The sequence below is a fragment of the Candidatus Nitrohelix vancouverensis genome (assembly GCA_015698305.1).
In the GTDB taxonomy this organism is placed as follows: Bacteria; Nitrospinota; Nitrospinia; order Nitrospinales; family VA-1; genus Nitrohelix; species Nitrohelix vancouverensis.
Window position 1 is genome coordinate 1,160,611 of the sequence record CP048620.1, and the last position, 114,896, is coordinate 1,275,506.

A 114,896-nucleotide genomic window follows, 5' to 3' on the forward strand; every position below is an offset into this window, starting at 1 on the left:
TGGGTTGTTGCCAGTCCGAATATGTGGGGCCGGGAAAATGAGACGGCCTTAACGCTTGAAATTTAAAGATTAAAGCCGGAAATTGAGTTTCCGGCTGTGGTACAATTGACAACGATTCATAATTTTCAGGATCCCTTATTTTAAGGTAGACCATATCATGCGAATTTTATTGCTGAGACCCGCCGCCGGAGGAAACGTTTCGATGGCTCGTTCTGTGCCGTTGGGACTGCTGGCGATCGGCTCCGTTCTCAAACGAGAAGGGCACGAAGTCAAAATTCTGGATTTGAGGGTATCGGACACGCCAGACGACGATCTGAAGCGGACCATGAGCGAACTGGACCCCGAAGTCGTGGGCATCGGCATCATGACCATAGAAAGCAAATACGGGTTCATCGGCGCGGAGAAAGTCAAAGCGCTCAAACCGGACACGACCGTTATTTTCGGCGGCCCGCATTGCGCGCATGACCCGCAATACATTCTCAACGACCCGCATGTCGATTACATGGTTTGCGGCGAAGGCGATGTGACCATCGTCGAACTGATCAAGGCTCTGGAGGCTAAGGAAGATATCAGCTCCGTTGCCGGCATCGCATACGAGAAAGACGGCGAGTACATCAAAACCGTCGACCGTCCTGTGATTCGCGATCTCGACTGGCTGGTGCAGGAATACGACATGCTGGAGATTGAGAAGTATTTTGATTTTCGTTGTTCGATGGATTTTTTTCCAGCCTACCGGCATCGGCATTTTCTGCCCATCGTGACGTCCAGAGGTTGCCCGTTCAAATGCACCTACTGTCATGATATTTTCTCGAAGACCATGCATTACCGTTCGCCCGAAGTGGTGATCGACGAAATGGAATTTTTGATGAAGACCTACGGCGTCAAGGAATTCCATATCGTGGACGACATGTTCAACCTGAACATGAAGCGGGCGAAGGAAGTGATGCAGATGATCATCGACCGCGGATTGAAAGTGCATATCAGCTTCACCAACGGCTTGCGCGCCGATTTCTTCGACGACGAGTTGATCGAGGTGATGGTGAAAGCGGGCGTGTACCGCATGGCGCTGGGCGTGGAGTCTGGCTCCCAGCGAATTCAGGACATGATCAAAAAGGATCTGGATATTGGCATTGTTGAAGGCGTCGTGAAGAAACTGACCCGCGCAAAAATCAGCGTGCACGGTTTGTTCATGCTCGGTTTTCCCAGCGAGACCCGCGAGGAAATGCACGAGACGATCGACTTTGCCTGCCGTTCAGGGTTCACCACGGCCAATTTTTCGCTGGTCATTCCCAATCCGGGAACCGAGTTGCGCGAGACCTTCATTTCCGAAAAGGAAAAAGCCAATCAGGAATTTTCACAATATTCGACCGACCATGTGAGCAACAACGCCAGCAAAGTGAGCGCCGAAGAGTTGCTCGAAATCAAACGCGAAGCGCACCGTCGTTTCTACTTCAGCACGCGCCGGGCGCGACAGGTCTGGCGCACCATGGAATTCAAATGGTTGATGCGGTCCGCGCTGAAAACGCCGTTCGCCCTGCTTTGGAGAAACGCCATCGCGCCGACCAATTCCCCGACAAACGGGTAGTTTCCATAATTCCCGGGGCCGGAACGCGGATCGCTTATGACTGTTGACGTTTCGTTCGTCATTCCTGTTTACAACGAAAAATCGGTGTTGGATGAGTTGTACTCCCGACTCCGGGCGGTGGCTCAGGGCTTGGAACGATCCTTCGAAATCATTTTTGTTGATGATGGGAGCGACGACGGTTCGAGCGAAAGGCTTTGCGAATTTCAGGCGCAGGACGAGTCGGTTCGGGTGGTGAAATTCACGCGCAATTTTGGACAGCAGGCCGCCGTGCTGGCGGGCTTCCATCACAGTCGCGGCAATGTGATCGTCCAACTCGATTCCGACCTGCAAAATCCCCCTGAAGAAATTCCAAAATTACTCGATGCGATGACGGACGAGATCGACCTCGTGGTCACTCTGCCGCGCAAACGTCGCGACGCCTGGTCCCGCATCGCCGGATCGTTTTGCTTGAAATGGCTGTCCCAGAAGCTGTTCGGTAAATCGTTCAAATTGAATCTCAGTTCCTTTCGCGCCTTGCGCCCGAGCGTGGTTCAAAAGATCGACCAGTGCAAGGACAAGTCCAAATTCATGGCGGTGCTGATGAGCTGGCTGGGCGTGCCGACGGCTGAAATCGAAGTGGAACACCATGCGCGCCATAGCGGAACGACGAAATACGATTACACGGCGCTGTTCAAACTGGCCTGGGACATCATCACCGGCTACTCCAATTTTCCCCTGCGCTTCGTGACCTATCTCGGCGTGGTGGGCGCGCTCACAGGATTCGCCTTGATGTTGTTTCTGGTGTATCAGCGCGTGGTGCGCGGCATTCTGGTGGACGGTTTTGTGGTGCTGGCGGCGGTCTTCGCGTTTCTGGCGGGCACCCAGCTGTTGTCCGTCGGCATCCTTGGCGAATACCTCGGCCGCGTGCATTTGAAAGTTCAGGATCGACCCGACTATATCGTGGATAAGGTGATCGAATGATACCCGTTAAAGCGCTGACCTCTCTCATCATTGAACCGACCAATACCTGCAATTTGCGTTGCTCCTTCTGCTTTGTCACGGAAGGCATGGAACGCGAAGGCGGTTTCATGGACCTCGAGCTTTTCAAGAAGGTGATCGACGATTGCCCCGATCTGGAGCATTTGTGCATGCACAACTGGGGCGAACCGTTGCTGAACAAACAATTGTTCGACATGTTCGACTACGCCTCCGCCGCAGGCGTTCAGCACATTGTCATGAACACCAACGGCACGCTGTTGACCGAAGCCATGATCGAGCGTTTGATCTCCAGTCCCTTAACGATCCTGCGTTTTTCCATCGACGGATCGCCGGAAACTTACCAGCGTGTGCGCGGCGTCGAGCTGGCGAAGATCGAAAAAAACATCAAGCGATTGAAAGAAGTGCGCGACCAGCGCGGCAAGGATCTGGAACTGGGCGTGGTGTTCACCGTTGAAGAAGAGACACAGGAAGACGCCGACGCCTACATCGCGCACTGGGAGGCGATTGTCGATCATGTTCGCCTGCAACCGAAACTGATTCAAAGTCCGCGCAAGGAACCCTGCCCGGAACCCTTCGGCAAGGACTACGGCAAGCTCGTCGTGTTGTGGGACGGGCGCGTCATCCCCTGTTGCGTGGACTACAACGCGACGCTCACGCTGGGCAACGCGCACAACGACAACGTCAACGCCTTGTGGCGCGGCTCTGCGATCGAGCAGTTGCGGCGCGAACATGAGACTCTGAATTTTCCCCGCGTTTGTGAAAATTGCAACGAGTGCGAAACGGCGAAGACAGACAAGCGTTTTTTCTGGCTGGATTCTGTTCCGACGCCTCCAGCCTCCTGATCGACCCACTGCGTTTTGGAAACTTATTCAGAACAGTCCGAATCCCTTCCAAAGCGGATTCTCCATGAGAACCGCGAGGTGCACGCGCTCGAAGGCCCCTTGTATCTCTCCCGCCACCCGGAACAAACCAATTTTTATCAGAGCAAAATTTTAAAAAGGACCGTGGATCGTGTGTGCTCCGAGCTGGGACGTCCCGGCGGGACCATTCTCGATGCCGGTTGCGGCACGGGTTACCTGTTTCTGGAATTGTTGCGACGCGGTTTTTCGGTGACTGGCGTGGATCTTTCCGACGCCATGCTGAAGGCTTTGGAGGCCCAACTCTTGGACTCTGAAAGAAGCCGGGCGCGTTTACAGGCTCAGGATATCGAAAGTTTTCTGACTACAGATTCCGCGCAATACGATGTGGTCACGGCATCGGCCTTACTGCATCATCTCTACGACCCGTCCGACGTATTGGCGCGTTTGTCCGAGCGGGTGAAGCCCGGCGGACTGTTGTTGATTTTCTTTGAACCCTTGAAGCAGGCGATTGCGTCGCCCTGGCGTTATCGTTTGCATCGCATGCTCACTCACGCGCACGAGTCGGTTTATCGCATGGAGATGGCTCTTCGCGGTATCTCCCTGTTTGAAGAAAAGTATGAGCTGGCGGATTATCAGCGCAAGTTCGGCGGCATCGATCCTTATGAAATGGCGGAATTGCTTAAAGCGAAGGATTGGAACATTCTGGAAATTGAAAAATATTGTTCGCGTCGTTATGGCTTGGCGGCCTGGATTGCCAACCGATGGCTGAAATCCGAGAACACTTTCAATTTGCTGGCGCGAAAATAAAAAAGTCTGGAGAGTATTTTCTATCAGCCGACGTTCTGGCTAGACGACAGGTGCAATTTGCTGGCGCGCAACTAAAAAAGCCCGTGGCGTTCTCTATTGGTTGGCGGTCTCGATGGAGTACATGACGATCTGATTGCGTCCGTTTTTCTTGGCGCGATACACCGCTTCATCCGCCAGTTGGATTAGTTCATGCGATTTTCTCGCGTCCGAGGGATAGTGCGCGATGCCTCCGCTCATTGTTATGCTCAAACTATTGTCCTCGTGCTGGAGCGTGGTCTTTTCTATTTTTTCGCGCAGGCGTTCAGCGACGGTGTAACTTTGCTCCTTGCTGGTTTGCGGAAGAATGAGGACGAGTTCTTCGCCGCCGTAGCGCGCGGCGAGATCTTCCTGCCGTTTCAGGTTCAAAATTGTTTCCGAAACCGTTTTCAAAACCAGGTCGCCGACGGAGTGTCCGTAGGTGTCGTTGATCCGTTTGAATTTATCGAGGTCGATGAAGAGCAGTGAAAATTCCAGGCCGTGTCGTTTGGCCCGGTGGATTTCGGAATCCAGAGCGTGGTCAAAATAGCGACGATTGTACAGATGGGTGAGGCAATCCTGATAGGTGTGCCGGGTCATCTGTTCGTAATCGTTCAGTTCGATCAGTTTGGGACTTTTGAAGCCGTTGTGTGAGAAAGTAAAATAATCAGCCGCCGCTGTCGCCGGACTGACGCGCCTTCCCAGCTCAAGGCGCAAGGCTTCCGCATGGTCGACAATGTTCAGCCAATGTTGTTTGCAGTCCGTGAGGGAGGGAAAGAATTTGTTGAGAAAAATTTCAAGGAGTTTTTGATAAACTTCCTCCCCATCCGATTTCTCCAACTCTTGAAGTTCGTTGTGAAGCGCATTGATATCCTGCGAATTTTCAGTGAGGAGCAGAACAATTTTATTTTTTAGCGCGTCCATAGTCAACGGTGTGAACTTGATTGCAGGAATGTGCATTGATTACTCCCGAATTCTATAAGGTTCGTCGCTCAATTACAAGAAAGTGTTCGGAATATCAATCCTTTTTGGATTGGAATTCCTATATGTTTGTTTTTAAAGCTAGATCAAACAGGCTGAAAACGCTGGAACGGTCTTCAAACAAGCTCCGGCAATTTCAATTTTGCCAGAGACGGCGAGTTTCACAATCTAACGGCTAGCAAATATTGGAACGGTCTTCAAACAAGTTCCAGCAATTTTAATTTTGCCAAATAGGGTGAGTTACGCAAAGTGTTCTCCCCCGCCACCGTGAGGCGATTGCCCGCAACGTTGAGAATTTCCAGCTTCTTGAGATTTTGGGATTCGGCGAAATGTCTGGCTCCGTCGTCCCCGATCATATTCAGCGTTAAAACCAGAATGCGGAGCTTGCCAAAGTGTTCTGACTGGGCGATGGCCTGCGCTCCGTGGGCGTGAATCCAGTTGTCCTTTTCGAGATACAGCGCTTCAAGATTGGCGAAGTTTTTTGACTCTGCCAACGCCTTGACGCCGTCGTCGCCGATATTGTTGTTGTTCAGTCGAAGCGTAATCAGATTGGACAGGTGTTTGCTCCGCCCGAGGTATTTCGCTCCCTTGGCGCCAAGGCTGTTTTCTCCGACATCAAGATACTCGATCCCCTTCAGGTTGGCAGATTTGGCCAGCGCTTTGACGCCGACGGTTTTCAGGTCGTTGTTGTTGAGGTCCAGTGATTTCAGTCGGGTCAGGAATTGCGATTCGGCGATGGCGATGGCGGAGTCGGCGCTCAGATCGTTGAAGCTCAGTTTGAGGTCTTCCAGATTGGAGAACAGTTCCGACTCGGCGAGGGCGTAAACGCCGTCGTCGCCGAGATGATTGTTGGACAGATTCAATCGTTTCAGATTGGGAAACACGTTCGACCGCGACAGTATTTCGATGCCCTGCGGGCTAAGGTTGTTGTCGCGCAGGTCGAGGGTCTCCAGGCTCTCAAGCGGTTCCAGCTCCGCCAGAGTTTCCAGCCCGGCGTCTTCGATGGAGACGTCGCGCAGAGTCAGACATTTCAATTGCGAACCCAGATGGGATTCGAGAAGCCCTTTCAATCCCAAAGGTTCCAGCCGATTGTAGGACAGATCGAGGGATTCCAGCTTCGGCAGGGTTTGGGACATGCCAAAGGCCTTGGCGCCGAGCGCGCCGATTTCGTTGCTGGAAAGGTTTAATTCCGTCAGCGCCTTGAGATGCGCCGCCTTGGATAAATAAAAGGCGCCTTCGTCGTCGAGATTGTTATTTTCAAGCGAAATGAATTCCGCCTGCGCAAACAGAGGCGAGAGGCAGAGGGTTTTCAGCCCCGCAGTGGAGAGGCTGGTTTCTCCCAGATCGAGTCGTTTGAGGCGGTGCAAGGGTTCGATTTGCGAGAGGGCTTCGAACTCTTCATTCTTCAGGCGATGGCCCTTGAGGTCGAGCGATTGCTTCGCGGAATCGCGTTTTTGCAAAACGATGTCCGCGAGGTCCTGCGACACGCTGTTCTTCTCGAAATAACGCAGAAATTCCAGGCTGTCGTCAATGTCTTTCGCTTCGGCCATGATCCTGTCAATTCTCCAAGGTCCTGCATGAAAAAATCAGTCGTTTTTTAGTTCAGGTGAACTGAAACGGTTTTCGATACGCCGCGTTCTTCCATCGTAACGCCGTAGAGCGAATTGGCGAACGACATGGTTTTCTGGTTGTGCGTGATGATGATGAACTGCGTGTTCTCCGCCATTTCCTTCAGCATCTCTTGAAAGCGAATGACGTTGGCTTCGTCCAGAGGCGCGTCGATTTCGTCCAATAGACAAAAAGGACTCGGTCGCACCTTGAACACGGAGAACATCAGGGCGACGGCAGTCATGGCCTTTTCTCCACCGGAGAGCAGTTGCAAACTCTGCATGGCTTTGCCCACCGGGTTGGCGGTGATTTCGACGCCGCTTTCGAGGGGATTGTCCGGGTCGGTGAGCGAAAGCTCGGCTTTGCCGCCCATGAACAGTCGGGCGAAAATAGCCTTGAAGTTTTCGTTGACGCGCTCGAAGGTTTCGAGAAAGCGTTCGCGCGTGTTCTGGTTGATGCGCTCGATGGTATCCTTCAACATTTGTATGGACTGGTCGAGGTCTTCCTGTTGGGTTTTCAGGAAAATGTAACGTTCGTTGGCCTGCTGGAAATCAGATAGCGCGGCGAGGTTGACTTCGCCCATGCGCGCGATCTTACCTTTCAATTCGCGCACTCGCTCATCGGCTTCCTTCGCTTCCTCGTCGTCCATCGGGGCGACTTGCGCGGCGCTTTCTTCGGTCAGGACAATGTTGAAATCATCGTAGGCTTTTTCGGTGAGATGAGCGGCGTTGATTTTCAACTCCGATCTCTTGATCTCGGTCTGGCTGATGGTCTCCGACAATTCCTGCAGAGTGCGAACCAGGCCGCGGGCTTGTTCGTCCAGCTGTTTGTCTTCTTCTTCCTGATCGCGAAGAGTTTCTTCCTGTTGCGTCAATTGTTCAGCCAGCGCGTCTTTCTCGCGAACGCTTTCGAGCAGGGAGCGCTCCAGCGCCTGAACGGATTCGTTTTTAACCCGGACCGCTTCCGTATTGTTCTCGATGTCTTTATGGCGTTGCGCGATGCGGTGACGCAGGCTGTCGCTTTGTTGTTCGATACGCTTGATCTCGGTGAGCGTGTTCTCGCGCTTGCCGATCAACGAAGCGAGGAGGGCTTGCAGATCGCCGAGCGCGGAGATGAGGACTTCCGTTTCGTTGCGCTGGCGGTGCAGTTGGCTTTTGGAATCTTCCAGCTTTTGATCGAGCTCGGTTTTTTCTGATTCATGACGCTGAACGAGCGCCTGTGATTCTTCGATCTGCGCGTCCAGCGCGCTTCGCTCCGCCGCGCTTTTTTCCAACTCGGCGCTGAGGGATTCGGCGCGTTTCTTGTGCCGTTCGATTTCCCGGAGAGCCAGCTCAAGGTCCTTGCGCGCGTTTGAAACGGCGATGGACTGATCGTGCGCGGATTGTTCGACCTGCTTGAGTTTAGAGTCCCATGCCAGCAGGCGGCCTTTATGGTCGCTGATGTCCTTTTGAGCTTCTTCGGATTCCCGTTCCAACTGCTCGACTTGCTGGGTCAATTCTTCCAGCTCGCGTTTTTGTTGCAGGAGGCCTTCGGAATTGTCCGCGTTTTGTCCGCCGGTCACAACGCCCTGGGCGTCGATCAATTCGCCGTTCTGGGTGACGATGGAGCCGTGGAACTGCGGGTTTTGAAACAACTGGATCGCCGTTTCGAGGTCCTTGACCACGACGACGTTTTTGAGCAGTTGTTCAATGACCGAACGGTATTCTTCCTTGCATTCGATTTTGTCGGATGCCAGCCCAAGCACGCCGGGGTTGCCGTTGAGGTAGACCGGCGGCGTTGGAAAATTTTTGGGGGAAATGGGAACAAAAGAACCGCGCCCGGATTTTTCATTGTTCAGAAAGCCGACGGCTTGCAGGGTGTTGGCGTAGTCGTCGACGATGATGCTCTGCAATTTATCGCCGAGCACCGTTTCAATCGCAGTTTCAAATTCGGCGGGCGCGCGCAGAACGTCGACCAGCACTTCGCGCAGACCGTCCATGGGCGGCGTCGAACCGTTGGCGCCCATCAGGCATTTCACGCCGGACTGAAAACCTTCGAATTTCTTGCGCAGATCGCGGAGCGAATTGAGGAACGACGCTTTGGTGATGTAGTTTTCCTTGATGCGCGCGCCTTCGGCTTCCAGCGCTTCCAGCGTCTTGCGGCCTTCCCGTACCTGTTCGCCGAGCGCCTGTTTTTCTTCCTGCAAGGCTTCCAGACGAAGGTTCAGCTCTCCAAGTTCCGTTTCCTGAGCGCGGCGTTTCTCTTCCAGTTCGTTTTGCTGGGCGCTGGCGCCTTCCATTTCCTCGCGCCATTCCTCGGCGCGTTTTTGCAGAAACTGTCGGCGGGTTTCGAGAGAAGCGCTTTCGCCTTTTTTATCGGAGATCAGGCGCAGGCATTCGTAGACTCTTTTTTCCGCTTGCGAGACCTGCTCCTGCAGGGGCGCGAGGGCCTGTTTTTTCGCTTCGAGCGCGGCCTTTTGCTCTTCCTGAAGATCGCGTTCCTTGTTGATGCGATCCGACAGGCCGCCCAACTCCTGACGACGTTGTTCCACGGTGACGCTGGCTTCTTCCGCTTCGCGGGTCATGACCCGGATCGCTCCGTCGGCTTTCTGGTTGTCGTTTTCGATCTGCTGGATTTGACCTTTTTGATGTTGAACCGTCTGCTCGTCCCTGCCGATGGAGAGGGAGAGGGAATGCACCTGATCGCGCACTTCGTTGAGTTGCTGATAGGTCTCGTCGATGCTCAATTTCAACTCAGTGGACTGAGTTTCAACGAGGGTCGATTGCGCTGTCAGCTCTTCTTTCCTGGCGGACATGGTTTCCAGTTCCGTTTCGATCTGCTTGAGTCCTTTGGACAGGCTGAGCAGTTTTCGCGAAAACAGCTGGATGGAGACGTCCTTGATTTCGGTTTGATAGGCTTTGTACTTTTCGGCTTTATTGGCCTGACGTTTCAAGGATTCTGCCTGGCGTCCCAGTTCCTGAACGATGTCGCTGATGCGGGCAAGGTTCTGCGCTGAGGAATCCAGTTTGCGCGTGGCCTCGTTGCGACGGTGCTTGAATTTCAGGATGCCTGCGGCTTCTTCGATCAGAATGCGTCGGTTTTCCGATTTGGCGGTGATGATTTCGTGAATATGACCCTGCTCAATGACGGTCAAAACCTTGGGGCTGATGCCGACGTCGAGCAGAAAATCGGTGATGTCCTTCAAACGGCAAGGAATCTGGTTGATGTAAAATTCACTCTCGCCGGAACGGTGGTAACACCGGGTGAGCTTGACTTCGTCGGATATATTGGGAACATTGGCGATACGGATGCCGTGCGGCACGTCCGCCAGAGTCAGTGAAATTTCGGCGCGATTCAGCGGTTTGCGGGAGCCGCTTCCGTTGAAAATGAGGTCGACCGCTTTAGTTCCGCGCAGGGATTTGGAGCTTTGCTCTCCAATGACCCAGCGAATGGCATCGGACACATTGCTTTTTCCGCATCCGTTGGGGCCGACGATTGCGGTGAATCCATTGTCAAATTGCAGTTCGGTGCTGTCTGCAAATGATTTGAAACCTTCCAAACCTAAACTTTTTAAGTGCATAGTCAGTCTGGCTTCCTGAAAAATTTTAGAACAGTGATTTGTACAGCGAAGGTTAGCTGAACGGATTGCGCTTGTAAAGCAAAAACCCACAACAACTGGTACTAGGATTAAAGCATCACTACTATATCTTGTAGGCTTTTATTATTCAAGCGCTTTCAGGGTATCGCGGGAAAATCAATCTTTTATGCCCTTTCCGGGCTTTTTTGGGGCGGCTTTTGGGCCGAATGATTTAGAATAGGGAGGTTTGAATTTTATTTATTTGCGGAGAGCGGTTATGAAATTTTACGGCTATAACAAATGCGGCACCTGCCGAAAAGCGAAGAAATTTTTGGAGGAGCAGGGCGTCTCCTTCACGGAATACGATATCACGGAAACCCCTCCTCCCAAGTCGGCTCTGAAACGGGCGATTAAGGAGCGCGGAATCAAGAAACTCTTCAATACCAGCGGCGTGCAGTATAAGGAATTGAAAATGAAGGACAAGGTCGGCTCGATGTCGGAAGCGGAGGCTCTGGAAATTTTGTCCACCAACGGTCGACTGGTCAAGCGTCCCATCGCTTTCGACTCGGACAGCGTCACGGTGGGTTTCAACGAAGACGAGTATCGGTCGGTCTGGGCTTGAGAGATTGCGATGAATTTGAATTTATTTTCATCCCGTCTGCGGCAGAATTTCCCCCTCGTTAAAGAACCCGCAAGCATGGAGCATAGCGCGGCGGTCATGCTCATCCTGTTTCCCTACCTGGGGCGAACGCATGTGCTGATGATAAAACGGGCCATGACCCTGAAACTGCACAAAGGGGAGATCGCTTTCCCTGGCGGAATTTTTGAGGATGACGACGAGCATTTGCTCGATACGGCCCTGCGAGAAACTCAGGAGGAGATCGATCTGGAGATTCCGATAGAGCGGGTGATGGCGAGAATGAATCCGGTGGAAACCCGGACCGGCTTCATCGTATCGCCCTTCGTGACCCTGCTCGATCAGGCCCCGGATTGCAGGGACTCGTTCAACGAGGACGAGGTGGAAGAGGTGCTTTTCATTCCGCTGACGCCTCTGATCGCGACCCAGCAGAGGGATGTCGGCTTCAAGCGGGAAGAGGAAATGTATGTTTACTGGTACGAACGCCATCGTATTTGGGGCGCTTCGGCTAAAATGCTTCATCAATTGGGAGAATTGATCTTTTGAAATCATTCATTCGCCAGACAGTCCATTATGAGCGATAGCAATCTGTTGTTTCTGGCGCCCAACTGGCGCGTGTCCCTGTTGGCGGCGTTTTCCGAATCGCGTTTGCAGATCGGGGTCAAGGGCAGTCTGCTGGCGGCGGACAGCGACCCGCATTCCCCGGTATTGAAGGCGGCGGACCGTTCGTTTCTATTGCCGCTCTTTTCTGAAGCGCAGTGCCTGAGCGCGGTGACGAACTTATGTGCTTCGGAAAAAGTCCGGGCGATCTTACCCGTCACCAACAAGGCGGTGGAGTTTCTGAGCGAGCATCGTTCTGTTTTTGAAGACGCGGGCGTTCATTTGTATGTTCCGAGTCAGGAGACGGTCGCCTTGTGCCACGATAAAGAACGGCTGGGGCATTTTTTGCAGAGCAAAGGCATCGCGACGCCTGAGTTGATCGATGGGGCGGACGCCGATCCTGTATTTCCTTTGTTCGCCAAGCGTCGCGTTGGCGAAGGCGGCGAAGAAACCTTTGTTGTGCGCGATGCGGAAGATTTGCGCTACATCCGTTCCAAGTTTCCAGAGCATTTGTTGCAAGGCTTCATTGAGGGGCGAGAGTTCAGCATCGACTGGTTCGGCGACCGCGAAGGCCGTCCCGTGTTCGCCGCGCCGCGAGAACGCTTGCGGGTGAGGGCGGGCGAAGCGCGGGTGACGCGACTGGAGATGGATGAAGGTCTCATCGCAAAAGCCCATGCGACGGCGAAAGCGCTGGACTTGCGCGGGCCTTGTTGCTTGCAGGGTATTCTGGATGAAGCGGGAGAGTTTTATATCACCGACGTCAACCTGCGATTCGGGAGCGGGATTCAGCACACCATTGTCGCGGGCGGCGATATCCCCGGCATGATGTATGAGGAACTTGCGGGCAAAAGGCCGGAGCCGCCGAAGAAGCCGTTAAAAACAGGTACGGTCATGAGCCGTTTTTCTACGGGATTTATGTTTGATCCAGAGGATGGGGCGTCGGGTTTGAAGTGATATTAAATTCATTTTGAAATTGAAGGAGGATTGGATTTTGGCGATGGATACGGCGGTGCTGACTGCGGCGAGAAAACAATTGATCTTTGCGTTGGATGTTCCCGATCGCAAGGAGGCCGCGCGTTTTGCGCGCGAACTGAATGGGCGGGTCGGTTGCTTCAAGGTGGGGCTGGAATTATTCATCAAGGAAGGGCCGGAGGTTTTGAAAGCTGTGTCCGGCGAAGCCGATGCGGATATTTTTCTGGATTTGAAATTGCATGACATTCCGGCGACGGTGCAGGGCGCCTTGCGTTCTGCGAGCGCGCTTGGGGCGCGCTACATCACCCTGCACGCGAGCGGCGGCAAGGCGATGCTTGAGATGTCGCGGCGGGCGGTCGATGAAGGTCTGGAAGTTCTCGCGGTGACGGTGTTGACCAGCATGTCGCCTGCGGATTTGCAGGATCAGGGTTATCCATCCGAGACGACGATCTCCGATCTGGTCTGCCGACGCGCCGAGCTGGCGCGTTCTGCGGGGTGCTCGGGCATCGTGTGTTCTGGCGAAGAAGCGGCGATGGTGCGCAAGCTCTGCGGCGCCATTTTTAAAATAGTGACGCCGGGGATTCGTCCCGCCTGGAGTCTGGTGGAGGGCGACGACCAAAGCCGCATCGTCACTCCGGGTCAGGCTGTGGAGCGTGGAGCCGATATGATCGTTGTGGGGCGTCCGATACGCTCGGCGGAGGATCCGGGCGAGGCGGCGGACAGGATCGTGCGCGAACTGGCGGGTTTCGATGCGGATTGAAACGCTTTCTAATGCGCGTTTGCCCGAAGTTTTAGAAACGCGTTCAAATTTTTTTATGAGTCGAACGGTTGAAGCGTTCGCTTAATTTTTTCCGAGGTGTCAGTCATGGATGTATTGCTCTTGTTCCTTCACCTTCTCGCGCTGGTGTGCTGGCTGGGAAGCATTATCTTTTTTTCATTTTTCACGGCTCCGGTGTTGTTCCGAACGCTTGAGCGTCAGGAAGCAGGGGATTTGATCGGTAAGATTTTCCCCAATTATTACCGTTTGGGATACATCTGCGGCGCTCTGGCTTTGTTGACGCTGGTGAGCCAGCCGAGCGAAGTCATGTCGATCAAACTCGGGCTTCTGCTGGCGATGATCGTCTGCACCCTGTTCGCGGGATTGGCGATCAATCCCAATGCGCGCGCCGTTAAAGAGCGTTTGAGGGTTGCGGTTCTGGAAGATGAAAAGACCTCCCTCGAAGCCCGATTCAAAAAACTGCATCGGCTTTCGGTTCAGTTGAACGCGACCACCCTGTTCGCGGGCCTGGGCTTTTTGTGGTACACCGCGATGGGGCTGACGCTCTAGTCGTCCCGGTTACTGGCGATGACAGTCTCCGAGGACAAACGCCGGGTCGCATTGCGACCGTTTTACGCGCAAACGCGCTTTCTCCTGCTCGCGCTCGTCGGCCTGATCGTTTTTTCTTACGGCTGGAAAGTCACCGAAATCAAACCGGGCGAGCTGGTGCGCGGCGCGGCAATGGTCAAACCGCTGGTCAATGAACTGCTTCGCCCGGACTTGATCCGGCATGAAACCCAAACTGAATTTTCCGAATCTGTTTTTCTCCTCGACGGCCCCGGCGCGTCGTTTCACAAGCCGTCCGATACGAAGCGGGAGGACGCGCGCCTGAGCCTGACGCCGACGAACGGAGCCGTGGGTGATACGGTGACAGTCAGCGGTCGAGGCTGGGGGTCTGAAACGACGGGGTCCTTGCTCTGGATCAATTCCATAGAACAGGAATTCCCGCTGGGCTCCTTCACGACTTCTGTTGATGGGACTTTTGAGGCGACGATCCGCGTTCCCGAAACCGCGCGCGGACTCGAGCAAACCCTGCGCGCCTCGATTTCCCGGGAGACGGGCGAGTGGTCCCTGAGTCCGACGGTGAAGCTGGTTGCGGAGAAAATGCTGGAGACGATTTTTCTGGCCTTGATGGCGACGGGTTTTGCGACGGTGGTTGCGGCGCCCTTGAGTTTTCTCGCGGCGAAAAATCTCATGTGGAATCGCGTTCCGGGCAAGGCGGTCTATCTTGCTGTGCGTACGACTTTCAATATTCTGCGTTCGATCGAGCCTTTGATTCTGGCGATATTATTCGCGGTCTGGGTGGGCATCGGCCCCTTCGCCGGGGTGCTGGCCTTGAGCCTGCATTCGATTGCGACTCTGGGCAAACTGTTTTCCGAGCAGATCGAGACCATCGATCCGGGGCCGGTGGAGGCTTTGCTTGCGACCGGGGCGAACCCCTTGCAGGTGGCGCTGTATGCGGTCTGGCCGCAAGTGTCCGCGCCTTTTCTGGCGCTGGCCTTTTATCGTTGGGACATCAACGTGCGCATGTCCACGATCATCGGCTTTGTCGGCGGCGGCGGGATTGGATTTCTTTTGCAACAATGGATCAACTTATTGCAATACAGTCAGGCCGGTACGGCTCTGCTGGCGATTTCTGCGACGGTGATTTTTCTGGATGTGGCGAGCGCCTGGGTGCGGCAGAGGATGGAGTTGAAAAGCTGACCCGCCTCCAGACCGGAGGCGGGAATTTTGAAACGGTTTACATCATCGCTTTGGCGGAGACCAGCATGTTGCCGATACTGCTGGTGGCGTCGGCGACGGCGGTGGCTTCGTAGCCGCAATGCGCGGTGCAGTCTCTGCACTTATCGTTATTACGGTGTCCGTAACGTTCCCATTCCGTGGTCTCCATCAATTCCTGAAAGCTCTCTGCGTAACCGTCGTCGAGCAGGTAGCAAGGCTTCTGCCAGCCGAGAACGGAGTAATTCGGGTTGCCCCAGGGCGTGCAGTCGTAATCTTTGTTGCCCTTGAGGAATTCGATGTAGAGCGGGGAATGGTTGAAATCCCAGCGTCCGTTTTTGTTGCGCGAAAGCAGTTCGCGGAAAAATTCCTGAGTGTTGGCGCGACCGAAGAAATGATCCTGATCCGGCGCGTCGGGATAGCTGAAGGCCGAAGCGACGGTCATGGCGTCGATGCCGAGCGGTTTCAGATAGTCGAGAAATTCTTCGACCTGATCCACCGTCGTGCCTTCAAAGAAAGTGGAATTGCTGGTCACGCGATAGCCCAGGCTCTTGGCTTTTTTCACCGCTTCGACGGCGATTTTAAAAGTTCCCGGTTGCGCCGCGATGCGATCGTGTTCCTCTTCGAGACCGTCCAGATGGATGGAAAGCACGAGTTGGGGCGATACGGGTAATTTGCCAAGGAAATCATCCAGCAAGAGCGCGTTGGTGCAAAGATAGATGTAACGTCCTTGCGCGATCAGGCCTTCAACAACCTCCACGATATTGGGGTGCATGAGCGGCTCGCCGCCGGCGATGGAAACCACCGGAGCGTTGCATTCGCGCGCGGCGTTGAGGCATTGCTCAACCGACAAATGTTGCTTGAGGATTTCGTTCGGCTTCTGGATCTTGCCGCAGCCGATACATTCCAGGTTACATCGGAAGAGCGGTTCCAGCATGAGGACGAGGGGATAACGTTTCTTCCCTTTCATCTTTTGCCGCGTCACGTAAAACCCCACCTTGAGGGCTTGCTGAATTGGAATACCCATGAATCTATCTCTTGTTAATATGGTTTTGCGACCGGAAGGCCGACGGTGCGTGTCGGATGGACGCGCTCAAAAAAATAATGATCCATTATATTTCAGTTACGATGTAAGGTAAATATAATAACGGGAATTAGCGCCCGAACGTTCACAAAGAGATTTTTTTATCTATGCTAATTGTTGCGCGATTTCTTTTGCTTTGTTTTTTGATTGTTGCCGCTTTGCTGATCGACGGCAATCTGGCGCGCGATATCTTCGATTACCGCATCGACACCTTTCGCGAATGGATTGCTGTCGTCGCGATCTTCTTTGTGATTGCCTTCATCGCCTACGGCGAATTTACAAAAAAGATCAAACCGCCTGACGGCGAATGACGGTGTGTCGATTTTGACAGGAAAACCTTACGCGCTCAAACGCTGGTTGCAGACTCTGCAGGTTGCATGACCAAGCTGAGAAGCGAGTAAGGTGCGGCTTCGATGCCGTTGGTTTTGATCCATGCGGAACCCGCGCCGCCATGGGCCACGTTGATCGACTCGCCGTTTTTGTTTTCCATCGCCTCAATAACAAAACGAACGCGACGATCCGGCGCGATGTATTCAACGGTGTCTCCGGTCTCGATGCGGTTTTTGATTTCCGCTTCGATCCAGCCGCCGCCGCGCGAGTTGAGAATGCGTCCGGCAAAGACCTGCGGCTGACCGTCGGCCTGGGCGGAGTCGAAACGCTCGGTGTGATGATTGGAGTTGGAAATCAAAAACGCTGAGGTGAATCCGCGATTGGCGGTCTTGTCAATTTCCTGCAGGAGACTGGGGTCGAACTTGCGCCCCTGCATCAAATCCTCGATGGCGCGACGATACACTCCGGTAACCATCGCCAGGTAGTAGATCGATTTCGAGCGGCCTTCAATTTTGAAGGAACAGATGCCCGCTTCCCGGAGTTCGGTCAAAAATTCCACCGCCCGCAAATCCTTCGAGTTCATGATGTAGGTGCCGTGTTCGTCTTCATCCACCGGCATCAACTCGCCCGGTCGCCCGGTCTCTTCAATATAATGCAGTCCTTCCATAGGCGTCTGCGGCGGCGGCGCGACGGCGTCGATTTCGTTTTCTTTATAGACGTTGTATTCCCATCGGCAACTGTTGGTGCAGGTGCCCTGGTTGGCGTCGCGGTGATTGAAGTAATTGGACAGCAGGCAACGCCCGGAATAGGCGATGCAGATCGAACCGTGAACGAAAGATTCCAGCTCAATGTCTGGAACCTTCTGGTGTATTAAGGAAATTTCTTCGAGCGACAATTCGCGCGAAAGAATGATGCGGCGCACGCCCTGGTCGCGCCAGAAGGCGACGGTCGGCCAGTTGATGGCATTGGCCTGCACCGACAAATGCACGGGCACGTCCGGAAAATTGCGCACGGAGTACTGGATCATGCCGGGATCGGACATGATGAAGGCGTCGGGTTTGGCCTCTGCAAAATAGGCCAGCGATTTTTCGAAAGACTCCACCTTGCGGTTCGGCGCCAATATGTTTGCGGTGATGAATATTTTCTTCCCGGCTTTGTGGACTTCGGAAATCGCTTCTTTCAGCGAGGCGTCGTTGAAGCCGTTTTCGCGCGCGCGCAGGGAAAATTTTGGGATTCCGGCGTAGACCGCGTCTGCGCCATAAGCCAGAGCGTATTTGAGTTTGTCGGGACTGCCTGCAGGGGCGAGCAGTTCGGGCGTGAGTTCAGAGGTATCGTTCATGGCAATGGGCGGTCAACCGCCTCCAGTTGAATGGTTGAGTGAGTCAGTTTCGAACCATACACTTTACACCAAAGCTCGGCGGCGGTTCAACGGCAATTGACTTGAGGGGAATTAAATCTGGTTTGCGTGTTCCTTGGCGGCGGCTTCGGAGACGCTCTTGGCGTTTTTTGTTTGCAGATTCTCAACCAGTTTCAGCGTCGCTCGCAGTCGGGAGGCAAGCACTTTCAGAATGGGCATGAGCGCTTTGGGGTTGTGAATGGACATGGAGTTGAAGGTGTCCTGAGTCAGCACATTGATGGAACAGTCTTCGAGGGCGCGCACGGTGGCGGAGCGGGGCAGGCCGTCGATGAGGCCCATTTCGCCAAAAATATCGCCATTGGTGAGGATGCCAATGATCTTTTTCTCACCCTTGGTGCCCAGCTTGGAAACCTCGACTTTTCCGGTTTCGATGATGTAGGCGCAATCACTCAGGGTTCCTTCCTGAATGATTTCCTTCCCCTTTTTAAAGTAAATGGTTTTCATGGCGCGTGTTCGCAGACTGAATGATGTTGGACAATCGAACGGTTAAACTCGTGACCTGCCCCCATTATATAAGATTCTTTGGTGAGACAAAAGGGGAGCTTTTTTCATAACCCTATTAAAATATAAAAACGATTGAAAAATCAGGGGGCAAACGTCCCTTGGAAGGCGCATGGCTTTGAAAGGTTAAAATAGGTTGCCGGACCAGTTTTTTTCAGAGCCAATACCTGCCTCGAAGTCGCCTCTCCCCCGTCAATTTCAATCATTTATGACGTTACGCAGAATCAACGTCTCAACGCGCCTCCAAGAACCTTGTCGGGATTGGAGTTGCTGGTGCTGACGGCTGTGTTCGGCGTGTATAGGAAAGCGATCATTCCCATAACGATGGCAAAAATAACGAAGGCTTTCCATTGCCCATTCGATTTTCTTGCAACCTTTGCGGGCCTGGGGGCAGATTTCTGGGCTTGTTTGGCGGGTTTGTCCCGAAATAGCTTTGAATTGTAGTTTTGCTTTGTGGCGGTTTTGTTCATTGGGTTCACCTTGAAAAAAATTGCTAAACTTATTACATATATAGCAGTATTTGTGCCAAATTTTTCAAGGCTGGTTTTAAATTCATAACTCCATATGAATAAAGGAATTATGCTTCAACTGGCTTTTCTGAGCCTGAAGGCGTGCGGAGCAGGAAGTCTCAATATGATCTAAATGTATATCAAAATGAGATAATATATCAAATTGAGACTGGAGGGTTCAGGATGTTTTCCGGTAACGCTTCATCTTCCTGTAGATGGTGGCGCGGCTGATGCCCAGCGACTTGGCCGCTTCGGGGAGCTTGCCCTGATGCTGTTCGATGGCTTGCAGGATGGCTTGTTTTTCGATTTCTTTAAATGAAGTGTCCTGCGTTTCGTTCCTGACTTTAGCGGGTGTTGCGTTGGAGACATTTGCCTGTTTTTGGGGAAGTGTCGGGAAATCTTCATTCCAGCCCAGTCGTTGTTCCTGAATTTTGAAGGGCAGGTCTTCAATCTGGATCGCATCCGTCCGGGTTTGGACGAGGGTTCGATACAGAATGTTTTCCAGTTCCCGAACGTTTCCCGGCCAGGGGTAGCGGATGAGGGCTTCCATGGCGTGGGAGGTGACGGTGTTGATGTGCTTCTGCGTCTGGTGCTGGAATTTTTTCAGGAAATGATTGACCAGAGGGGGGATGTCGTCCTGGCGTTCGCGCAGGGGAGGCAGGATGATGGGATACACCATGAGGCGATAGAACAAATCGCTTCGAAACGCGCCCCGCTCGACTTCCGTCTCCAAGTCCTTGTTGGTTGCGGAGATGACGCGCAGGTCCACGCGGTTTTTCTTGTTGCTACCGACGCGTTCATAGCTTTTGTCCTGCAGAAAGCGTAGCAGTTTGACCTGCATGTTGGCGGGCATTTCGCCGACTTCGTCGAGAAAAAGAGTGCCGCCGTGAGCGAGTTCGAGTTTGCCGATGCGTCCTTGATCGGCGCCGGTGAAGGAGCCTTTTTCATGACCGAAAAATTCGCTTTCCTGGAGCGCTTCGGGAATGGCTCCGCAATTGATCGCCACAAAATTTCCCGCCTTGTAGGAACTGTTGTAATGAATGGCGCGAGCCACCAGTTCCTTGCCGGTGCCGCTTTCTCCGAGGATCAAAACATTGATATTGATCTGCGAGACTTTTTCAATATGGGCGAAGACTTGCTTCATGGGCAGGCTTTGCCCGACGATATTTTTGTAGCCGTAGGTCTGTTGCAACTCGCCTTGCAGGCTGGCGATTTTCTGCACCATGGTGTTCATTTCGACGGCCTTGGCGACGGTGGTCTGCAGGCGGATTTTATCCAGCGGCTTGAGCATGTAATCAAAGGCGCCCAGCTTCATCGCTTCGACGGCGGCGCTCAGGTCTTTTTCATCGGTCAGGACGACGACGGGGATATCGCGGTTGGCGAGGCGAAAGCGCTTCAAAAGATCGAGTCCCTTGGAAGCAGGTTCGATGTTCATGCAAATGGCGGAGGGGTTTTCATCGATCTGGTTCAGGCACAACTCGCCGTCGGAGAAGGTTTCGACCTGGTAACCCTGTTCGGAAAGCCAGGAGTTGATCTGGCTTCCATGGCCTGGATTGTTGTCTACAATGAATAAGGTTTGTTGCGTCATTTTGGATTATCCGGTTTACTCCGGGCAACCTCTGGAGTGGCGAAAACCCAGCGTCTCGGCTTCGAGCTTGCTTCCGAAAATTAGGGCGCCGGGGATATCGGAGGGGTAATCGCTACACAGGGGCCAATAATAAATCCGCGTTTTTGGGTTGCCTATAATACCGTAGCTGAAGATTTCGTCATAGTCCGTGTAGTCGTCTTTGTCAGGCGGAGTGGGCGGTTCTCCGCCCCGCCTGAATTCCCAGGGTGGAATGGGATTGGTTTCCACCCACAGGCCCATTTTGTTTTTCCAGGCCATGTATTCGAGGTTGGAAAGCACCGGGCTGGGCGGTCGTTTCACTCGATAGTGCCAGGCGTAGCCGTAGCGCACGACTTCTTCGTTCAATAATTTGCCGTTGGGAAGCACGACGTCGCCGATCAGGCGACCGTGGTAATCGGCGACCTTGTAATTCACCCGCACGCGTTTGTCGAAAGTCAGTTCCGTTGTGAACTTTCGCGCTTCGTGACCGAAGGATTGTTTCAGTTCGGGCGAGTCGATGTCGGCAAGGCGTATCTTGTACAACTTGTCCTTGTCGTTCATGATGGTGATGTTGTCGCCCGCATCGACGGACACGACGCGCCCCGTCATGGACTTTCCCCAGGCCTGAAAAGGCAGGGCTATCAGAATCAGGGCGCAAAAAGCGGCGAACCGGCTGAATCGATGCGATGTGATGAGGATCGGTTTGCGAGTGGGTTTCATGGCGCCGGACGGATGGGAAGGTCTTCCGTTCTCAATTGGAATCGGCTTCGCGTTTCTTAATGGGCAGTAATTTATTCAGCCGTTGCATGAAGCGCTTGGCGGTCTCAGGCGTCGATTCCACTTTTCCCAGATAGAGAATGTCCTTGGCGCTGAGAGGCTCGCCGTAAAATTTTTCATTGGAACCTTCGTTGGAGGTGATCACGGTGCCTTTGACCGAAACCCCGGCGAAGGCGCCCATGCTTCTGGAATAGGAATAGATTTCGCCCTGCAGTAGAATGTCGGTGGAGGCTTCGGCATGGCGTCCGACAGGTCCGGCGGAAACGCCCACGTCGGCGCCGAGGGTGAACTGGTTTTTCAGCAGACCCTGCACGCCGGATTCGCTCATGACGAGCAGGAGCAGATCAATGGCTTCGGCTCCGACCTGAAAACCGTAGCTCGCGCCAGCCGTGTAGACGAATGCCGGAGGTCCCCACAGTCCGGTTGTTTTAGAACGCGTGGAAATCACTCCCTGACCGTATCGCGCGGCGAAGATGAATCCGCCCTTGAGCATCTTCGGAAAAATGATGATCGCTTTCGCTTTGGAGAGTAATTCTGTTGGAACATGTTCGTCTTCAGAATGGATGATGTCTTCGACCGCCTGCACCGCGTTGCGTAACAGTTCTTGCTGATCGTCCAGCGCGTGAGCCGTTGAGAAGGGGAGCAGGGTGAGAAGGCATATGAAAACAGTTTGAATGATTCGGTTCATGAATCGCGCTCCGCTGAGTTGCAAAAGGTGGGTGGTTATCGCCTGTTTGACGTCAAGTATTACCAAACTTTTTCAATAGTTTATAGTAAAGGGCGGGTGAAAATCAACTGCCTCGCGCGACGCGATACTGGGGACATCAATAAATCGCTTTACCTGGATGAAACAAGCTCTTAACATGTCGCAGATGAATCCATTTGATGCGGAAGAGTTATTAGGGCCGGAGGGATTGGCGGCTCGGGCCATGCCCGGTTTTGAATATCGCCCTCAACAGGCGGCGATGGCCGACGCGGTTGCGAAGACTCTGGAGTCGGGCGGCCACCTGATGGTGGAGGCGGGCACGGGTACGGGCAAGAGCCTGGCTTATCTGATTCCGGCCGTCTTGTGGGCGGTGCAAAACGACAAGCGCGTTGTGGTTTCCACCTACACGAAGACCCTTCAGCACCAGATCCTGCACCACGATATCCCTCTACTGCGCCAGCGTCTCGGCTTGTCGTTCCGTTACTCCATCTGTCTGGGCCATGAAAATTATCTGTCATTGCGCCGCATGAAGCGCGCCGGTCAGGCGGGTTTGTTTGTTGATCCTGAGCAGGAAGAACAACTGGCGGAGATTTTCGAATGGTCGTCGATGACGGCGTCCGGCGTGAAAGAGGAGTTGGAATTCACTCCCCTGCCGGCGGTCTGGGAAGAGGTGGGTCGGCAAAAGGATTTGTGTCTTGGCAAAAATTGCGAGACCTATCGCGACTGTTTTTATTTCAAGGAGCGCAAGCGCTGGTTCGCTTCGCATTTGCTGGTGGTCAACCATCATTTATTTTTCGCCAACGTAGCGGCGGGCGGCGGCGCCTTGCCACGTTTCGACGCGGTGATTTTCGACGAGGCGCAGAATGTGGAGGAGGCGGCGACTTCCTTCCTCGGCCTGGAAGTTTCAAATTCATCGCTCAATTATTTTCTCGACCGCCTTTACAATCCGCGCGGCAAGAAGGGGATGCTGGGTCGTATCGAGCGCAGTTTCTCTCAGGAGGCCATCGATCTGGTGATGAAAACCCGGCGCGCGGCGGAAGCGTTTTTTGCGCAGACGCTGGAGGTTTTCGGGCGCGACCCGCGTAATTTTCGCTTGTACCAGCCGCCGCCTCTGCTCAATGTCCTGTGCGGGCCGCTGGAAGAATTGCGCGATGCCTTGAAGGTTCTGGAGGCGATGATCGGCGAAGAGGAGGAGAGCGTCGAGTTCACCTACGCTTCCAACCGGTGCATGGATTTTTACAACGCCATCAATGTCGTGATGGGACAACAATTGCCGGGCTATGTTTATTCGCTGGAGATCGTCGATAAAAAACGTTTCCGGCGCGTGTCCTTTCAGGCGGCGCCGGTGAATGTGGCGGAGGAGCTCAAACGGCAGGTTTATGAAACTACGGATCGCATCGTTCTGACTTCGGCGACGCTCACGGCGAACGGGAAATTTGATTTTGTGAAGGGGCGGATCGGTTTTGAACCGAACGATGAACTCACGCTGGATTCTCCCTTCGATTACGCGCGTCAGGCCTTGCTCTACGCGCCTGCGGATCTGCCGGAGCCTTCGGAAGAGCCGGATGTGTACGCCACGGCGATCGCCGCGCGATCGAAAGCCCTGGTCGAGGCGTCGGGCGGTCGAGCCTTCATCCTGTTCACCAGCTACGCTTTGTTGAATCGGGTTTACGAGAAAATGGAAACCCTGGTGTCGCAATTTCAATTGCTCCGCCAGGGCGATGCGCCGCGCAGTCAAATGATCGAGCAGTTCAAGCGCAAGCCGTCGATCATTTTCGGGACCAATACTTTCTGGCAGGGCGTGGACGTTCCCGGCGAGGCCCTGCAATGCGTCATCATCACCAAACTGCCTTTCGATCCGCCGGGCGAGCCCTTGACCGAAGCGCGTATGGAAGATTTGAAGAAGCGCGGCATCGATCCCTTTTCGCGTTACCAGATTCCGCGCGCGATTTTGCAACTGCGTCAGGGCTTCGGTCGCCTGATCCGCAAGGGCACCGACGCCGGAGTGGTCGCCATACTGGATTCGCGCGTGGTGCATCGCAGTTACGGAAAAAAATTCATCGCCTCCCTGCCGCCTTGCCGCGTCACCGAGTCGATGGACGAGGTGCGCCAGTTTTTCACTTCCGATGAAAAAGCGGAACTTGTCATTTAACATATGAGTGATTGCATATTATCAAATTTTTGTTTATGACCCGCCCAATGAATCTAATCGTTTCTGAAGACAACCAAACCTGGACTTTGCGTGACAGCGTTGTCTGGTTCTTATTATTTCTCATCTTGCTCACGAGCAACCTGGCCTTGCGATACCCGCTTTTGATTAATGCCGAGATGTTCATGAACGGCGACGAGGCGTTTGTAGCGGATAAATTAATTCTCACTCTTGAAGGGCAAGCGTTCACGTTTTATTACGAAGACAATCGTTATGTGGGCGCTCTGATCGATTTTCTGGTGGTTCCCTTTATATGGCTTTTGGGGCCAGTGGCTTTGGCTTTCAAGACAGCGATCGTTTTTATGTTTTCTTTGTACGCGTGGACCCTGTGTCTTTTGGTTCGACAGATTGATGCGTCCCTAGTGGGTCTTACGGCTGTGTTGACGGTTCTGGTCTCTCCCGCTGTGATGGAAATCAGCGTATCGTTCATGCCGCATGTGTTGATCGGAGTCCTTGGGAACATCTCATTTCTGCTTCTTACAAAATTGATAAGGGATAAGGACAGCGGGAAGTGGACGGTTTTTCTGTTGTGTGCGGTTTCAGGAGCGGCGGTTTATGTCTATACGTATTCAGTCCTGTTTATTGCTTCTATAATTGGGATTGTGTTGCTGACCGATTCACGTTGGCCGACTCTTCGTGAGAAAATTTCATTTAGTTTTTTCAGGTCGTTGTTTTTACGTTTGAATTCCAAGAGAGAGAAAATTGCGAGAGGATTCGATGTGTTGATGATTCTTTTCCTCTGCGCAATATTGTTTGCTTACGTGTTCGGAGGGTTTGGTTTTGATATCGGCGGGGTGACCTTGTTTCAGATCAATAACCTGCATAAACCGGTAGGGCAATTGGCGGTCTTGATCGTGTTGCGCGTGTTGATTTATCGTAAGGATATTTCGAATAAGTGGCGAGCCTTGCGCTCTTTTGTCGACGCGATGGCTCCCGAAACGCGACAGGCTCTGACATTGGGCGTGTGTGGTTTTTTGATAGGTATTTCGCCGCGAATCGCCAGCATCGCCAGCGGAGAAACCAAGCGTGGCGGGCAGGGTTTTGATATGGATTTCATGCCGCTTCGGCTCTTGCAACACCTTTGGGAGTTGTTGTTGCGCCATGTTCCCGAACTGATTGGCGCCGCACGGGGGTTGCGGGCGGCGTCTGAGAGCGGACATGTGACCGCGTTGACGTTAGTTTCAGGCGTTGTGATGTTTCTGGTCGTTTTCGCTATAGCGGCATATTTTAAAGAGAGCTGGGCGCACGTGAAACAATTGCTATGCATGCGACCGATGGTATTCACTCCGCATTTATTTTTTATTTTTTACCCTCTCATTGTTTGCGGCGCTAATATCGCCACCCAAAACGGACCTTTGATTCGATACCTGTTGCCTTTGTATGGCGCGATAGTATTCTGGTTGGCTTGGTTTATGATTCGAATTCGTCAAAAGTCCATGATGTTGTTTGTGGCCGGGCTGATGGCATGGATGTATTTGTCGATGGACAACCTTCATCAATTTTACAGTCAAAAAGATATTCTTCGTGGAGCGACCCCGGTAATACGGGTTGATCCGGCGCGTGAGGTTATCAACTTTGCGAAGGCGAATTCCATTCCACTGGTTTACAGTCGTTTTGTGCTGGCGTCGCGCGTATCGTTTTTCAGTCGTCAAACGATCCATGTTGCGGAGTACACACGTTCGCCCAAGGGTAAGTTGAGAAATCGCACAGCCATGAACATTCCAGTTTTTTGTATTGCGATACCAATCAACAGCAAATCGGAACAGAAGCATTACGAATTATTTTTTCAAGAAAATGGAGTGAGTTTTCAAAGGGCCGTGTTGGAGCATCACATCATATACTGGGATTTTGAGGGGCAAGAGAGCTCCATCAATCAATTGCGCTCTATGTTTCCATAAAGGTTGAGGGTCGTGGAGATTCAACTTCAAACAGAAGCGGGGGCGGTGACGCCGAAGCGGATATTCTGCATCGGCAAGAATTACGAAGCGCATGTGCGCGAGCTGGCGGGTACGGCGCCGGAAGAGCCGATCGTTTTCATGAAGCCGTCGTCCTGTCTGGTCTTGCCGGGAACGCCGGTGCGGGTTCCGACGCATGGTTCGCTCCTGCATCACGAAGCGGAAGCGGTTCTGCTGATCGGTCGGGAAGCGTCGCGGGTTGATGAAGAATCGGCTCTGGATTGCGTGTCCGATGTCGCTCTCGGGCTGGATTTAACCCTGCGCGATGTGCAGGGGAGTTTGAAGAAAAAAGGGCATCCCTGGGAGTTGTCAAAAGCCTTCGAGCAAAGCGCGCCGCTGGGGCCGCTGGTTCCCGTTTCAAAAATACGCGATCTGGCGCAACTGGAGTTTTCCTGCTCGGTGAACGGCGAACTGCGTCAACAGGGCAATACCCAGGACATGATGTTTTCCATTCCCTATCTGATCCGCTACCTCAGCCATATCTGGCGACTGCAGGCGGGCGATCTGATTTTTACCGGAACCCCGGCGGGAGTGGGGCCGCTGGTCGTCGGCGATACGGCGAGCTTGTCCGGCCCGGAACTCGCTTCCAGCGTCTGGGAGTTTTGCTGAGTCCTTGCCGCGTCGGTAATAGCGCGTCTTGTTGTTCCTCTCAGTATTTGCCGCGAATATGCTGGACGACCTTTTCCTCATAAAAATTTCTCAGATCTTCATGCAGTTCGGCAGACAGGAGCGGGAGCTTCGAGGCCGAAGCGTTGGCCTTCACCTGTTCCGGGCGCGTCGCGCCGGGGATCACCGTGGTCACCGCGTCGTGATCGAGAATCCAGCGCAGGGCCATCTGCGCGCAGGTCATGCCTTCGGGAACCTTGGGCAGAATTTCGTTCATCAATGCGATGCCCTGCGCTAGCGGCAGGCCGGAAAAGGTTTCGCCGACGTTGAAGTGATCCCCGTTCTGATTGAAGTTGCGGTGATCCTCCTGAGGCCAGCTGGAATCCGCGGTGATCTTTCCTGAAAGCAGTCCCGAGGCCAGCGGCAGTCGGACAATGATCGCCACGCCTTTTTCCTTTGCCTTCTCGAACAGCGCCGGGATGGGTTTTTGTCGCAGAACGTTGAAGATAATTTGCAGGGATGCGAGCCCCGTTTGCTTCAGACAAAGCAGGGCTTCCTCCATCGATTCCACGCTCAGGCCGAATTGTTTGATCTTGCCTTCCTGCTTCAATTGCCGGAGCCAGTCGAACAGTTCGCCGGATTGCAGGGTCTCCGTTGGCAGGCAATGAACCTGAGTCAGGTCGAGCGCCTCCACGCCCAGCCGCCTGAGCGAATCTTCCGTGTGCTTGCGGAAGGAGGCGAGGGAGAAATTATCGGGCCAGCCCGGTTCCGGGTGGCGCCCCAGTTTGGTTGCGACGATGATCTGTTCCGAACGTTTGGCGAGGAATTTTTGGATGCGCGTTTCGCTCAAGCCCAGCCCGTAAACGTCGGCGGTGTCGAAAAAGTTGATGCCGCAGTCCACTGCCGTTTCCAAAATACGCTCGGCGGTCGCGTCGTCCACCTTGCCCCAGTCCGCTCCCAATTGCCAGGTTCCCAGTCCAATTTCAGAGACCTCCCAGCCGCAGGAGGAAAATTTTCTATATTTCATAAGAGACCGCCTTTACATGTTGTCTTAAAAATTCGTATACTTCGAGACGTATCATTATTCACACCCGAATGTGTTTATCAATAGATTGATTGGAGACGACGACGTGAAACGCGTTTTTAGATACCTGTTATTGTTTGAAGAGAACGGCAAGCGAACCATTGCCGAGGTGGATAGCCAGGAAGCCTACGAGGAATTGAAAGCCGAACTCGACGCCAAGAGCGTGCCCAACGAACTGGTCAACGAGCGGGATATGGAAGAGTTGATCTACCGCGGCGCAACCTTTATCGATTTGCGGGAGTAAAGCGTTTCAACGTCGTTTTCAGGGCTTGCGGTATCAGGAACCGCAATGCAAAATTTCTTTAATCCCAAAACGGTTTATTGTATATTTTGAGCCAAACGACATCGATTCACTTGCATGAAATAGCATATGTTCACTCTCAAGGAATATCGAAAGGGCAAAGCCATTATCCGTCAGGGTACCCACGGCACCAGCGCCTTCATCTTGAAAAAGGGCCGTGTGGAGGTGACTCGCGAAGACAACGGACAGGTCAAAAAAATCTGCGAGTTGAAGGAAAACGACGTTTTCGGAGAAATGGCGATGGTCTCGGACAAGCCGCGTATGGCGACGGTGCGGGCGCTGGAAGATTGCCAGGTTGCGATTCTCACCCAGGAAAGTTTCATGAAACTTCCCAACACCAACCCCGCTGTTGCGCGCATCAAGAAAATCATGGTGGACCGCCTCAAAGGCAAAAAAGGCTGACCGCCTCTTTCCCCCCACTTTCCAGTCAACCCTTCCGACGCTTGATCCCACAACGGTTTCTTGTCTATTTTGAGCCAAAGGACATCGATTCGCTTGCATGAAATAGCATGTGTTCACCCTTAAAATGTTTGTATTGGGCGAAGGATCCCTCTAAAATAAAACCATGGACGAACGATTTGAACCCCTGAAAACGCGCCTGCTGGAAATTTGCGACCGTCTCGATGAAGACGAGCAATCCTTCTTCCGTCCCCTTGTGGAAAATTTCAAGGGAGAGACTTCCGAGTTTCAGCGCATCATGCGCGATCTGGGCAAATTCGGTCCCAAGATTTCCGAGGGATCGACCTTCGCTGTCTATCGCGAAGTGCAGAATATGTTCGACGCCGCCTTCCGAAAGTCATGACCGCCGTTCATCTTGTCATACGCGGCAGAGTGCAAGGCGTGAGCTATCGCGCCAGCGCCGAAGGCAAGGCGAACGAACTGGGTCTGAAAGGCTGGGTGCGCAACCAAAGCGACGGCTCCGTGGAACTGTTCGCCGAAGGCGAACGCTCCGCGCTCGACGCCCTCATCCGATGGTGCCAGCAAGGCCCGCCCGCCGCAAATGTCGCCGACCTTTCCGCCAACTGGACCGAGCCGCAAGGCCTGACCGATTTCAAAATCCGTTGATCCCCCTGCCGCCAGCGACGTGATCGAACTCATCAATCTGGTCAAAATATTCGGAACGTATCGCGCCGTGGACTCGCTGAACCTGACGATCCCGAAAGGCGAGATGTTCGGTTTTCTGGGCCCCAACGGGGCGGGAAAAACCACCACCATCAAGCTCATGACCGGACTGCTCAAGCCCAGCGAAGGGCGGGTTGAGATCGACGGAGTCGCCGTCGAAAGCGCGCCGCAGACCGCCAAGGCGATGATCGGCTACATCCCCGACCGACCCTTCATCTATGAAAAACTGACCGGGCGGGAGTATCTGCGATTCATCGCCGACCTCTACGGCGTGCCAGACGAAGCCGCGCAGAGCCGGGCCGAACGCTTTCTGGAATTTTTCGATCTGGCCGACGCCGCCAGCCAGCTGGTGGGAAGCTACTCGCACGGCATGCGGCAAAAACTCATCATCTCCGGCGCCCTGATCCACACCCCGAAAGCCGTCATCGTCGACGAACCGCTGGTGGGCCTGGACCCCAAAGGCGCCCGCCAGGTCAAACGCCTGTTCCGCGAACTGTGCAACGCCGGAACCACCATCTTCATGTCCACCCACTCGCTCCCCATCGCCGAGACCATGTGCGACCGTATCGGCATCATCCAGAAAGGCCAGATGATCGCCGTCGGCACCATGGACGAACTGCGCGAACGCGCAACCCACGAAGGCGAAGGCCTCGAAGAAATCTTCCTGAAACTCACCGGCGACCACGGCCTCGACGACCTCTTCAAAGAACTCAACCTGCTGGATGACTGAACGCGCGTTGCGCGTGGCATTGAGTGAAAATTGTCGGGCTTCCAATTGCGCTCAAGGGGATGGATAGTAGAGCGAGTTGAGCGTTAAGGCCCCGGCGCGTCGCCGGGCGTTAGAAAGCCACCCTCACCTGTGTCCTCTCCCTGAGGGAGAGGATGGACTACGTCCATGGGATAGATGTGGGGAAGTTTCCGATTGCGCACACTGAGATTGGTAGCAATGAAAGCGGAGCGTTAGAAAACCCTCTCCCATAGGGAGAGGAACGGACTACGTCCGCAGGATTAGTGCCGGAACGTTTCAATTGAACTTGATGATATTGATAGCAGTATGAGTTGAGCGTTAGAAAACCCTCTCCCCTACGCGGGAGAGGGCTGGGTGAGGGGGCAGATTTCATCTGCTGGATTAGAGCCGGAAAATTATCAATTGCGTTTAAGCGGGTTGATAGTAAAACGGGATTGGCTTTATGGGCACAGAGGAATTCAGCGCTGATTGGGATTGATTGAACGGTAGAGTTCTTCGAGTACGAATTCCTTATGACGCAAAATTGCGATTTCATTAAATGCTTTAGTTGTTTCTTTTTCACCCCATAAAGTTTCATCCCATGAATCAGCTTTGGATGGCTTATAAGGTTTTGAATAAAAAATAGGGAATTGACTGATTGAATTATCAATTATGATTAACCGTTTTTTTCTGTTTGATCGAATTTTTCAATTTGGATTGTTGCGTTTCGAATTATTTCCATCAGATATTTTACAGGCTCCATCGGGTTGGAGCGCGCAATGGGAGGATCATCGGGGTTTTTTAAAGTTTTGTACACAGCCGAAAACTCCTCTTTGCTTGACCCAATAGCTTTAACCTCAATATCGTATTCTTCACCGTTGATGCGGGCGCTAATGTCTGCTGGACCGCCCCATGCTTCGAGCGAAATGATTTGGTGTCCTTGCTCTTCGAGGTGATTTGCATACAGTAATTCATACAACGATCCCAATTGCTTTTTAGCTGTTTCATGTCGCTTGAAGGCGTCTGTATTTTTTATGATCCAGGTTTCATGAAACCTTTTTTTATAGTCTGGTGTTGTATCCTTCCAAAAGTTCTCTCCTTCCAATAGATATCTATGTACGGGACCCATAATATTTTTTAAATAACCCCTTTGTAAAGCAAGCCACAAGGTCGAGCAATGATGAGCCTTATCGGGTATTTGGCTCTGTTGCATCAGAGCTTCTAGAGTTTCTTCGTTGTGGATGAATACCTTGTTTAGAGCGGGACACTTCTTCCAGACCTCCCTGAGCCCTTTTGGCAACTCAGCATAATCTATGGCTCCGATCGTTTGGCAAATGCAATTTGAATAGTTGGTATTCATGTCAGCAAATAGGTAAATTGAGGATTGGTGAATCCATGTAGGATTACTGCTGGTGTGCCGTGTTTTTTATATGATTCAACGCTTATGGGTATCACCCAATACATGCGAAGGCTGGTTGACTCAGTTGTGGGAACAATGCAATCGAATCATGGAAGGTTTTTCTGGGGTGTCGAAATGGCAATGGACGGCGTCTCTCACCATCAGCTTGAGGCTTTCAATATCGTCCGCTATGGTGAAAATGGAGTGACCGAGGGCGCGGGCTTCGAGGCCGCCTTCAGGAGATTCTTCGACGATGAAAATGATTTCCTGTTGCATGGGTGACTCCTGATTGTTGGGCTTCAATTATAACATGACACTTCGAAGTTTTCATTGAGGACTAGGTCGGCAGGAAAAGGGCTGGAATGTTTCTTTTGCGCCTAAGCGGATTGATAGCAGGGCGGGTTGAGCATTAGGTCTGTGGCGCCTCGCCGGGAGTTAGAAAGCCACCCTCACCTGTGTCCTCTCCCTGAGGGAGAGGATGGACTACGTCCATGGGATAAATGTGGGGAAGTTTCCAATTGCACACACTGAGATTGGTAGCAATGAAAGCGGAGCGTTAGAAAACCCTCTCCCTGTGGCAGAGCCAGCGTGCCGCTGGACCCTTGAGGGATAAAGGTGAGAACGTAATCAATTGCGTTCAGAGATATTGCTAGCAATGCGAGCGGAGCGTTAGAAATCCCTCTCCCGCGAGGGGAGAGGAAAATTATATAAATAGCCCGATTGCGCGCAGAGAGATTGATTGCATTGTGAGCTGAGCGTTAAGGCTACAGCGGCACGCTGGGCGTTAGAGATTTCTACAGCGTTTTCATCTCGATCACGAAGCGGAATTTCACGTCGGACTTTTGCATTCGTATGTAAGAGTCGTTTATTTTCAGCATGGAAATCTTTTCGATTTCAGAGACGATATTATGCTCTCCGCAGAAATCGAGCATCTCCTGCGTTTCTTTAATCCCGCCGATCAATGACCCGGCGACGGCGCGGCGTCCGAACACCAGTTGAGGGGTTTGAAACTTTTCGAATTCTCCAATGGCGCCAACGATGCACATGGTCGAATCGAATTTCAGAAGATTGATGTAGGGGTTCATGTCGTGCGCGACGGGTATGGTGTTGAGCAGAAAATCAAATTTCCCCGCCCATTCGCTCATGGCCTTTTCGTCTGTTGAAATCAAAACCTCATCGGCGCCGAGAGATTTGCCCATCTTGCCTTTCTCCGGCGAGGTGGTGATGATGACGGTGCGCGCGCCCATCGCATGCGCGAATTTGACTCCCATATGTCCCAGACCGCCGAGACCGATCACGCCAACGGTTTGACCGGGCTGAACCTTCCAGTGTTTGAGCGGGGAATAGGTGGTGATGCCTGCGCATAACAGCGGCGCGGCGCCTGCCCGGTCGAGATTTTCCGGGATGCTCAAAAGATATTTTTTATCGACGACGATCTGTTTGGAGTAGCCGCCAAAGGTCAAGCCGCCGGGGTCTTTCGTTTCGCTTCCATAGGTCATGGTGGAGCCGTTCAGGCAGTATTGTTCCAGGTCTGCTTCGCAAGCCTCGCACGAGCGGCAGGAGTCGACAAAACAACCCACGCCCACGCATTCGCCTTTTTTGAAATTTTTGACAGCGCTTCCGACGGCGGTGACGTGGCCGATGATTTCATGGCCGGGCACGAGGGGATAGGCGGAGATTCCCCAATCGTTGTTGACCATATGAAGGTCGCTATGGCAGACGCCGCAATAGTCGATATCGATTTGTACGTCGTCCGGCCCAACGGCGCGGCGTTCGATTTCAAAATTGGTCAGGGTGTCGGCTTGCTTCTGAGCGGCATAGGCTTTCGTCATAATTTATTTCCTTTTCGGTTTTGGATCTGACCGATTGTGGGTGGATGTAGAGTCGATAAATTCGGTAGCGATTTCAAATTACAGTCAGGCGGCAATGAATACGTTGGCTCCATAATCCTTGTGAGATGTTTCAGGATTTTGATTTGATTTTTTTCATGTGTAGTTTTTGTTCGATCCATGATTTAGCCTTTTTCAATTGCCTTGAATCGACTTCTACGGCAACCCTTTCCACCAGGTGAGACAGTTTGACTTTATCCAGCTCGTCTCGCCAGACTTTTTCCGCCTTCCACATGGCGGTTGCAATCAAACATGGATGTTTGTAAGTGGAGGCCGTTTTCATCGCCGCCGGACCCTGTCGCCGAATCTCGGCGCATTCGAATGTAGAATCTCCTCCCTCAATCGACAAAACGATATCTAATAGAGATATTTTTTTAGGACTTTTCCCAAGCCGGTATCCCCCTCTGGGTCCTGACACCGTATCCAGAATCCCATTGCTGGAGAGGGCTTGCAGGGTCTTGGCAAGATAAGGGCGGGGGATGCCATGAAATTCCGCTAAATCGCTTCCGGTGAGGCAACGCCCTTCCGGTAAACCGGCTAAAAAGGTGCAACAGTGAATTGCCCATTCTACAGTCGAACTCAGTTTCATAGAAAAAATATAGTATGTCTGGCGCGGACAATCAAGAAGGCTTTTGTCTTGAAGACTGAACGCGATGCGCATGAAGAAAATAATTGCGGATAAAATTTATCCATGATATGTTTTTGGGGAACAATTATCAAACAACAAAGGAGTTCATATGAATGCGCGCGTGAATTATCACAAGAATTCCCCGGAGGCCGTAAAGGCTCTCTTGAAGGTTGAATCCTATCTAAACACTTCCAGCCTGAAGGGAAAGATATTTGGTTTGGTCAAACTGAGAGCCTCCCAGATTAACGGATGCGCTTATTGTGTGAACATGCATTATGGCGAACTAAAAAAAGAAGGGGTCGCCGAAGCCGTTCTGGCGCTGGTCGCTGTGTGGAAAGACTCGCCCTGCTTTTCGGAAAGGGAACGCGCGGCGCTGGATTGGGCGGAGCGCGTGACCCTGCTGGCCGGGTCGGAAATTTCGGACGAGGTTTACAACAGAATGCGGGAGCATTTTTTAGAAGACGAGTTGGTTGATTTGACGGTGGCGATCGGTCAGATCAACTTATGGAATCGTTTGTCCGTTTCGTTTAAAAATCAACCTACGGTTTCAGAGGCCCGTTGAAAGGAGGAGAGAATGCGTTACATTTGTTTATCGGCTTTGTTCGTGATGACGTCCATCTTCGGCGCGACCTCCCACGCGCAGGAAGCCTCGGGTGTCAATATACTGAAGCAATTGGAACTGCCCGAATTTGATGGTAAAGAAGCGGTGATGCTTCGGGTGGATTACGCGCCGGGGGAATCGACCTCAAAGCATCGTCACAACGCTCATACATTTGTCTATGTTCTGGAAGGCTCGGTGATGATGCAGGTTGAAGGAGGCGCGGTGCAGGTTTTCGGCAATGGGGAAACGTTCTATGAATCGCCCGATGACATCCACTCGGTATCCCGAAATGCCAGCGCGACAGAGCCAGCGAGCTTTCTCGTTTTTTTTATAAAGAATACAGACGCCCCCATTCTTTTGTCGATAGATGAAAAATAGTAATGGTGTTTTCTGAGTCCAGGGATTCGGCGCCTCGCAGGCAGGTTTCACCTGTGGGATTAGAGGCGGAACGTTTCCGGTTGCGTTCAGATATTTTGCTGGCAATACGAGCTGGTTGTTGGAAAGCCACCCTCACCTGTGTCCTCTCCCTGAGGGAGAGGATGGACTACGTCCATGGGATAAAAGTGGGAGCGTTTTCGGTTGTACTTGATGATATTGGTTGAAGTGAAAGTGGCGCGTTAGAAATCCCTCTCCTATATGGATAGGATGGACTACGTCCATGGGATAAAGTGGGGACGTTTTCGGTTGCACTTGATGATATTGGTTGAAGTGAAAGTGGCGCGTTAGAAATCCCTCTCCCTGAGGGAGAGGGTTGGGTGAGGGGGAAAAGATTAGATCGGATACGTTCCAATTGCGTCCAAAGGGATGGAAAGCAGAGCGGGAATAGCGTTAAGGGTCCAGCGTCACGCTGGCAGGCTTCGCCTGCTGGAATAGAGCCGGGAAGTTTCCAATTGCGTCCAAAGGGATGGATAGCAGAGCGAGGATAGCCTTATGGCCCCGGCGTCTCGCCGGGGTTTTGCAGTTGGGTTTGTAGTTTGACTTCTTGTCCGTTGCGCAGGACTTTCAAGTTTATCCAATCCCCGTAGGAACGGGTTTGCAGGTAAGTTGCCAGGGTTGGAACGCTTGGCAATGACTGGTCGTCGATGGATTGCAAGATGTCGCCCTCCTGCAGACCGGCGCGATGCGCGTTGGAATGTTCCATGACGGATTTGATATGCAATCCGTCGTCCTCTTCTTTCAGCAAGACGCCAAGACGAATCTTGTTATCCTCAAGGATTTTGTAATCCACCTTCCACACATAGTCGGCGGCGTAGAGAGGGATGGACACATGTTCGATGGTCATCTCCCGGTCCTTCAATTCCTCCGGCACCTCGATCACTTCCGGCAGGACGATGCTGTAAGCGTGCGGGACGCGGCGAAAGGCGCGTTTGGGGATGCCGAATCCGTATTGAACGTGAAAACCCCCGGCCAGCACGATGAGCTTGCGCTGTCCCGTTTCATCGTTTTTCAAAAACTCGGCGACCGTTTGGGCCATCGCCTCTTCCCAGAGCAAGAGCATGCGATAGGGTTTTTCGACCTTCTCCGAATGACCGCCAAAGGTCGACATGGAATAGGCGCGGTGATAAGGATCGTGCAGATCAATTTCGGGAAACTCGCCGATGCTCCCTTCGCGGTAGCGACTTTCGGTGTCTTTGGACGATTTGAGGCCGATGAGCGGGATGGAGCGTTCGCGCAGGTATTCGAAGATCGGTTGGTATAAAGGATAGCCGCCGCCCCAGTCCTCGTGGAACTGGCGTCGGAACTCCTGCTCGGAAAGCTCGCCGCGATTCCATGAATCCAGCCGCTCTTTGGAAGAGCGTCGGAACATTTCCACGCCGACGCTGATCGGGCCGCGTTGCGCAAGGGCTTTGATGATCTCCAGTTGAACGCGGTGCGCTTCCGTATTGTCGTGCGTCTCGCCGATGTAGATCACGCGCGAACCGGACAGGGCGTCGATCAGTTGATTCTGGCTGACGCGGATGCCGGTGGGCAGGTGGTGGATCGAGCCGACGGGCGGTTCATGCAGATCGATATAGGGCGATCCCTGATTGGGGACGGCGAATTCCTCGGGCTGGGCTTCGCGCGCGAAGACCAGAGTCCAGATGATGAAAAGCGATATGAGAACGATTCGGATGGAATCGCTGACGGGAGAATTATTCATGGAATACTCGATTTATCAATTGAATGGCCCCTGCGGGCGTTTCACAAGTCAATCATCCCTTTAATGATAACATAATGCGTGCTTTGGCGGATTTCGTTCTATCTTCGTGATTGACATTTGTTGGCGCATACGGCACAATGCCTTTTTCATTTTTATCAAATTCTGTATTTACGCGGCCAAGCGCCCAAATTTTCCTTGAAGGGGGGAAGTTTTTTGGAAGTTACTGTCTATCAAAACCAGGTGGAACGAGCTTTAAAAGTACTGAAGCGCCAAATGACCAAAGAAGGTTTGTTGAAGGAATTGAAGCGAAGACGTTTTTACGAAAAGCCTTCGGTCAAAAAGAAGCGAAAGCAGAAAGAAGCGAAGAAGAAGCGTAAAGCGGCCATGCGTCGATCGCGAAGCCGTCTCTAATCTGATTTTTCCCCGAAGCGCGCAAGCCCTCCGGTTGTTTTGCCTCTAAGCGATATTTTCTTTACAGGTTCAAATTTTCGATGCGCAGGTTGCGCAAGTTCCGAATGGAAGCGTCTATTCACGCCCGTTCATTTTTTTGCCTGAGGATTTCGTAAAAGATCGCCGCGCCAGCGGCGGAAGCGTTTAGAGACTCGACGGATGCCGCCATCGGGATCGAAGCCAGAAAATCGCAATCTTTTTTCAGAATCGGTCGAATCCCTTTCCCCTCATTGCCCAGCACCACCGCTATCGGACCTTTGAGGTCCAGATTCCAGCACGGGCTATCCGCCCTCGGGTCGAGACCGATGATCCAGAATCCTTGTTGTTTCAATTCAGTTAAGCATTGGCTGAGGTTTGTCGCCTCGGCGATCATGATGCGTTCAATCGCTCCAGCAGAAACTTTGGAGACCGTCGCGTTGAGCGGCGCGGAGCGACGTTTGGGCAGGATCAATCCCTGGCAGTTCAAAGCCGCCGCCGAACGAATCAGAGCGCCCATGTTTTGCGGGTCTTGAATCGAATCCAGAACGCCGAGAGTGGGCCGTTCGTCCTTCTCATAGACCTTGGCGATGAGTTCCGCCACCGACAGAACCGTTTTTTCCGCCACAAATCCGACAATGCCCTGGTGCGAAACGCCGCGAAATTGCTTGTCGAAATGAGCCGAGGGCAGTGTTTCGATGCGTATTCCCTGCGACTGGGCGAGCGTGATGATTTCGCGCAACCGCCTGGACCGCGACGCCTCTTGATCGACCACGAGCTTGTAACAGGCGCGCTGTTGGGACTGGATGGCTTCTAAAACGGCGTTGATGCCGTAGAGGGCCGACTCTGGAAATGAGTTCATGGAATCCGGGAGACTTGGAATGCTTCGTTGTGCATTGGCTAACTTGATGATATAAATGAAGTTAGCATGCCCGTACTGGGTTCGGAAACCCCGAGTCCCTGAAGATAGCATATTCATGCGCGCATTGCATTTTCTTTCCAGCGTCCCGGCATTTATTGAAGCTGAAGTTTCGAGACGACGCTTGCATTCATTTGCGATCTTATTTTCGAGTCAAGGGCGCCATCGAAGCCCTGTTGAATAAAACATGTTTATTTCAAGATTAAAAAAAATTTCACTCTATTTGTTCAGCGCGATCATCACAGTGGTTGTGATTGTAGCGGGGGTGATCGCCTGGAATCTTCTCGACGTCGATCGGGTGAAGGCGCATGCAGTTCAGCAATTGGAAAGCCTGACTGGACGCAAGGTGACCGTCGGACGAGCCGAGCTGGACTGGGGCAAAGGCGTGAGCGTTCGCATGCGCGACGTTTCCATCGCAAATCGCTCTCAATCCGATCCTGAGTTCGAAGCGCAAAGCGTTTGGGTGGTGGTCAAGCTCCTTCCCTTGATGGAACAAAAGGTGGAAGTGGAAAAGCTGATCGTGCAAGGCGCAACCTTATTGGTAGAGCGCAATGCAGAGGGACAGTTTCGCTTCGGCGGCTGGGGCGATGCGACGGAAGGAAAGACAACGGCTGAAAACTGGAAAAATCCTTTTCAGGTCAGCGCGCTTCACCAACTGAGTTTTCAGCAAAGCGTTTTACGCTTTCACGACTACAAGGTGCTTGAAGATGGCAAGCCGGCATCTTTGGAATTGGACAAGTTTCATTTCTCCCTCAACAAGCCCTTGTTGAAAAGCGATTATGATTTTATTTTGAGCGTAGAGGCTCCACACCCCGATCAACCAACCGCGTTCAATGCGGCCGGGACCTTGAAGAACCTGCTCAACAAAGACCCGGTCTCCCGCTTGCAATGGAAGGGTAAGGTTCATGCGCAGAATTTGCACCTGTCGCTACTCAAGCCCTACCTGCACGCATTGTCCTATCAAGCGTCTGATGATAGCGAAATCGGTTTCGAGTCAGAATTTGAGGGCGCGCTGGGAGGCGCATGGACGCTCTCCGGCAAGGGACATTATGCGCTTGTGGGGCGCGATCATCTGCCGACGCTCTCCGATCAGGATTCGCCGAAACGCGCTTCGGCGCATTTTGATGTGCAGGTCGATGGGAATTCTCTGGATCTGAAAAAAGTCTCTTTGGAATCGGGACGCTTTGCCGTATCCGGTTCGGGCAAGGTGGAGAATATATTTTCAGAAGATCCCCAGTTGCAGTTTTCCATTTCAAGCAAAGCGTTTGAGGTGGATCACAGCCATGAATACATGCCTCTCAAGTTGCTTCCTGAGAAGATGCATCGTTTGGTGCAGAGCCGATTCACAGGCGGTTCATTCCGTATCAAATCGCTGGATTTTAAAGGTTCTCTGAACCAGTTGAAGCATCTCGACGATAAAAATAATTCCCACCTGTTTTCCTGCGAAATCGATCTGGACCGCGTGAACTGGATGGAGCCCTTGCCGGATTTTAAAAAAGTGACGGGCACCCTGTTGATGAAAGCCGGGGCAAGCAAGGTGCATATCGCCAAGACCACCTTTGAAGGATTGCCAATCACCGATATCGACGGCGTGATCCACGGTTTGTTATACGACCCCATCGCAGACTTGCGAGTTAAGAACAAGGTCGATATGGAGCAGTTTATAAAATTTCTGACCCGGATACTTGGCGACGATCCCTTTGCAGAGGTATTGCATGCGGTTGAAAGCGTGCGCGGTTCCGGCGTGGTGGAGGTGGCGTTGAAAGGATCGTTGAATGACGATTCCAAGCTCTCCATATTTGGCGATCTGGACGTGGAAAATCTTTCCGTCAAGAGACGCGGCTTGCCCGACGCGATTGAATCGGTGCGCGGCAAGGTGATCTATCGCGATCTGTCCGTAGATGAGAAGAAAGACGGCGCGCTTTCGATGGCGGAGTTCCACGGTTTCTCAGGGAGCATAGGTCGCAGTTCCTTTGAAGATTTTAACGGCAAGATGATTCTGGAGCGGGACAACCGTTACCGCGAGTTCTCTGCGAAGAGTCGCGTTCAACTGGCAGAGGTTCCAGACATACAAGGCTATATGGATTTATCAGAGCCTGTCTTGAAGTTCATCAATTCCCTGCAGTTTTCAGACGGCATCGCGGAGATCGAAAGTTTCGCTTCTGGAACCCCGGATACGAAGGCGGGCGTGAAGCGTTGGGGGACGGCGAAATTGCAGAATGTTTCGGTTCGCCTGCGCGACAAATTTCAACCGCTCATGAATGTTAAGGGAATTCTCAAATTCGACGATCAGGCGAAACTGCATTTGAATCATATTGAAGGCTGGTATGGCAACTCACCCATTCAATTGGGCGGAGAAGTCAAATTTGCACAGGAAAGAAAACCGGTATTCGATATTGATATCAAGTTGCCCAAGCTGGCTCAGTCCGATCTCAAGGACATTCCCCGCCTGGATCGCCTCAAGTTTAAGGGGCCGATCAACGTATCGACGCGCTTGAAGGGAACGGTGGACGCTTTCCAGTTCAGCAAGCAGATCAATTTGACGCAGACCAGTTATCAGTATGGCGGAGATTTTAGCAAGCCCGAGGGGCGACCGAATCAGATATCACTGAAGGGTCGAATGACAAAAAATAAAGACATTGACCTGGAATCGCTTGCGTTTGAATTGGACGGTTCCCGCCTTGAAGGCGTCGGTCATGTTGAAGGCGATTCTGATTTTGAATTAAAGTTGCAAGGGAAACAGTTGGAGTTGAAGCAGGTCGCTTCGTTTCTACCAAAGGCCCCCAAGCTCCTTTCCGGTCTTGCCGACCTGCAGGTTCAGGTGAAGGGATCGATGGAACGCTTGAGTCAGGCGGAGGTTCGTGCGCAAGCTGGGGTGACAAAGGTTGCTTTCGCTAAGACGTTTCCACAGGGAACGTTTACAGGAAATCTTGACTGGAACGGCGAAGCGATAGCGATTAAAAATGGCGGCTGGGTCGACAAGGATTCGAAATTAAAATTCACCGCTCGTTATGCGCCGGGGATTGAACCCAAGGCGCCTGAATTGACGGTTGAGTTGAACGAGGGCGTTTTAAACATCCATACAGAGCAGAGTGAAGGCGGCTCGGGTTTGTCGAAATGGATGGAAGGCGTCAGTTTGTTTGATAAAGGACGCACCCATGTGCGCCTGAATTTGTCTTTGCTGACCTACAAGCGGCTGGTGATGAAAAATCTTCGCGGTGAAGTGAAAATCCAGAACAGAAAAATTTCGGTGAACAAGTTGACCTTTGGCGAAGATGGAAAAATTCACAGCGAAGGCGCTTTGTCTTTTGTTAAGGGCAAGCCGATGGAATTCAAGCATCGTTTGTATGTGGAAGGGATCAGCGCGGAAAATTTTGTGGCTCCGTTTGGTTCCACCTTTAAGGAGGGCTTGACGGGTAAGGTGCATAATTTTTCAGCAAACCTATCCGGGCAGGGCGATGCATGGGAGGATATCATGGGCACCTTGACCGGGCGGGTGGAGTTCCTGCTGGACGCTGGAAAAATCTACAAGCGGCAAATGAAAAATGGAATCGCTTCTCTTACTGGAGAGCGGCAGGAAGCGTCTGGGACAGGAGAAGTTCCGGCTGAAAAGCCGTCGGATAATGAACTGCCTTACGATTCCATTTCAGGAAAGTTCATGTTGATTGGGGGGATTGCCGAGACCAGCGACTTTATTCTGGAAACTCCCGGGCGTCGAACCTCCCTGGTGGGCAAGCTGGATCTGGGGAAAGGGGAAATCGACGCGGTTCTTGGCGTGGCTCCGATGGCCAATCTGGATAAATTTCTCACGCAAATCCCTTTGGTGGGCAAGATCATCACCGCGGGAGACGAGGCCAGCCTGGTGAAGACTTATTACGCCTTGCGCGGTCCCCTGACCGATCCAAAGGCGACGGCGATTCCTTTTGTATCATTGGGTAAAAAGGTCATGGGAATTTTTCAAGGCATCCTGCAAACGCCTCAGGATATTCTCTCCTTGCCCACTTCCGACGATAACACCAATTGATGTCTCGACATTATCATGCGGCGGTCCTGATTTGGCGCTGATCACTCCAGGCGCAGTATCGTGAATTCCTTTACCTCATTGCGCGCTTTGCGCATCGGCCTTTTCTTTCTCGCCGTCCTGCCGATGAGCGCGTCTCTTGGAAACGACTTTGTCCTTTGGGACGATCCCGCCTACATCACCGAAAATAAATTCATTCAATCGTTCAGTTTCGAGAACCTGCAAAGGTTTGCCCTTGAGTTGCATATGGGCAACTGGCATCCCCTGACCTGGTTTTCACATGCGGTGGACGTCGCGGTGTTTGGACTGAACCCGATGGGGCACCACCTGACGAATCTGCTTCTGCACGGCTTGAACGCCATACTGGTGTTCATTGTCTTCCAACTCCTGTGGCGATCGGCGAAGGGGGAAGACCTGAGCCTTTCTGAAACGCTGGCCTGCTTTTCGGCGAGTCTTTTGTTTGCGATCCATCCGCTTCGAGTGGAATCGGTGGTCTGGGCCTCGGAGCGCAAGGACGTTTTGTGCGCTCTGTTCAGCCTGCTTTGCTACGGTCTGTATCTGTCTTACGCCCAGGAAGAGAATCGACGCGCCCGGCAACAATACTATTGGGCGTCCTGGGGCTGTCTCGCTCTGGCTTTGATGTCGAAGCCGATGGCGGCGACAGCGCCGCTGGTTCTGTTGCTATGGGACGTTTATCCACTCAATCGCTGGAACCGCGTTGACGCAAGACGATTGATTGTAGAAAAAATTCCTTTCATTGCTTTGATCGCGGGGGCCACAGTCCTTGCGCTGGTGGCGCAGAAGGGAGCTGGGGCGATGCTCTCTGTGGAGCGTCTGGGTTGGGATGAGCGCATCATGAATGCCGTACACAGCGGTTTTTTCTATTTGCAGAAAACCCTCGTTCCGCTGGGTCTGTCCGCCTTGTATCCATTTGCTGAAGAGAGGGTTTTCTGGAGCGCCTGGTTTTTGGGGCCTGCGTTGTTTTTTATTCTATTAGTTGGCGGGGGCGTTTGGTTGTGGCGGGGGACACTGCGTTCTCCTGCGTTACTCGCGGTTGTTTTGTATTACGCGATCACCCTCGCGCCGGTGGCAGGGGTGATTCAGGTGGGAACGCAAGCGGCGGCGGATCGTTACACCTATTTGCCTACCCTGGGGTTTTACCTGCTGGCGGCCTGGCTTGCCTGGCGCGGGATAGAATCAATTTCGGAAAAACATAGACGCTGGGTTTGTCTCCTGGCGCTTGTGACGCTGTATACGGTATTGGCGGCGTTGACCCATCGCCAGACCTTGGTTTGGGCGGATACGGCTTCATTATGGCAAAACACGGCGCGGCTGTACCCGGATAATCTGGGACGCGTTCATTTCACGCTGGCGAAAATTCATGACGATGCGGGTCGTTGGAGGGAAGCGGAACAAGGATTTCTGAACGCGATTCGGATTGATCCCAAAGACATTCCGGCGCGTAATCGTCTGGGATTGCTCTATTCAAAATTGAAACGCTGGGAAGAAGCGGAAGCGGCGTTCCGCTCCGTGCTTGCAATCCGGGTGGACGCGAAGACCTTGAACAATCTCGGCCTGCTGTATTTACAAAAGGGTGATTTTCAGGCGGCGGAAGATCGTTATAAAGAAGCCCTGCAGGCAGAGCCAGGCATGATGGAGGCGCGCGCTAATCTGGGTTACCTGTATATGAAACAAGGCAAGTTGGATAGCGCAGAGGAGCAGTTGCGTTTGGCATTGCAAGCCGATCCTGAAAATGCAGGCATCCAGCGTTTGTGGAAGCTTTTGCAAATCGACAAAGCAGACCCGCTGCCGAATCCATAGACAAAGCCGACGATCCGGCTGGAGTCGTCGCAAGGCGACGGCTCCAGCCGGTCTTCGTTTGAAATTACAATTCGCGAATTGATTTGATATGCAGGTTGCCGGGTTGCTGGCGGAGATGGGACGACAACGCCGCAGTGATCACGGCGATCTCTTCCTCGTTCCCCGGGCCGGCGCTTGCCGAGGCTGAAGCTTTTGCGACAGGCTTCGGCGGAGCGGTGTAGGGAATGAAATGGACAAGCATCTTAATGGTTGCGATCAAGACCGACAACACGAGAAAAATCACGCCCATCGCGATAGCCGAAACGGCAATGGCGTCTGAGATGTTTTCCATGTCAGTTCCCTCCCGTTGGCAAGGAGACGACGGCGGAAATAGCTTCTGCGCTGGTGTGCGATAATCCGGCATCGCCGCCAAACAGGGAAACAAAGACGCCGGCGGCGACCGCGCTTCCAATCACTCCCGCGACGTTGGGACCCATCGCATGCATGAGGAGAAAGTTTTTGTTGTCTTCCTCGGAGCCGACCTTCTGCGAGACGCGCGCCGCCATGGGAACGGCGGAAACTCCCGCAGAGCCGATCAGCGGATTGACTTTACCGCCTGTAATTTTGCACATGAGTTTGCCAAACAAGACACCGCCTGCGGTCGCCATGGAAAATGCGAGCAGACCGAGAACGATGATCTTTAAAGTCTCAATGCGCAAAAAGGAGTCGGCGGTCATTGAAGAGCCGACAGCCAAAGCCAGTAAAATAGTGACGATATTGATCAAATGCGTTTCTGCGGTTTCATGCAGACGTTTGGTCACCCCGGACTCGCGGAACAAGTTGCCAAGCATCAACATGCCCAGTAATGGGGTCACGCCGGGCAACATCAGACAACATACAATGGTGACGAGTATGGGGAAAATGATTTTGACATTTTGGGAAATGGGTTTCAACTGCTCCATGCGAATCTTGCGCTCTTCCGGCGTGGTCAGCATGCGCATGATCGGCGGTTGAATGAGCGGCACCAGCGCCATGTACGAATACGCGGCGACGGCGATAGGCCCGAGCAGATGCGGAGCCAGTTTACTGGCGATGAAGATGGACGTGGGACCGTCCGCGCCTCCGATGATGCCAATGGCGCTGGCTTCCTGCATGTTGAATCCCAGGGCCACGGCGCCAATGAGCGTTGTGTAGACGCCGACCTGAGCGGCGGCGCCGAGTAAAAGCGTCGAGGGGTTGGCGAGCAGGGGACCGAAGTCGGTCAGCGCGCCAACGCCAAGGAAAACGAGAGGGGGTAATATTTCATATTTGACGCCTTGATAGAAAAAATGCAACAGTCCGCCTTCATCAACGTTGCTCATCAAGCTCATCGGCAGGTTGGCCATGAGACAGCCAAAACCGATGGGGAGCAGTAAAAGCGGTTCGAATTCTTTCCAGACTGCCAGATATAAAAGAACGCAGGCGACCACAATCATGACCATATGGCCGGGTGTAATGGCCTCAAGTCCTGTGGAGTGTAATATATGCAGAGCGGCTGAGCCGAAGCTGAAATCCATGATCGTCAGTTGATCTCGATCAGCGGATCGCCGGTCTGAACTTTATCGCCTTCTTTGATAAGAATCGCGCCAATCGTTCCGGAAGTATGAGCCGTGACATCCGTTTCCATTTTCATCGCTTCCATGATGATGAGCACGTCGCCTGCGTTGACAGCGTCGCCCACCTTGCATTTGAGAGAATAGATGGAACCGGGAAGCGGTGCCTCCAATGTTTCTTTCGCTCCTGCCGACGGGGCGGGAGCGGTAGCCACAGCCGCGGCGGGTTGAGGAGCCGTTGCCACGGCGCTCGCTGATGATCCTGCGGGAATGACTTCCACCGCGAATGATTTGCCGTTGACCATGACCGTGTACGCGGCAGGGCCGCTCGCATAGGCGACGGGCGCCGCTGCGGGCGCCGCGACTGCCGGCGCGGATTTGGCCCCCGGTTTTTTCTCAACGGGCGGCGGTATCAAGCCGTCGCGTTGCGCGAAGAAATTCATGGCGACCTTCGGGAACATGGCGTAAGACAGGTGATCGTCTTCCGATGTGATCTTGTCGCCGCATTCTTCGACTACTTTTTCCCATTCGGGTTCCAGCATGTCTGCGGGTCGACACTCCATGATTTCTTCCTCCTGGGCGACTTTCGCCAGAAGATCGGGGTCGATCGGCGCGGGTAGCTTGCCGTATTTGCCGAGGACGCATTCGCGCGTTTCCTTGGTCACAATTTTATAACGTTCGCCGGTCAACACATTCAATGTGGCCTGCGAACCCACAATCTGGCTTGTCGGCGTGACGAGTGGGGGATAACCCATGTCTTTGCGGACGCGAGGCACTTCCTTCAGCACTTGCTCGAGCTTGTCCAGCGCGTTTTGTTCCTTCAGTTGGTTCTCCATATTGGAGATCATACCGCCGGGAATCTGCGAATCGAGAATCTTGACGTCGACGCCTTTGAAATCGCTTTCGAATTCAGCGTAATGCTTTTTGACTTCTTTGAAGTAGTCGGCGATTTCGGTGAGCAGGGTCATGTCCAGCCCGGTGTCGCGCTCGGTGCCCCTCAGCGATGCGACGATGCATTCCGTGGCGAACTGCGAGGTGCCCATCGCGAGGCTGGAAATTGCGGTGTCGACGATATCGATGTCCGCTTCAATGGCGCATTGCAGGTTCATGCCCGCCAGACCGGTGGTGGCATGGGTGTGCAGATGTACGGGAATTTTTACGGCTTTCTTAGCTTCGCTGACCAGATCGAAGGTGGCTTTAGGTGTCAGCAGGCCCGCCATATCCTTGATGCACAGTATATCGGAACCCATGTCTTCGAGCTGGCGCGCCATGGTGACATAGCGTTCCAGATCGTGAACGGGGCTGACGGTGTAGCTGATCGTGCCTTCCACGATTTTGCCGCATTTTTTTGCGGTGTCCACTGCCGTTTTGATGTTGCGGAAATCGTTCAACGCGTCAAAAATCCTGAAGATATCAATTCCAAGATCAGCAGAATGCTTGACGAAACGCTCAACGATATCATCTGCGTAATGTCGGTAGCCCACGCAGTTTTGTCCCCGCAACAGCATTTGGAACGGAGTGTTTGGCATTTTTAATTTGAGTTTACGAATACGATCCCAGGGATTTTCGTTCAGGAAGCGCAGGCAGGAATCGAAGGTCGCTCCACCCCACATTTCAGAAGAAAAATACCCAACCTGATCGATTTTGCTCGCGATCGGCAGCATATCTTCCGTCCGCATCCGTGTTGCGAGCAGGGACTGATGAGCGTCCCGCAATACAGTTTCGGTGATTTTAAGTGGTTTTTTTTCAGAGGTCATTCAAGTGGCCTTTAAAAATAGTTTAAGCCGATGGACCGACCCTTCGTACCCATGTCGGTCGCAACGGCATTTGTTGGTACATACCTAAAAAGGAACCCGTAAATAGGCAAAGCAAAATTTAAGAAATTCCCTTTAAGATTGTGGGAATAGTAAAATAGAAAAAACCTAAAATCAAATCTTATTTCCTCCATGCCTGGGGAAGAAACAAGAGAATAATTCCGTATATTTCAAGCCTTCCCATCAGCATATAACCGATCAAAACGCTTTTGCCGAGAGCGGGGATATCTGCATAGTTTCCCATGGGTCCGACCTGGCCCAAACCGGGGCCAATGTTGAAAAGGCAGGCGACCGATGCGGACACGGAGGTCTGCATATCCACGCCAAGCATGGACAAGAAAATACAGTTGAGAATGGCGAACCCCATGAACAGGCTGGTGAGCGCCACGGTGTTGGTCAGTTTGTCGGGATCGAGCGTTTTTCCCGCTACTTTGACATGCATGATGGCGCGCGGGTGGATCAGTTTTTTTAATTCTCTGGCGATGATCTTGAGCAGAACGATGAAGCGAATGGCTTTGAGCGAACCGCTGGTGGAGCCGGAACATCCTCCGACGAGCATGAGACAAAGCAAGATGACCTTGAGATAATCGGGCCAGAGGTTGAAATCGTCCGTAGCGAATCCGGTGGTGGTGTTGATGGACATGACAGTGAATGCGGCGGACCGAATGGAACGGGTCACTTCCACATCGGGGTTGGCGCGTATCAATCCCCAGGAGGCCAGTAAAATGGCGATAGCCAGCATGGAGCAGTAAAAGCGGAACTCGGGATTATTGAACACCTCGCGAACGTTGCCGCGAATGAGCTGAAAGTGGAGAGCGAAGTTGATGCCTCCGAGAAACATGAAAATAAAAATAATCCCTTCTATATAAGCGTTGTCGTAATGGCCGATGCTTTTGCTGTAGAGGGAAAATCCGCCGGTGGCGACTGTCGAAAAAGTGTGGCAGACCGCGTCGAAATAACTCAACCCGAAAGCGCGTAAAAGAAAAATCTCCAGCAGGGTCAGTACGAGATAGGTCTTCCAGAGGATCTTGGCGGTTTCCGCCAGCCGCGGTTCCATGCGTTCCACGGTCGCGCCGCCTGGAATTTCGGCTTTGAATAAATGAAAACTGCCGATTCCAAGCGCTGGGAAAATGGCCAGAGACAACATGATGATTCCCATGCCGCCCAGCCATTGCATGAGATTTCTCCAGAACAGGATGCCCTCCGGGAGCGTGTCAATTTCTCTCAGAACCGAGGCGCCAGTGGTGGTGAACCCGCTCATGCTTTCGAACAGGGCGTCGATGAATTCAGGGCAGACCCCGGTGAGGGTGAAGGGAAGCGCGCCTATCAGGGCGATGAACAGCCATGAAATGGCGACAATGGAGAAGCCTTCGCGGTCGCGCAATTGCTCGACACCGGATGGAAAAAACTTCCACATCACGACGCCGAGAACCAACGAGCACAGGGCGGTGATTATAAAGGCCGAGCTTTCTGTCAGATAGCCTTCTATCGGGGGGTTGTCGAAATACAAGGAAACGCCCATGGGCAACAGCATCAGAGCGGACAGCAGAGCCAGCAGGATGCCGGCGACGTTGCAAATGGCCCGGATATTCATTTGAAAGGAAAAAAGCGACTTCGCTTGCCAAACAGCTTGTCGATTTTCTCAACCGCTTTGGACAGGGCGACCACGATCACCGAGTCGCCGGGGTGAATGCAGAAGTCGCTTTTGGGGAACTCCATCTCACCATTACGCAGAATGGCTCCGATGCGCGCGTCCTTTGGAAAGTCTAACGCGCCGATGGTCTTTCCCGCGATTTTTGATTCGGCGTCGACGATGATTTCGATCAGCTCTGCGTCTTCAATCAATTTGAATACCGAGACGACCTGGCTTTGCCTGAGGTGCTTGAGTATGGAATTGATGGTGATCAGGCGCGGGTTGACGGTGATGTCCATACCGATCGAGTCGAGGATCGGTAGATATTCGGGGTCGTTTGCGATGACCAGAGCGCGCTTGGCGCCTTTCTTCTTCGCCAGCAGGGCGGCCAGAATATTGTCTTCGTCGTCTTCGGACAGGGACATGAAAAAGTCGGTCTGGCTTATATTGATATCATTGAAAAGATCCATGTCGGTACCGCTTCCGTGGTGAACCACGGTGCTGGATAGCACATCCGCCGCTTCATTGGCTTTATCGCGGGAAGGCTCGATGATACAGATGTCGCGGGTGGTTTTTTCCAGTTGCTTCGCCAGATTGATAGCAATCTGGGTGGCGCCGAAAATGACGATTTTTTCTATCTGATCCACGCTCTTGTTGAGCATGGGAAGCAGGAAGGGCAGAAATTCCTTGTCGAGCAGGGTGTATATCTTGTCTCCGGGGCGGATTTCGTCGGAATCGCCAGGGAGCAGTAGTTGCCCGTCTCGCACGATGGCGACGATCATGATGGAGTCGAGTTCGGAGACCCCTGTGGTTTCGAATATTTTCTTTCCCGCCAATGGCGCGTCTTCAGGGACGTCGAACTGGCGTAGCAGGATTTGTCCGTTGGCGAACTCCGCGACGTTGGTGGAGCCGGGGCTTGCGAGGATTTTGATCACGTTGTCGACGATGATCTCGCTGGGGTTGATGGCGAGATCGACGTATAAATCCTCCAGCTTGATGACGGCGTCGGGGGAACTGAACTCCATACTACGAAGCCGGGCGAAGCGGTGTTTGATGTTGAATCGGGATGCGAGGAAACAGGCGTAGAGATTGACTTCGTCTCTTTCCGTGACAGAGATCACCATTTCCATGGATTGGATTCCGGCCCGGATCATGACGCTGGGAAGGCAGGCGTTTCCCTGAACGGTGAGAATGTCGAGCGTGTCGGCGAGGGGCCTTATTCGCTCCGCATCGCTATCAATGATAGCGATATCGTGGCCCTCGTTTGATAGCTCGCGAGCAAGATTGCTTCCGACAATGCCTGCCCCAATGATTAAGATTCTCATGAATGGGAAAGATGATGGTTAATACAGGGGTGCCTTGCGGCAGGATTCCCACTAAAGATGCGATCAATCTTTTATTTAGGCTTATTCATAAACTCCAGAAACTCGGAATTTTCTGAAAGCAGTATCGTCGTGTCGCTGGCAAATGAATTCTTGTACGCTTCCATGGATCGCATGAACGAGTAGAAACCGGGTTCTCTTTTAAAAGCGTCGGCGTAGATCGCAATGGATTTGGCGTCGCCTTCACCGCGAATGGTCTGCTCGCGTTCGTAAGCTTCTGCGATCAGGATCGTTTTTTCTTTGTCGGTTTTAGCGCGAATCTTGGTGGCCTCTTCTTTACCTTCAGAGCGATACTCTTTGGCGATACGATCTCGCTCCGTACGCATGCGGTTGAAGATGGAATTGGCGATCTCGGGCGGCAGGTCGGTGCGTTTGATGCGGACCTCTACCACTTCAATGCCATATTCCGAGGCTTTGAGGTTCGCCTGCTCCGTCACCCGCGCCATGATTTTTTCACGCGCTTCGGTGATGATATCGTGCAGGATGTGCGTACCTATTTCGACGCGCACTTCAGAATAGAGGATGTCGTCGAGTCGGGACCGGGCATTATCAGTGCTTCGAACCGTTTCCAGGAATTTCAGGGGATCGGTGATGCGCCACATGGAAAAATTGTCGATCAACAGGTTTTTCTTGTCTTTGGTGATGACCTCGGTCGAAGGCGAGTCGTTCACCAATAATTGGTTCGAAAAGAAACGGACCTGTTGAATGCCCGGCACTTTAAAGTACAGGCCGGGTTCCGAAATGATTTCTTTGGGTTTTTGCAATTCCAACACCACCGCGCTCTGGGTCATATGCACGGTGAACATGGATGAATAAACCGTCAGTAAAACGACGACGATGGTGCCGATAAGAATATTTTGTTTCATAAATTAATTATGTGTTATCGCGATTCCGGGCGGTTCAGCCCCAGATTATTAGCATTGAGTGGGAGGAGCGGCAAAACTCCTGTTTTATCGCTACCCATGACGAATTTCTGCATCTTGGGCAACACTTCTTCCATGGTTTCCAGAAAGAGTCGTTTACGTGTGATGTCCGGCGCTTTCTCATATTCCTTTAACTGAGAAATAAAGCGGTTGGCATCACCCTGGGATATCTTGACTTTCTGTTCCAGATACGCTTCCGCTTCCTGGATGATCTGCTCGGCCTTACCGCGGGCTTCGGGGATGACGGCGTTGCGATAGCCCTGCGCTTCGTTGATCATTCGCTCCTTGTCCTCGCGCGCGCTGACTACGTCTTTAAACGCGGCGGCTACCTGCTCTGGAGGATGCACGTCCTGCAATTGCACCGTCACCACTTCCAGGCCTGAGCCGAAGTTGTCGAGCAGAGTCTGTATTTGTTCTCTGGCAATGATCTGAATTTCGGCTTTGCCGGTCGTTAAGGCCTCGTCGATATTCTTGCTCCCGGCGATTCCGCGAATGACGGTCTCTGCGACGTTGCGCACCAGACGATGCGGTTCGCGCACATTGAACAAGTAGGAAACCGAATCTTTGACGCGATACTGAACCACCAGATCGATGTCGATGATGTTCTGGTCTCCCGTCAGCATCAGCGATTCTGCTGGAACCTGCTGCGCGGCGCCTGTGCTTGAATTTCTGAACCCAATTTCAGCGCGCTGGATTTTGCGAACCTTCGGCGTCATTGCGTGTTCGATCGGCGACGGGAACTTGAAATGCAGGCCCGGTTGCGTGGTTTTGGTGTATTTGCCAAAACGGGTCACAACGCCTTCTTCGTCCGGTTCGACAAAATAAAAGATGCCGGGAACGAGCCATATAATGAGTAATAACAAGCCCACGACCAGAAACATGGACGGTTTGAATTGCGGTAATTTGATTTGAGGCACATCGAAAGGAGGTTTTCCCGAAGGATTTCCGCCGCCGCGATTGCGGTCTTCAGCGCCTTTTGGATCGTGTAAATCGTCCCAAGCCATAGATTATTCTTTCAACAGGTATTCTGCGGTTAAAGTAATTTTTATGTAAACGGTTACGCTAGCAAACTGGTTCTATCTTGTCAACAAAAGGCGGCATTGACGCATTTGTGGAAAAATGTCTCCCGCGCCTCTAGTTGCGGGAAATATTCGCCGCTTCTTCCAACACCGAACTGGCTTCCTGTCGGCTGAGACCAAAAATCTGGAAGCTCAGGAAATAGGAATGGTCGATGAGGGCCTCGCCGTCCATGAACCCATCAGGGGATTCCGTATCATAAAGGTATTCATAAATCGGGTTTTCCCGGGAGGTGTAAAACAGCTCCAGGTCTTTGGGCGAGGGGCTTTGCCCAAGAAGCATTCGGATGATGATGGGATCCATCTCGAATTCTTTGCGCAGGGCTTCCAGAGCGGTCTCTGGTTTTTCGTCGCTTTCCTTGCGCGCGCTCATATTTTCTTCAATGGCCTGGTTTCTTTTGAAAAACAGGAAGTGCGGGTGTTCTACATTTTTTCCAATCAGAAAATCTCCGTCGTGGAAATACAATTGGACCCAGTCGTCAAAATTGATTTTTTCCGGTTGGTCGCGAAATACCTGGTAGGAGTTGACTTCGTCTGAGCCTTCGTTGAGAAGGCGGTTGAACAAGGTGACGAATTGATTCATGCAGTCGTAGACGACCGTGCAAAAATACGGGTTCATGCGGTACCAGTTGTTCGTTGAATTGTGCGCGTTGATCAGTTTGCGAAGCATCATCAACAACTGTTCCGGGTCTTTTACGTGGCTGTAGGTGATGGGAAAATTGTTTTTTAAATAATCTTCAATTTTCTTTTTGTCGTCGGAGCAGGCTCCCATTTCCTTTTGCAAATAGCCTTTGGATTGATCGAGACTGTAATAAACCAGTTTTTCATGATTTATATTTCGATGGTAATCCATGTACTCCTTCAGCTTGGGATTTTTCACTTCTTCCGGGTGTGTAGGAGGTGGTTCTGAAATGTCTTTTGCAAACGCCAGCATAAAAGTCCTCTTGATAATGGTGAATCTTGCTATTCTGTACTTATTACGCCGCAATTTCAAGATTTTTTGGCGCGGGCATCGCCCGCAGGAAAAGAGCCGAGCGGGCATCAGCCGCAAGAAGAGTGCTGCAAAGTTTCAATTGCGTCCTAAACTATTGATAGCGATGTGGGTCGTTACCCGTCCAGCTGTAGGCCTCGCTGAAGCCACCCTCACCTGTATCCTCTCCCTGAGGGAGAGGAACGGGCTATGCGTGGAGTAGGAGTCGTTGTGTTTCAATTGCGGTCAAAAGGGATGAACAGCAATGTAAGGTCAGCGTTAGGCGGGCATCACCCGCAGGAAGAGAGCCGTAAAGTTTCAATTGCGTCCTAAACTATTGATAGCAATGTAAGGTCAGCATTAGAAAACCCTCTCCCTGAGGGAGAGGGCAGGGTGAGGGGGAGGACTGCGTCCTAAAGATAGCCGGACCGTTTCATTTGCGGACTTCCACAATATGATGAGTAAGGAATGAAATGTATAGAAGGAGCAGATTATGACTTATATGACTCGATTGTTGTGTCTGGCAATGTGTTTTCAAGTGAACGGCCTGACCACCGGGCTGGCTGTGGCCCAAACGTCAGACGGCGTTGAGATGCAAGACAGGGACCGACGTGAAGCGGCGCGTGAAGAATTCCGCCAACGCCGTGAACAGAGAAGAGAGCGGTTTCAGGAGCAGAGAGATCAGGCTCAGGAGAATGCGCAGGGTCGACGGGAAGATCTTCGGGAACGTCGCGGTCAGGCTCAAGAGAATGCACAGGGTCGACGAGAAGATCTTCGGGAACGTCGCGGTCAGGCTCAAGAGAATGCACAGGGTCGACGAGAAGATCTTCGGGAACGTCGCGGTCAGGCTCAAGAGAATGCACAGGGTCGACGGGAAGATCTTCGGGAGCGCCGCGGTCAGGCTCAGGAGAATGCACAGGGTCGAAGGGAAGATTTCCGGGAGCGCCGCGGTCAGGCTCAGGAGAATGCGCAGGGTCGACGGGAAGATCTTCGGGAACGTCGCGGTCAGGCTCAGGAGAATGCACAGGGTCGACGAGAAGATTTTCGGGAGCGTCGCGGTCAGGCTCAAGAGAATGCGCAGGGTCGACGGGAAGATTTTCGGGAGCATAGTAATCAGTTCTCTGAAGGTCGGCAGGGGATGCGTGGAGGAAATCAAGGGGGTCGCGGTGGTCAACAGGGCATGCGCGGAGGAAATCAAGGCGCTCCGGGCGGTCAGCAGGGAATGCGCGGCGGAAATCAAGGCGTTCCGGGCGGTCAGCAGGGAATGCGCGGAGGAAATCAAGGCGGTCGCGGTGGTCAACAGGGCATGCGCGGCGGAAATCAAGGCGGGCGTGGAGGGCAACAGGCGACGCGAGGCGGCGCGGGCGGGGGAACTCGAAGAGGTCGCTAGGGTACCGTGAGTCTGTTCTTTCTGGAAGAGTCCAGCTTGTACCGTGGTCGAAAAGACGCCTAGTAGAAACTTATGTTTCCGTCTTCGTCTATTTCGATGCCCTGAGCCGCCAGATAGGCGAACAGGGTTTGCAGGTTTTCAAGTTGCTTCAATCCCTCCGAGACTTGCTTGAATTCCGCCAGGCTGGAGACGGGGATGCGTTTCAACTCCGGCGCTTTGATGACCCCTCCTAACAATTTGTTCTTCAGCCAGGCTTCGACGTCCAGTTTGCCATTCTTTAACTGGATGCGCGCGCGATGCGGCGAGGCGAGCTTGAGCTTGGCCCGCGTATCGACAACGGCGGGTTTGCTTTCTTCGGGATCGACAGACAAGAGCAGTCGATCCATCATTTCCGAACCGATGTGAGAAATCTCGATGACGGCGCTGATTTGGTCAATGCCGACTCCGGACGCGTTCTGCATTTTCTTCAGTGGAATATCGAGAGTGAGGCGACCGTCGACCTGCGCGTCTCTTCCCCTCAACCCTGCCCGGTTCGGAAGCAAGGCCCCGGCGTCGAGTCCGGTGAATTCAGTGAAGAAGCGGATGACCGGGCCTTCTTTAGATTCGCCGAGATAAAAGTTCCCGCCCACCGCTCCGTCGAGCAGATTGAACAGGAATTTTTCCGCGACCAGACGGTTGTCTTTAAAGAACAGGTCGATTCCAAAATCTGAAATTTCCTTGTTCTGGAATTTGATGGAGTCCACGCGAATGATATTTTTATAATTTGAAAAATCCCTCAATTGGCTGAAAAAACCCTGCTCGGAAGCCAGGAATTTTGAACCCTGCTTCTTTGCTAACAGGCTTCGGTCGAGCAACAGGTTCTTCTCAAATACAAATGTTCCGTTGATCTCTCCCGCTTCCAGATCCGGTTTCATCGCCGCTTTGAAATGGTCGAATTGAGCGGAGCCGCTCAGGTCGATCGATTTGCCGCGCGTCATTTTTAAATCGAGAGTGGATTTAAGGGCGCCTTCTGCGGACAGGTTCTTGCCCGCAGTGATCGCGTTGCCGCCGGCGAGAGCCTGATCGATCTGAATCTGGTTCTGGGTGGAGAAGGCCAGCGTCAGCAATTGAATCAGCGTGGCGAGGTCGGCTTTTTTCTCGCCGGTAACGAGCGGGTTGAATCCTTCCGCCTGCCCTGCCAGGCGATGCGTCATTCCAAGTTGTTTCAGGCTGAACTGGTGGCGCTTGATCTTGAATGCGTTGAGCCGGTCGATTTGATAGGAAAATTCAAATTCCGGGTCGAGCGTCGCCTCGCCCAGATGTTCGGGAAGCAGGAGCTGGGCGATTGCCGCGCGTCCGCTCGCCGTGATCTGATCGCCTTCCGCAGTGAGTCGGCTGGAGATATTCAGGGCGTTCGCTTCAAGGCCTTGCGTCGGCAGGATCGCGGAGACGTTTTTGAGTCCCGCCGTCGCGTCAACAGCGAAGGGCAGGTTGAAATTTTCGAGCTCTATGGATTTGGGTAAAGAGCCTTTGGCTTTCAGCGTGGCAAACGCGGCGCCCGTTAAGCCTTGCGGCCGCAGAGCGTCGTCGAGCAAGCTCGCCGGGATCATGTCCAGCGCGGTTTTCAGCTGGACCGGGTCGAGGGCGCTGTCGATCTCGAAGGTTTTGCCCCATTCGCCGAGACGACCCGTCGCTTTGAGTTTGAGCAGATTGGGTATGTCGGCTCGAATCAGGTCGATTTCGATATCGCCGCGTTTGAGATTATGTCGACTGCGCAGTTCGAATCCCACCACCGCGGTTTCGATGGTTTCGCCATCCAGTAGTAATGAAGGATTTTGCAAATTTGCCTTGAGCGACAATTCACTGCGTTCCAACCCAAGATCATGCACATCGGCGCGGAATCTGGAAACGAAGGGGCCGGTTGAAATTTTTTCAAGAGCCTCGCTTCCCTGCATGCCGAAAGTTGCTTCGAGAGAGACGTTTTTGAAATCGGCTGGATAGAGATCGCCCTTCAATTTTGCGCCAAGCACAAGGCCCTGAATCTTCATCGCCGGTTCCGAGCCTTGCGCCTGTTCGAGATCGAAGGCGAGGTTGAGGGCGACAGGAGTCGCGATGTCGGCTTGTTTGGGATTGAGGAAAGCGTCCATGCTCATGGCGACTTGCAATCGACCTTTGTCGGCGGAATAGATATCCATCGCCTGCGCTTGCGCAAATTGCGCGTCGAGCGTTAGCGAATTCAATTTAACTCCCTGCTCAGGGTCCCACAGGATCGGCGCGACGAGCGAGCCGGAAAGCGATTCGATACGGGCTGAGACGGGCTGTTGCAGATTGGCGGAAATCTGTTTCAAGTCCACCCGGGTCTGCAGGTCGATCTGCTTCGGTTGAAACGTTTCGGTCAGGGAACCTTTGGCGCTGGCGTTGACGACGATGTCGCCGGAAAGTTCGATGCCTTTCAGTTGTTCCGCTAGTTGCGGCGGGATTCGTTTGAGGATCGTTTGCAGGTCGACATTGAGAGCCTGTTCCACCGCAAAGGCGTCCTTGCCGAAATTGCTCGCCGTGGCGGAGGTTTTTCCGTTCAGCCAGTCGTCGACTTCGTAGGAAACATTAAGAGACTCAACCGCTCCGGTTTTCAGATTGGCGCGAACGGAACCTTTCGTTGTGAGAGCGGTTTGAATGGCGCCGGTTTCGGGGTGTTGGAATTGCGCCTGTCCGAGTTTGAGGTCGAAATCCAGCGCCGCCTTGGAAAAATCAGGGCCGCTGGCGGAGACCTGCATCTGGTGTTCCAGTTTCTTGAGAGACAGATTTTGCATGCCGCCTTCGGCGACGAAGAGTTTGAGATCGGCGGCGACGCGCTCGGGCAGGGCGCCGTTCACCAGCTTCATGGCGGGCAGGGCAATGTCCGCGTGGACGCCGTTCACGCGCGCGCTCGTCGGCGAATGCTCTGCCTGAATGTTGCGAGCCTGTACCGTGATGGGAGAGATGCTGATGTCGCCCGGTTTCATTTGCGGCGCCCGGCCTTTGATCTCGAAGGCTTTGACATTGATCTCGCCCTTGGCGTTCATCGGAGGGAGCAGGTCTTTCACCCAGGAGAGAATTTCTTCGATATTGATATTTCCGTTGTTGAACTGAAGCTGGAAATCGGGGTCCTGCATGTAGTCGATGACTTTGGCTTTCAGGTCAAACTGATTGTGTTCCCCCAGTTTCAGCACGAGTCGGTTCAAACTCACTACCTGAGGATTCAGGAAGGCGTGCAGGTCCATCTGCGCGCCGATTCTTGGAGGCGTCAGTTTCTTGTCCAGTTCCAGATGCGTGTTGTTCAGGCCCAGAGCGCCGGTCAGTCGACCGCCGTTGAGGTCGGCCGCCGAAAAATTCATGTTCATCGCCAACTGCGTTTTCAAACTGATTTTCGGTTCGACGCTGGACAGAAAATAAACGTTGAATTCAGAGTCGGCGAACATCGCGCTCATGAGCGCCCTGAAGTCGGCCTGAATACCGCCCTTGTTCGCCTGCAATTTAGTTTCGAGAGTCAGCCCGGTCAGTCCGGCTCGAATGCCCGGCTCGATGTTGACGTCGACGCGAATGTTTTGAATCGCGGCTCGACGCAGATCCACCGTCATCGGGATAGGAGGCAGGCCCGGCGGCGCGGACGGCGCTGGAGTTTCAGGCTTCGCCTGCGGAGGTCCTGCGAGGTCGAGGAAGGGTTGAAAGTTCCAGCGTCCGTTTTTCTGTTCGAGGTAGAGGGTCGGGTCTTCGATGACCGCTTGATTGATTAAAATATTGCCGCTCAATAATTCCAGCAGGTCGTAGCCGAGGATCAATTCCTTGAATTTGATCAAGGGTTGCGGCGATCCGATTTCAAGGCCGGAAATGCGCGCGCCGTCGAGCAGGTTCAATTGAATGGATTTGATGCGAACATGCGTTTTAAGCGTTCGCGACATTTCCTGTTGCACCAGCGGGGTGACGAATTCCGACGGAAAATAATATTGCAGGACCAGACCGGATAGAAGAACGATGCCGAAGAACAGCAGGACCAGGCGAAACAGGAATTGAGAGAGCAGACCCAGCGCCGATTTTTTTTTCTTCGGCGTTTTTGGGCTGGAGTCCGGTTCGCCTTTTGGCGGAGTTTTCTCCGGCTGAACTTTTTTCTTGATCAGGTTGATTTCCACCATACGCAGTCCCTTTAGCCCAGGCGATGTTCAATGAAAGCCGCGACGCCGTTAGCGACTTCCTCGATGAAATTCAGATCCAGCGTGTCCAGCGTGTCCTCGGGTTTGTGATAATTGGGGTTCCTGAAAAAAGCCGTGTCGGTGACCATCACCGCGGGTATCTGCCGATCCCAGAAAGGCGAATGATCGCTCAGTTGCACTTCAGGGAACTGACTGCCGTCTCCCGGCACAACCAGAGTTTCGACAGGCAAATCCGGCGTTCCCAGTTTCAAGCCGTGGACGACCTGATTGGCGAGCGGCGCAGACGGTTCGTTGGCGACCACTGCGATGAAGTCTCCCGTATTAGGGCGCGCGCCGGCGTCGACGTAGGGCGGATAACTTTGCGAGCCGGGAGTGAAATCCCGATAGCCCAGCATTTCCAGCGAGATCATGCCGGAAAATAAATTGCCCCGTTCGAGCGCCTGCTCCAGAAAAAACCGACTCCCCACATATCCATATTCTTCCAGGGTGAACGCCGCCAGAATCAGATCGGCTTTGAGCTCGACGGATTTCAGTGCTTCCGCAATGCACAGCAGGGCGGCGACGGCGCTGGCGTTGTCGTCGGCTCCGGGCGAGCGCTCCACGGTGTCGTAATGCGCGCCCAGAACAAAGGCTTCAGCCTGCGCCGATTCGGACAGTTTGGCGCCCAGTATGTTTGTGAAAATCTGCGCATCATCCAATGTCGTGGTCGCTTTGATCGAGCCTTCGAAAGGGACCGTTTCTTCCCTGACCCGAAGCCCGTATTTGGAAAACTGGTCAGCCAGATAGTCGCTGGCGGTTTTCAAATTTTGCGGAGATGTGTAGGGGTTTCGTTCGAAAGCGAACGCTTTTAAATGCCCTTTGATTTGATCCACAGAGATTCGATCCATGCACGCAGAACCCGGTTCGCAAAACGTCTAAAATTTGTCAAAAGATGCTGAATTTATTGGAGAAACTTATTATATGGGGAAGCCGTCCACAGTGTCAAAAAATTGTTTACATTTACTTGTTGAAAGCATAACATGAGCTTTATGTTACGAGTGGAATGCGAATCGGAAAATGATAAGGAAAAAGGGCCTGACGCATTTTATCTGGCTGATCGACGCTATCGGGTTATAGAGGTGATCGACCGATGGTATGGAGAGCGCTCGGTTTGTTTTAAAGTTCGGGCTGACGATGAAAATATCTATTTACTGAAGCACGACGAACGTCATGGCCAGTGGGACCTGGTTTTTTACCAGAATCCCCGTAAGTTGGAAACCCTTCCCTCGTTGCGATCCGGTCTTTTGACGCGAACGGGAAAGACGCCGGAATTGGTTGGCGGCAAGCGCTACAGCTCCCTTCACTAGCAGGACATTCCCCGAACGAATATTATAGGCGATGAACGTTTTGAAAGCCGCGGTTTGTTCTTCGGCTCTCAAACGCATTGAATAGTTATGGCGATTTCCCCACAGGCCATGAAGGCCAACGCCGGTCAACGGCGTAAAATGATTGACGATCACCTGGTGAGCCGGGGGATCAAGGATTTAAGGACTCTGGAGGCGATGAGCCGGGTTCCGCGACATTTGTTTGTCGAGGATTCTCTCGGTCACAAAGCTTACGGCGACCACCCCCTGCCCATTGGCGACAATCAAACCATTTCCCAGCCCTTTATCGTCGCGCACATGACCCAGGCTCTGCAATTGACCGGGGAAGAGCGCGTTCTCGAAATCGGCACCGGTTCAGGTTATCAGACCGCGATTCTGGCGGAGACGGCGTCTCAGGTGTTCACTATCGAGCGCATCAGTTCCCTATCTAAAAGAGCCCGTATCCTGCTCGGCGAATTGGGGTATACTAACGTGAATTTCAAGGTGTTTGACGGCGCCTACGGCTGGCGCGACCAATCCCCGTATCAGGCGATACTGGTTGCGGCGGCGGCCCCGGATATTCCTTCGTCTCTGCTCGATCAACTGGATGAGCAGGGCGGGCGTCTGGTGGCGCCGGTGGGCGATCTGGAATCCCAGCAACTGGTACTGGTCACCCGACGCGGCGATTCTTTCGTCAGAAAAAATATCGGGGACTGTAAATTCGTGCCGATGATCGGCAAATTCGGATGGACGGAAGAGGGCGAGAAGGCCTAGCGGAATCGAGTCGCCCGGTGTTTGTTCCGGGTTCAATGTTCAGGTGGATTGGCAACGCAAATATTCAAGGAGAAGCCTGTGTTTTCGAGGATCAAAAAAGAAGGTCAATTTGTTTTAAGCAACGGGGTGAAATCAGAATACGACTATGACTATGCATCGCTGACCGATGACATGAGCGCGGCTTACTGCGAATTATTGCGCCATAAGCTCGAGGCCTGGCAGGCCGATCACGGTCGCTTCAACGTCATCATCGGCATTGAAACCGAGGGCATTCGTATCGCTTATCAGCTGTCGAGAGCGATGGGCATTCCTTTTTATGTGGTGTCCCACAATCGCCTGGCGTTTGCGCAAATGAAATTACCGGCGTTCTCCGCCGACACGCATTTTCTGATTGTGGATGATATCGTCACAACCGGTTCGTCCTTTGTGCGCGCGGTGAATTTTCTTGAGATCGAAGAAAAACCCGACACCGTTACCTTTGCCTGCATGATCCGTCGCGACCCGAAAAATCTGGACTACAGCGCCGTGCAGGGCGACTTGAATAAAGAACAGTTCAACGTGCCCGACGAGCGTTTTGATTTTATCGACAAGCGCCTGGTGTCGTTGTACTGCGAATGATGCGGAATTATTTTTTGAGCAGGTAGTAGATTTCGCTACGTTCATGAAAACGACCGGCCTTGGCCCCGGCCTGGTCGCCGATGCCGAAATACAGATCGGCGCGAGCGGGACCGCGGATCGCGCTCCCGGTATCCTGGTCGACCACGAAGCGGGTGAAGGCTTCCCATGATTTGATTTCGTTGGATTCGTTCAATATGGGTTTGCGAGAGCGAATGAACGCCAGCCCCCCCGCCGGGTAAATGCCCTTGTCGGTGGCGATGGAGCGCCCGCCCACCACTTCGCTTCCGCCCGAACCCATCGGGCCGCCTTCGGAAAGAGCGAAGAAAATATAACGGTCGTTCTGGTGCAGGTATTTAGGAATATCCTGCGGATGGTCTTTAAAATATTGTTTGATGCCCTGCATCGAGCCTTGCGCCACTTCAATCACGCCGTCGTCGATCATCAGGCGACCGATTCCCTTGTAGTTATAATCATTGGCCCCGGCGAAGCGCGCCTTGCTCACCGAGCCGTCGCGAAATTGTAAAATCCCCGATCCTTGTATGTGCAGGAAGAAGCGATCGAGATCGTCGCGCAACCAGGCGATTTCCAGGCCGCGATTTTCGAGCGCGCCTTCGTCGTCGATTTGCTTGCGCGTTAGCTGGCGGGCCAGTCGGTCCGCAGATTGAGCCGCCGTCCAGTTTTCCTCTCCGTGATAGCCCACCACCTGCAAATGCGGCGGTTCTTCCGGCAATCGGTAAAGCGGAAAGCGATATTCCTCCGTGCGCATGCGGCTGGCCGGCATGATCGGCGTGTAATAACCCGTCACCAGCACTTTGTCCTTGTCGCCGCCCGCCTTGATCAGAACGTAGTCCTGTTGGATGCGTTCGCGGAATGTCTCTTCGGGTAAATTTTGAGCGATCAGGTCGAGGAAGGATTCCAGCGTATCGATCAATCGACGGTGCGTTACATAGCCCGAAGCAAAGCGTTGCGTTTTGTTGACGTCCTGAATCTTCAAGGCCGAGAGTTGATTGCGAATCGCCAGTTTGAGCGAATCCGCAGGGAGGTCGTCGTTGAAAACGAGGGGTTGATCGAAAAATTCTTCGACACCCGGTTCGTCCGCGTCGATAGCAGAGCTTGATGGCGTCTCTTGCGTGTTCTCTGGCGGATTCTTTTCAGGTGTGGACCATTGTTTCGAACGGTACCAGTAAGCGTCCCGGCCTGAATTCGCGTTTTCTTGTTGCGACGGCGCTTTGGAATACAGAGGCGGTCGCTCGCGCTCCCGGTCTGGTTGCGGGCGAATGGTGGTGCAGGAGGCGGTCAGGAAAAACGCTTCCAGAATCACGATCCATTTGATGATGCTGTGAATTTTCAGATCGTTGCTAGAGAGAGGCATATGAAATTCATGAAATGGTTGAGGTCGCATCGTTTTGCTTAAAACGTCACAATTGAAATCCCTGCGTCATGATGGTTTCATCGAAGGCTCAAAATCGCTTCGTTGGCGAGTTGGTCGCATCGTTCATTTTCCGGGTGGCCGGAATGTCCGCGCGTCCAAAGCCAGGTGATTTCGTGCATGTCGATCAATCGGGAAACTTCTTCCCAAAGTTCTTTATTCTTGATCGGTTGTCGCGAGGCGGTTTTCCAGCCCTTACGTTTCCAGCCGGCGAGCCATTCCGTCGCCCCCTTGACCAGATATTGGGAATCGGTGGTCAGAGACACCTTGCAAGGTTCCTTGAGTTCCTGTAGCGCAACGATTGCCGCCATCATTTCCATTATATTATTAGTGGTCTGTCGCGAGTTGCCTTTGAGCTCTTTCGACCTCCCCTCGTAACGTAAAATGCAGCCATAGCCGCCTGGGCCGGGGTTGCCCTTGCAGGCCCCATCGGTAAAAATTTCAACTTCTTTCATGATAATATCTGGGAGCGCTCAATGCCTTGGGCGTTTAATAGGTTGAATAATATGAATCTTGTCATTGCGGTAGCGGCATTCCCGACAGGTTTCTTGACTGAAACCGGAGAGGAATCGTTCAGGCGGACTCACTATAACATATTATTTTTATTGAACAAAATGGGGAAAATGGAATTTCAGGGCAACTCTTCTTAGGGACTGCTTCAATTTTGTGATAGATTAGATTTGCATTCAAAGGATACGATCATGACCGACACCGACATTTTGCCAACTTTGAGTTTTCAATGCGCTGATGCTATTGAAGTCAGTATTTTGATTGAGCGTCAGGGTATCCGGTTCTATGAGAAGGCGAGCAAGGTCGCAAAGGAGCCGCGAGTGCGGTCTGTTTTTGCGCAATTAGCGCAAGAGGAAAAGGATCACATGCAGGCTCTGCAGGCCAAGTCTGGTTTTCTGCAACCGGCGCTTCCCGGCAAGTCCATGGGGAAGCGCGCTGTGGAACCTTCGCTGGCCGAGCTGATCAAGACGGAAATTTTTCCGGACGAGCCGAAGAGAGAAGCCGATCCTGCCCAGTTGAAGACGGATGAAGAGGCCATTGAGATGGGCATTCAATCCGAGATGCGTTCCATTGCTATTCTGGAAAAACTGCTGGAGCGGGAACGAAAGATGGATGTGCGGGCTGTTTTTGCGCATTTGCTGGCGGAAGAGCAACGCCATCTGATCCTCTTGCGTAATATGAAAGAGCAGTTGGGCGAAGGTTCGGCATCCGCCTGATCGTATTGAAAAACGCCGCCGCGTAGAGAATAGATACTTTCTAACGGTGTGATACAGGTTGCAGGGATTATGTTCTACGGATTTACGCATCGGGTCGTTTTAGGCGTGAGTTTGGGTTGAAACACCCCGTAGAGTTGAAAGACCTGAAAAGCAGCGAGCGCTGCAAAAGCCCTGTACTAAAAAGTTTTGACAACATTTTTGGCGTGGTTTATAGTGTGTAGCTTTCAACAGAACAATTAATTTAATCACTTTATACAAAGAAGGAATAAGGGATGAGTGAATATAAGGTCCTACCGGGCCCGGAAGCTTTTTTGCCTCCAGCCGCCGCATCAATGGGAGTTGTGTTGCCCGATCCGGGTGAAGCCCATATCGAAGGAAGAATTGTACCTGAAGAAGAAGCCTATGAATATGCCGCGCGGAAGTTGCTGGCGGGAAAAGTGCCGACCCTCTTCCCTGGTCCTCTTGTGCTGTGGAAATGGAATGACAAGGCCGCGCTTAAAGCGGCGGCCATACGCCGATTGGCGGATGCAATTCCAGCGCGTTTGATTCCTATGGCGGATTACCGCCCTAAATATCCAAAGATTGATCCTGAGGCTGAAATCAATCCGAACCACCCGAACCTCACGATCTGGCATAATAAAATTGATGTCTGTATCTTTATCGGCGTGCATTGTCATCAGGCGAATCTGGCATTGAAAATCATTCGCGGCGGCACCAACTGCTACACGATGGCGATGTGTGCGCAGGCGGGCCATGAGGACGCTTGTTTGTCTTTCCGAGACCTTACGGTGGAAAAGATAGACAAGATGACCGAAACCGTGAAACGATTGAAGTCGGAAGGCGTTGAGAGTCAGGCGGAAGGCTTCAAGCAGTTTAAGATGACCAGCGCTGGCCGAAGCTGAGGAATTTAAGATTTAATGGAAAGTTTTTTAATTAAATTATCCAGGTCTACGGGTCTGGTAATGAAACCTATAGAGCGTGTCTTTCGGGACGGCCTACTTCAGGGAGAAATCCTATGAATAAAGAGGTAGATGTTAAGGGTAAAAAGGGAACACGTTCCCAGCATGTAAAGCTTGGTCAAAAGAATAAAAAGGATCAGACGTTCACGGACGTTGAGGATATGTTTGCCGCTAAAGACCAGCAGGGACCTTCGTTCCTGACGGGTAGTGAAGTTATTCGCGATGCGATCAAAGTCGCCAGCGTTGATATTTCAGTTGCCTATCCGATCACTCCTCAGAGTGAAGCGGCGGCGTTGATTGGCGAATTGTACGCAGAAGGCTATCTGCTCGATTACTTTCGTGGAGAGAGTGAGTTTGCAGTTATGGGACAATGCGCGGGCGCCTCTTTTGGCGGTGCGCGCGTTTTCACCACCACTGCAGGTCCGGGCACCTTGCGCGCAATGGAGAACTTCCCGATGTGGGCCGGTTCCCGTCTGCCGATTCAGGTGTGCGTGACGTGTCGCGGCATCAACTCTCCGCTGAGCATTCAGCCGGATACGCTGGAAATGCACTATCTGCTGGAAACCGGCATGCTGGTATGGCATGCAGAGACGGCTCAGGATTTGTATGATTTCATCCTCGCCGGATTCATCGTTTCCGAACAACCGGACGTGCATCTGCCCCTCGCCAATTGTTGCGACGGGTTCTTTGTAACGCACACCAAGGACACCGTACAAAAAGCGCCTGAAGATTTGTGTTTGACGCCGTACGATCCTTACAAATCTCCGGTACCGTGTATGGATATGGAATGTCCTCCGGTTCGTATGATGCGTGATCCTTTTGTAATGAAATCCAATTATATCAGTTACGCAACGCATGCATCCTGGCAACAGGAAGTTCGCGCGGCAGTTGAGCGTTCTCGAAAACACACGATTCAATTGCTCGGCGGATTGATTGAAACCGAAAACCTTGATCGCGAAATCCTGATCGTAAGTTCAGGCACCGCAGTCAGCCAGGGACGCGAAGCGATTCGCTTGCTGGAAGAAGAAGGTATCAAGGTCGGTCTGGTTAAAATCAAAACCATTCGCCCCTTCCCGAACGAGGAACTTCTCGAAGCGACGGCGAACGCCAAGCATATCTTCGTGCCTGAGTTCAATATGGCCGGATGGTTGGCTCGTGAAATCAAAGCTCTTCTCCCGAACAACGAGCGGGTATACGCCGGACCGCATGTTGCTGGCGGTATGACCATGCCTTCTGAAGTGATCGCCGAAGAAATTAAGAAGCATCTCGGTATCGCGACGGATTCCTGGGGCGGATGCTAAGTTAGCGTTCTCTTAAGGAATTTTGGGACTTGATTTTAAATTTTTGAATTCATTAACTGGATTTTATATAAAGGCAAACTATCATGAGTAAAGAAAAAATCGTTCTCTGCGATGATTTAGCGGACATCATGCCTCCAGAATATCTGGATCTGGTAAAGGATGCCACCTACGGTAATCAAGACCGCGGCTGGAAAGACGTTGGCTCCTCCAAGGAGTTGATTGAGCAACATTCCCTGTGCGCAGGTTGTCCCGAGTCCATCGCATTTCGTTATGTTCTGGCCAGCTTGCCTGCGCCGGAAGATACGGTTTTCGTCGGCTCCACGGGTTGTACGAGTCTCGTATTCCCGCATGTTGCCGTACAGAACATTCACTCCCTGTTCGGGAATCAAAACGCCATTGCATCGGGTCTGCATCGGGCATTGAAAGTGCGTTTCCCCGATAAGGTCAAAGATGTTGTCGTATTGGCAGGCGATGGCGCGACCGTAGATATCGGTCTCGACATGACCTTGCAGTCCTGGTTCCGTCAGGAAAAATTCACCACGATTTGTTTTGATAACGAATTGTATGCAAACACCGGCGGACAGGAAAGCGGACTCATGCAAAAAGGTTTCGTTTCCAAAATGGCTCCGGTCGGCAAGCTGTTCGACAAAGTAAGACTTCCTGAAATCGCTCGCGAGTCCGGTTGTCACTATGTCGCCTGTTTGACTGTATCGAAACCGAACCGTGTTGAGAAAGCTCTCAAAAACGCAATTCTGGTTGCTCGCGAATTTGGTCCGACATTCCTTCAATTGTATACCCCGTGTATTCTGGAAATTGGTAAGCAGAGCATGGAAGGTCTGGACGAGATGAAGGATGCAGAAGCGATTGGCGGACGGTTTGTTTACAAAGAGTACGCAACCGACGAAGTCAAAAAGTTCTTGAAGGAAAAGGACGCGGAAGAAAAAGCTCGTAAAAAAGCTGCAAAAAATCAAGGCTAACATTCTGGAAGGGCTGTAGTCTTAACGACTACAGCCCTTTATAGAAGTTTAAATTTAAGGAGACGTTATGAAGAGAAGGATGAATATCCGCATTTCGGGTTTGGGCGGTCAGGGCGCGGTCACTTCAGCCCACCTACTGGCAATGGCGGCAAACAATGCTGGGCTCTTTTCTATATCAAATCCGTTCTTTGGCGCTGAAAAACGAATGGCCCCTGCTGAGAGTTATGCGCGGATTGGTCCCGAACGGATTTATGATCGTGGCGAGTTGGTATACCCTGACGTTATCATGGTTTACCATCCTCAGGTTATTACCATGCAAAAAAGCTATACGGCTCCGTTTTATTCTGGCATTAAAGAAAATGGACTCGTCATCATCAATACCTCCTCAGATTTGCTCTCCAAGGAAGATCATGAGCGATTGGATGGTCTTAATGTAGCTGTATTCAATATTGACGCAACGACCCTGGCTCTCGAAATTGGCGGAACGGAATTGTCCACCAATATGGCTATGATCGGCGCTTGCATGGGCGTGACCAAAGTAGTTTCTCTGGAAGCTATGGAAAAAGCGCTTCAGGACCGTTTTGGTAAAAAATATGTAGCATCGGGCGGTACGGCGACTTTGGACGAAGCGATCAAGAAAAAATACGCCAAGAAAGAGCAGTTGCTGCAGGCGAATAACGATACGATCAAAAAGGCGTATGCCATGGCCAGCGAATGGGCCGAAACCCAGAAATTGGAACTTGCCATTTAAGCCCCTTTTTCTTACAAGCATTCATTTTTTTTTAACGTTTCAAATCAGGAGAAGTTAAGCGTGTATAACGTAGCCCATGTAGATGAATCGAAATGTACGGCTGAAAAAGGGTGTCGGCTTTGTATCATGTATTGTCCCGAAGCCGATTGTATTATGCTGAACGAAAACAAGAAAGCTACGATTATCCTTGATCGTTGTAAAGGTTGCGTGTTGTGCGAAATTGTTTGTAGCACGGCAAAGGCCATTACGATGCATCCGGTTGATGGGGCTACGGGCGAAATTCTGCTTGATGCCAAGGAAACCGAAACAGCCGGTCTGGGACAGGCTTATCAAGGTTAGTTTTGGATTCACTTTTTCATGCCGCCCTGGTCCTGGACCGGGGCGGTTTTTTGTTTTTCCGCCCGGCGCATAGTCGGACTCCCTTGTTCGGCAAAAAATTTAAAACTATGCCTCCAGGCTCAACATCTAATGATTAATTAGAAACCACCTTCTCAGCGGATTGAATATGACCGAACCCCTGTCGCGCGAAATTGACTGCCAACTGTGTTCTGAAAGTTACGCCCCTGTCATAGAACCGGCTGAAGACGAACTCTTTTATCGCTTGTATTGCTCGTCCTGCGCTTACTGGATTTCAATAGCTTCCAGCAACCCGGTAAAGGTTGCGATGAAAGAGGTTCTGGGTCTCAGAGGCGAGGCTTTGGCGCTGGCGATCCAGACCTGTCTGGCTCCCTGCCATTGCGGCGCTCCATTCAGCCACGATGCGGGTGGGCGATGCCCGGTTTGTATTGAGAAAATTGAACAGGAAAGCAAATACACAAAAGAGTCGACTGATTTTCGTTGTCCCTGGAATCTGGATGAATTGCGAAAATTTGAGGGCAAGATCCTTGAATACCTGCTCAATAAAATGGCGGGGAAAGAAGAGACGCTGGGCGAACTGATCGAAAGGTTTGAATCCGGCGGAATGACTTCTGAAGAATATATGGAGGCGATTGAATCTCTTCAGTTTCGAGAATCCCGGCAGGTTTGTGTGGTTCAAACCTGGGCCATGATTCTGGGGCCGGATATTGCTTTCCGCGCCGCTGAAGAGCACGAATTGGTCGAGCGTTACGGCACTCGCGTGTTGGTGAGCATTGCCAAGGGTCTGGAAATCAGTCACGGTAAATCAGTGCTTTCCACTCTGTCATTGGAACAACATAATTTTGACGGTCCGGCGCAGAAAGAAATCGCGACTTTCATTCGAAGAATCGGCGGCGGTTTCTAGCTTAAAAAAATATTTAAAAAAACTTGAATCCTTTCAAGCGCAATAGAATCATAACTGTATTAGCTTGAAACAGTAGTTCCCTCCTTTGGTGCGCCCCCTTCGGGGGGCGTATTTTTTTTGCCCCAAATACGAGCGTCAAATGTAGCGATTGATGATTTGACGCACCGAGCCCAGGTAAGACTCGCCGAACAGATTCAAATGATTCAGCAGATGATATAAATTAAACAGCTCCGTTCTCTCCTGCCATCCCGCAGTCAAAGGAAATGCCGACTGGTATGCCGAGTATGTCGATTCGGAAAGAGCGCCGAAAAGTCGGGTCATGGCGATATCGGCTTCGCGGTAGCCATAATAAACCGCAGGGTCAAACAGGCAGGCTTGGCTGTTCCCACTGGAAAAATGATTGCCAGACCACAAGTCGCCGTGCAGGAGCGCAGGCGGTTCCCCCTTCAGGTCCATCAATATCTCCAACTTGTCTAACAGTCGATCCAGTTTCTGGTCGACAGCGCTGGGAAGCAAATTTCGTTCTCGCGCCAATTCCTGTTGGAAGCGCAGTCGATGCTCGCGAAAAAAAATCACCCCATCGGATTCAAGCGTATTGATCTGCCTAGTCAGACCGATGAAGTTGTTATGATCCAGTCCGTGCTGTGCCTGGGTGACGCGATGCAGAGCCGCCAGCGCTTCGCCAAATTGACGGGAGTAGGCCGGGCCGGGTCGGGTTTCTTCAATATATTCCAGCAGAAGGAAGCGGGTGTCGGGGCGAGGTTGAATCAGCGGGCGCGGAATCAATGGGCCGTTGTCCGCGCTGGCGAGGAGACGCAGGCCGCGCGCTTCGGCTTCGAAAAAATGCAGAGGGGCCTGTTGGTTGGATTTGAGGAAGATCCGCTCGCCATTGCTCAGCCGCAGGACCTGCGCCTGGTTGATGCACCCGCCCCCCACCGCATCCGTGGATTTGATTTGCGTTGAGGGACCAAACAGCTCTTCCAGCGCTCGCGTGAGTTCTGCCTGCATGTTACAGAGCGTATTCCTGTTTTAGAAAGGCGATGATTTGCGGGCAGGTCCGATTGACAATGTCGAAGACATTTTCAAAGCCTGCGTCGCCGCCGTAATAAGGGTCGGGCACGTTCAGGTCGCCGTTGTGCTGAGGGTCAAACGAGCGGAACATTCTCAATTTTTTGGGGTCGGCGGAGGAGGGGAAAATTTGCTTGAGAGCCAGCATATTGCTTTCGTCCATCGCCAGAGCCAGATCGAGGCGTTTGAGATCGCCGGTCTGGATTTGCTGGGCGCGGCTATTGAGGGTGATGCCGCGATTGCGCGCCGTGTTTTGCATACGCGCATCCGGCGGCGAACCGACATGCCAGTCTCCCACCCCGGCGGAAGACACCAGGATGCGATTTTCCAACCCTTCTTTTGCGATCAAATCCTCAAAAACGCCCTGCGCGAGAGGCGATCTGCATATATTTCCAAGACAAATAAAACACACTGAGATGGTTTTGGTTTCCATGATTGATTTCAAATTCGTTTGTGTTTAATATAACTCCTTTTGCATAGTGTAACATTCGCACGAACAGAGGGGAATGCATGATCCCAAGATATACATTACCGGAAATGGCCGCGATTTGGGATGCGGAAAACAAGTTCAACATCTGGCTGAAAGTGGAAATCTACGCTTGCGAAGCGCTCGCTCTGCGCGGCGAGATCCCGAAAGCCGATTTGAAACAGATACAGCAAAAAGCCGCGTTCAAGATCGATCGCATTGACGAAATCGAACGAGAAGTCAAACACGACGTCATCGCCTTTCTCACCTGCGTCGGCGAGTACATCGGCGAATCGTCCCGATACATGCATATGGGCATGACCTCGTCCGACGTGCTGGACACGGCGCTGGCGGTGCAGATGCAACAGTCCGCCGACCTGATCCTGAAAGAAGCGAAAGCCTTTCAGAAAGCCATCAAGGTTCAGGCTTACGCGCATAAGATGACGCCCTGCATCGGCCGCTCCCACGGCATCCACGGCGAACCCATCACCTTTGGCCTGAAGCTCGCCAACTGGTACGCGGAAATGTCGCGCAACATCGACCGTCTCAAACACGCCAGAAAAATGATTTCCGTCGGGCAGATTTCAGGAGCCGTCGGCACCTTCGCGGCTATTGATCCTGAAGTCGAAGAGTACGTTTGTAAAAAATTGAAATTACAACCGGCCCCGGTATCGACGCAGATCATCCAGCGCGATCGACACGCCGAATTTTTTTCGGCGCTGGCGATACTGGCCGGGTCGATTGACAAATTCGCCACCGAAATACGTCACCTGCAACGCACCGAGGTTCTGGAGGCGGAGGAATTTTTCTCCAGCGGTCAAAAAGGCTCGTCCGCCATGCCGCACAAACGCAACCCGGTGGTGTCCGAACAAATGAGCGGTCTGGCCCGCGTCGTGCGCGTCAACGCGCTCGCGGCGATGGAGAACATGCCGCTGTGGCACGAGCGCGACATCAGCCATTCATCCGTCGAGCGCGTGATCGGGCCGGACAGTTCCATTCTGGTTCATTACATGTTGAAAAAAATGACCCGTCTGGTGGAACGCTTGCTGGTGTATCCAAAAAATATGAAGAAGAATCTGGAGCAGACTCGCGGACTTATTTTTTCGCAAAGCGTTTTGCTGGCGCTGGTGCGAAAGGGCGCGCAACGCGAGGACGCTTACCGATGGGTGCAACGCAACGCCATGCGCGTTTGGGAAAAGGGAGAAGATTTTCTCCCGCTTTTGAAGAAGGACAAGGAAGTAAAGAAGTTCTTGAGCGGTAAAGAGCTGGAACAGGCATTCAACCTGAAATCGCAATTTAAAAATGTCGATACTATTTTTCGACGAGTCTTTGGAGAAGAGAGAAGCTGATATGGAACGTAAAGAAAAAGTATACGAGGGCAAGGCGAAGATTCTCTACGCTACAGAGGATCCGCATTTGATGGTTCAATATTTTAAGGACGATGCAACGGCCTTCAACGGTATCAAGAAGGGCACCATCGTCGACAAGGGAGCGCTGAACAACGCGATCTCAGCGCGGATTTTTCAGTATCTGGAAACCTGCGGAGCAAAAACGCATTTCGTGAAGCATTTGAACGAAAGAGAAATGCTGGTCAAGCGTTTGGAAATAATTCCCGTCGAAGTGGTGGTTCGCAACGTTGCGGCGGGTAGTATTTGCAAACGCTTGGGTCTGAAAGAAGGCGAGACGCTTCGCAAACCGATTCTGGAATTCTTTTATAAGGACGACGCTCTGGGCGATCCGATGATCAACGATTGCCATATCGACGTGTTCGAGTGGGCCACGGCGGAAGAAGTGGCTCTGCTCAAAGAACGAGGATTGCAGATCAATACCTGGATGTTCGATTTTTTCAAGGAGCGCAATATTCGCCTGGTGGATTTCAAGCTGGAGTTTGGACGGCATCGCGGCGAAGTGCTTCTCGGCGATGAAATCAGCCCCGATGGCTGTCGCCTGTGGAAATGGGACACCAACGAGAAAATGGACAAGGATCGGTTCCGTTTCGATCTGGGAAGCGTCGAGGAAAAATACAAAGAGATCTATCGCGTTGTCTGCGCCTAGTCAAAGACTGACGGCGCCCTTTCGAGGGCGCCGGTTCAGGCGACGCGTTGCTTTAGATATCTAGATATTGATGTAAAGCCCGTCCTCTTCGACGATCACTTTATAAGTCGGGGTGACGTTGGTGCGGTCGGATTTGCAGATGCCGCTTTTCATATTCCAGGCGCAGTCGGTTTTGTCGCACAGAACGAACTTGCCCATCAGGATGCCTTTCCCCAGACTACCGCCGCAGAGCCTGCACTTGTCCGTGATAGCGAAGTAAGTTCCCTGGGATTGAATCAGCCCGATTTCGTAAACGTAATAGGTGAGCGGGTGTTCAAATTGAAGTTGTTTGGCGATTCCTTCTGGGGGAGCCTCATCCAGTTCGGAAATTTTTACTTTTGACATGAGCGGTTCAATCTCTTGGAAGGTAAGGGCCGTAACGATCGCGAAAATATTTTTCCAGATCCCAGCGGAATCTGCCTTTCAAATGCGGTAATTGTTCAGCGATTTCATGGTCCAGTTTGACATAGTCCTCGGATCGTTGCGCGATATCCGGGGGACGAACGACATTGGGGTCGAGATAAGAATCTCCCAGCGCAGAACCGCCTACAATCAGGCTCTGACCGGCTTTAATCCATCGCCCCAAGGTCAACCGTTCTTCTTCGGTGCCTGGTTCGATTGGCATAGGGCTTACTCCTTTGGCTGATAAAGGGTTGATGCAATGATTCGACGCCGTCGCGCTTGATGCGCGATTGCGTCATGCTTCGGTTGCAATTTTGAACCTGAATAAGGTAGCATAGACGGCATTCCAATTTCAATTTTTGCTAGCAACTAAAGAAAAATAAGAGAGGTTGTATTTTTATGTCTGAAGATAAAACGAAGGAAAAAACAGCGGAAGAATGGTGTCAGGAAGGATTGTTGGCGGGCCGCGCTGGCGACAATCGCACCAGCATGGAGTCGTATAAAAAAGCCGTCGAGCTGGACCCGGATCATTTTCTCGCCCAATTCAATCTGGGCCTCCGCTATGGAAAAATTCCCATGAATGTGGAAGCCGCCAAGTGCTTTCGCGAAGCCGTTCGCATCAAGCCAGAAGACGCGATGGCGCATTACAGCCTCGCCGTCGTCACCAATCTGATAGGCGAGACGGATGTTTGCCTGGCCCATTATAGAGAAGCGATCCGCATCAATCCGAAATTCGCCAAAGCGCACAGCAACGTTGCGATGGTTCATTATTCGCTGAAACAAGGGCGCGAAACCATCCATCACCTTCTCAAGGCGGAAGCCTTGCTGGAAGAACTGGGCGACGAACGCATGCGCGCCAACGCTCTCGATCTGCTCAACGAATGCTATCGGGAATTCAAACTGACGGCGGAAGAATGCCGGGAACTGTGAGTTTCCGGGCTTCATGAAAAAAGAAGAATACGATCTTGTCGTGATCGGCGGCGGCTCTGCGGGTTACGCCGCGGCGAACGCCGCCGTATCGCAGGGCGCCCGCGTCGCTATTGTCGACGCCGGGCCTCTGGGCGGTTTGTGCATCCTGCGCGGGTGCATGCCCACCAAAGCCATTCTGCGTTCCTCCGACGTTATTTCTTTGATGCGCCGCGCTCCTGATTTTGGCTTGCTGGCGGTCGAAGCCAAAGCCGATCTGGCGGCGGTGATCGAGCGCAAGGATCGCCTGATTCGGGAATTCGCCGACTATCGCATTGAACAACTCAAGAACCCCCGTTTTCACCTGATCGAACAACGCGCCGTTTTCCTGTCGCCAAAAGAAGTACAGGCGGGCGATACGATCCTGACCGCTCAAAAAGGTTTTGTCATCGCCACCGGTTCCCGTGTGGCGGATTTCCCCATTCCCGGCCTGAGCGAAGCGGGATTCATGACCAGCGACGACGCGCTGGAGCTTCGCGCCTTGCCGAAATCCATGATCGTTCTCGGCGGCGGCCCGGTGGCTTTGGAACTGGCCCAGTTCTATTCGCGACTCGGGACGCAAGTGACTCTGATCCAAAGAAGCGCGCATATTTTATCCAGCGGCGATGAAGATCTGGCGCGACCCGTCGAAGCGCGGTTGCGCGAAGAGGGGATGACGGTGTTCACGCAAACCCGACTGCTCAGGGCGGAGCGTTCGGGGGCGGAACGCATTCTGCATTTCGAGCATGAGGGCGAGACGAAAACAGTCTCCGCCGAAGTCGTCTTGCAGGGCCTGGGACGACGTCCCAATATAGACGGACTGGAATTACAGGTCGCCGGAGTGAAGACAGACGCCGGTCGCATTTCTGTGGATGCGGCGATGCGAACCAGTCAACCTCATATCTTTGCGGCGGGCGACGTGAACGGTCTGCACGAAATCGTACACATTGCCATTCAGCAGGGCGAGATCGCGGCGCACAACGCGCTGTTCCCGGAGCGCCCGGAACAGCGTATGGACGACCGACTCAAAGCCAGCGTCGTTTTCACGGATCCCGCCGTTGCCAGCGTTGGATTGTCTGAAAAAGAATGCAAGGCAAAACAGATTCCCTATCTCACGGCGTCGTATCCCTTCGACGACCACGGCAAATCCATGTGCCTCGGCGAAACGCACGGTCATGTCAAATTACTGTGTCGAGCTGACACGGGGGAAATCCTCGGCGGACATATCGTCGGCCCGGAGGCGGGCGAATTGATCCACGAATTGATCGCTGTCATGCACTTCAGGGGAACGGTCGGCGACCTGGCCGCCATCCCGCATTATCACCCGACGCTCGCCGAAATCCTGACCTACCCCGCAGAAGAACTCGCCGAGCAAATTCCGCAGAATTAAGTCGCCAGAATACGGACCCAACACTTCCCGCGCCTTGATCCCGCCTTCGCGGACGATTTGAAACTTGAAATCATTTGAAATCGGTATTACTTTATCGCTACTCCAATTTTTTTAAATTGGGGGCTTCACATCAAAGGGGACACTCACTCCGAGCATAGGAAACGATCGCATGTATTTCATAACCAATCGCAGATTCAACGAAGGCAACGGAGCGCGACGCGACGATGCGGGCAACCTGATGTTGGACGCTCAGGGACTCGTCCAGTTTGAAGAACGCAAGGTTACTTTCGACCTGGAAGACACCGACCCGACGGCGGCGGTTTTCTTCTGCCAAAGAAAAGGCCGTGATGATTACAGGGAAATTGGCAGCAAGAAATTTTTCAAGGCCCTGCGCACGCCGCCGCCTAAAGGCAAGAAACAGGTTCTGCTCTATATTCACGGTTTCAATAATCTCCCTGAAGGAGACGTTTTTGATCGCGCCCTGCGCCTGCAGAAATTATTTGATAAAAAGAGCAAGGGCTTGATCGAAGTCGTTCCGATGATCTGGCCCTGCGACAACGATTTGGGCATCCTCAAGGATTACTGGGACGATCAGGACGCGGCGGAAAAAAGCGCGGTGAGTTTCGCCCGGGTGGTGGGAAAGTTCATGGACTGGCGCGACCAGATGGCGCCCAACGGCGAAAACGACCGGGACCGCTATTGTCTCAAACGCATCAACGTGCTGGCGCATTCCATGGGCAACCGCGTTTTGCGCTATACATTAAAAAAATGGGCGCATGATTTTGGCGCCTCGCCGTCTATTTTCCGTAACATCTTCATGGCCTCGGCGGACGTCGTCAACGAAACCCTGGAGCCGGATCAGGCGGGACATTATATCTCCGATGCGGCGCGCAACGTCGTGGTGTACTACGCCAGCGATGATCTGGCCCTGCGTTCGAGCAAAGTGGTCAATCTTAAAAACAAGGTGGTGTCCAAGCGGCTGGGGCACAGCGGCCCGGAGGATATGGGCAAGGTTTCCAGAAACGTTTACGCCATCGACTGCGATAATTTTAACAACTCCTACGACAAGCCCAAAGGCCACGCCTATTTCATTGAAGACGGCAATGGCAAGCCCGGTTCGGTGTTTCTGCACATGCTCCATTCCCTGCAAACCGGGCGAGTGCACGCCAACGCCGACCGCATGCTGGAATTGCCAAAAGCGGGTTACAAATCTCCCAAGCGTTCCGGGGACGAATGATGAAACGACGCGCGCGTTACCTGAAACGATTGGGTGAATTGCTGGTGTTTCATCGTATTCTGGACCGGGCGAATGAATTGAGCGAAGCCTCGCTGGAAGAGACGGTGATGGAATTTCAGGCCGCCGCCGATCTCTATGTCGACGGCATCCCCGGCCCGGAAACCTACTGGGCCTTGCAAATGCCCTTTGCGTTATATGAACCCAAGCTGGACTTTGTGCGTTGCGAGGCGGAAACCGCTCCGGGCATCGACGGTTATGATCGCGTCTATCTGCGCGCCGACGCGGCGGAGCGCTATCAGGCTCTGCATGAGGAGGTCGTCTCCCTTGGCGCGGTACTGACATCCTCTGGCGGCAAGCGCGCGTTGACGCAGGGCGCCAGCGCCAGCCGATCCTCCAAGTCGATGCACTATGCAGGTCTGGCTTTTGATCTGGCCATCGCCTCCGGTTTTTTTCGTCCCGCCAGCGATCCCTTCGTCGTCACCCAGGGCGAGGCGACGGCCTGGACCGTCTGGGCGCGCGCCGACGGCGGAGAGGAAATGGAGCTGGAGGCGCAAGTCTGGAAAGGGCGATCCTGGACCGGCGGAGACACGGCGACGAAAACCGTGAAGGGCCGTTTCATCAATCTCACCGAATTATGCATGCGTCATGGATTTCATCCCATCGGACCGCGCCTGAATTTCACTCGCAGTGAGAAACGCAATTACCTCGGCGCAGAGTGGTGGCATTTTCAGGCCAACGAACTTTTGGAACCGGGTCTGTCCCAGTTTGGCGTGGAGTTACTGCGCATCGAAGGCTACACGCCGGAGTTCATACGAGTGAGCAACGAAGGCGTTTGGTCGAACCGTAAAGTTCTCTTCCAGAAAAACTGGTTTTAAGAGAAAGCGGCGGCTGTTCCCAGTCGCGCGCTGTCCCATCCAATCGTCGCCGATTCAAGGCTTTTCGAAACGACTCGATAGAGTCTCCCTCAATCGCACTGCCTGCCGCTGTCTGTGTGTGGGCTTTTCAGTTTCAGGATGCAGGTTTTTCCGTTATAAATAAGTGAGAGCGTCGCGCCGTTTCTGCGCGACCCGACATTCATATTCTTCCACTCGAATTTTTCAGCCCATGTTTGAAAACAAAAGCATCGCGGTGGTCGTGCCCGCTCATAACGAAGAAAAACTGATTCAGACGACGCTGAGTTCAATTCCCGATTGGGTGGATCGCATCTTCGTGGTGGACGACCGGAGCGGCGACGCGACCGTTGAGAAAATTAAAGAGTCGATGAAAAGCGATGCGCGCGTCGAACTGATTGAGCATGAGAAAAATCAGGGCGTCGGCGGAGCCATTGCAACCGGTTACAAGGCGGGCTTGGACAATCAAATTGACGTCACCGTGGTGATGGCGGGCGACGCGCAGATGGACCCGGAGGATTTGCCCGAGCTGGTTCGCCCGGTCGCCGTCGAAGGCGTCGATTACGCGAAAGGCAACCGACTCTTTCATGCCGATTGGCGAGTCATCCCGCGCGCGCGATTTTTTGGCAACGCGGTCTTGTCCCTGCTCACCAAAATCGCCAGCGGTTACTGGCATATCGCCGATTCGCAATGCGGTTACACCGCGATTTCCCTGCGCGCCTTGCGCCGAATGAATCTGGACGCGATGTATGCGCGATACGGCGTACCCAACGATTTGCTCGTCAATCTCAATATCAGCAATTGCACCGTGCGCGATGTTCCGGTGCGTCCCGTTTATAATATCGGGGAAGTCTCGGAGTTGAAAATTTCCCGAGTGGTGTGGACGATCTCGCGATTGCTGTTGTCCAAATTTTTTGAACGCCTGTTCATCAAATACATCGTGAAGGATTTTCATCCTCTGGTTTTCTTTTACACGCTGGGCCTGATCGCCTTTCCCAGCGGTTTTCTAACGGGCCTCTATTTGTTCTTCTACCGTATAGCGGTCGGCCCCGTGTCGGTAACGAGCGCCCTGTTCTCCATTTTTCTGATGATCACCGGCTTGCAATTTCTTTTGTTTGCGATGTGGTTTGATATGGAAAACAACAAGAGCCTGAAGGGATGACGCCAGCGAGAGCGACCTCGCCGACCTTCGGTAAAACGCAGGCGATTGTCTGGGGTCTCGGCGATCTGGCGGCGATGTCCGTGTTGGCGCTGGCCTGGTTGTTGTATTTTCTTCCCGTCCTGTTTCAGGATCTTTCCCTGTTCTTTCGCGATATTCCCGTCTTCGCCTATCCCATGAAGCATTTCATCTGGGAGGCTTTACAAGAAGGCTTCATGCCTTTCTGGTGGCCGGCGATCCATAGCGGCGTTCCCTTTCTGTCCCTGTGGCATCCCGGCGTTCTGTATCCGCTCAATCTCATTTTCGTTTGGGATGATTTCACGAGCGCCTTCAATGTTTTTGTGACGAGTCATTTTTTGATTGGCTCGCTCTTCACGTATCTCTTTTGCCGCAGTTCGGGGCAATCGATGTTCGCCGCGCTGGGCGCTGGATGTGTCGCGATGTGGGGCGGTTTTTTTCTGTCCGTGTCGCCCATGCAGAATCATTTTCAGGCCGCGGTCTGGCTTCCGGCGATGCTTTTCTGCGCGGAACGCTTTTTTCAACGCGGCGGCGTAGGCCCTGCGCTGGGAGTGATCCTAGCCTTGGCCCTGCAGATTCTGGCGGGCAGTCCTGAATTTTTTCTCCTGAGCGTTTTCCTGCTACTGCTCTATGCGCTCTGGATGCATGGACGCGAGCGACGCATCCGCAGAGCCCTGCAGGCGCTCACAGCGACCTTATTGGGACTCGGGCTTTCCGCCCTGCAATGGATTCCCGCAGGGTTCCTTGCCCCGCACAGCGACCGCGCAAGTGGACTGGATTTTGAAACCGCGACGCGCTGGTCCATGAAGCCGGAAACGCTCTTGTCTCTGTTGGTTCCGCTGGATGTTTCGGGCTTCATGCAGAACCCGGTCTTTCGCTCGGATTATTTTTTGCTCAGCCCCTATATGGGCTGGTTTTCTCTTTTTGTTTTGTTGTTCGCGTTTTGGCGGACAGAGGATCGAAAGGCGCACTTCTGGATCTGCATTCTGGCGCTGGGATTATTGTTCAGTCTCGGGAAACACAACCCGGCCTATCGCCTGATGTACGACGCACTTCCCTTGCTGGACGGCTTTCGTTATCCTGAAAAGTTTTTCTTTCTGTCGGCGTATGCGCTTGTCTTTCTCACGGGCTTTGGACTGGACGCCATCGCGCGCCTGTCAAGAACGATGACGGCAAAAGGACTGATGCTGGTCGGTATTGGATTCGTTTTGCTGATCCTTGCCGTGGGGGCTTACGATGCGCAGCGTCCGACAGGATGGATTCTTTTTTCCATCGCGGCGACGGGCCTGTTCATCGCTTTGCATCGAAAAGATATCTGGGACGCCTGTTTGCTCAAGGGCGGCCTGGTTGCGCTGATCGCGTTCGATTTGTTATTGAATAACGGGCCGCTGGTTCCGCTGATTCATAAAAATTTCTTTGAATCGCCGCCGGAAGCGCTACAGGCTCACCCGCCTTCTGCCGAAAATTATCGTTACTATAGCGGGCCGTTGTTGACAGAAGAGATTTTGCCGACGAAGAATTCGTTTCCCAGAGAAAGCAATTTACTGCGCGGTTATCTGGCGATGAAGGCGCAGGCCTATCCCAATCTGGGTACGGTGCATGGGCTGAACTACATCGACGGTCTGACGGGCTGGGGTCTGCATGACAGCGAGTTGTGGACGCTGATTTTTACCCGTTCGCCGCCGGACAAGCGCAGGCGTATGCTGGAACGAGGCAACGTGCGTTTCTGGATCTCGCCGGAACTCGGCGAGGCTCCGACCTCGGCGCATCCCTTTGGGTTGCCGGAGCGCGTCGAACTGGAACGCGCCCTGCCGCGCGCCTTCATGGTTTCCAAAGCCCGCTCGGGCGGAGATCCCAAAGCCAGCAATGTGTATTTCAGCGAGTCGTTTGACCCTCTCAGAGAAGTTTTGCTGGGCGAACCGTTTGCGCAAACAGAAACTTCCGGATCGCCGTTTGAAGGGGAGGCTGTCTCTGTGACTTACGCTCCAAACCGGGTTTTTGTGCAGACCCGGCAATCGCAAGCTGGCTACCTCGTTCTTCTGGACAGTTATTTCCCCGGTTGGTCGGCGCGCGTTGACGGAACATTCATCCCCGTATTGCGAGCGAATTATTTTTACCGCGCCGTCTTCCTCCCTCCCGGTGAACACCGGGTCGAATTTTCCTATCAGCCGGAAGGCTGGGGCGCCGGGTTGATGCTTTCGCTGTCGACCCTGATGCTCGTGTTCATGGCGCTCCTGATCCCCGAAGCGCGCCGCCGGATCGTCTGCCGACCGTCTTTCCCGCCTCTCATTTGAGAGTTTTATCTTATTGAAATTAAAGGGCTAATACGCTAGTATGTTAGCATGAGAGTCGAGAAAGATTTTATAGTCATAGGCGGCGGCATCGCGGGACTGACCTTTGCCCTGAAAGCGGCGGAGAAAGGTTCCGTTGCGGTCATCACCAAGGACGCCCTGCAGGAATCAGCGACGCGCTACGCCCAGGGCGGTATTGCGTCGGTCATGGCGCGCGACGACTCCTGCGATCTGCACGTTCAGGACACGCTCACCGCCGGACGCGGGCTGTGCAAGGAAGACGTGGTCCGCATCATCTGCATGGAAGGCCCGGCGCGGGTGCGCGAATTGATCGAGCTCGGCGCCCAGTTCACCCGAATGGGCGGCAAGGACTACGACCTGACTCGCGAAGGCGGTCATTCGAAGCGGCGCATCCTGCACGCTAACGACATCACCGGCTGGGAAATCCAGCGCGCGCTGATGGAGGCGACGCGCAACAATCCAAACATCGAAGTGTTTGAACATCACATGGCGATCGACCTGATCACCCTCGCTCGTCTGGATGATTCCATCGAGCCGGGTTCGGAGCAGGATGAAGCCTTGGGGATTTACGCGCTGGACGTTGTGCGCAATGAAGTCTCAACTTTCATCGGTCATTCGACTCTGTTGGCGACCGGCGGCGCGGGCAAGGTGTATCTGTACACCTCCAATCCCGATACGGCGACCGGAGACGGCATTGCTTTGGCCTATCGCGCGGCGGCGAAAATTTCCAATATGGAATTTTTTCAATTTCACCCGACCTGCCTGTACCACCCGGAGGCCAAATCATTTTTGATCTCTGAAGCGGTGCGCGGCGAGGGCGGCATCCTGCGTTTGAAAAACGGCGATACCTTCATGGAGAAGTACCATCCGCTGAAATGTCTGGCGCCGCGCGACGTGGTGGCGCGTGCCATCGACTGCGAGATGAAGAAAAGCGGCGACGATTGCGTCTATCTTGATGCGACGCATATCGAAGGCTATCGGGCGCGCGAACGTTTTCCGAATATTTACAAGACCTGCAAGGACTTTGGTTTCGACATGTCGACGGAAGCCATACCCGTCGTTCCGGCGGCGCATTATATGTGCGGCGGCGTCGCGGTGGACGTGTGGGGTCGCACCAATATCAACCGGCTCTTCGCTTCCGGAGAAGTGTGTTATTCCGGGTTTCACGGCGCCAATCGGCTGGCCTCTAACTCACTGCTGGAAGGTCTGGTGCTGTCGCATCGAGCCGTCGACAAGGCGGGCGAGTGGTTGACGCGTAAAGAGACGGTGCGCAAATGGAGCGCTCGCATTCCCGAGTGGGACCCGCGCGGCGCGGTGGACAGCGACGAATCGGTCGTCGTGTCGCACAACTGGGACGAAATCCGAAAACTGATGTGGAATTATGTGGGCGTGGTGCGATCCGACAAACGCCTGCGCAGGGCGCAACGACGCATCGAACTATTGCTGGATGAAATTCAGGAGTACTACTGGAATTTCACGCTCACCAAAGACACGCTGGAATTGCGCGATATCGCGATCACCGCTCAGCTGATCATCAAAGGCGCGATGGAGCGGCGGGAGAGCCGGGGACTGCATTACAACCTCGACTGCATGGAGACCGACGACGTTCACTGGCGCAAGGACACGACCTTTCAAGACGCGGCAAAACGATTAATAACAGAACATAAGGTAAGCTCTCATGGATGAAAATAAAGCGCCCGGTCTGGGCCGGGATTTTTTGGGAATCTTTTTTGTAGCGCTCACCATTTTCGTCATGATTTCGCTGTTGACGTATTCGCCGGAAGACCCTTCGTTCAACAAACAATTTTCTGAAACGGTGAAAGCGCAGAATTCAGGCGGCATCGTCGGCGCTTACGTGGCGGACGGCCTGGCGCAGGTGTTTGGTAGCGGCGGATTTTTCTTCCCGCTGATCACTCTCATCTGGGGCTGGTCGCTGATTCGCGGCAAGCAGGTGCAGTCCTGGAAAATGGTGGCGGGGCCGGGCATGGTGTTTCTCGCCGGAATCTGCGCGCTGATGGACATCCTGTTCAAGCAGGATCCGTTTTTCCAGCAGGGCTTGCAAGCGGGCGGCATGACCGGCGGTTTGATGGGGAATTTCCTCACCACCTGGCTGAGTACCGTGGGCGCCACTCTGGTGCTGACGACGCTGATTGCGGTTTGTCTGCTGGCGATGACCGGTCGCACGGTGAACGAATCCCTGGAAGGGCTCTTCAAGGGATTGCTGTTCCTGATCAAGCTTGCGGTCAAATCGATACTGCTTGCGAAGGACCGGCTCATCGAACGCTTCAAGTCGCATCGTTCCCAGCAATTGGAAAATAAGAAACAAAAGCGCGCCCTCCCCGAACCGGTGATCGTGACGCGCGCTCCCGAACGCGAACCGACGTCGCAAAATAAAGCGTCGAAAGAAAAAGAGAATCCCGCGGAGTTTGTGGTGCAGGAGGATTTTGCATTCGTTGCGGAGTTGGGCAATTATCAGGTGCCGCCGCTGTCCCTGCTGAACGACCCTCCGGAGCAAACCGAAAATGAAAACGCGCGCAACGAAATTCTGGCGAGTAGCGCGATTCTGGAAAAGAAGCTGGCGGATTTTGGCGTGGAGGGCAAAGTGGTGCAGGTTTTGCCGGGGCCGTTCATCACCCTGTTTGAATTTGAACCGGCGCCGGGAATCAAGGTCAGTCGCATTCTGTCGCTGGCAGACGATCTGGCGCTCGCCATGCGCGCCCTGAGCTTGCGCATTCTTGCCCCGGTGCCGGGCAAACCGGTGGTGGGCATTGAGGTGCCGAATCTGAAACGAGAAACGATTTATTTCAAGGACGTGATTTCTTCCAAGGAATTTTCCGAGTCTGAGTCCAGGCTGACCATGGTGATTGGCAAGGACAATCTGGGAGAACCGATGGTGCAGGATCTTGCGACGGTTCCGCATTTGCTGATGGCGGGTTCCACCGGCTCCGGTAAAAGCGTGGGCCTCAACGCGATGATCTGTTCCATTTTGCTCAACGCGACGCCGGATGAAGTGAAGTTCATCATGATCGATCCCAAAATGCTGGAGCTGTCGATTTACGACGGCATCCCTCACCTGATTTCTCCCGTCGTGACGAATCCCAAAAAGGCGGCGGCGGCTTTGCAGTGGGCGGTTTCTGAAATGGAGAACCGTTACAAGGCGATGGCGGAAAGCGGCGTGCGCAACATCAGCGGCTACAATGCGATGGCGGTGAAATTGCAAAAGGAATACGCCGAAGCGGTGAAGCAACGCGAGATCGAAGAGAAACTGCGACGCAAGGCGGAGAAAGAAGGATCGGAAGAGGAATTTGATGAACTCGAACCGATTCCCGAGCCGCCGGATAAACTCCCCTACATCGTCGTTATCATCGACGAGTTGGCCGACCTGATGATGGTCGCGTCCAAGGGCGTGGAGGATTGTCTGATTCGACTGGCGCAAATGGCGCGGGCTTCGGGAATTCATATCATCATCGCCACGCAACGCCCTTCGGTGGACGTGTTGACGGGCATCATCAAGGCGAATTTTCCTTCCCGAATTTCTTACAAGGTCACCTCGCGCGTCGACTCGCGCACGATTCTGGATTCGATGGGCGCGGAACGTCTGCTGGGTAAAGGCGACATGTTGTTCCTGCCGCCGGGTACCAATCGTTTGCAAAGAGCGCATGGGGCGATGGTGAGCGATGAAGAGATCAACCGCATCGTGGGCTTCATCAAGAGTCAGAAGCAACCGGAGTATCAGGAAGATATTTTCAAGGACATGCCGACTGAATCCGCTGGCGGCGACGAGGCTGAAGAGTTCGATGAAAAATACGACGAGGCGGTCGAGATCGTCGCCAAAGACAGGCAGGCGTCCATTTCATACATTCAGCGCAGATTACGGATCGGCTACAATCGCGCGGCGCGCATCATAGAGATGATGGAGAAGGAAGGCGTCGTCGGCCCCTCCGACGGCGTGAGACCGCGCGAAGTGTATGTGAGTCCGATCGCCATTGAATAGCTGGCCTCATTCGATGCGGAATTGTTTTGTAGTGGGACTCGTTACGCTGGGCTTGCTGTTCGGCCTGGAAAGGGCAGAGGCCGATCTGTATTCCTGGAAGGACGAGGACGGTCGTCTGCATGTCACCGACAACCCCTCCACCATCCCGCAAAAATACCGTCGCCAGACGGATGGTTTTAAAACATTTGAATCCCGTCCCGCTCCGTCTTATCCTGAAAAAGAAAACGACATCCCCTCCGCATCAGCGATGGAGATCGATTTGATTCCATTGCCGGGCGGACATTTCATTGCGACAGTCGAGTTGAATCGCAGAGTTTCCGCGAAACTGATGCTGGACACCGGCGCGTCGATGATTACTTTATCAAAGCGAGTCGCGGATCAGCTCAGCCTTGGTTTGTATTCTGCGCCGCGCATTAGCTTTTCCACCGCAGGCGGCGAAGTGGCGATGCCGCTGGTCGCTCTGGACCGGGTGCAGATTGGCGGGGCGCAGGCCTTCAACGTCGAGGCGGCGGTGAACCCCAACGAGATGGGCGAGGTGGATGGATTGTTGGGAATGTCTTTTCTCAGCCATTTTAAAATGGAACTCGATCAGGTAAATGCGAAGTTGATTTTGAAACCGTTGGCAGAAAAAGGCGAGACCTCCTACGAAGGCAAACCGGGTTCCTGGTGGAGTCGCCAGTTCGGTCATCTTGCAGGGCGCGTGCAGGGCGCGAAAGCCAGGGCGACCGGTCTGCGCGCACAGGGCGGCGTCGAAGCCGCCAACGCGCTTCGATTGGAAAAACATTATCAGATGCTTTATCAAAAACTCAAGGAGCGCGCCTTTCGCGTTGGCCTGCCGGAACGCTATCGACGCTGAGGCGTTCTGATTGAGATGAGCCTATCTTCCCTGAGCGCTGAAGCCGTCAAACAACGCGTGTTCGCATTGATGGGAGCCAGCAATCTGGCTCGCGGCGACTGGGCATTGGAGCGTTGTCTGAGATCGGCCTCCCCGGCGGGGTCGACGCGGTTTCTGCGAGCTTTGGGGCCGGGACGCGGATTTTGCGCTGAAGGCGGATTGATGAACATTCGCTATCGACCGATCCGCGACTGCGGGATCGTTGATGCGGCGACGCAACTGGCGGAAGATAAAAACAATCGCGTGACGGCTCTCATGACCGATATCGGCAACGACATTCTTTACGGCGTATCGGCGGAGGAAATTATTGAAAGCCTGCAGAAAATGGCGAACCGCTTAAGAGACACAGGGGCCGATGTATGGGTGTCCTCAATTCATGTGGATATGGAAAACGATGTGGGCGAGTCGCGTTTCAATATTCTAAAAAGAATTTTTTTTCCGGGAAGTTCAGTCACTTATGCAAGCGCGAAGAAGGCGGTACAGGATATCAATGCGGCCTTGCACGAGGGCGAATCGGATCGCTGGTCGCTGATATCGGGATTGAAGGCATACTGCGGGGCGGATAAAATTCATTATCATTTGTTGAAAAGCGCAGGGGCCTGGACAGACGTCGCCAGAAAATTACTTGAAACGGAAATTGCATCAGAAAAGGTTAGCGTGAAGCAATGGCAAATTCAGACAGCGTTGCTGGACAATCTGGCGCGTATTTTTTTCAGAGACATGATGGGCGGGATTTTGCGGATGCGTCCCAGACCGGACTGGTATTGAAGGCGGCATGTCTGCTCTGAGAGCCTGTGCCCGCTTGCTTGCTTTGGCTGTTGTGAACCTGATGCTGGGGTCAGCGGCGGCGTTGTTCTATCTGCTGGAAGGCGGATTCACGCAAACTTATGCGCGACGTCTGCGCACCCTGTCGCTACTTTGGGGGCGATGGACCTGCCGGATTTTCAATATTCAGATTGATTCCATGCCAGAGAGACCGTTCCCAAAGGGGGCCTTGATCGTTGCCAATCACTCCGGGGCGGCGGATATATTTGTCCTTGCCGCCTGTTATCCCGCGCGTTTCGTAGCGAAGTCGGAGGTGGCGGACTGGCCGTTGGTCAGTTGGCTGGCGCGATTGGGCGGAACCTTGTTTGTGGATCGCACGCGACGCATGCAGGTGCGGCAGAGCCTGGCGCAGATTCAGGAAGCGCTGGAGGGCGGTTCTTTGCTGGCGATGTTCCCCGAGTCGGTGGCGACGCAGGAGCTTGAGGCCTTGCCCTTCAAAAGCTCGCATTTTGAAAGCGCGGTTCGAGCGGGCATTCCCGTCATCCCCGTTTCCATTGTTTATCTCGACCCCAACAGACCATCGATAGCCAGCTGGGGCGATAAGAATTTTGCAGAACATTTATGGGACTTGTTAAAAAATCAAGAATTGAAGGTCGCCGTCAAGGCGCATCCTGCGATTGAAGGCGCGACGGATCGCCGAGCGCTGGCGGAGCAGAGCCGGGACTGCGTGAACGCGGGCATTCGCGAGTTGAGGGCGTCAAAATCGAGTCAAGGAGAGAAGTGATGATTCACACTTATAAAGATAAAACGCCGATCCTGCATCCCAGCGTGTTTCTTGCCGATGGCGCCTGCGTGATCGGCGACGTGGAAATGCAGGAATGGAGTAGCGTCTGGTTCAACGCCGTTGTGCGCGGCGATGTGCATTACATACGCATTGGCAAGCGCACCAATATTCAGGACGGTTGCGTCCTGCATGTGTCGCGCGGCAAGTACCCCCTCATTTTGGGAGACGACATCACGGTCGGGCACAACGTCACCTTGCACGCCTGCACCATCAAGGACCGTTGTTTGATCGGCATGGGCGCGGTGGTGATGGACGGCGCCGTGGTGGGCGAAGACGCGATCGTCGGCGCCGGCTCGCTGGTGACGGCGCGAACGGTGATCCCGCCGAGGACCATGGCGATCGGTTCTCCGGCAAAGGTGAAACGGGAATTGACGGACGAAGAGGTATTGAGTATTCGCGAATCGGCGGAGCATTATGTGGGCGACGTCCGTGATTACCGCCCCGAATATTAAGAAAAATTTGCTCTACAGTTTTTTGGATTTTTCTTTGCGTTTGAATTTCAACTGATGATGGCCCAGTTCAAAAAGAGCCGGTAGCATGAACAGGGCGCAGGCGGTGCAGGTGATGATGCCCAGCTCCACAACGGATGCAATGGAGCGTATACCGGCGTGCCCGGCGACGTTGAGGCTGGCGTAGCCGGAGAGCGTGGTCAGCGCGGAGAGAATGATCGCGCTTCCCGTTTCCTTGATCGACTGAATTGTTTTTTCAGGATTGTAGTCGAGAATGTGGTGGGTCAGGTAAATGCAATGGTCGATCATGATGCCGACAATGGACGGCAACATGACAAAATTGATAAAATTGAGTTTAATCTGGAACAGGGCCATCAGCGCGCCGGTAAGCGACAGACCGGCCACAAGGGGCAAAAAGGTTTTCAGAGCGTGAGAAAAATTCCTCAGGTCCAGAAGCAGTAGCAGAAACACCACTCCCAGCGCAGTCGCGAAGGCTTGCGGCCCGCGTTCCTTCACCCAGTCCATGACTTTTGCGGCGAGCAGGTTCTCGTTGAGTATGGCGACCTCGATGTCTTGCTTGGCCAAACGTTCCCGGAGTTCCGCCACCTCTGTTTCCAATTGATAGATATTGCGGATATCAAAAAAATTCTTTTTGGCGGGTGAGAAAATCAGGGCAAGGTACTCATCCCCCGCTGTGAATTTCTTTATCAGGAGCGGCGGGATTTTATCTTCGTTGAAGGGGTCGGCGTAAAGCAGTTCCTTCAAACGATCCAGCCGTTTCTTGCCGAGTGATAAAAGAATGATGTCCTCATCCAGCTTGAAATTTTCCTGTATCTGCTCAATCACGTCCTGTTTGGAATCGTATTCCTTCCGGCTGAACAGGTTGAGGGAATGGACCACGCCGATGGTCGATTCTTCGCGGTGTTTCAATTTTATTTTTTCCAGAGCCTGGTGGATGTGGAACAGATGTTCCTTGTCCGAAGCCAGCACGACGGTCGGGGAGAACGCATATCCAAAATCTTCAGTGGTTGCCGTTTCGTAGTCCGCCGCAGGCGATTCCCCGCGTAAGTTCCTGAAGTCGTATTCAAACTTGATGTCCGGGATCAGAAACAGGCTGGTGATCGTCAGGAGCAGAAATAAAGCCGTTAGAAAGTAGGGCGTGTTGGAATAGAGATTGGTGATATTCAGATTGAAAACTCGAGGTTGCGGCTTGCGCAGCCAGTGGATCTTGTCGAAGACCAGGATCAGCGCTGGAAATAAAAAAAGGTACGAGATAAATGCGGAAAAAATTCCTATTGTTGCGATCTGCCCGAACTCGGAGAAGCCTTTGAAATCGGCGGTGATGAGTATGGAGAAAATACTCGCGGTGGTGAGCATGGCCATCATTCCCGAGCGTCCGACCTGGGTGATGACCAGTTCCGCCGAGTCGGCGATGGGCTGACCTTTGAGCAATTCCTGTTTGAAACGAATGTATAAATGGATTCCGTAATCGATTCCCAAGCCGAGAAGAATCGCGACCAGAAACCCTGAAATCATATTCAATTCGCCCACCCAGAGCCGGGTCAGGGCGAAGGTGTAGGTCATGGACAGGAACAGCGGAAAAAAGATGAGCGGCAGGGCGAAGAGCGATCGCGTGTAAATACCGATGATGAAAATCGCCAGTCCCGCCGCGACGATTGCAGAGCGAGTCAAATCGCGAACGATCGTCGTGTTCTCTTCGATGCGGACGATGAGCGACCCGGTCAGCTTGATGTTCAAGCCGGGAACTTTTTGAGTCCAGCCGGAATCGTCAATGGTTGCCTGAATTTGTTCAACGAAGCGTTCGGTGAATCCGGTGTCGGTCACCGTTCCCAAGGGCTGAATGAAAATATAAAAATTTCGGGTGCTTTGTTTCCTCGCATAGAAACCCTCTTTGCGCTTTCCCGCGTAATAAGGGTTGAGTGAGTCGAAGATGTGGAACTCGTCGGCAAAGGCCTGGAGACGCTCCGAGTCGAAATTTTCCGCTCCGGTAATGAACAGGCCGCCGAATTGTTCGCGCGCATAATTCACGGCTTCATCCATCAGCGCTTCCAGTTCGAGCAGGTTGCGTCGGGTGGCCATGACCAGTTGGCGGTCTTCAAGGAATTCGACGGGCAGTTTGGAATCGACGAATTGAACGCCGGGTACTTTGCGCAGGCGCGGAGTCAAATCTTCTATGATTTTTTCCGCCTGCACCTGTTCCAGATCTTCGAGAACAACGGCCAGCGGGCCGGAGCCGCCGGTCTTCGCCACGACTTTGTTGAAATCCTGTATGAGAGGAAGGCTCTGCGGCAGGAGTCGATCCATCCGCGAGTTGAGTTGCAACCCTGAGGCATACCAGAGCGAAAGCCCGCTCAAAGCGAGAGCGATCGCCAGAATCCAGAATGGATAGGGATGAATGATCTTCCTGAATATGAATTTAAGGACGGATTTCATTGGGTAGTAACATGCGGTGGAGCGCCAGGGTCAGGAAAAACTGAACCGTCATCACGACTGCGAGCGGCGTTAGAAGCATCGGGAGTAAGTCGAACAGGCTGAATGCCGCCAGCAAAAACAGACAAAACTCATGTCCGTTCCATCGCCAGATGCGGGTCAAAGGTCGCGTCTTTAAATAGAATGCGTTTCTTTCTTCCTGCGTCAATATTTCTTCCGAAGCCTTACGCTCGTCTTCTAAAGAATAATCGTTGATTGAGGACCAGCGTCCGTGAAAGACCCATTGTTGAAGTTGCAGATAGTAAAAATACACTTTTAAAATGCCGGATTGCGATTGGCTCCATTTCTGGTAGGTCTTCAGAACGTCGGCGCGCGAGCCGTCGGTTCCCTCTTGCACGCGGGCGGTGAAATATTGTTTGCAGTAATCGAAGCAAATGGCTTTCATGATGCAGACGACGGTGACGACAGCGAGCGCCCCGGTGAATTCGGGCAATGAATAAGTGATGCCAAAGACGACGGCGAGATAGGCAACGTAGCCGCCGATGCCGTCGAGCAGTCTGCCCCATTCGCTGGACTGGCCGGTGGCGCGGGCGAGTTGCCCGTCCACGCAATCGAGTATCAGCGACAGTTCAAGGAGAACGCCGCCCCAGAACATTCCAAAGTGGCCGCCGCTCATGAAGGCCAGTCCCGACAAAATGCCGAGCAGAATTGAGGTGTAGCTGACCTGGTTCGGCGTCGCTCGCGTCTGGCAGAGCCAGGAAACGATTCGCGCGGAAACGGGAACATGGAAGTAACGATTGACGGGTTCGACAATGTCTTTCAGAACATGGTCGGTAGAGCTGGATTCGGACATGAATTATAACCAGTGATTATCTCGGTACCATGAAATGGCGTGAAGCAGTCCCGATTCTAATGGATACTGCGGACTGAATGCGAATTGTTTGAAAAATTTATTTGGCGAGGCGACCCAGCAACTTTGTCGAATATCGATCATTCGCTGGCGATCCAGCAGGGGCGCGTCCTTGCGGAACAGATAAATGGCTTCGGTGAGGATTGCAACGCCGGTCAAAGCCGATTCGGGAATGGTGATTTTTCTCGCCGGGCGATTCAGATTTTTGAGCGCTGCCGTTGCGATGTCGTCCCAGCTATGCGCGCCGCCGTCGGTGACGAACCAGACCTTATCCTGATGCGCCGGGGCCAGGGCCGCAAGGATCATGGCGCGGGTCAGGTCGGCGACATGGATCATCGAAAAGCGTTTTGAAGCGCGACCGATCTGGATATTCCATCCTTTTGCCAGAGATTGAATGAAGGTGAAGAAATTTTTCTCTCTGGGTCCGTACACGATGGGAGGGCGCAGGATAACGATCGGCAATGTGTCGGCCCAGCGGAGCGCAATTTGTTCGCCCTTCCATTTGGATTGCCCGTAATGGGTGACGGGCTGGCAGGGAGTCGTTTCGTCCGCCGGGGACTCAGGCGTCGCCGGACCCACTGCGGCGAGACTGCTCAGATGCACGATTTTTTTCAGGTCGCCAGCGTGTCGGCTACACAGCGCAAACAGCTTGTCGCACGCCTCGGCGTTGCCTCGGAAAAAATCGGCCCGCGTTTTAGCTTTAGTCAAACCTGCGCAATGGAACACATAATGCGCTCCCTGAATCCAATCTTCCGGTATTTCGCCGGTCAAATCTCCTATGAACACGCGAATGCGTTTGCGGTCGATCCACTGCAGGTCGCTGGTTGGGCGGGCAAGGATGCGCACTTCACAACCCAGGTCTGCCAGGGCGTCGGCTAAAATCCCGCCGATGAAACCGGATGCTCCGGTGATGCAGGCGATGGAGCCCTTAAGACTTGGGAGTGAACTCATAGATTCGGTGTCGCCTGTATTCATGTGCCTGGAGCCGTTCGAGAGCGGATAGCATGGGTTGGTTGTCTTCGAGTATCCAGGACATTTCGCAGTTCTCTATTTTTTGCAAGACCAGCTGACGATAGGTTTCATGATACAGGACGGAATCGATACCGCTTTTTTGAAATTTTTTTGGGACGCCAAGCGTGATGCATCGAACGCCGTCGATCTTCCTGAGTCCGATCAGAAATTTCAACCAGCCAAACGGAAACAAATTTCCGTTGAGGGGCTTGAGCGCCTGATTGATATCGGGAAGCGCGATGGAGAAACCGACGGGTTCGCCCTGGCGTTCAGCGATCAGACACAGACTGGGATTGACGATTTGTTTCATCTCTTTTGCGGAATAGATGAACTCGTCTTTAGACATGGGCGAAAAGCCCCAGTTGCGGCTCCATGCGGAATTGTAGATCGACCAGAGCAGTTCGATTTCTTCAGGAAAACGCTTCAGGTTGATGGTGCGAACGCTAAAGCGGTTGCGCGCCTTGATGCGTGAGACGATGCGTTCCAGATAATCGGGAACTTTTTTGATGTGCAGATAAAAGCTGATGAGATCCTTGGCTTTTTGCAGGCCCCAGTTTTCCAGCAGGTCGACGTAATAGGGCGGGTTGTAGGGAATGCCAAAAACCACGCGCTCATCAAAGCCGCTCACTTGCAGGCCGCACTCATGATTGGTGGAAAGATTCATGGGGCCGAGAAGCGTGTCGAGTTTTTTGCGTTGCAACCAGTCGGCGGCGCAGTCGAGGAGCAGATCGGCAACGGCGGAATCGTCGATCGATTCGAACATGCCAAAGAAGCCGGTCTTTTCATTATGAAAGGCGTTGTGCGAATGGTTGAGCGTCAAGGCGATGCGGCCCGCGGGCACACCGTGCAAGGTGGCGAGATACAACTCGACCTCGGCGTCTTTAAAAAATGGATTGACGGATGGATTTAGAAATTCGTAGCGTTCACGGCGCAGGGGCGGAACCCACTGCCTGTCATGGCGGTACAGCGTCCATGGCAATTCGATGAAACGTTCGCGGTCGCGTTGACTGACGACCTTTTCAAGCGCAAGCGGCATCAGCGAGGAATGATGCCCAACTCCACGCCAAATTTTTTGAAAGAGGACAAGACCAGATCCAAATCTTCAGTTGTGTGGGTGGACATGAAACTGGTTCGAATCATGGCGTGCTGTGGGGGCACAACCGGGGACACCGCGACTCCTGCAAAGACGCCATCTTCAAACAGTAATTGGTTTAAATACAAAGTGAGCGCTTCGTCTCCGATTTTAATGGGAACGATGGGAACGGGATTGTTGTTGATCTGGAATCCCATATCAAAAAATCCTTTTTTAACATAGGAGGTGTTCTCCCCCAGTTGAGTCAGGCGTTCCGGCTCTTTTTGCATGATATCGAGGGCGGCAGTGACGCCTGCTACGGAGGCAGGTGGTAGTGCGGCGGTAAAAATAAAGGCCGAGGCTTTGTGACGGATGTATTCGGCGACTTTGGAACTGGCGGAGATGAAGCCGCCGATGGAACCCAGACTTTTCGAGAAGGTTCCCACGTACAGGTCGATCTCTTTTTCGAGATTGTAATAATTGGTGACGCCGCGTCCCGCTTCGCCTAGAACGCCCAAACCATGCGCTTCATCGGCGAGGACGATGGCGCCGTAATCGCGCGCCAGCTTCACAATGCTCGGCAGATTGGCGATGTCGCCGCTCATGCTGAAAACCGTATCGGTGATGATCATCTTGCCGGGCACGTCGCGATACTTTTTCAAATAGTATTCGAGGTGGTGCATGTCGTTGTGTTGATAGCGAACCGTTTTTCCCGGGGAGACGGCGCAACCTTCGTAAATACTCGCGTGGTTTTCGCGGTCTGAAAAAGCAATGTCCTTGCGACCGAGTAGACAACTGATGGTGCCCTGATTGGCTTGAAAACCGGTGGACATGACGATGGCGTCTTCGCGGTGCAGGAATTCAGCGAGTTCTTTTTCCAGAATCTTGTGCAGGCTGAGCGTTCCGTTGAGAAAGCGGCTTCCGGTGCAACCGGCGCCGAAGCGATCCAGCGCTGCCTTTGCGGCTTCTATCACGCGCTTGTCGTTGGCCAGACCCAGATAGTTATTCGTGGAAACGGTGACGGCGTTTTTTCCTTCGATGACAACTCGCGATCCAGAAGTATCTTCGATCGCTCTGAAGTAAGGATAGATGCCAAGTTCTTTTGCTTGATCCGGGGCATTGTAGGTTTTGCATTTTTCTAAAATGCCTTCGCCTTTTGCCGAAGGCGCTCGCAAATGCGCCATTTGAAAATCAAATTTCTTTTTGAGGAGAGAGATGATTTTATTTCGTTTCAGGTGAGGGGAGTTTTCAGTGATCTTGGCGGAGTCAATGTGCTGGTGTAAATTTTTCACAGAAATTGTCGAGAGAGGGTGGGTGTTAGGAAAACCATTTGCAAGCCTTTGAAAGATAACATTAAAATTGCATTTCCGCAATCTTTAGGAATGATGAATTAATTTTACCGGTGAAACTTTCAGGTCAGAGTTTTTCCACGTTAAAGAACCAGACCCTGTGCGTCGATGGAAAGGCTGTTGGGACTTTCTTCATGCGATGCGGAGGCGGAAAAAACCGCCTGTGTTCCGCTCCCGGAAACAATCACTCCCGGAGACGTTCGATAACCGTAAGAGGCGACGGCGACGACGGACTGGGAACAATTGGAGAGCGCTCCTTTGTCGTGCCAGTATAACTTACAAGTCAGCCAAAGGCTTTGCAAATCGGCCCTGGCGGAAACATCGAGGGCGCGGATTTTATGGCTTGAAAATTGCGACAATGCAATTGTAACCAACACGCCAATGATGGACAATGTGACCAGCGATTCTACCAGAGTAAAGCCACGTTCGTTTTTAAAATGACGCTTGAGCATTGCGGCTTCACCGAATTCTGAAAAGGTCGAGATATTTTCGGGATATCTATGGCGAGGGTAAAACGTAAATACCTTGTCACCCTTTATTCTTTTTGCTAGTCTATTATGCCAAAATCCAAATAAATTTAAACCAATTTTTGTGGGAGCGGTTATGACAGATATTGTGAGTGTTCTAAAAGAGGCTTTGGAGTTAGAAAAGCAGGCGTTGGAAAAATACAATCTTGCGATTCCGGGCCTGGAGCATAAGGAAACGCGCGAAGCCGTCGAAAAGTACGCTGAAGACAAGAATCAGCAAATCGACGCTCTGCACTGGATGATCCTTGCGGAAGCGGGACAACTGGATGGGGAAACGACGCCGGCGGCGGCAACGGAAGAAGAAGCCAAGCCTGCTGGAAAGTGTCCTTTCACCGGTCAGTTCGCGGCGATGGGCATTGACATGTCCAAAATGGGCGAGATGATGGGCGACCCAGAAAAACGAGCAGAAATGATGGAGAAAATGGGCGGCGACTTCACGAAAGATGAGTCCGCATCCTGATTTGCCCTCACACAACCTCTAAATGAGATAAGCCATGGCTGCTCCATACCCTCGCGACCTCCTTGTGTTTTGCAAGGCTTGCGGCATTGAAAATTTGCATCCTGATTACCACCCCAGAAATTTTCTGGTGTGCAATCAGTGCCGAGACCCTCTTATTGAGCCGAATTTGAACGACACTCATAAAGAGGCGATGTGCGAACAATGCTCGATGAGCGTCCTCTTGCTGAAAGACACGCCTTTCGAAGAAGGTAAATCAGCCTGCCGTTGCGGTTCCACACAGTTGAAATTGAGGCCCCAGTCCACGATTGCAGACGATGCAAGCAAGGCCGGGGCCTTTGATTTTGCCGAAGATGATAGCGCCGCCGCAGGCGATGGTTACTCATGGATTCGTTCCGATGAAACGGAACGGGTCGACTCGGACTACAACCAATTATTTGATAAAGATCTTGGGGCGGAGTGATTGCGAAACTTTATTCGGAATGTCAATTGAAGCGAAGGTGTAATTCTATTGATTTTTCTGCGTAAATGTTTTACATATATTACTGAATTATTTGATGCCTAACGATTTTTACTCCTCAATTAATTGGGACTGTGTTATTAGCTATGACAGAGAAATTGCCGCAAACCGGAGACGTTTGGGAAAATAATTTGGCGCGCGCCGTCGCCATTTTCGAAGACCACGACAGTTTTTTATTTGGAGGAGACATTGATCCCGATTCGGTCGGGTCGATGATGTCGCTTTCATTATATCTGGTCAAGATTGGCAAGCGCGCCGGTATTTTGATTTCTGAGAATCTGGGCGACAACCTCGATTACTTCGAAAAGATCATCGCTTATAATGGCATTGAAGTTCTGCGCAATGTCGAGGATATCAAGAAATCGGGTTCCTCCTATGAGGCGCTGGTTTTCTGCGATACGGCTAATACCAAGCTGGTTCCTTTTTTTGCAGAGCTGTCCGAACATGTCCTGCCTCAAAATCCCATCATAGTCGAAATAGACCATCACTTCGGCGCCGACAGCGAGCAGATTCGGGAAGATAGCGCTCATCTCTTCCGCGAGGCCAACGCCAACACCGAGATCATTGGCGAATTATTGAATAAATTGAAAAGTCGTAATCCTTCCTTTCCAGCTCCCTTTGAGCAGAGAAATATCTTGCTGGGGTTGATTACCGGTTTGCTGGGCGATACGGTGGGCGGTCGGGTGGTTCATTATCGGAAAGATTTTGATTCCTGGCTGGAAATTCTGGGCGGAGCGCTGGAAAAAAATACTCGTCTGCGTAGCGCAACGCCGGATCGGCCTGGCGACACCAAGTGGTCCAAATTTTCCAGTCCGAAAGAAATCCTGCAATATCTGGACAAGCTGACGGATGAACAGCAAAAATGTCTGGATCGAATGGAGTCGAGAATTTCCATTCAGGACGGCCTGGGCGTTTTAAATATTTTGAACTCGACCTATGGCGAAGTTGCGGATTGTTGCCGGGAATACAATTCGGACTGGTTCTCTGAATTGTTGGCGACCCTGGTCAATCTGGTTCCTGAAAAATCGGGCAAGGTGGGAGCTGTTGTGTTCAACGGCAAGAACGCCGAGGGCGCGGATTGCATCTTCATGAAATTTCGTCGGGCGGTGGATTACGACGGTTTTGACCTTCGCACGGCTGAAGATTTGATACGCTCCACATTCAACAGCCATTATATGGGCGGCGGCGGTCATGCCGGGGCGGTATCCTTTCGCGTGTCCCCTCATGACGAATCTCAGTTCCTGGCATCCTTCCAGAAAATCACCGACTTTGTGCATTCGAATTTGAAGTAACGCTTCGATTTCCCTCCAGATAGATTCTCTTGATGTACAGCAGTTCCATCGCGTTCATTTCAAACCCCTTGACGTAAGGCCTGACCAGCAGATTCATTGCCGAAGTGAACAGCGGAATCATGGCCGCTTCGGACTCCGTCAGAATGCGTTGCGCTTCGTCGTAAATTTCCAGTCGTTGTTTTGGGTCGGTGACGGCGGAACCTTGCGCCACCAGCGCGTCGTAAGGCGGATGGCTCCATTGCATGCGGTTGTTGCCGCTGGTGGAAATGAACAGGTTCATGAAATTGTCGGGGTCGGGGAAATCGGCGCCCCAACCAAGGCGGAACATGGCGGGCGGATCGGTCTGCAAGCGATTCAAAAAAACCTTCCATTCCTGACTGTCGAATTCGATCTCTATATTCAAATGTTGTTTCCACTGCGCCTGCAGAAACTCTCCGATCAGGCGATGAATGTCTCCGGTGTTGTACATGGCGGCGACCTTCGGGAAGCCCTGTCCATCGGGGAATCCCGCCTCAGCCAGCAGGCGTCGCGCCAGTTCAGGATTAAAGTGAGCGCCGATTTCCGGGTTGTGACCGAACATTCCTTTGGGAATCCAGGACGCCGAAGGCGCTTCGCCTCCCTTGAGAATGAGCGGAATTTTTGAACGGTCAATGGAATGCGCCAGCGCTCTGCGAACGCGCGCGTCGTCGAAGGGTTTTTTTAGCGCGTTGAAGCCGTAATAATAGCCTCTCAGTTGCGGCATGTTCTGGTACTCCGGGCTGTTCTTGTAATGCTCGATCGCCACCGGAGCCAGTTCGATCATGTCCAGTTCCCCCGTTTCGTAGAGCGTCAGCGCGGTGGTGGGTTCTTCCACAACGTAGAGGTCGACGCGGTCGATCCGGGGCGGCGAATCGTAATATCCCGGGTTGGCGCGCAGGACGAGTTTGTATTCATGATGCCACTCGGAGAGTAAAAAAGGACCGTTGGTGACGATATGCTTCGGGTCGGTCCAGCGGTCGCCGTAGCGCTCGACGATATCCCGGCGCTGGGGAAAGGTGACCATGAAAGTGGTGATGCTGGGGAAATAGACGGCGGGTTTTTTGAGTTTCACTTCCAGCAATTGAGGGCCGAGCGCGCGCACCCCGACTTTTGAAGCGTCTTTGATTCTGCCCGCGTTGTATTCCTCGGCGTTTTCCAGATCGAACAGGAAGTAAGCGTATTGAGCCGCAGTCGCCGGGTTGAGCAGGCGTTTCCAGGCGTATTCGAAATCTTCCGCCGTCACCGCCTTGCCGTCGCTCCAGAAAACGTCGTCGCGCAGATAAAAAAGAATCGTCTTGTTGTCTTTGGAAAGTTCCCAGCGTTTCGCGATCGCCGGTTGCGGTTCCAGTTGCGCGTTGTACTGCGTCAGTCCCTCCATGATATTGGTCAGAACATTGAACGAAATGCTGTCGGTGGCCAGCGTCCAGTCGAGAGTCGGCGGTTCGGCGCGGAGCGCCAGTCGAAAGGCCGGTTCCTCCTTCACATTTTCAGGAGTGCAGGAGGCGACAAACAGGCAGAAAAGGATCAGGATCGCAGTGCGGGACAGGGCTTGCCGTTTCATCTCCACAGCATAGCATGCGCCCTGGCCTGCGGAGGAAGGGAAATGACCGGAAAAATTGGCTGCGGGAAGCGCAGGAGAATCGTCGGGCTTGGCAGGGGGAACTGTTTTCCCGCTTTACATTTTGCCCAGCAACGATACAATGGCTCTTTTACCCAAATACGAAATTAATATGTCAGACGATTTATCCTATATCCGCAAGTGGTTGCGGCGGGGTTTGAGCAAGGACCGCAAGGTTCTGGATCTTTCCAACCGAAAAATAAATAACGAAATCTGCGTCGAACTGGTCGAAAATCTTCAGGTCGAAGGGCTGGAAGTTCTATACCTCCATTCAAACAACATCAAAGATGAAGGAATGGAAGAGTTGGCGGAATGGGAATTGTTCGCCTCTCTGCGCGAGCTTTGGTTCTATGAGAACCGCATCGGCGACGACGGCGTGAAGGCTTTGGCGCAGTCTGCCAATGTGACCCGTTTGCGCTACCTGAGTCTCTATACGAATCGCATTGGCGACGCCGGAGCGATTGCGCTGGCAGAGTCTGAGAGCCTGCGACGTCTGGAGACGCTGGATTTGTCGTTCAACCGCATCGGCGACGCCGGGGCGATTGCGCTGGCAGAGTCGGAACATTTGTCGAAACTGAAAATTCTGCATCTGGATTCCAACCGCATTGGCGCGGCGGGTCTGGAAGCGCTGGCGCAAGCCAGGGGGCTGGAAAGTCTCGAAGAATTGCACGTCATGTATAACAAATTAGAACCGGATGCCTTGAAACTCCTGCGCGAGTCGCCTCGCTTGCAGAAGTTGAGCACGGTCAAAGCGGATCTCTACCCGGAAATCCCCGAGGGTTATTGAATATGGAAGTTAGCGAACGCGATTTGTATCTCGTCCGATTGATACGGGATAAGATAGACCGAAGCACCGGTTTGCTTGATCTGAGTTACGAACGTCTGGGCGATGCGGGATTGTCTTTTCTGGTCAAATGCAAGGACATGAGTCGCGTGCGGCATTTGGTTCTCAGCTGGAATGAGCTGACCTGCAAGGGCATGGAAATTCTGGCGCAAGGTTCCACCGTATCCAATATCGTGCATTTGATTTTAGACGCGAACCGGATCGGCGACCGCGGAGCGATCGCCTTGGCCAATTCAACTCAATTGCCCAATCTGCAAACGCTCAGCATGACCAGCAACCGCGTGGGCGACGACGGCGCGTTGCATCTGATCAAATCCTCTTCTTTAAAACAATTGAACCGGCTGTCGTTTGAAATGAACCGGGTCGGTTGCAATGAAATCACTAAATTCCCTGATGGCGCGGCGAATACCTCCCTGCGCGTATTGAATCTGCGCAAGAATGAAATCGGCGACGCTACGATAGCGCAATGGATGCAAGCCGGAGCCTTCGCTCCTTTCAAGGAAATCAATCTGGGCTGGAACCAGATTGGCGATGCGGGGGCGCGCAGTCTGGCGCAATCTCCGACTCTGTCCAACGTGGAGCGTTTGTTTCTCGATTCGAATTCCATCGCCGATGAAGGCGCCAAAGCGATCGCGCAATCCAGGCATCTGAAAAGCCTTGTCGACCTGTATATGCGCGACAACAATTTCGGGCGCGCTTCGGAAAGCATCCTGCTCGATCTGCATGTGCGCATTCTGATCAAAGACCATTTCAAGAATGGCGAACTGAACCTGAACGACCAGGTTCTGGGCTACAAGGGCATCGTCGCTCTGGCGCGGTCCGAACGCCTGCAGGATGTCGAATTCCTGCAGATGCGGAATACGGGGCTGGACCACCGCAGCGTCTCGGCGCTCATCGCCTCGCCGCACCTGAAAAATTTACGACGCCTGAACCTCATGAGCAACGGCCTGCGCAACAAGGGCGCTCTGTGTCTTGCGGAATGCAAAACCCTGACGGGATTGAAGACGCTGAATCTGGAAAATAACGGCGTCACGCATTTGGGCGCTTTGGCTTTGAGCCGCGCGGGTATGACGGGACTGGAAGAACTGAATCTGAGCGCCAACGACATCAACGATAAAGGCGTCGCGTACCTGTCCGGTTCTGGCGACTTCAAGAATTTGAAGACGCTCAAGCTGATGGATACCTTCATGACCGACCGGGGGATGGTTGCCCTTTCAGAATCAAATTCGCTCCCGGGGCTGGAGAATCTCTTTCTCAACGGCAATCTGATCACGCGACGTGGCTTCAACGCGCTGGAAAGCAAACAATGGACGGGACGCCTGAAAACGCTCGATCTGCGTCGTAACAAACTGAATTACGAAGACCAGCTCTACCTTGCCGATTCGCACTACGAGGCGATGGATTCGTTGCGCTTCTAGAATCCACTTCGATGCTCCCGACTCGTTCCAGAGTCGGCGCTTCTTTTCATTCCTTCATTTCCATCAATCGAATTCTGATATAACTTGCGAGGGCTTGAATTTCCGTTTCAGTCAGAACGGATTTCCAGGGCATCATTGCGGTTCCCTTGCGTCCGTTTTGGATGGATTCCAGAATGCGTTGCCGGGTCAATTCCTTACGCGAGGTTTCAGTGAGAAAGTTGCGCGGCGGCGGCGATAGCGCATTGGCGGCAAAGGTCAGCCCATCGCCCTGCTCGCCGTGACAGACCTTGCAATGTTTCGAAAACAGCCGCTGGCCCTGTTCCAACTCCGTTTCCGCCAGCGCAGGTGATTGCAGGAACAGAACCGCCGTCAGGCTCAGGACGAGTCGTGCGAGCCGGGGCATCGCCTACAAATCCTCCAAAGATTTATGGAGCAAGCCCTGAATGACGCTTTCCTTGATCCGCAATATGAAGTTAGGGCGCGCGACTTTTCCGCCAAAATGCGAGATGTAAAAAATATCGATGCCGCGCCCGCCTTGCGTGGAAACGATGGCGCGATGAATCTGGATATTGAACTGACCAAAGCGGCGCACGATTTTATAGAGCATGCCCATGTGATCGCGCGCCTCCACCCGAACGATGCTGTAAGGCTCGTCGACGGGATTTTCGATCTGAATTTTGGGTACGATGCCCATTTCAGGAGCTTTTTTTTCGACGAAACGGGTTCGGTTTTTTAACAGGTCGGGCAGATTGACGCGTTTTGAAATCAAATTGTCCAAATCTTTTTCGATTCGACTCCAGATGTTTGGCTGGTTCCTCAGGTACTCAGAATCTTCTACCAGCGTGGAAATGAAAACCCGGCCGTTCAGGCTCGGCAAAATGCGCGCGCCGAGAATATTCATGCTCTTCGAGGTCAAGGCTCCGATGAGGTTTTCAAAGGCCCCGTCCATCGACTCGCACAGGAGGGTGATCTGGTGGTAGGCGCCTTCCGCGTTGGGGTAGTGATCGAAAACGAAGGATTGCGATTCGAGCGAGCGCCCCAGGCGCATGTGCAGGGCGACTTCCACCGAATTGCAGGTCGCCAGATAGTCATCCGGCATCTGCCGCAGATGCTCTTCAATTTGCGAGGCCGTGAACTCCCAGTTCAAATCGCGATAGACCTCGTCGCGCGTGGCCTGCGGCTGTTGTTGTAGCGAAGCCGGGTCTTTCAGATAAGCCTGGGCGCGGTGGTACAGCTCCGCAAGGAGTACGTTTTTGTAAGAGGTCCAGGCGCTCGGCGCCACGGCGCGAAGCTCGCAATAGCTGAACAGGAACAGCATGTCCAGCCGTTCGGGCGACCCCATTTTCTGAGCGAAACGTTGCACCACTGCGGGCTGATGGATGTCTTGATGCAGGGCCGTCTCGATCATTTCAAACTGATTGTTGAGCAAAAAGCGCACGCGGTCCCAGTCTTCAAAAGGCAGAAGGTCTTTCAATTCCCCGCGAGATTGCTCCAGACCGGCCCGATCCGGAAGTTTGGACTGATGGGCAAACTGCAAGAGGAACGCCATTTTCAAGGGCACCTTGTCTTCCAGCCGCGCTGAAATTTTCGCCAGCAGGTTGAGGTGCTTCAATTGTTGAGAACCCAACTCCTCCAGAAACCCGACTTTGCGCATGGAATGCTCGTCGGCGGTGAAATGGTGGTAGAAGTCATAGCTCACCATACAGACGGATTGACCGAATTCAGGCAGGAGTTTTGCCAAAGCCCCGGTTTCATGCAGGGACCTTAAATGTTTTTCCGCCTGATCGCTTTTGAGCGCCTGGACAAGCAGACGTTGCGCGACGCCTTCCTGAAACTGCTCGTCCTCCATGTTTTCGATTTCAAGACGAATCAGACGTTTGAGTTGCGTTTCCGGTTCCAGATCATTATGAATCAATAACTCGAAGGCTCGAAAGACCAGGCTCTTTTTTTTGCGCTTGGCGCGGCCCAGTTCGTCCCGTCTGTAGGAGAGGGTGTCGCCGGAAGAAAGAAAGCCGTCGCCCAGTGATTTCTGGGTCAAAGAATGGATCACCTTGCGAATGGCGCGTTTCGGCGCCAGGCATTGTTGAAAAATCGAGTCTGAAATATTCTGGATATTGGTGGCGTGCAGGTAATAGTCGCGCATGAAAGTTTCGACGGAGGTCTGCTCCCGGTCGCTGGAATAACCGAGGTTCAGTGCGATTTTTTTTTGCAGGGCGTGGGAGAGCGTATCGCTTTTGCGCTTCTTTATATAGTGCAGTTCGTTGCGCACCCGGAAGATAAAGTTCAGGGAACTGTCCAGAGAATCCAGTTCTTGCGGAGTCACCACATCCTCTCTGCCGATTTCCCGGAGCGACACACAGCCAAACCGCGCCGCCGCCGCCCACAGCGCCGAATGGTAATCGCGCAAGCCGCCGGGACCTTCCTTGATATTTGGCTCGGGGTAGGCCGTCACCGTTTCGTGCGAGATCAGGTTGACGTTGCCCGGCGTGCGGGCCTTGGCTTCGAGGAATCCCTTGATGTTCTTGTTCAGTACATTTTTGAGGAAGGAGCGACGAAACAGATCGTAGCGCGCACGGTCGCCGATCAGGTAGCGCGTATCGATCATCGAGGTTTTGATGGTGATGTCCTCCTCCGCCAGACTGATGCAGTCTTTGATCGTTCGGCAACTCTGTCCGATTTCGAGACCGACGCCCCAGAAGATGGAAGTCACGTCCTGAATGAACTGGTCGGTGGATTTGAGGATATTCTTTGGACGCAGGAACAGCAGGTCAATGTCCGAGGCCGGATTCATCTCGCCGCGACCGTAGCCGCCCACAGCGATCAGGGCGAATTCCTTGAGTATGGGGAAGCGCGCGTAGCTTTCATTGGAGGCCAGCGAGGTGATGATATGTCGCAAGGCTTCGTCGATGAGTCCGGTATGAGCTTGAATCACTTCGCGTCCGCCCGCGCCGCGCCGATGCCACACGAGGATTTTTTCGTGTTCCTCTTTGAGCAGGCCTTTGAACTTCTTGAAAAACTCGTTGCGCTGTCTGAGGTCGGTGGAGATATCCCCAGCCCGCGAAAAATCAATGCCGAATTGATAATGGCTGATCGAATGAGTCATGAAGTCAAATAGGAATCATAGAGGCGACCTGCGGCGGACAGGATGCGCAAAATCAAACATGATGTGAGCGGAAATGATAAAGCCGACAGCATACATCAAAGCGCCCCTTCTGGCAATCGCGATGCCCTTTAAATCTCTTCAATTATCACAATCAGTTACCCTGAATTTACTTGACAATATGCGCAAAAATCATTTAATTTAGCCAATTCGTTTTGCAATATAATCATGCATATTTTGAAAAATTAAAAAAATTGAAAGTGAGATTTTTTTGGTCTTTTTAAATATGTCTTATTAAGGATATTTTTTAGGGAAAACATATGTCAGACAAGTTAGATATCATTTACACCAAGGTTGATGAAGCTCCAGAACTCGCAAGTGGTTCGTTCCTCCCCATTATTCAGTCGTTTACCAAAGTCGCCGGTCTTAACGTGGGCACCAAGGATATTTCCCTCGCAGGACGTATCATTTCGCAGTTTCCGGAGCGATTGACGGCAGAGCAGAAACAGGAAGATGATTTGGCTGTGCTGGGCGAACTCGTGAAGACGCCTGATGCAAACGTGATCAAACTGCCGAACATCAGCGCCTCGATTCCTCAGTTGCAAGCGGCGATCAATGAGCTTAAGGGACAGGGCTACGACCTGCCTGATTACCCGGAAAGCCCCAAGAACGACGAAGAAAAAGAGATCAAAGCCAAATACGATAAGGTCAAGGGAAGCGCGGTGAATCCGGTCCTGCGACAAGGCAATTCGGACCGCAGAGCTTCCACTTCAGTCAAGAATTACGCCAAGAACAACCCTCACAAAATGGGCAAATGGTCGAAAGATTCCAAAACCCATGTCGTGAACATGCCGAGCGGCGATTTTCGTTCCAATGAAAAGTCGATCACGATCACCGATGCGATGGCTGGTAACGGCCGCATTGAGTTTGTTGGCGACGACGGATCAACCACCGTATTGAAAGATAAAGTCGCTTTTGACAAAGGCGACGTGGTGGACGCAACCGCTATGAGTTGCAAAGCTCTGCGCCAGTTCTTCAAGGAGCAGATCGAGGCGTGCAAAAAGGAAGGCGTTCTGCTCTCCCTGCACATGAAAGCCACGATGATGAAGGTTTCCGACCCGATCATTTTTGGGCATGCGGTCACCGTTTTCTTTGAAGACGTGTTCACCAAACATGCGGCTACTTTTAAAGAGCTGGGCGTCATCCCGAACAATGGTCTCGGCGACGTCTACGCTAAAATTGCAAATCTGCCCGCTGACAAGAAAGCTGAAATCGAAGCGGATATCCAGACCTGCATTAAAAACGGTCCGGAACTGGCGATGGTGGATTCCGACAAGGGCATCACCAATCTGCACGTTCCCAGCGATATCATCATCGACGCTTCCATGGCGGCGGCGATCCGCACTTCTGGAAAGATGTGGGGACCGGACGGCAAAGAGCATGACACCAAGGCAATGATCCCGGATGGCAGTTACGCGGGCATCTATCAGTCTGCGATTGATTTCTGTCGCGAGAATGGCGAGTTCGACCCGACCACCATGGGCACCGTTCCTAACGTTGGTTTGATGGCTCAGAAAGCGGAAGAATACGGTTCTCACGACAAAACCTTTGAAGCGGCTGGCAACGGCGTGATTCGAGTGATCGACGGCGCTGGTAAGACGATGCTGGAGCATAAGGTGGAAACTGGCGATATCTGGAGAAGTTGCTCGGTTAAGGATATCCCGATTCAGGATTGGGTCAAACTGGCGGTCAATCGCGCGCGCGCATCGGCCACCCCGGTTGTTTTCTGGCTCGACAAGAACCGTGCGCATGACGCGCAGATCATTGAAAAAGTAAATCTTTACCTGAAAGATCACGACACCTCCGGTTTGGACATCGATATCATGGCTCCGGTGGATGCGATGAAACACGCGCTTCAGCGCGCGAAGGAAGGCAAAGACACCATCTCCGCAACCGGAAACGTTCTGCGAGACTATTTGACCGACTTGTTCCCGATTCTTGAATTGGGCACCAGCGCAAAAATGCTCTCCATTGTTCCTTTGATTAACGGCGGCGGGTTGTTCGAGACTGGAGCCGGCGGTTCGGCTCCGAAACACGTTCAGCAATTTGTCAAAGAAGGTCATCTGAGATGGGAGTCGCTCGGCGAGTTCCTCGCGCTGTCTGAATCGCTTGCCCATGTCGGCAAAACTAAAGGCAACGCGAAAGCGCAAGTCCTGGCCGACACACTGGATCGGGCCACGGGCAAATTGATGGAGAATAAGAAATCGCCTGGTCGCGAAGTCGGCGAACTGGACAACGCGGGCACCCATGTTTTTGAGGCTCTTTACTGGGCGCAAGAACTGGCGGCTCAGGATGACGATGCGGATATGAAAGCAAAATTCGCTCCCGTCGCCAAGGCGCTTGAAGAAAAGCTGGATGTGATCATCGGCGAACTGAAAGCGGCTAAAGGTCAACCCAAGGACATTGGCGGTTATTATCGACCCGATCCGACGAAAGTCAGCGCGGCGATGCGACCCAGCACAACGTTCAATGCGATTCTGGACAGTCTGGGGAAATAGTCGGGTTGTTGCGTTACGATTCAAGGGGGGGATAATTTATCCCCCCCTTTTTTTTTGAAATAAGAACCGAAGGTTTGTTTCTCCGTTATCTGTAGCAAGGCGGCGGATTTTAGTTGGAAGCAAGCTAATTAAAAATTGCAGTAGGAACTAACAGGATGCAACCTTTTCCTTACAGGGTTGCGTTTCATTGAGGCGGGTCAGACTCATGCGAAAAAAAATCACTGTTGTAGGCGCCGGACAGGTAGGCACTACAGTCACTCAACTGCTGGCTTATAAAAATCTTGGCGACGTGGTATTGATCGATATTATCGAAGGCGTGCCGCAAGGCAAGGCTCTGGATCTTCAAGAGTCGGGTTGTTTGCAGGTTTTCGACAGTATCGTTAAAGGCACGAATGACTACAAAGACACGGCGAATTCCGACGTGGTGGTCATCACCGCCGGGCTTCCGAGAAAGCCGGGCCAGAGTCGTACAGACTTGTTGGCCATCAACGCAAATATTGTAAAAAGCGTGACGGAAGAGATCATGAAGTATTCTTCCAATCCCTTGATCATTGTGGTGTCCAATCCTTTGGACGCTATGGTTTATATCGCAAAAAAAGTTTCCGGCCTTCCCAAAAACCGGGTCATGGGCATGGCGGGCGTGCTGGATGCGGCGCGTTTTCGCACCTTTATTTCTCTGGAACTCGATTGTTCTCTGGTCGACGTCGATGCGATGGTTCTTGGCGGACACGGCGATTCGATGGTTCCCATGCCGCGTTATTCAACGGTTTCGGGCATTTCCATCACGGATATGATGACTCAGGAACAAATCGACCGCTTGGTCGATCGAACCCGTAAAGGCGGCGCGGAAATCGTGGGCCTTCTCAAAAAGGGTTCCGCGTTTCTGGCTCCTGGCGCGTCGGTTGCAAAAATGGTGGAAGCAGTTTTGCTGGATGAGCGCCGGATTTTGCCTTGTACGGTTTATCTGGACGGCGAGTATGGCTGGAGTAATATTTTCTTTGGCGTACCGGTCAAACTGGGGATGTCTGGAATCGAGGAGATCATCGAATTGAAATTAACGCCTGAAGAGAAAGCGGCTGTGGATAAATCTGCCGAAGACGTTAAAGAAATGATCGACGAGGTTGATAAAATTCTAGGTTGATGTTGCTCGCCCCGGCCCAAAGGACCGGGGCATTTTTTTTCCGGCGGTTCAGCGTTTGATATCAAAGCGGTCAAAGGCGTAAGTCCCCGGCGTCTTGCCATCGCAATCCAAACGAATTTCTTTCCAGAAATCCTTGCGCGGTTTCCATCGCGGATTGCCGTCCCCCTCATCCGTGCAGACCTGATAGGTCGTCCCTTCAATTTTTTCCTTCGTGATTTCCAGAATAATAAAGTGGTTCATCAGAGCGCGTTTAGCCAGCGCTTGAAAGACCTCCGGCGGCGCGCTCCGTTCGGGGTGACCCTGCATGTCGGCAAAGGGTTTGAAGGTGGCTCCGCCTCCGCCGCTGACGATATGCATTGCGCCGACGCCCTGCGGGTAGACCGGCGCGTTTTCTTTATGAGCGATCAGCGAATCACCCTGCAGGCTCAAAGGGTGAAAACGCTCGTAAGAGTGTTGATGACCGGATAGAACCAGGTCGGCGGCAAGCGCCCCAATCTGCTTCAGTTCTTTTTCCTGTTTGTCGAGGAACCAGGCGGTGGTGAGAGCCGGTTCGTGATGAGCGAGGATCACCCATTGCCCCTTCGCTCGCGCTCGATCGATATGCGGTTTTAGCCAGGCCTCCGGGTTCTCCCAGGGGTAGCCGTCGATCAGGCCGAACAGAACCGGGCCTATCGACAACAGGCCTTCGCGCTCTCTTGGCGCATTGCGTTCCAGACTGTCGCCCATCGCGGCGATGTCTTTCCAGCATCCGGAAGCCTTGGGCTTCCATTTGTGCGGGTCCAGATCGTTGTCGCCGGCGACGAACAAACGCTCAGGAAAAGGGTCGACCAGCGTTTCTTTAATTTCTTTGATGTATTTGGAATCGCAGGTCGAGGGGAACAGATCGGGTTGATAAGCGAAATCTCCAAGGTGAATCAGCAGGTCCGGTTTCTGCTCGACCATCGCCTTTTGAACGGCGACGAATCCGGGGTGATAGGCCCGCTCGCCAATGCCGGTGTCGCCGACGATGGCGACTTTCAGCCGGTCCGTTTCGGCGAAGCTTTGGCTCGCGCCGCCCGACAGCAAAAGAACGCAGCAGATCCCAATCGAAAATTTTAATAACTTCATCACGGTCATTTCTCCAACGCTTCAGGCAGGGTTTCTATATAAGATCGTATTTCATCGCGCACGCGGCGAAAATGCGCCAGAGCTTCCTCTTCGCTTTGCGCCGACTGCGCCAACTGCGGCGGGTCGTCAAAACCCTGATGCGTGATTCGCGCCCCGCCGGGAAAGACCGGGCAGGTTTCGTGCGCGTGACTGCATACGGTGACGACGTGATCAAATTTGATCTGCAGAAAATCGTCCATCGTCTGTGATCGTTGAGCGGAGATATCCACTCCCGCTTCCGCCATCACCTGAACGGCGCGCGGGTTCAGTCCCTTCGCTTCGAGACCGGCGGAATGCGCTTCCAGTCGGTCGCTTTTCAGGTGACGCGCCCAGCCTTCCGCCATCTGGCTTCGGCAGGAGTTGCCGGTGCAGAGAAAAAGAATTTTTGGTTTTGAAGTCGGCATTGTATCCTCTAACAAACGTTGATGCGGCAGAATGGGTATTTCAAAATGGAATTTTGAAAGGATTCGAGCGTTTTTGGTCGCAACGTTGTCATTGTATCGCAAGGCAAAGGGAACTCATAAATGATTTGGAACAGAAAACAGCGCGTGTTGATAGCAGGTCTCCTCGGCTGTTTTATTTTGTTTTTAGGCGGGGCCAGCGCGGCTCCGACCGCCGATTCGCTGGATGATCACTGGCTGGGAATTTATTTTCAGGGAAAAAAAGTCGGCTTCACACATGTGCGCGAGCAAAAGCAGGCGGACGGCGCTTCGATGTATTCCAAATCCTATGTGCGCTTTGTTTCGGAAGGAGTCGACCAGACCACGATATTCACTCAGGAAACGCGCCTCGATTCAAAAGGCAGTCTTGCGGGATTTTATTTGTTACAGGAAATCATGGGCGCGCGACAGGAAATCCATGCGGAAGTCGTCAATGGACGTTTGGAGTATCGCGTGCAGGGCGAAGGTTTTGATCGAACAAAATCAATCAGCATGGAGCCCGAATTCTTTGTTTCCGCTAATTATTTGCAAAAAATTGCAGAGGACGGACTGATTCCTGGCCGCAAGGGGACGGTTTCCCTGTTCATGGAATCGTTCCAGATGTTGCAGACGCTGGAATATGAAATCCTGCGCCGCGAGGATTTGTTGTTTGATGACGAGAACCATAAAGCCTTCGTCGTGCGCCAGCGTATGGGCGGCATGGAAAGTCAGATATGGATCACGCCTGACGGAAAAGTATTGAAGGAGACCACTCCCAATCAGTTCGTGTCCGTTGTGGAAACCGAGGAGCAGGCGCTGGACATGGCGGGCGAACCGGTTTCTGTCAGCAGTCTCATCACCCTCAGTCTGGTCAAGCCGCGTCGGCCCATTGTCGATCCATTCAGTAAATTTTCAGCGCGTTATGAGATCAGCGGTTTGCGTCGCAAAAACCTGATTCCCGAAGATCAGCGGCAAACAATAGTCAGGCAGACCGAGGTGGAGGCGGAAGATTTTGTTTATCAACTGCGAGTGATCTCCGAGTCGGCTTCCGGGCCGCGCTCCAGTCCGGGTTTTCCGATTGAGGATGCAAGCTTGCAGATTTATCTGGAGGATACGGTCAAAGTGCAGTCTCGACACGGCATGATTCGGGCCTTGGCGAAGGAATTGATCGCCGACGAGGACGGCGCCTGGGAGGCGGCGCAGGCAATCAATGCCTGGGTTTACAATAATCTGGAGAAAACCCTGTCTGATTCCGCATCGGCGCTGGACGCTCTGCGTACGCGCAAGGGGGAATGCCAGTCGCACACCTACCTGTTCACGGCCATAGCGCGCGCCGCAGGAATCCCCACGCGGATGGCCAACGGCCTGGTTTATTCGGAGAAATACGGCGGTTTCCTGTACCACGCCTGGCCGGAAGTGTATGTCGGAGAATGGCGAGCTCTGGACCCGACAATGGGACAAAACCGGGTGGATGCGACGCATCTTAAATTGTCTCTGGAAGAGGGAAATACCTCGTTTCACCTGATGGAATTCATCGGAAAAGTAAAAATAGAACCTATTGAAAAGTAAGGTTTTATTTCTCCACCAGTTTTTCACCTGATAAAATAGCGGGATTTCGGGCGCTCGCCTGATAAAGTCGCAAAATGGCTGGAGGACCGGGGCGCCGATAGTTTTTCACAGGCAAAAAAATCGCTTTGGGGAAAAAAACCGGGTATGCGTTAGTCCTTTAAAAATCCCGAGTTATCAGGCTCCCGAAAAATTGATCAAAAATTCGTTGACAACCCCATATATTGTGTATATCGTAATGATCCGTCGCAAGATGTTGTAGAATATTGCGTTATGGAGATATACCTACTCATTGCAAAGTACGGCAATTCAACTCATATAAAACAAAAATAGATCCAGTTAAGAAACATTGCGGAGGTGTCTGTGCAAATCCATCGGAAATTCACTTTAGAACAAAATGATCCCTTTGAAGGGATACGGTTCGTCGAAAGAACATCAAAGATTACCAACGCCGATGGGTCTGTCGTTTCTTCGATTGAAGGGGTGATGGTGCCAGACTTCTGGTCGCAGGTCTCCGTCGACATCATGGCGCAGAAATACTTCCGCAAGGCGGGTATTCCGGCCCGGTTGAAAAAAGTGGCGGAAGAGGGCGTTCCCGAATGGTTGCAGAGGTCCGAGCCAGACCCGGATGCGCTGATCGGTCTGCCAGGCGACGACCGCTTCGGCTCAGAGCAGGACGCGCGTCAGGTGTTCCGCCGTCTGGCCGGTTGTTGGGCCTATTGGGGCTGGAAAAACAAATGCTTCGCCAGCGAAGAGCTTGCGAAATCTTATTTCGATGAAATGTGCTACATGCTGGCCCGTCAGTTGGCGGCTCCGAATTCGCCGCAATGGTTCAATACCGGTTTGAACTGGGCTTACGGCATTGAAGGGCCCTCTCAGGGGCATTATTATTTCGATCCGGCAACGAATCAGTTGACCAAATCGCGCAGCGCTTACGAGCGCCCGCAACCGCATGCCTGCTTCATCATGTCGATCAAAGACGATCTGGTGGGCGAAGGCGGCATCATGGATTTATGGCGTCAGGAAGCGCGCCTGTTCAAATACGGTTCGGGTACGGGAACCAATTTTTCATCCCTGCGCGGTTCCGGCGAGCCTTTATCGGGCGGCGGGCGGTCCTCAGGATTGATGAGCTTTCTTAAAATCGGCGACCGCGCCGCAGGGGCCATCAAATCCGGCGGCACCACGCGACGCGCGGCGAAAATGGTGACTTTGGACGCCGATCACCCGGACATCGAAGAATTCGTCGAATGGAAAGTCAAGGAAGAGCGCAAGGTAGCGGCGCTGGCGGCAGGCAGTCAGGCTTGCAGAAAACATCTGAAAGAAATCATGAAAGCCAGTTGCGATACTTCCGTCAAAGAGGAAGATCGTTTTGAACTGACGCGCAATAAGGAATTGGGCCGAGCAGTGCGCGATGCGAAGGACGCCTACATCCCGGAAAACTATATCTACCGGATGATCCAGCTCGCCAAGCAAGGCTACACGGCGGTGCATTTTGAAGAGTTTGACACGAACTGGAACTCGGAGGCCTACATCACGGTTTCCGGTCAAAACTCCAACAATTCGATTCGATTGAGCAATGATTTTTTGAAGGCGGTTGAGTGCGACGCAGAATGGAAGCTGACGCGACGCACCGACGGCGCCGTTTCAAAAACCCTGCGCGCCCGCGAGCTGTGGGACAAAATCAATGAATCGTCCTGGTCGAGCGCCGATCCGGGCTTGCAGTTCGATACGACCATCAACGAATGGCATACCTGCCCCGAGGGCGGTCGCATCAACGCATCCAATCCCTGCTCGGAGTACATGTTCCTCGACGACACGGCCTGCAATCTGGCCTCGATCAACCTGATTCGTTTTTACGACGAAGAGGCGGGTCGCTTCAAGGTCGAGCATTACCGCCACGCCTGCCGGTTGTGGACGCTGACGCTGGAGATTTCGGTCATCATGGCGCAGTTCCCGAACAAGGCGATCGCGCAGAAAAGTTTTGATTACCGAACGCTGGGTCTGGGCTATGCCAACATGGGCGCCATGCTCATGGTCATGGGTATCGCCTACGATTCTGAAGAAGGCCGGGCGATTGCCGGGGCCTTGACCTCGATTCTGACCGGGGCTTCCTACGCCATGTCGGCGGAGATCGCCGCGCAATTGGGCGTGTTCAAAGAATACGAAAAGAACAAAAAAGCCATGATGCGGGTCTTGCGCAATCATCAACGCGCCACGCATAACGCAGAACCCCAGGCCTACGAAGGTCTCACCGTATTCCCGCAGGGAATCAGCAGTCTTCATTGTCCGGATTATCTCCTGCAAGCGGCTCAGTCGGAATGGAAAAGCGCCATCGCGCTGGGCGAAAAGCACGGTTACCGCAACGCGCAGACCACGTGTATCGCGCCGACCGGAACCATTGGCCTGCTCATGGATTGCGACACCACGGGCATCGAGCCGGACTATGCGCTGGTCAAATATAAAAAACTGGCGGGCGGCGGTTACTTCAAGATCATCAATCATTCGGTGCCCGGCGCGCTCCGCAAGCAGGGCTATTCGGCGCCGCAGATCAGCGATATCGTTCAATATTGTGTGGGCACCGGAAGTTTGCAGGACACGCCGCATATCAACCGCGATGCCTTGAAGAGCAAGGGCTTCACCGACGAGGCGCTGGACAAAATTCAGGCGGAATTGCCGAAGGTGTTCGACATCACCTTCGCTTTCAACAAGTTTGTGCTGGGCGAGGATTTCTGCATGCAGAAGCTCGGTCTTGCAGAAGAAGAGCTCAATCGCTTCGACTTCAACATGCTGAAGGCTTTGGGCTTTTCCGCGAACGAGATTCAAAAAGCCAACGATGTGATTTGCGGAACGATGACGATAGAAAACGCCCCGCATCTGAAACCGGAGCATTACTCCATTTTTGATTGCGCCGGCAAGTGCGGCAAGTACGGAACGCGCTTCATCAAACCCGAAGCGCATATTCGCATGATGGCGGCCTGCCAGCCGTTCCTTTCAGGAGCGATTTCCAAAACCATCAACATGCCGAACGACGCTCTGCTCGAAGATGTGGAAAAAGCCCATATGCTGAGTTGGAA

103 protein-coding genes (2 of these 103 only partly in view) are annotated in these 114,896 nt (G+C 52.9%); 59 read left to right on the forward strand and 44 right to left on the reverse strand.

Annotated features, from left to right (window positions below):
• The 5 genes from G3M78_05525 to G3M78_05545 form a co-directional block, all read left to right on the forward strand.
• On the forward strand, positions 1 to 41 hold the final stretch of the coding sequence (locus G3M78_05525) for a radical SAM protein (GenBank protein QPJ66776.1). The gene continues 1,012 nt to the left of window position 1, outside the view; only the last 41 of its 1,053 coding nucleotides appear in the window; its start codon lies off the left edge, out of view; it ends in the stop codon at positions 39 to 41.
• A 116-nt stretch (positions 42 to 157) separates the two neighbouring features.
• On the forward strand, positions 158 to 1,585 hold the full coding sequence (locus G3M78_05530; protein ID QPJ64874.1) for a radical SAM protein: 1,428 nt from the start codon (positions 158 to 160) through the stop codon (positions 1,583 to 1,585).
• A 36-nt stretch (positions 1,586 to 1,621) separates the two neighbouring features.
• Positions 1,622 to 2,545, forward strand: coding sequence for a glycosyltransferase (locus tag G3M78_05535; GenBank protein QPJ64875.1), 924 nt, complete (start codon positions 1,622 to 1,624; stop codon positions 2,543 to 2,545).
• Positions 2,545 to 3,405 carry a radical SAM protein gene (locus G3M78_05540; protein ID QPJ66777.1) on the forward strand — a complete coding sequence of 287 codons (861 nt, stop codon included), beginning with the start codon at positions 2,545 to 2,547 and terminating at the stop codon, positions 3,403 to 3,405. Before G3M78_05535 ends, G3M78_05540 begins: the two co-directional genes overlap by 1 nt.
• A gap of 15 nt (positions 3,406 to 3,420) precedes the next feature.
• Positions 3,421 to 4,230 carry a class I SAM-dependent methyltransferase gene (locus G3M78_05545; protein QPJ64876.1) on the forward strand — a complete coding sequence of 270 codons (810 nt, stop codon included), beginning with the start codon at positions 3,421 to 3,423 and terminating at the stop codon, positions 4,228 to 4,230.
• Positions 4,231 to 4,323: 93 nt separating this feature from the next.
• On the opposite strand, the gene G3M78_05550 is transcribed toward G3M78_05545, so the two are convergent.
• From G3M78_05550 to smc, 3 genes are all read right to left on the reverse strand, one after another.
• The gene (locus tag G3M78_05550) at positions 4,324 to 5,205 is read right to left on the reverse strand and encodes a GGDEF domain-containing protein (protein ID QPJ64877.1); all 882 of its coding nucleotides are present in this window, start codon (positions 5,203 to 5,205) and stop codon (positions 4,324 to 4,326) included.
• Positions 5,206 to 5,423: 218 nt separating this feature from the next.
• Entirely contained in the window at positions 5,424 to 6,776 is a 1,353-nt protein-coding gene (locus G3M78_05555) for a hypothetical protein (protein QPJ64878.1), read from the reverse strand.
• Between the two features lie 47 nt (positions 6,777 to 6,823).
• Positions 6,824 to 10,393, reverse strand: coding sequence for a chromosome segregation protein SMC (gene smc / locus G3M78_05560; protein ID QPJ64879.1), 3,570 nt, complete (start codon positions 10,391 to 10,393; stop codon positions 6,824 to 6,826).
• 274 nt (positions 10,394 to 10,667) lie between these two features.
• On the opposite strand from smc, the gene G3M78_05565 reads away from it, so the two are divergent.
• The 6 genes from G3M78_05565 (at position 10,668) to phnE (ending at position 15,120) form a co-directional block, all read left to right on the forward strand.
• On the forward strand, positions 10,668 to 11,012 hold the full coding sequence (locus tag G3M78_05565) for an arsenate reductase family protein (GenBank protein QPJ64880.1): 345 nt from the start codon (positions 10,668 to 10,670) through the stop codon (positions 11,010 to 11,012).
• Between the two features lie 9 nt (positions 11,013 to 11,021).
• A complete protein-coding gene (locus G3M78_05570; protein ID QPJ64881.1) occupies positions 11,022 to 11,573 on the forward strand; it encodes a CoA pyrophosphatase in 552 nt (183 codons plus the stop codon).
• Between the two features lie 27 nt (positions 11,574 to 11,600).
• Entirely contained in the window at positions 11,601 to 12,581 is a 981-nt protein-coding gene (locus G3M78_05575; protein QPJ64882.1) for an ATP-grasp domain-containing protein, read from the forward strand.
• A 43-nt stretch (positions 12,582 to 12,624) separates the two neighbouring features.
• Positions 12,625 to 13,359 (forward strand): orotidine-5'-phosphate decarboxylase, encoded by a 735-nt coding sequence (gene pyrF, locus G3M78_05580; GenBank protein ID QPJ66778.1) that lies wholly within the window; start codon positions 12,625 to 12,627, stop codon positions 13,357 to 13,359.
• Positions 13,360 to 13,464: 105 nt separating this feature from the next.
• Positions 13,465 to 13,926: a DUF4149 domain-containing protein gene (locus G3M78_05585; protein ID QPJ64883.1), complete on the forward strand. Its 462-nt coding sequence runs from the start codon at positions 13,465 to 13,467 to the stop codon at positions 13,924 to 13,926.
• 18 nt (positions 13,927 to 13,944) lie between these two features.
• Positions 13,945 to 15,120, forward strand: a complete 1,176-nt coding sequence (phnE, locus tag G3M78_05590) for a phosphonate ABC transporter, permease protein PhnE (GenBank protein ID QPJ64884.1) — start codon at positions 13,945 to 13,947, stop codon at positions 15,118 to 15,120.
• Positions 15,121 to 15,157: 37 nt separating this feature from the next.
• Here phnE and hpnH read toward each other — a convergent pair whose 3' ends face one another.
• Positions 15,158 to 16,162, reverse strand: a complete 1,005-nt coding sequence (gene hpnH / locus G3M78_05595; GenBank protein QPJ64885.1) for an adenosyl-hopene transferase HpnH — start codon at positions 16,160 to 16,162, stop codon at positions 15,158 to 15,160.
• Positions 16,163 to 16,326: 164 nt separating this feature from the next.
• Between hpnH and G3M78_05600 the strand changes: the two genes are divergently transcribed.
• Positions 16,327 to 16,530 carry a hypothetical protein gene (locus G3M78_05600; protein ID QPJ64886.1) on the forward strand — a complete coding sequence of 68 codons (204 nt, stop codon included), beginning with the start codon at positions 16,327 to 16,329 and terminating at the stop codon, positions 16,528 to 16,530.
• A 35-nt stretch (positions 16,531 to 16,565) separates the two neighbouring features.
• Here the strand turns inward: G3M78_05600 and G3M78_05605 are convergent, their stop codons facing one another.
• From G3M78_05605 to G3M78_05630, 6 genes are all read right to left on the reverse strand, one after another.
• Complete coding sequence (locus G3M78_05605; protein ID QPJ64887.1) at positions 16,566 to 17,888, reverse strand: U32 family peptidase; 1,323 nt, start codon at positions 17,886 to 17,888, stop codon at positions 16,566 to 16,568.
• 111 nt (positions 17,889 to 17,999) lie between these two features.
• Positions 18,000 to 18,410, reverse strand: coding sequence for a cyclic nucleotide-binding domain-containing protein (locus tag G3M78_05610; protein QPJ64888.1), 411 nt, complete (start codon positions 18,408 to 18,410; stop codon positions 18,000 to 18,002).
• A gap of 281 nt (positions 18,411 to 18,691) precedes the next feature.
• The gene (locus G3M78_05615; GenBank protein QPJ64889.1) at positions 18,692 to 18,937 is read right to left on the reverse strand and encodes a hypothetical protein; all 246 of its coding nucleotides are present in this window, start codon (positions 18,935 to 18,937) and stop codon (positions 18,692 to 18,694) included.
• A gap of 217 nt (positions 18,938 to 19,154) precedes the next feature.
• Positions 19,155 to 20,564, reverse strand: a complete 1,410-nt coding sequence (locus G3M78_05620; protein ID QPJ64890.1) for a sigma-54-dependent Fis family transcriptional regulator — start codon at positions 20,562 to 20,564, stop codon at positions 19,155 to 19,157.
• A 15-nt stretch (positions 20,565 to 20,579) separates the two neighbouring features.
• Positions 20,580 to 21,302, reverse strand: coding sequence for a hypothetical protein (locus G3M78_05625; protein QPJ64891.1), 723 nt, complete (start codon positions 21,300 to 21,302; stop codon positions 20,580 to 20,582).
• A gap of 31 nt (positions 21,303 to 21,333) precedes the next feature.
• Positions 21,334 to 22,047 carry a lipid-binding SYLF domain-containing protein gene (locus G3M78_05630; GenBank protein ID QPJ64892.1) on the reverse strand — a complete coding sequence of 238 codons (714 nt, stop codon included), beginning with the start codon at positions 22,045 to 22,047 and terminating at the stop codon, positions 21,334 to 21,336.
• A 184-nt stretch (positions 22,048 to 22,231) separates the two neighbouring features.
• Here G3M78_05630 and G3M78_05635 point away from each other — a divergent pair, with 184 nt between their 5' ends.
• The 3 genes from G3M78_05635 to G3M78_05645 are packed head-to-tail and all read left to right on the forward strand — an operon-like array spanning position 22,232 to position 26,838.
• A complete protein-coding gene (locus tag G3M78_05635) occupies positions 22,232 to 24,217 on the forward strand; it encodes an ATP-dependent DNA helicase (GenBank protein ID QPJ66779.1) in 1,986 nt (661 codons plus the stop codon).
• A gap of 47 nt (positions 24,218 to 24,264) precedes the next feature.
• Complete coding sequence (locus G3M78_05640; protein ID QPJ64893.1) at positions 24,265 to 26,172, forward strand: hypothetical protein; 1,908 nt, start codon at positions 24,265 to 24,267, stop codon at positions 26,170 to 26,172.
• A gap of 45 nt (positions 26,173 to 26,217) precedes the next feature.
• Positions 26,218 to 26,838, forward strand: coding sequence for a fumarylacetoacetate hydrolase family protein (locus G3M78_05645; GenBank protein QPJ66780.1), 621 nt, complete (start codon positions 26,218 to 26,220; stop codon positions 26,836 to 26,838).
• Positions 26,839 to 26,878: 40 nt separating this feature from the next.
• On the opposite strand, the gene G3M78_05650 is transcribed toward G3M78_05645, so the two are convergent.
• Positions 26,879 to 27,862 (reverse strand): aldo/keto reductase, encoded by a 984-nt coding sequence (locus G3M78_05650; GenBank protein QPJ64894.1) that lies wholly within the window; start codon positions 27,860 to 27,862, stop codon positions 26,879 to 26,881.
• A 103-nt stretch (positions 27,863 to 27,965) separates the two neighbouring features.
• Here G3M78_05650 and G3M78_05655 point away from each other — a divergent pair, with 103 nt between their 5' ends.
• The 5 genes from G3M78_05655 (at position 27,966) to G3M78_05675 (ending at position 30,072) form a co-directional block, all read left to right on the forward strand.
• Positions 27,966 to 28,163, forward strand: coding sequence for a hypothetical protein (locus G3M78_05655; GenBank protein QPJ64895.1), 198 nt, complete (start codon positions 27,966 to 27,968; stop codon positions 28,161 to 28,163).
• 126 nt (positions 28,164 to 28,289) lie between these two features.
• Positions 28,290 to 28,622, forward strand: coding sequence for a cyclic nucleotide-binding domain-containing protein (locus tag G3M78_05660; protein QPJ64896.1), 333 nt, complete (start codon positions 28,290 to 28,292; stop codon positions 28,620 to 28,622).
• 163 nt (positions 28,623 to 28,785) lie between these two features.
• Positions 28,786 to 29,022, forward strand: coding sequence for a hypothetical protein (locus tag G3M78_05665; GenBank protein QPJ64897.1), 237 nt, complete (start codon positions 28,786 to 28,788; stop codon positions 29,020 to 29,022).
• Positions 29,019 to 29,285, forward strand: a complete 267-nt coding sequence (locus G3M78_05670; protein ID QPJ64898.1) for an acylphosphatase — start codon at positions 29,019 to 29,021, stop codon at positions 29,283 to 29,285. Before G3M78_05665 ends, G3M78_05670 begins: the two co-directional genes overlap by 4 nt.
• Before the next feature lie 19 nt (positions 29,286 to 29,304).
• Positions 29,305 to 30,072, forward strand: coding sequence for an ABC transporter ATP-binding protein (locus tag G3M78_05675; GenBank protein ID QPJ64899.1), 768 nt, complete (start codon positions 29,305 to 29,307; stop codon positions 30,070 to 30,072).
• 673 nt (positions 30,073 to 30,745) lie between these two features.
• Here the strand turns inward: G3M78_05675 and G3M78_05680 are convergent.
• From G3M78_05680 to G3M78_05695, 4 genes are all read right to left on the reverse strand, one after another.
• The gene (locus G3M78_05680) at positions 30,746 to 31,429 is read right to left on the reverse strand and encodes a hypothetical protein (protein ID QPJ64900.1); all 684 of its coding nucleotides are present in this window, start codon (positions 31,427 to 31,429) and stop codon (positions 30,746 to 30,748) included.
• A 120-nt stretch (positions 31,430 to 31,549) separates the two neighbouring features.
• Complete coding sequence (locus G3M78_05685; GenBank protein ID QPJ64901.1) at positions 31,550 to 31,744, reverse strand: 2-oxoisovalerate dehydrogenase; 195 nt, start codon at positions 31,742 to 31,744, stop codon at positions 31,550 to 31,552.
• 518 nt (positions 31,745 to 32,262) lie between these two features.
• Complete coding sequence (locus G3M78_05690) at positions 32,263 to 33,300, reverse strand: NAD(P)-dependent alcohol dehydrogenase (GenBank protein ID QPJ64902.1); 1,038 nt, start codon at positions 33,298 to 33,300, stop codon at positions 32,263 to 32,265.
• A gap of 130 nt (positions 33,301 to 33,430) precedes the next feature.
• Positions 33,431 to 33,946 (reverse strand): Rrf2 family transcriptional regulator, encoded by a 516-nt coding sequence (locus tag G3M78_05695; GenBank protein ID QPJ64903.1) that lies wholly within the window; start codon positions 33,944 to 33,946, stop codon positions 33,431 to 33,433.
• 148 nt (positions 33,947 to 34,094) lie between these two features.
• Here G3M78_05695 and G3M78_05700 point away from each other — a divergent pair, with 148 nt between their 5' ends.
• Positions 34,095 to 34,547: a carboxymuconolactone decarboxylase family protein gene (locus G3M78_05700; protein QPJ64904.1), complete on the forward strand. Its 453-nt coding sequence runs from the start codon at positions 34,095 to 34,097 to the stop codon at positions 34,545 to 34,547.
• Between the two features lie 12 nt (positions 34,548 to 34,559).
• Positions 34,560 to 34,964, forward strand: coding sequence for a cupin domain-containing protein (locus tag G3M78_05705; protein QPJ64905.1), 405 nt, complete (start codon positions 34,560 to 34,562; stop codon positions 34,962 to 34,964).
• 550 nt (positions 34,965 to 35,514) lie between these two features.
• Here G3M78_05705 and G3M78_05710 read toward each other — a convergent pair.
• Complete coding sequence (locus G3M78_05710; protein QPJ64906.1) at positions 35,515 to 36,726, reverse strand: PDZ domain-containing protein; 1,212 nt, start codon at positions 36,724 to 36,726, stop codon at positions 35,515 to 35,517.
• Between the two features lie 213 nt (positions 36,727 to 36,939).
• Here G3M78_05710 and rpsU point away from each other — a divergent pair, with 213 nt between their 5' ends.
• A complete protein-coding gene (rpsU, locus tag G3M78_05715) occupies positions 36,940 to 37,137 on the forward strand; it encodes a 30S ribosomal protein S21 (protein ID QPJ64907.1) in 198 nt (65 codons plus the stop codon).
• Positions 37,138 to 37,255: 118 nt separating this feature from the next.
• Here the strand turns inward: rpsU and rlmB are convergent, their stop codons facing one another.
• The gene (gene rlmB / locus G3M78_05720) at positions 37,256 to 38,014 is read right to left on the reverse strand and encodes a 23S rRNA (guanosine(2251)-2'-O)-methyltransferase RlmB (GenBank protein QPJ64908.1); all 759 of its coding nucleotides are present in this window, start codon (positions 38,012 to 38,014) and stop codon (positions 37,256 to 37,258) included.
• 244 nt (positions 38,015 to 38,258) lie between these two features.
• On the opposite strand from rlmB, the gene G3M78_05725 reads away from it, so the two are divergent.
• Together G3M78_05725 and G3M78_05730 are read left to right on the forward strand one after the other, a co-directional pair.
• Complete coding sequence (locus G3M78_05725; protein QPJ64909.1) at positions 38,259 to 42,095, forward strand: AsmA family protein; 3,837 nt, start codon at positions 38,259 to 38,261, stop codon at positions 42,093 to 42,095.
• A 60-nt stretch (positions 42,096 to 42,155) separates the two neighbouring features.
• Complete coding sequence (locus G3M78_05730) at positions 42,156 to 43,913, forward strand: tetratricopeptide repeat protein (GenBank protein QPJ64910.1); 1,758 nt, start codon at positions 42,156 to 42,158, stop codon at positions 43,911 to 43,913.
• Positions 43,914 to 43,977: 64 nt separating this feature from the next.
• Here the strand turns inward: G3M78_05730 and G3M78_05735 are convergent, their stop codons facing one another.
• The 8 genes from G3M78_05735 to G3M78_05770 all read right to left on the reverse strand — a co-directional run bounded on the left by G3M78_05735 (position 43,978) and on the right by G3M78_05770 (position 53,246).
• Positions 43,978 to 44,244: a hypothetical protein gene (locus G3M78_05735; GenBank protein ID QPJ64911.1), complete on the reverse strand. Its 267-nt coding sequence runs from the start codon at positions 44,242 to 44,244 to the stop codon at positions 43,978 to 43,980.
• Position 44,245: 1 nt separating this feature from the next.
• Positions 44,246 to 45,448, reverse strand: a complete 1,203-nt coding sequence (locus G3M78_05740; GenBank protein ID QPJ64912.1) for a sodium ion-translocating decarboxylase subunit beta — start codon at positions 45,446 to 45,448, stop codon at positions 44,246 to 44,248.
• Positions 45,449 to 45,453: 5 nt separating this feature from the next.
• The gene (gene oadA / locus G3M78_05745) at positions 45,454 to 47,241 is read right to left on the reverse strand and encodes a sodium-extruding oxaloacetate decarboxylase subunit alpha (protein QPJ64913.1); all 1,788 of its coding nucleotides are present in this window, start codon (positions 47,239 to 47,241) and stop codon (positions 45,454 to 45,456) included.
• Between the two features lie 178 nt (positions 47,242 to 47,419).
• Complete coding sequence (locus tag G3M78_05750; protein ID QPJ64914.1) at positions 47,420 to 48,892, reverse strand: TrkH family potassium uptake protein; 1,473 nt, start codon at positions 48,890 to 48,892, stop codon at positions 47,420 to 47,422.
• Positions 48,889 to 50,256, reverse strand: coding sequence for a Trk system potassium transporter TrkA (trkA, locus tag G3M78_05755; GenBank protein QPJ64915.1), 1,368 nt, complete (start codon positions 50,254 to 50,256; stop codon positions 48,889 to 48,891). Before trkA ends, G3M78_05750 begins: the two co-directional genes overlap by 4 nt.
• A gap of 71 nt (positions 50,257 to 50,327) precedes the next feature.
• Positions 50,328 to 51,179 carry a protease modulator HflC gene (gene hflC, locus G3M78_05760; protein QPJ64916.1) on the reverse strand — a complete coding sequence of 284 codons (852 nt, stop codon included), beginning with the start codon at positions 51,177 to 51,179 and terminating at the stop codon, positions 50,328 to 50,330.
• Positions 51,180 to 51,193: 14 nt separating this feature from the next.
• Positions 51,194 to 52,240 carry an FtsH protease activity modulator HflK gene (hflK, locus tag G3M78_05765; GenBank protein QPJ64917.1) on the reverse strand — a complete coding sequence of 349 codons (1,047 nt, stop codon included), beginning with the start codon at positions 52,238 to 52,240 and terminating at the stop codon, positions 51,194 to 51,196.
• Positions 52,241 to 52,370: 130 nt separating this feature from the next.
• Complete coding sequence (locus tag G3M78_05770) at positions 52,371 to 53,246, reverse strand: hypothetical protein (GenBank protein QPJ64918.1); 876 nt, start codon at positions 53,244 to 53,246, stop codon at positions 52,371 to 52,373.
• Positions 53,247 to 53,926: 680 nt separating this feature from the next.
• On the opposite strand from G3M78_05770, the gene G3M78_05775 reads away from it, so the two are divergent.
• Positions 53,927 to 54,682, forward strand: coding sequence for a hypothetical protein (locus tag G3M78_05775; protein ID QPJ64919.1), 756 nt, complete (start codon positions 53,927 to 53,929; stop codon positions 54,680 to 54,682).
• Between the two features lie 49 nt (positions 54,683 to 54,731).
• Here G3M78_05775 and G3M78_05780 read toward each other — a convergent pair whose 3' ends face one another.
• Positions 54,732 to 58,820, reverse strand: coding sequence for a hypothetical protein (locus G3M78_05780; protein QPJ64920.1), 4,089 nt, complete (start codon positions 58,818 to 58,820; stop codon positions 54,732 to 54,734).
• Between the two features lie 11 nt (positions 58,821 to 58,831).
• Complete coding sequence (locus tag G3M78_05785; protein ID QPJ64921.1) at positions 58,832 to 59,725, reverse strand: M28 family peptidase; 894 nt, start codon at positions 59,723 to 59,725, stop codon at positions 58,832 to 58,834.
• Between the two features lie 141 nt (positions 59,726 to 59,866).
• Here G3M78_05785 and G3M78_05790 point away from each other — a divergent pair, with 141 nt between their 5' ends.
• The 3 genes from G3M78_05790 to G3M78_05800 all read left to right on the forward strand — a co-directional run bounded on the left by G3M78_05790 (position 59,867) and on the right by G3M78_05800 (position 61,573).
• On the forward strand, positions 59,867 to 60,184 hold the full coding sequence (locus G3M78_05790) for a hypothetical protein (GenBank protein ID QPJ64922.1): 318 nt from the start codon (positions 59,867 to 59,869) through the stop codon (positions 60,182 to 60,184).
• Positions 60,185 to 60,322: 138 nt separating this feature from the next.
• A complete protein-coding gene (locus G3M78_05795; protein QPJ66781.1) occupies positions 60,323 to 60,955 on the forward strand; it encodes a protein-L-isoaspartate(D-aspartate) O-methyltransferase in 633 nt (210 codons plus the stop codon).
• 78 nt (positions 60,956 to 61,033) lie between these two features.
• Positions 61,034 to 61,573 carry a phosphoribosyltransferase gene (locus tag G3M78_05800; protein QPJ64923.1) on the forward strand — a complete coding sequence of 180 codons (540 nt, stop codon included), beginning with the start codon at positions 61,034 to 61,036 and terminating at the stop codon, positions 61,571 to 61,573.
• A gap of 7 nt (positions 61,574 to 61,580) precedes the next feature.
• Here G3M78_05800 and G3M78_05805 read toward each other — a convergent pair whose 3' ends face one another.
• Both G3M78_05805 and rnhA read right to left on the reverse strand, forming a co-directional pair.
• Positions 61,581 to 62,945, reverse strand: coding sequence for a hypothetical protein (locus tag G3M78_05805; GenBank protein QPJ64924.1), 1,365 nt, complete (start codon positions 62,943 to 62,945; stop codon positions 61,581 to 61,583).
• Positions 62,946 to 63,022: 77 nt separating this feature from the next.
• Entirely contained in the window at positions 63,023 to 63,457 is a 435-nt protein-coding gene (rnhA, locus tag G3M78_05810; GenBank protein ID QPJ64925.1) for a ribonuclease HI, read from the reverse strand.
• Between the two features lie 246 nt (positions 63,458 to 63,703).
• Here rnhA and G3M78_05815 point away from each other — a divergent pair, with 246 nt between their 5' ends.
• The 7 genes from G3M78_05815 (at position 63,704) to G3M78_05845 (ending at position 69,477) form a co-directional block, all read left to right on the forward strand.
• On the forward strand, positions 63,704 to 64,228 hold the full coding sequence (locus G3M78_05815; GenBank protein QPJ64926.1) for a ferritin family protein: 525 nt from the start codon (positions 63,704 to 63,706) through the stop codon (positions 64,226 to 64,228).
• Between the two features lie 272 nt (positions 64,229 to 64,500).
• The gene (locus tag G3M78_05820; protein QPJ64927.1) at positions 64,501 to 65,130 is read left to right on the forward strand and encodes a carbon monoxide dehydrogenase; all 630 of its coding nucleotides are present in this window, start codon (positions 64,501 to 64,503) and stop codon (positions 65,128 to 65,130) included.
• A gap of 113 nt (positions 65,131 to 65,243) precedes the next feature.
• Positions 65,244 to 66,488, forward strand: coding sequence for a ferredoxin oxidoreductase (locus tag G3M78_05825; protein ID QPJ64928.1), 1,245 nt, complete (start codon positions 65,244 to 65,246; stop codon positions 66,486 to 66,488).
• An 83-nt stretch (positions 66,489 to 66,571) separates the two neighbouring features.
• The gene (locus G3M78_05830; GenBank protein QPJ64929.1) at positions 66,572 to 67,465 is read left to right on the forward strand and encodes a ferredoxin oxidoreductase; all 894 of its coding nucleotides are present in this window, start codon (positions 66,572 to 66,574) and stop codon (positions 67,463 to 67,465) included.
• 79 nt (positions 67,466 to 67,544) lie between these two features.
• Positions 67,545 to 68,216, forward strand: coding sequence for a ferredoxin oxidoreductase (locus G3M78_05835; GenBank protein QPJ64930.1), 672 nt, complete (start codon positions 67,545 to 67,547; stop codon positions 68,214 to 68,216).
• Positions 68,217 to 68,276: 60 nt separating this feature from the next.
• The gene (locus tag G3M78_05840) at positions 68,277 to 68,555 is read left to right on the forward strand and encodes a pyruvate ferredoxin oxidoreductase (protein QPJ64931.1); all 279 of its coding nucleotides are present in this window, start codon (positions 68,277 to 68,279) and stop codon (positions 68,553 to 68,555) included.
• A gap of 166 nt (positions 68,556 to 68,721) precedes the next feature.
• Positions 68,722 to 69,477 carry a hypothetical protein gene (locus tag G3M78_05845; GenBank protein QPJ64932.1) on the forward strand — a complete coding sequence of 252 codons (756 nt, stop codon included), beginning with the start codon at positions 68,722 to 68,724 and terminating at the stop codon, positions 69,475 to 69,477.
• Positions 69,478 to 69,612: 135 nt separating this feature from the next.
• Here G3M78_05845 and G3M78_05850 read toward each other — a convergent pair whose 3' ends face one another.
• The gene (locus G3M78_05850) at positions 69,613 to 70,485 is read right to left on the reverse strand and encodes a fructosamine kinase family protein (GenBank protein QPJ64933.1); all 873 of its coding nucleotides are present in this window, start codon (positions 70,483 to 70,485) and stop codon (positions 69,613 to 69,615) included.
• Between the two features lies 1 nt (position 70,486).
• Complete coding sequence (locus G3M78_05855) at positions 70,487 to 70,978, reverse strand: low molecular weight phosphotyrosine protein phosphatase (GenBank protein ID QPJ64934.1); 492 nt, start codon at positions 70,976 to 70,978, stop codon at positions 70,487 to 70,489.
• Positions 70,979 to 71,055: 77 nt separating this feature from the next.
• Between G3M78_05855 and G3M78_05860 the strand changes: the two genes are divergently transcribed.
• Together G3M78_05860 and G3M78_05865 are read left to right on the forward strand one after the other, a co-directional pair.
• Positions 71,056 to 72,360 carry an adenylosuccinate lyase gene (locus G3M78_05860; GenBank protein ID QPJ64935.1) on the forward strand — a complete coding sequence of 435 codons (1,305 nt, stop codon included), beginning with the start codon at positions 71,056 to 71,058 and terminating at the stop codon, positions 72,358 to 72,360.
• A 1-nt stretch (position 72,361) separates the two neighbouring features.
• Positions 72,362 to 73,066, forward strand: a complete 705-nt coding sequence (locus tag G3M78_05865) for a phosphoribosylaminoimidazolesuccinocarboxamide synthase (protein QPJ64936.1) — start codon at positions 72,362 to 72,364, stop codon at positions 73,064 to 73,066.
• 60 nt (positions 73,067 to 73,126) lie between these two features.
• Here G3M78_05865 and G3M78_05870 read toward each other — a convergent pair whose 3' ends face one another.
• Both G3M78_05870 and G3M78_05875 read right to left on the reverse strand, forming a co-directional pair.
• Positions 73,127 to 73,450, reverse strand: coding sequence for a hypothetical protein (locus G3M78_05870; GenBank protein ID QPJ64937.1), 324 nt, complete (start codon positions 73,448 to 73,450; stop codon positions 73,127 to 73,129).
• Between the two features lie 7 nt (positions 73,451 to 73,457).
• On the reverse strand, positions 73,458 to 73,730 hold the full coding sequence (locus G3M78_05875) for a hypothetical protein (protein ID QPJ64938.1): 273 nt from the start codon (positions 73,728 to 73,730) through the stop codon (positions 73,458 to 73,460).
• A gap of 176 nt (positions 73,731 to 73,906) precedes the next feature.
• Between G3M78_05875 and G3M78_05880 the strand changes: the two genes are divergently transcribed.
• The 12 genes from G3M78_05880 to G3M78_05935 all read left to right on the forward strand — a co-directional run bounded on the left by G3M78_05880 (position 73,907) and on the right by G3M78_05935 (position 88,408).
• Positions 73,907 to 74,437: a tetratricopeptide repeat protein gene (locus G3M78_05880; protein ID QPJ64939.1), complete on the forward strand. Its 531-nt coding sequence runs from the start codon at positions 73,907 to 73,909 to the stop codon at positions 74,435 to 74,437.
• Between the two features lie 13 nt (positions 74,438 to 74,450).
• Positions 74,451 to 75,842, forward strand: coding sequence for a dihydrolipoyl dehydrogenase (locus G3M78_05885; protein ID QPJ64940.1), 1,392 nt, complete (start codon positions 74,451 to 74,453; stop codon positions 75,840 to 75,842).
• Between the two features lie 238 nt (positions 75,843 to 76,080).
• A complete protein-coding gene (locus G3M78_05890) occupies positions 76,081 to 77,079 on the forward strand; it encodes an alpha/beta hydrolase (GenBank protein QPJ66782.1) in 999 nt (332 codons plus the stop codon).
• Positions 77,076 to 77,954 carry a peptidoglycan-binding protein gene (locus G3M78_05895; GenBank protein ID QPJ64941.1) on the forward strand — a complete coding sequence of 293 codons (879 nt, stop codon included), beginning with the start codon at positions 77,076 to 77,078 and terminating at the stop codon, positions 77,952 to 77,954. The genes G3M78_05890 and G3M78_05895 overlap by 4 nt, the downstream gene beginning before the upstream one ends.
• Positions 77,955 to 78,183: 229 nt before the next feature.
• The gene (locus G3M78_05900) at positions 78,184 to 79,131 is read left to right on the forward strand and encodes a glycosyltransferase family 2 protein (GenBank protein QPJ64942.1); all 948 of its coding nucleotides are present in this window, start codon (positions 78,184 to 78,186) and stop codon (positions 79,129 to 79,131) included.
• On the forward strand, positions 79,128 to 81,440 hold the full coding sequence (locus G3M78_05905; GenBank protein ID QPJ64943.1) for a YfhO family protein: 2,313 nt from the start codon (positions 79,128 to 79,130) through the stop codon (positions 81,438 to 81,440). The genes G3M78_05900 and G3M78_05905 overlap by 4 nt, the downstream gene beginning before the upstream one ends.
• Before the next feature lie 48 nt (positions 81,441 to 81,488).
• The gene (gene nadB / locus G3M78_05910; protein QPJ64944.1) at positions 81,489 to 83,144 is read left to right on the forward strand and encodes an L-aspartate oxidase; all 1,656 of its coding nucleotides are present in this window, start codon (positions 81,489 to 81,491) and stop codon (positions 83,142 to 83,144) included.
• Positions 83,137 to 85,452 carry a DNA translocase FtsK gene (locus G3M78_05915; GenBank protein ID QPJ64945.1) on the forward strand — a complete coding sequence of 772 codons (2,316 nt, stop codon included), beginning with the start codon at positions 83,137 to 83,139 and terminating at the stop codon, positions 85,450 to 85,452. The genes nadB and G3M78_05915 overlap by 8 nt, the downstream gene beginning before the upstream one ends.
• Before the next feature lie 13 nt (positions 85,453 to 85,465).
• Positions 85,466 to 86,308, forward strand: coding sequence for a TIGR02281 family clan AA aspartic protease (locus G3M78_05920; protein QPJ64946.1), 843 nt, complete (start codon positions 85,466 to 85,468; stop codon positions 86,306 to 86,308).
• Positions 86,309 to 86,323: 15 nt separating this feature from the next.
• Positions 86,324 to 87,115, forward strand: a complete 792-nt coding sequence (locus G3M78_05925) for a hypothetical protein (GenBank protein ID QPJ64947.1) — start codon at positions 86,324 to 86,326, stop codon at positions 87,113 to 87,115.
• 7 nt (positions 87,116 to 87,122) lie between these two features.
• Positions 87,123 to 87,896, forward strand: coding sequence for a 1-acyl-sn-glycerol-3-phosphate acyltransferase (locus G3M78_05930; protein ID QPJ64948.1), 774 nt, complete (start codon positions 87,123 to 87,125; stop codon positions 87,894 to 87,896).
• Positions 87,896 to 88,408: a gamma carbonic anhydrase family protein gene (locus G3M78_05935; protein ID QPJ64949.1), complete on the forward strand. Its 513-nt coding sequence runs from the start codon at positions 87,896 to 87,898 to the stop codon at positions 88,406 to 88,408. Before G3M78_05930 ends, G3M78_05935 begins: the two co-directional genes overlap by 1 nt.
• Positions 88,409 to 88,420: 12 nt before the next feature.
• Here the strand turns inward: G3M78_05935 and G3M78_05940 are convergent, their stop codons facing one another.
• The 6 genes from G3M78_05940 to G3M78_05965 form a co-directional block, all read right to left on the reverse strand.
• Positions 88,421 to 90,859, reverse strand: a complete 2,439-nt coding sequence (locus G3M78_05940; protein QPJ64950.1) for an MMPL family transporter — start codon at positions 90,857 to 90,859, stop codon at positions 88,421 to 88,423.
• Positions 90,843 to 91,709, reverse strand: a complete 867-nt coding sequence (locus G3M78_05945; protein ID QPJ64951.1) for a CDP-alcohol phosphatidyltransferase family protein — start codon at positions 91,707 to 91,709, stop codon at positions 90,843 to 90,845. The genes G3M78_05940 and G3M78_05945 overlap by 17 nt, the downstream gene beginning before the upstream one ends.
• 3 nt (positions 91,710 to 91,712) lie before the next feature.
• Complete coding sequence (locus G3M78_05950) at positions 91,713 to 92,717, reverse strand: NAD(P)-dependent oxidoreductase (GenBank protein QPJ64952.1); 1,005 nt, start codon at positions 92,715 to 92,717, stop codon at positions 91,713 to 91,715.
• Positions 92,695 to 93,813 (reverse strand): hypothetical protein, encoded by a 1,119-nt coding sequence (locus G3M78_05955; protein QPJ64953.1) that lies wholly within the window; start codon positions 93,811 to 93,813, stop codon positions 92,695 to 92,697. The genes G3M78_05950 and G3M78_05955 overlap by 23 nt, the downstream gene beginning before the upstream one ends.
• The gene (locus G3M78_05960; GenBank protein ID QPJ66783.1) at positions 93,813 to 95,033 is read right to left on the reverse strand and encodes a pyridoxal phosphate-dependent aminotransferase family protein; all 1,221 of its coding nucleotides are present in this window, start codon (positions 95,031 to 95,033) and stop codon (positions 93,813 to 93,815) included. The genes G3M78_05955 and G3M78_05960 overlap by 1 nt, the downstream gene beginning before the upstream one ends.
• Before the next feature lie 248 nt (positions 95,034 to 95,281).
• On the reverse strand, positions 95,282 to 95,650 hold the full coding sequence (locus G3M78_05965) for a type II secretion system protein (protein ID QPJ64954.1): 369 nt from the start codon (positions 95,648 to 95,650) through the stop codon (positions 95,282 to 95,284).
• Between the two features lie 151 nt (positions 95,651 to 95,801).
• Between G3M78_05965 and G3M78_05970 the strand changes: the two genes are divergently transcribed.
• The 3 genes from G3M78_05970 (at position 95,802) to G3M78_05980 (ending at position 97,994) form a co-directional block, all read left to right on the forward strand.
• A complete protein-coding gene (locus tag G3M78_05970) occupies positions 95,802 to 96,185 on the forward strand; it encodes a hypothetical protein (GenBank protein QPJ64955.1) in 384 nt (127 codons plus the stop codon).
• A gap of 34 nt (positions 96,186 to 96,219) precedes the next feature.
• Positions 96,220 to 96,645 carry a hypothetical protein gene (locus tag G3M78_05975; GenBank protein ID QPJ64956.1) on the forward strand — a complete coding sequence of 142 codons (426 nt, stop codon included), beginning with the start codon at positions 96,220 to 96,222 and terminating at the stop codon, positions 96,643 to 96,645.
• Positions 96,646 to 96,788: 143 nt separating this feature from the next.
• A complete protein-coding gene (locus tag G3M78_05980; protein ID QPJ64957.1) occupies positions 96,789 to 97,994 on the forward strand; it encodes a hypothetical protein in 1,206 nt (401 codons plus the stop codon).
• Here the strand turns inward: G3M78_05980 and G3M78_05985 are convergent.
• Complete coding sequence (locus tag G3M78_05985) at positions 97,963 to 99,573, reverse strand: peptide ABC transporter substrate-binding protein (protein QPJ64958.1); 1,611 nt, start codon at positions 99,571 to 99,573, stop codon at positions 97,963 to 97,965. The two genes, G3M78_05980 and G3M78_05985, sit on opposite strands and share 32 nt — an antisense overlap.
• A 169-nt stretch (positions 99,574 to 99,742) precedes the next feature.
• Here G3M78_05985 and G3M78_05990 point away from each other — a divergent pair, with 169 nt between their 5' ends.
• Both G3M78_05990 and G3M78_05995 read left to right on the forward strand, forming a co-directional pair.
• On the forward strand, positions 99,743 to 100,417 hold the full coding sequence (locus G3M78_05990) for a hypothetical protein (GenBank protein QPJ64959.1): 675 nt from the start codon (positions 99,743 to 99,745) through the stop codon (positions 100,415 to 100,417).
• Between the two features lie 2 nt (positions 100,418 to 100,419).
• A complete protein-coding gene (locus G3M78_05995; protein ID QPJ64960.1) occupies positions 100,420 to 101,892 on the forward strand; it encodes a hypothetical protein in 1,473 nt (490 codons plus the stop codon).
• 46 nt (positions 101,893 to 101,938) lie between these two features.
• Here the strand turns inward: G3M78_05995 and G3M78_06000 are convergent, their stop codons facing one another.
• Both G3M78_06000 and G3M78_06005 read right to left on the reverse strand, forming a co-directional pair.
• Entirely contained in the window at positions 101,939 to 102,295 is a 357-nt protein-coding gene (locus G3M78_06000) for a cytochrome c (protein ID QPJ64961.1), read from the reverse strand.
• Positions 102,296 to 102,298: 3 nt separating this feature from the next.
• Positions 102,299 to 104,995 (reverse strand): hypothetical protein, encoded by a 2,697-nt coding sequence (locus G3M78_06005; protein ID QPJ64962.1) that lies wholly within the window; start codon positions 104,993 to 104,995, stop codon positions 102,299 to 102,301.
• Positions 104,996 to 105,312: 317 nt separating this feature from the next.
• Between G3M78_06005 and G3M78_06010 the strand changes: the two genes are divergently transcribed.
• Both G3M78_06010 and mdh read left to right on the forward strand, forming a co-directional pair.
• Positions 105,313 to 107,550 (forward strand): NADP-dependent isocitrate dehydrogenase, encoded by a 2,238-nt coding sequence (locus G3M78_06010; protein ID QPJ64963.1) that lies wholly within the window; start codon positions 105,313 to 105,315, stop codon positions 107,548 to 107,550.
• Between the two features lie 205 nt (positions 107,551 to 107,755).
• Complete coding sequence (gene mdh / locus G3M78_06015; protein ID QPJ64964.1) at positions 107,756 to 108,691, forward strand: malate dehydrogenase; 936 nt, start codon at positions 107,756 to 107,758, stop codon at positions 108,689 to 108,691.
• A gap of 48 nt (positions 108,692 to 108,739) precedes the next feature.
• Here mdh and G3M78_06020 read toward each other — a convergent pair whose 3' ends face one another.
• Entirely contained in the window at positions 108,740 to 109,798 is a 1,059-nt protein-coding gene (locus tag G3M78_06020; protein QPJ64965.1) for a hypothetical protein, read from the reverse strand.
• A gap of 5 nt (positions 109,799 to 109,803) precedes the next feature.
• On the reverse strand, positions 109,804 to 110,241 hold the full coding sequence (locus G3M78_06025) for an arsenate reductase ArsC (GenBank protein QPJ64966.1): 438 nt from the start codon (positions 110,239 to 110,241) through the stop codon (positions 109,804 to 109,806).
• Between the two features lie 120 nt (positions 110,242 to 110,361).
• Between G3M78_06025 and G3M78_06030 the strand changes: the two genes are divergently transcribed.
• A complete protein-coding gene (locus G3M78_06030) occupies positions 110,362 to 111,825 on the forward strand; it encodes a transglutaminase domain-containing protein (GenBank protein QPJ64967.1) in 1,464 nt (487 codons plus the stop codon).
• Positions 111,826 to 112,185: 360 nt separating this feature from the next.
• Positions 112,186 to 114,896: the 5' portion of a vitamin B12-dependent ribonucleotide reductase gene (locus tag G3M78_06035; protein ID QPJ64968.1), read on the forward strand. It continues 925 nt past the right edge of the window; 2,711 of the gene's 3,636 nt are visible here — the first part of the coding sequence; it begins with the start codon at positions 112,186 to 112,188; its stop codon lies beyond the right edge, outside the window.

What these genes read in the sequence shown, in the direction of transcription:
- hflC (QPJ64916.1), bottom strand. Translation starts at nt 51,179, where the DNA reads ATGAAACAAAATATTCTTATCGGCACCATCGTCGTCGTTTTACTGACG.
- trkA (QPJ64915.1), bottom strand. Translation starts at nt 50,256, where the DNA reads ATGAGAATCTTAATCATTGGGGCAGGCATTGTCGGAAGCAATCTTGCT.
- phnE (QPJ64884.1), top strand. Translation starts at nt 13,945, where the DNA reads ATGACAGTCTCCGAGGACAAACGCCGGGTCGCATTGCGACCGTTTTAC.
- G3M78_05780 (QPJ64920.1), bottom strand. Translation starts at nt 58,820, where the DNA reads ATGGTGGAAATCAACCTGATCAAGAAAAAAGTTCAGCCGGAGAAAACT.
- G3M78_05710 (QPJ64906.1), bottom strand. Translation starts at nt 36,726, where the DNA reads ATGAATAATTCTCCCGTCAGCGATTCCATCCGAATCGTTCTCATATCG.
- G3M78_05870 (QPJ64937.1), bottom strand. Translation starts at nt 73,450, where the DNA reads ATGTCAAAAGTAAAAATTTCCGAACTGGATGAGGCTCCCCCAGAAGGA.
- G3M78_05985 (QPJ64958.1), bottom strand. Translation starts at nt 99,573, where the DNA reads ATGAAACGGCAAGCCCTGTCCCGCACTGCGATCCTGATCCTTTTCTGC.
- G3M78_05685 (QPJ64901.1), bottom strand. Translation starts at nt 31,744, where the DNA reads ATGCAACAGGAAATCATTTTCATCGTCGAAGAATCTCCTGAAGGCGGC.
- oadA (QPJ64913.1), bottom strand. Translation starts at nt 47,241, where the DNA reads ATGACCTCTGAAAAAAAACCACTTAAAATCACCGAAACTGTATTGCGG.
- G3M78_05770 (QPJ64918.1), bottom strand. Translation starts at nt 53,246, where the DNA reads ATGCTGGCGTTTGCAAAAGACATTTCAGAACCACCTCCTACACACCCG.
- G3M78_05990 (QPJ64959.1), top strand. Translation starts at nt 99,743, where the DNA reads ATGTCAGACGATTTATCCTATATCCGCAAGTGGTTGCGGCGGGGTTTG.
- G3M78_05930 (QPJ64948.1), top strand. Translation starts at nt 87,123, where the DNA reads ATGTCTGCTCTGAGAGCCTGTGCCCGCTTGCTTGCTTTGGCTGTTGTG.
- G3M78_05635 (QPJ66779.1), top strand. Translation starts at nt 22,232, where the DNA reads ATGAATCCATTTGATGCGGAAGAGTTATTAGGGCCGGAGGGATTGGCG.
- G3M78_05565 (QPJ64880.1), top strand. Translation starts at nt 10,668, where the DNA reads ATGAAATTTTACGGCTATAACAAATGCGGCACCTGCCGAAAAGCGAAG.
- G3M78_05820 (QPJ64927.1), top strand. Translation starts at nt 64,501, where the DNA reads ATGAGTGAATATAAGGTCCTACCGGGCCCGGAAGCTTTTTTGCCTCCA.
- G3M78_05885 (QPJ64940.1), top strand. Translation starts at nt 74,451, where the DNA reads ATGAAAAAAGAAGAATACGATCTTGTCGTGATCGGCGGCGGCTCTGCG.
- G3M78_05550 (QPJ64877.1), bottom strand. Translation starts at nt 5,205, where the DNA reads ATGCACATTCCTGCAATCAAGTTCACACCGTTGACTATGGACGCGCTA.
- G3M78_06030 (QPJ64967.1), top strand. Translation starts at nt 110,362, where the DNA reads ATGATTTGGAACAGAAAACAGCGCGTGTTGATAGCAGGTCTCCTCGGC.
- G3M78_05960 (QPJ66783.1), bottom strand. Translation starts at nt 95,033, where the DNA reads ATGGCGCATTTGCGAGCGCCTTCGGCAAAAGGCGAAGGCATTTTAGAA.
- G3M78_06000 (QPJ64961.1), bottom strand. Translation starts at nt 102,295, where the DNA reads ATGCCCCGGCTCGCACGACTCGTCCTGAGCCTGACGGCGGTTCTGTTC.
- G3M78_05620 (QPJ64890.1), bottom strand. Translation starts at nt 20,564, where the DNA reads ATGACGCAACAAACCTTATTCATTGTAGACAACAATCCAGGCCATGGA.
- G3M78_05895 (QPJ64941.1), top strand. Translation starts at nt 77,076, where the DNA reads ATGATGAAACGACGCGCGCGTTACCTGAAACGATTGGGTGAATTGCTG.
- nadB (QPJ64944.1), top strand. Translation starts at nt 81,489, where the DNA reads ATGAGAGTCGAGAAAGATTTTATAGTCATAGGCGGCGGCATCGCGGGA.
- G3M78_05825 (QPJ64928.1), top strand. Translation starts at nt 65,244, where the DNA reads ATGAATAAAGAGGTAGATGTTAAGGGTAAAAAGGGAACACGTTCCCAG.
- G3M78_05785 (QPJ64921.1), bottom strand. Translation starts at nt 59,725, where the DNA reads ATGGATCGAATCTCTGTGGATCAAATCAAAGGGCATTTAAAAGCGTTC.
- G3M78_05940 (QPJ64950.1), bottom strand. Translation starts at nt 90,859, where the DNA reads ATGAAATCCGTCCTTAAATTCATATTCAGGAAGATCATTCATCCCTAT.
- G3M78_05625 (QPJ64891.1), bottom strand. Translation starts at nt 21,302, where the DNA reads ATGAAACCCACTCGCAAACCGATCCTCATCACATCGCATCGATTCAGC.
- G3M78_05925 (QPJ64947.1), top strand. Translation starts at nt 86,324, where the DNA reads ATGAGCCTATCTTCCCTGAGCGCTGAAGCCGTCAAACAACGCGTGTTC.
- G3M78_05865 (QPJ64936.1), top strand. Translation starts at nt 72,362, where the DNA reads ATGGAACGTAAAGAAAAAGTATACGAGGGCAAGGCGAAGATTCTCTAC.
- G3M78_05740 (QPJ64912.1), bottom strand. Translation starts at nt 45,448, where the DNA reads ATGGATTTCAGCTTCGGCTCAGCCGCTCTGCATATATTACACTCCACA.
- G3M78_05700 (QPJ64904.1), top strand. Translation starts at nt 34,095, where the DNA reads ATGAATGCGCGCGTGAATTATCACAAGAATTCCCCGGAGGCCGTAAAG.
- G3M78_05860 (QPJ64935.1), top strand. Translation starts at nt 71,056, where the DNA reads ATGATCCCAAGATATACATTACCGGAAATGGCCGCGATTTGGGATGCG.
- G3M78_05935 (QPJ64949.1), top strand. Translation starts at nt 87,896, where the DNA reads ATGATTCACACTTATAAAGATAAAACGCCGATCCTGCATCCCAGCGTG.
- G3M78_05850 (QPJ64933.1), bottom strand. Translation starts at nt 70,485, where the DNA reads ATGCAGGCAGAACTCACGCGAGCGCTGGAAGAGCTGTTTGGTCCCTCA.
- G3M78_05530 (QPJ64874.1), top strand. Translation starts at nt 158, where the DNA reads ATGCGAATTTTATTGCTGAGACCCGCCGCCGGAGGAAACGTTTCGATG.
- G3M78_05880 (QPJ64939.1), top strand. Translation starts at nt 73,907, where the DNA reads ATGTCTGAAGATAAAACGAAGGAAAAAACAGCGGAAGAATGGTGTCAG.
- G3M78_05725 (QPJ64909.1), top strand. Translation starts at nt 38,259, where the DNA reads ATGTTTATTTCAAGATTAAAAAAAATTTCACTCTATTTGTTCAGCGCG.
- G3M78_05630 (QPJ64892.1), bottom strand. Translation starts at nt 22,047, where the DNA reads ATGAACCGAATCATTCAAACTGTTTTCATATGCCTTCTCACCCTGCTC.
- hpnH (QPJ64885.1), bottom strand. Translation starts at nt 16,162, where the DNA reads ATGGGTATTCCAATTCAGCAAGCCCTCAAGGTGGGGTTTTACGTGACG.
- G3M78_05975 (QPJ64956.1), top strand. Translation starts at nt 96,220, where the DNA reads ATGGCTGCTCCATACCCTCGCGACCTCCTTGTGTTTTGCAAGGCTTGC.
- G3M78_05805 (QPJ64924.1), bottom strand. Translation starts at nt 62,945, where the DNA reads ATGCCTCTCTCTAGCAACGATCTGAAAATTCACAGCATCATCAAATGG.
- G3M78_05705 (QPJ64905.1), top strand. Translation starts at nt 34,560, where the DNA reads ATGCGTTACATTTGTTTATCGGCTTTGTTCGTGATGACGTCCATCTTC.
- rlmB (QPJ64908.1), bottom strand. Translation starts at nt 38,014, where the DNA reads ATGAACTCATTTCCAGAGTCGGCCCTCTACGGCATCAACGCCGTTTTA.
- G3M78_05670 (QPJ64898.1), top strand. Translation starts at nt 29,019, where the DNA reads ATGACCGCCGTTCATCTTGTCATACGCGGCAGAGTGCAAGGCGTGAGC.
- G3M78_05570 (QPJ64881.1), top strand. Translation starts at nt 11,022, where the DNA reads ATGAATTTGAATTTATTTTCATCCCGTCTGCGGCAGAATTTCCCCCTC.
- G3M78_05790 (QPJ64922.1), top strand. Translation starts at nt 59,867, where the DNA reads ATGTTACGAGTGGAATGCGAATCGGAAAATGATAAGGAAAAAGGGCCT.
- G3M78_05970 (QPJ64955.1), top strand. Translation starts at nt 95,802, where the DNA reads ATGACAGATATTGTGAGTGTTCTAAAAGAGGCTTTGGAGTTAGAAAAG.
- G3M78_05920 (QPJ64946.1), top strand. Translation starts at nt 85,466, where the DNA reads ATGCGGAATTGTTTTGTAGTGGGACTCGTTACGCTGGGCTTGCTGTTC.
- G3M78_05660 (QPJ64896.1), top strand. Translation starts at nt 28,290, where the DNA reads ATGTTCACTCTCAAGGAATATCGAAAGGGCAAAGCCATTATCCGTCAG.
- G3M78_05680 (QPJ64900.1), bottom strand. Translation starts at nt 31,429, where the DNA reads ATGAATACCAACTATTCAAATTGCATTTGCCAAACGATCGGAGCCATA.
- G3M78_05600 (QPJ64886.1), top strand. Translation starts at nt 16,327, where the DNA reads ATGCTAATTGTTGCGCGATTTCTTTTGCTTTGTTTTTTGATTGTTGCC.
- G3M78_05855 (QPJ64934.1), bottom strand. Translation starts at nt 70,978, where the DNA reads ATGGAAACCAAAACCATCTCAGTGTGTTTTATTTGTCTTGGAAATATA.
- G3M78_05665 (QPJ64897.1), top strand. Translation starts at nt 28,786, where the DNA reads ATGGACGAACGATTTGAACCCCTGAAAACGCGCCTGCTGGAAATTTGC.
- hflK (QPJ64917.1), bottom strand. Translation starts at nt 52,240, where the DNA reads ATGGCTTGGGACGATTTACACGATCCAAAAGGCGCTGAAGACCGCAAT.
- G3M78_05845 (QPJ64932.1), top strand. Translation starts at nt 68,722, where the DNA reads ATGACCGAACCCCTGTCGCGCGAAATTGACTGCCAACTGTGTTCTGAA.
- smc (QPJ64879.1), bottom strand. Translation starts at nt 10,393, where the DNA reads ATGCACTTAAAAAGTTTAGGTTTGGAAGGTTTCAAATCATTTGCAGAC.
- G3M78_05905 (QPJ64943.1), top strand. Translation starts at nt 79,128, where the DNA reads ATGACGCCAGCGAGAGCGACCTCGCCGACCTTCGGTAAAACGCAGGCG.
- G3M78_05750 (QPJ64914.1), bottom strand. Translation starts at nt 48,892, where the DNA reads ATGAATATCCGGGCCATTTGCAACGTCGCCGGCATCCTGCTGGCTCTG.
- rnhA (QPJ64925.1), bottom strand. Translation starts at nt 63,457, where the DNA reads ATGAAAGAAGTTGAAATTTTTACCGATGGGGCCTGCAAGGGCAACCCC.
- G3M78_05955 (QPJ64953.1), bottom strand. Translation starts at nt 93,813, where the DNA reads ATGCCGCTTGCGCTTGAAAAGGTCGTCAGTCAACGCGACCGCGAACGT.
- G3M78_05835 (QPJ64930.1), top strand. Translation starts at nt 67,545, where the DNA reads ATGAATATCCGCATTTCGGGTTTGGGCGGTCAGGGCGCGGTCACTTCA.
- G3M78_06010 (QPJ64963.1), top strand. Translation starts at nt 105,313, where the DNA reads ATGTCAGACAAGTTAGATATCATTTACACCAAGGTTGATGAAGCTCCA.
- G3M78_05610 (QPJ64888.1), bottom strand. Translation starts at nt 18,410, where the DNA reads ATGAAAACCATTTACTTTAAAAAGGGGAAGGAAATCATTCAGGAAGGA.
- G3M78_05900 (QPJ64942.1), top strand. Translation starts at nt 78,184, where the DNA reads ATGTTTGAAAACAAAAGCATCGCGGTGGTCGTGCCCGCTCATAACGAA.
- G3M78_05830 (QPJ64929.1), top strand. Translation starts at nt 66,572, where the DNA reads ATGAGTAAAGAAAAAATCGTTCTCTGCGATGATTTAGCGGACATCATG.
- G3M78_05585 (QPJ64883.1), top strand. Translation starts at nt 13,465, where the DNA reads ATGGATGTATTGCTCTTGTTCCTTCACCTTCTCGCGCTGGTGTGCTGG.
- G3M78_05615 (QPJ64889.1), bottom strand. Translation starts at nt 18,937, where the DNA reads ATGAACAAAACCGCCACAAAGCAAAACTACAATTCAAAGCTATTTCGG.
- G3M78_05535 (QPJ64875.1), top strand. Translation starts at nt 1,622, where the DNA reads ATGACTGTTGACGTTTCGTTCGTCATTCCTGTTTACAACGAAAAATCG.
- G3M78_05890 (QPJ66782.1), top strand. Translation starts at nt 76,081, where the DNA reads ATGTTGGACGCTCAGGGACTCGTCCAGTTTGAAGAACGCAAGGTTACT.
- mdh (QPJ64964.1), top strand. Translation starts at nt 107,756, where the DNA reads ATGCGAAAAAAAATCACTGTTGTAGGCGCCGGACAGGTAGGCACTACA.
- G3M78_05650 (QPJ64894.1), bottom strand. Translation starts at nt 27,862, where the DNA reads ATGAAATATAGAAAATTTTCCTCCTGCGGCTGGGAGGTCTCTGAAATT.
- G3M78_05995 (QPJ64960.1), top strand. Translation starts at nt 100,420, where the DNA reads ATGGAAGTTAGCGAACGCGATTTGTATCTCGTCCGATTGATACGGGAT.
- G3M78_05690 (QPJ64902.1), bottom strand. Translation starts at nt 33,300, where the DNA reads ATGACGAAAGCCTATGCCGCTCAGAAGCAAGCCGACACCCTGACCAAT.
- G3M78_06005 (QPJ64962.1), bottom strand. Translation starts at nt 104,995, where the DNA reads ATGACTCATTCGATCAGCCATTATCAATTCGGCATTGATTTTTCGCGG.
- G3M78_05695 (QPJ64903.1), bottom strand. Translation starts at nt 33,946, where the DNA reads ATGAAACTGAGTTCGACTGTAGAATGGGCAATTCACTGTTGCACCTTT.
- G3M78_05640 (QPJ64893.1), top strand. Translation starts at nt 24,265, where the DNA reads ATGAATCTAATCGTTTCTGAAGACAACCAAACCTGGACTTTGCGTGAC.
- G3M78_05815 (QPJ64926.1), top strand. Translation starts at nt 63,704, where the DNA reads ATGACCGACACCGACATTTTGCCAACTTTGAGTTTTCAATGCGCTGAT.
- G3M78_05605 (QPJ64887.1), bottom strand. Translation starts at nt 17,888, where the DNA reads ATGAACGATACCTCTGAACTCACGCCCGAACTGCTCGCCCCTGCAGGC.
- G3M78_05735 (QPJ64911.1), bottom strand. Translation starts at nt 44,244, where the DNA reads ATGGAAAACATCTCAGACGCCATTGCCGTTTCGGCTATCGCGATGGGC.
- G3M78_06020 (QPJ64965.1), bottom strand. Translation starts at nt 109,798, where the DNA reads ATGAAGTTATTAAAATTTTCGATTGGGATCTGCTGCGTTCTTTTGCTG.
- G3M78_05980 (QPJ64957.1), top strand. Translation starts at nt 96,789, where the DNA reads ATGACAGAGAAATTGCCGCAAACCGGAGACGTTTGGGAAAATAATTTG.
- G3M78_05875 (QPJ64938.1), bottom strand. Translation starts at nt 73,730, where the DNA reads ATGCCAATCGAACCAGGCACCGAAGAAGAACGGTTGACCTTGGGGCGA.
- G3M78_05555 (QPJ64878.1), bottom strand. Translation starts at nt 6,776, where the DNA reads ATGGCCGAAGCGAAAGACATTGACGACAGCCTGGAATTTCTGCGTTAT.
- G3M78_05915 (QPJ64945.1), top strand. Translation starts at nt 83,137, where the DNA reads ATGGATGAAAATAAAGCGCCCGGTCTGGGCCGGGATTTTTTGGGAATC.
- pyrF (QPJ66778.1), top strand. Translation starts at nt 12,625, where the DNA reads ATGGATACGGCGGTGCTGACTGCGGCGAGAAAACAATTGATCTTTGCG.
- G3M78_05945 (QPJ64951.1), bottom strand. Translation starts at nt 91,709, where the DNA reads ATGTCCGAATCCAGCTCTACCGACCATGTTCTGAAAGACATTGTCGAA.
- G3M78_05795 (QPJ66781.1), top strand. Translation starts at nt 60,323, where the DNA reads ATGATTGACGATCACCTGGTGAGCCGGGGGATCAAGGATTTAAGGACT.
- G3M78_06025 (QPJ64966.1), bottom strand. Translation starts at nt 110,241, where the DNA reads ATGCCGACTTCAAAACCAAAAATTCTTTTTCTCTGCACCGGCAACTCC.
- G3M78_05950 (QPJ64952.1), bottom strand. Translation starts at nt 92,717, where the DNA reads ATGAGTTCACTCCCAAGTCTTAAGGGCTCCATCGCCTGCATCACCGGA.
- G3M78_05575 (QPJ64882.1), top strand. Translation starts at nt 11,601, where the DNA reads ATGAGCGATAGCAATCTGTTGTTTCTGGCGCCCAACTGGCGCGTGTCC.
- G3M78_05965 (QPJ64954.1), bottom strand. Translation starts at nt 95,650, where the DNA reads ATGCTCAAGCGTCATTTTAAAAACGAACGTGGCTTTACTCTGGTAGAA.